At 58.9% G+C, this 114191-nt stretch carries 101 protein-coding genes, 1 tRNA gene and 4 pseudogenes (1 of these 106 cut by a window edge); 68 read left to right on the forward strand and 38 right to left on the reverse strand.

All coding sequences use genetic code 11. The annotated features are described in order from the left end of the window. Nucleotides 1-232 precede the first annotated feature (232 nt). Nucleotides 233-592: a hypothetical protein gene (locus AC3IX1_RS10000; protein WP_489372104.1), complete on the forward strand. Its 360-nt coding sequence runs from the start codon at nt 233-235 to the stop codon at nt 590-592. A gap of 187 nt (nt 593-779) precedes the next feature. Here AC3IX1_RS10000 and AC3IX1_RS10005 read toward each other — a convergent pair. Next, nucleotides 780-878: pseudogene (locus tag AC3IX1_RS10005) on the reverse strand (DUF1214 domain-containing protein); the annotation flags it as partial. Next, on the reverse strand, nt 845-1057 hold the full coding sequence (locus tag AC3IX1_RS10010) for a hypothetical protein (RefSeq protein WP_489388026.1): 213 nt from the start codon (nt 1055-1057) through the stop codon (nt 845-847). The pseudogene AC3IX1_RS10005 and the gene AC3IX1_RS10010, both read right to left, overlap by 34 nt. Before the next feature lie 251 nt (nt 1058-1308). On the opposite strand from AC3IX1_RS10010, the gene AC3IX1_RS10015 reads away from it, so the two are divergent. Further along, on the forward strand, nt 1309-1503 hold the full coding sequence (locus tag AC3IX1_RS10015) for a hypothetical protein (protein WP_489388027.1): 195 nt from the start codon (nt 1309-1311) through the stop codon (nt 1501-1503). A 75-nt stretch (nt 1504-1578) separates the two neighbouring features. Here the strand turns inward: AC3IX1_RS10015 and AC3IX1_RS10020 are convergent, their stop codons facing one another. Continuing rightward, nucleotides 1579-2331, reverse strand: a complete 753-nt coding sequence (locus AC3IX1_RS10020; RefSeq protein WP_489388028.1) for a carbonic anhydrase — start codon at nt 2329-2331, stop codon at nt 1579-1581. 203 nt (nt 2332-2534) lie between these two features. Here AC3IX1_RS10020 and AC3IX1_RS10025 point away from each other — a divergent pair, with 203 nt between their 5' ends. Then, nucleotides 2535-2990 carry a DUF2214 family protein gene (locus AC3IX1_RS10025; protein ID WP_489388029.1) on the forward strand — a complete coding sequence of 152 codons (456 nt, stop codon included), beginning with the start codon at nt 2535-2537 and terminating at the stop codon, nt 2988-2990. A gap of 185 nt (nt 2991-3175) precedes the next feature. On the opposite strand, the gene csrA is transcribed toward AC3IX1_RS10025, so the two are convergent. Next, nucleotides 3176-3367 carry a carbon storage regulator CsrA gene (csrA, locus tag AC3IX1_RS10030; protein WP_007975691.1) on the reverse strand — a complete coding sequence of 64 codons (192 nt, stop codon included), beginning with the start codon at nt 3365-3367 and terminating at the stop codon, nt 3176-3178. 250 nt (nt 3368-3617) lie between these two features. Between csrA and AC3IX1_RS10035 the strand changes: the two genes are divergently transcribed. After that, nucleotides 3618-3983 (forward strand): SPOR domain-containing protein, encoded by a 366-nt coding sequence (locus tag AC3IX1_RS10035; RefSeq protein WP_489388030.1) that lies wholly within the window; start codon nt 3618-3620, stop codon nt 3981-3983. An 89-nt stretch (nt 3984-4072) separates the two neighbouring features. On the opposite strand, the gene AC3IX1_RS10040 is transcribed toward AC3IX1_RS10035, so the two are convergent. From AC3IX1_RS10040 to AC3IX1_RS10050, 3 genes are all read right to left on the reverse strand, one after another. Continuing rightward, a complete protein-coding gene (locus tag AC3IX1_RS10040; RefSeq protein WP_489388031.1) occupies nt 4073-4762 on the reverse strand; it encodes an endonuclease in 690 nt (229 codons plus the stop codon). A 4-nt stretch (nt 4763-4766) separates the two neighbouring features. After that, nucleotides 4767-5036, reverse strand: coding sequence for a DUF1654 domain-containing protein (locus AC3IX1_RS10045; RefSeq protein ID WP_033047987.1), 270 nt, complete (start codon nt 5034-5036; stop codon nt 4767-4769). Between the two features lie 182 nt (nt 5037-5218). After that, nucleotides 5219-6307, reverse strand: a complete 1089-nt coding sequence (locus AC3IX1_RS10050; protein ID WP_489388032.1) for an asparaginase — start codon at nt 6305-6307, stop codon at nt 5219-5221. 352 nt (nt 6308-6659) lie between these two features. On the opposite strand from AC3IX1_RS10050, the gene AC3IX1_RS10055 reads away from it, so the two are divergent. The 8 genes from AC3IX1_RS10055 to AC3IX1_RS10090 all read left to right on the forward strand — a co-directional run bounded on the left by AC3IX1_RS10055 (nt 6660) and on the right by AC3IX1_RS10090 (nt 14045). Continuing rightward, nucleotides 6660-6824, forward strand: a complete 165-nt coding sequence (locus tag AC3IX1_RS10055) for a hypothetical protein (protein WP_489388033.1) — start codon at nt 6660-6662, stop codon at nt 6822-6824. Between the two features lie 193 nt (nt 6825-7017). Next, entirely contained in the window at nt 7018-7974 is a 957-nt protein-coding gene (locus AC3IX1_RS10060) for a sugar ABC transporter substrate-binding protein (RefSeq protein ID WP_489388034.1), read from the forward strand. Nucleotides 7975-8029: 55 nt separating this feature from the next. Beyond that, nucleotides 8030-9583, forward strand: a complete 1554-nt coding sequence (locus tag AC3IX1_RS10065) for a sugar ABC transporter ATP-binding protein (protein WP_489388035.1) — start codon at nt 8030-8032, stop codon at nt 9581-9583. After that, nucleotides 9580-10557, forward strand: a complete 978-nt coding sequence (locus AC3IX1_RS10070; protein WP_489388036.1) for an ABC transporter permease — start codon at nt 9580-9582, stop codon at nt 10555-10557. The genes AC3IX1_RS10065 and AC3IX1_RS10070 overlap by 4 nt, the downstream gene beginning before the upstream one ends. Before the next feature lie 3 nt (nt 10558-10560). After that, on the forward strand, nt 10561-11580 hold the full coding sequence (locus AC3IX1_RS10075; RefSeq protein ID WP_489388037.1) for a LacI family DNA-binding transcriptional regulator: 1020 nt from the start codon (nt 10561-10563) through the stop codon (nt 11578-11580). Nucleotides 11581-11654: 74 nt separating this feature from the next. Continuing rightward, nucleotides 11655-12572, forward strand: coding sequence for a ribokinase (gene rbsK, locus AC3IX1_RS10080; protein ID WP_489388038.1), 918 nt, complete (start codon nt 11655-11657; stop codon nt 12570-12572). Then, entirely contained in the window at nt 12569-12973 is a 405-nt protein-coding gene (rbsD, locus tag AC3IX1_RS10085; protein ID WP_489388039.1) for a D-ribose pyranase, read from the forward strand. Before rbsK ends, rbsD begins: the two co-directional genes overlap by 4 nt. Before the next feature lie 64 nt (nt 12974-13037). After that, nucleotides 13038-14045 (forward strand): nucleoside hydrolase, encoded by a 1008-nt coding sequence (locus tag AC3IX1_RS10090; protein WP_489388712.1) that lies wholly within the window; start codon nt 13038-13040, stop codon nt 14043-14045. Nucleotides 14046-14088: 43 nt separating this feature from the next. Here the strand turns inward: AC3IX1_RS10090 and AC3IX1_RS10095 are convergent, their stop codons facing one another. Continuing rightward, on the reverse strand, nt 14089-14280 hold the full coding sequence (locus AC3IX1_RS10095; protein ID WP_150752671.1) for a hypothetical protein: 192 nt from the start codon (nt 14278-14280) through the stop codon (nt 14089-14091). A 132-nt stretch (nt 14281-14412) separates the two neighbouring features. Here AC3IX1_RS10095 and AC3IX1_RS10100 point away from each other — a divergent pair, with 132 nt between their 5' ends. Further along, the gene (locus tag AC3IX1_RS10100; protein WP_489388040.1) at nt 14413-14718 is read left to right on the forward strand and encodes a hypothetical protein; all 306 of its coding nucleotides are present in this window, start codon (nt 14413-14415) and stop codon (nt 14716-14718) included. Nucleotides 14719-14883: 165 nt separating this feature from the next. Beyond that, entirely contained in the window at nt 14884-15204 is a 321-nt protein-coding gene (locus tag AC3IX1_RS10105; RefSeq protein WP_489388041.1) for an I78 family peptidase inhibitor, read from the forward strand. Nucleotides 15205-15274: 70 nt separating this feature from the next. Here the strand turns inward: AC3IX1_RS10105 and AC3IX1_RS10110 are convergent, their stop codons facing one another. Both AC3IX1_RS10110 and AC3IX1_RS10115 read right to left on the reverse strand, forming a co-directional pair. Beyond that, the gene (locus AC3IX1_RS10110; RefSeq protein ID WP_003179963.1) at nt 15275-15487 is read right to left on the reverse strand and encodes a cold-shock protein; all 213 of its coding nucleotides are present in this window, start codon (nt 15485-15487) and stop codon (nt 15275-15277) included. Between the two features lie 292 nt (nt 15488-15779). Beyond that, entirely contained in the window at nt 15780-16082 is a 303-nt protein-coding gene (locus AC3IX1_RS10115; RefSeq protein ID WP_489388042.1) for a hypothetical protein, read from the reverse strand. A 375-nt stretch (nt 16083-16457) separates the two neighbouring features. On the opposite strand from AC3IX1_RS10115, the gene thrS reads away from it, so the two are divergent. From thrS to AC3IX1_RS10160, 9 genes are all read left to right on the forward strand, one after another. Then, complete coding sequence (gene thrS, locus AC3IX1_RS10120; protein WP_007975710.1) at nt 16458-18380, forward strand: threonine--tRNA ligase; 1923 nt, start codon at nt 16458-16460, stop codon at nt 18378-18380. Then, on the forward strand, nt 18380-18931 hold the full coding sequence (gene infC, locus AC3IX1_RS10125; RefSeq protein WP_489388713.1) for a translation initiation factor IF-3: 552 nt from the start codon (nt 18380-18382) through the stop codon (nt 18929-18931). Before thrS ends, infC begins: the two co-directional genes overlap by 1 nt. A 60-nt stretch (nt 18932-18991) precedes the next feature. Further along, nucleotides 18992-19186, forward strand: coding sequence for a 50S ribosomal protein L35 (gene rpmI / locus AC3IX1_RS10130; protein ID WP_002553160.1), 195 nt, complete (start codon nt 18992-18994; stop codon nt 19184-19186). Nucleotides 19187-19214: 28 nt separating this feature from the next. Beyond that, nucleotides 19215-19571, forward strand: a complete 357-nt coding sequence (gene rplT / locus AC3IX1_RS10135) for a 50S ribosomal protein L20 (protein ID WP_007905879.1) — start codon at nt 19215-19217, stop codon at nt 19569-19571. A gap of 109 nt (nt 19572-19680) precedes the next feature. Next, nucleotides 19681-20697, forward strand: coding sequence for a phenylalanine--tRNA ligase subunit alpha (gene pheS / locus AC3IX1_RS10140; RefSeq protein WP_007975711.1), 1017 nt, complete (start codon nt 19681-19683; stop codon nt 20695-20697). Nucleotides 20698-20723: 26 nt separating this feature from the next. Next, complete coding sequence (pheT, locus tag AC3IX1_RS10145) at nt 20724-23102, forward strand: phenylalanine--tRNA ligase subunit beta (RefSeq protein ID WP_489388043.1); 2379 nt, start codon at nt 20724-20726, stop codon at nt 23100-23102. A gap of 3 nt (nt 23103-23105) precedes the next feature. Further along, nucleotides 23106-23408: an integration host factor subunit alpha gene (gene ihfA, locus AC3IX1_RS10150; protein WP_002553164.1), complete on the forward strand. Its 303-nt coding sequence runs from the start codon at nt 23106-23108 to the stop codon at nt 23406-23408. Further along, a complete protein-coding gene (locus tag AC3IX1_RS10155) occupies nt 23389-23745 on the forward strand; it encodes a MerR family transcriptional regulator (protein WP_003179985.1) in 357 nt (118 codons plus the stop codon). Before ihfA ends, AC3IX1_RS10155 begins: the two co-directional genes overlap by 20 nt. Nucleotides 23746-23834: 89 nt before the next feature. Further along, nucleotides 23835-23911 (forward strand) — tRNA-Pro (locus AC3IX1_RS10160). 177 nt (nt 23912-24088) lie between these two features. Here the strand turns inward: AC3IX1_RS10160 and AC3IX1_RS10165 are convergent. Beyond that, the gene (locus tag AC3IX1_RS10165; protein ID WP_489388044.1) at nt 24089-25126 is read right to left on the reverse strand and encodes a DUF4238 domain-containing protein; all 1038 of its coding nucleotides are present in this window, start codon (nt 25124-25126) and stop codon (nt 24089-24091) included. 706 nt (nt 25127-25832) lie between these two features. Between AC3IX1_RS10165 and AC3IX1_RS10170 the strand changes: the two genes are divergently transcribed. The 4 genes from AC3IX1_RS10170 (at nt 25833) to AC3IX1_RS10185 (ending at nt 30924) form a co-directional block, all read left to right on the forward strand. Continuing rightward, nucleotides 25833-26696, forward strand: coding sequence for an OST-HTH/LOTUS domain-containing protein (locus AC3IX1_RS10170; protein ID WP_489388045.1), 864 nt, complete (start codon nt 25833-25835; stop codon nt 26694-26696). Nucleotides 26697-27111: 415 nt separating this feature from the next. Then, nucleotides 27112-28578 carry an FAD-binding oxidoreductase gene (locus AC3IX1_RS10175; protein WP_489388046.1) on the forward strand — a complete coding sequence of 489 codons (1467 nt, stop codon included), beginning with the start codon at nt 27112-27114 and terminating at the stop codon, nt 28576-28578. A gap of 601 nt (nt 28579-29179) precedes the next feature. Further along, nucleotides 29180-30709 carry a ComEC/Rec2 family competence protein gene (locus AC3IX1_RS10180; protein WP_489388047.1) on the forward strand — a complete coding sequence of 510 codons (1530 nt, stop codon included), beginning with the start codon at nt 29180-29182 and terminating at the stop codon, nt 30707-30709. A gap of 65 nt (nt 30710-30774) precedes the next feature. Further along, a complete protein-coding gene (locus tag AC3IX1_RS10185) occupies nt 30775-30924 on the forward strand; it encodes a hypothetical protein (RefSeq protein WP_489388048.1) in 150 nt (49 codons plus the stop codon). A gap of 215 nt (nt 30925-31139) precedes the next feature. On the opposite strand, the gene AC3IX1_RS10190 is transcribed toward AC3IX1_RS10185, so the two are convergent. Further along, nucleotides 31140-31943, reverse strand: coding sequence for an endonuclease NucS domain-containing protein (locus AC3IX1_RS10190; protein ID WP_489388049.1), 804 nt, complete (start codon nt 31941-31943; stop codon nt 31140-31142). A gap of 186 nt (nt 31944-32129) precedes the next feature. Between AC3IX1_RS10190 and istA the strand changes: the two genes are divergently transcribed. From istA to AC3IX1_RS10210, 4 genes are all read left to right on the forward strand, one after another. Next, a complete protein-coding gene (gene istA, locus AC3IX1_RS10195) occupies nt 32130-33629 on the forward strand; it encodes an IS21 family transposase (RefSeq protein WP_178925292.1) in 1500 nt (499 codons plus the stop codon). Beyond that, nucleotides 33622-34425 (forward strand): IS21-like element helper ATPase IstB, encoded by an 804-nt coding sequence (gene istB / locus AC3IX1_RS10200; RefSeq protein ID WP_489385302.1) that lies wholly within the window; start codon nt 33622-33624, stop codon nt 34423-34425. Before istA ends, istB begins: the two co-directional genes overlap by 8 nt. Nucleotides 34426-34514: 89 nt before the next feature. Further along, nucleotides 34515-35423 carry a hypothetical protein gene (locus tag AC3IX1_RS10205; protein WP_489388050.1) on the forward strand — a complete coding sequence of 303 codons (909 nt, stop codon included), beginning with the start codon at nt 34515-34517 and terminating at the stop codon, nt 35421-35423. Nucleotides 35424-35491: 68 nt separating this feature from the next. Next, the gene (locus tag AC3IX1_RS10210) at nt 35492-36532 is read left to right on the forward strand and encodes a hypothetical protein (RefSeq protein WP_489388051.1); all 1041 of its coding nucleotides are present in this window, start codon (nt 35492-35494) and stop codon (nt 36530-36532) included. 293 nt (nt 36533-36825) lie between these two features. Here the strand turns inward: AC3IX1_RS10210 and eruA are convergent, their stop codons facing one another. From eruA to AC3IX1_RS10260, 10 genes are all read right to left on the reverse strand, one after another. Then, nucleotides 36826-40929: an NACHT domain-containing antiphage protein EruA gene (eruA, locus tag AC3IX1_RS10215; protein ID WP_489388052.1), complete on the reverse strand. Its 4104-nt coding sequence runs from the start codon at nt 40927-40929 to the stop codon at nt 36826-36828. A 168-nt stretch (nt 40930-41097) separates the two neighbouring features. Beyond that, nucleotides 41098-41664 carry a hypothetical protein gene (locus AC3IX1_RS10220; protein ID WP_489388053.1) on the reverse strand — a complete coding sequence of 189 codons (567 nt, stop codon included), beginning with the start codon at nt 41662-41664 and terminating at the stop codon, nt 41098-41100. Beyond that, nucleotides 41661-43304, reverse strand: coding sequence for a YfjI family protein (locus AC3IX1_RS10225; RefSeq protein WP_489388054.1), 1644 nt, complete (start codon nt 43302-43304; stop codon nt 41661-41663). Before AC3IX1_RS10225 ends, AC3IX1_RS10220 begins: the two co-directional genes overlap by 4 nt. Continuing rightward, nucleotides 43301-44170 carry a toprim domain-containing protein gene (locus AC3IX1_RS10230; protein ID WP_489388055.1) on the reverse strand — a complete coding sequence of 290 codons (870 nt, stop codon included), beginning with the start codon at nt 44168-44170 and terminating at the stop codon, nt 43301-43303. Before AC3IX1_RS10230 ends, AC3IX1_RS10225 begins: the two co-directional genes overlap by 4 nt. Then, a complete protein-coding gene (locus tag AC3IX1_RS10235; protein ID WP_489388056.1) occupies nt 44158-44460 on the reverse strand; it encodes a hypothetical protein in 303 nt (100 codons plus the stop codon). Before AC3IX1_RS10235 ends, AC3IX1_RS10230 begins: the two co-directional genes overlap by 13 nt. Further along, nucleotides 44460-44666 carry an AlpA family transcriptional regulator gene (locus tag AC3IX1_RS10240; protein ID WP_489388057.1) on the reverse strand — a complete coding sequence of 69 codons (207 nt, stop codon included), beginning with the start codon at nt 44664-44666 and terminating at the stop codon, nt 44460-44462. The genes AC3IX1_RS10235 and AC3IX1_RS10240 overlap by 1 nt, the downstream gene beginning before the upstream one ends. Before the next feature lie 113 nt (nt 44667-44779). Continuing rightward, nucleotides 44780-45628, reverse strand: coding sequence for a DUF6387 family protein (locus AC3IX1_RS10245; RefSeq protein ID WP_489388058.1), 849 nt, complete (start codon nt 45626-45628; stop codon nt 44780-44782). Between the two features lie 92 nt (nt 45629-45720). Continuing rightward, a complete protein-coding gene (locus tag AC3IX1_RS10250; RefSeq protein WP_489388059.1) occupies nt 45721-47136 on the reverse strand; it encodes a tyrosine-type recombinase/integrase in 1416 nt (471 codons plus the stop codon). A gap of 268 nt (nt 47137-47404) precedes the next feature. After that, the gene (locus tag AC3IX1_RS10255) at nt 47405-47725 is read right to left on the reverse strand and encodes a hypothetical protein (RefSeq protein WP_489388060.1); all 321 of its coding nucleotides are present in this window, start codon (nt 47723-47725) and stop codon (nt 47405-47407) included. 503 nt (nt 47726-48228) lie between these two features. Further along, nucleotides 48229-48480 carry a hypothetical protein gene (locus AC3IX1_RS10260; RefSeq protein WP_489388061.1) on the reverse strand — a complete coding sequence of 84 codons (252 nt, stop codon included), beginning with the start codon at nt 48478-48480 and terminating at the stop codon, nt 48229-48231. 209 nt (nt 48481-48689) lie between these two features. Between AC3IX1_RS10260 and AC3IX1_RS10265 the strand changes: the two are divergent. Then, nucleotides 48690-49319: pseudogene (locus AC3IX1_RS10265) on the forward strand (transposase); the annotation flags it as partial. Between the two features lie 390 nt (nt 49320-49709). Here the strand turns inward: AC3IX1_RS10265 and AC3IX1_RS10270 are convergent. Then, on the reverse strand, nt 49710-50060 hold the full coding sequence (locus tag AC3IX1_RS10270) for a BON domain-containing protein (protein WP_150812540.1): 351 nt from the start codon (nt 50058-50060) through the stop codon (nt 49710-49712). A gap of 347 nt (nt 50061-50407) precedes the next feature. Then, nucleotides 50408-50500 (reverse strand): annotated as a pseudogene (locus AC3IX1_RS10275) (LysR family transcriptional regulator); the annotation flags it as partial. Between the two features lie 317 nt (nt 50501-50817). Between AC3IX1_RS10275 and AC3IX1_RS10280 the strand changes: the two are divergent. Continuing rightward, on the forward strand, nt 50818-51624 hold the full coding sequence (locus AC3IX1_RS10280; RefSeq protein WP_489388062.1) for a lytic transglycosylase domain-containing protein: 807 nt from the start codon (nt 50818-50820) through the stop codon (nt 51622-51624). 285 nt (nt 51625-51909) lie between these two features. On the opposite strand, the gene AC3IX1_RS10285 is transcribed toward AC3IX1_RS10280, so the two are convergent. Further along, nucleotides 51910-52530, reverse strand: coding sequence for a TetR/AcrR family transcriptional regulator (locus AC3IX1_RS10285; protein ID WP_489388063.1), 621 nt, complete (start codon nt 52528-52530; stop codon nt 51910-51912). Between the two features lie 236 nt (nt 52531-52766). Here AC3IX1_RS10285 and AC3IX1_RS10290 point away from each other — a divergent pair, with 236 nt between their 5' ends. The 6 genes from AC3IX1_RS10290 (at nt 52767) to AC3IX1_RS10315 (ending at nt 58320) form a co-directional block, all read left to right on the forward strand. Continuing rightward, on the forward strand, nt 52767-53633 hold the full coding sequence (locus AC3IX1_RS10290) for a fumarylacetoacetate hydrolase family protein (RefSeq protein WP_489388064.1): 867 nt from the start codon (nt 52767-52769) through the stop codon (nt 53631-53633). A gap of 192 nt (nt 53634-53825) precedes the next feature. Beyond that, entirely contained in the window at nt 53826-54821 is a 996-nt protein-coding gene (locus AC3IX1_RS10295) for a 2,4,5-trihydroxytoluene oxygenase (RefSeq protein ID WP_489388065.1), read from the forward strand. A gap of 23 nt (nt 54822-54844) precedes the next feature. Continuing rightward, nucleotides 54845-55468, forward strand: coding sequence for a malonic semialdehyde reductase (locus AC3IX1_RS10300; RefSeq protein ID WP_489388066.1), 624 nt, complete (start codon nt 54845-54847; stop codon nt 55466-55468). 113 nt (nt 55469-55581) lie between these two features. Next, nucleotides 55582-56817 carry an MFS transporter gene (locus AC3IX1_RS10305; protein WP_489388067.1) on the forward strand — a complete coding sequence of 412 codons (1236 nt, stop codon included), beginning with the start codon at nt 55582-55584 and terminating at the stop codon, nt 56815-56817. Between the two features lie 72 nt (nt 56818-56889). After that, nucleotides 56890-57273: a nuclear transport factor 2 family protein gene (locus tag AC3IX1_RS10310; RefSeq protein ID WP_489388068.1), complete on the forward strand. Its 384-nt coding sequence runs from the start codon at nt 56890-56892 to the stop codon at nt 57271-57273. A gap of 189 nt (nt 57274-57462) precedes the next feature. Beyond that, a complete protein-coding gene (locus AC3IX1_RS10315) occupies nt 57463-58320 on the forward strand; it encodes a hypothetical protein (RefSeq protein ID WP_489388069.1) in 858 nt (285 codons plus the stop codon). 454 nt (nt 58321-58774) lie between these two features. Here AC3IX1_RS10315 and AC3IX1_RS10320 read toward each other — a convergent pair whose 3' ends face one another. From AC3IX1_RS10320 to AC3IX1_RS10340, 5 genes are all read right to left on the reverse strand, one after another. Further along, nucleotides 58775-59578, reverse strand: a complete 804-nt coding sequence (locus AC3IX1_RS10320; protein WP_489388070.1) for an enoyl-CoA hydratase-related protein — start codon at nt 59576-59578, stop codon at nt 58775-58777. 57 nt (nt 59579-59635) lie between these two features. After that, nucleotides 59636-60421: an SDR family oxidoreductase gene (locus AC3IX1_RS10325; RefSeq protein ID WP_489388071.1), complete on the reverse strand. Its 786-nt coding sequence runs from the start codon at nt 60419-60421 to the stop codon at nt 59636-59638. Nucleotides 60422-60728: 307 nt separating this feature from the next. Beyond that, nucleotides 60729-61691: an NAD(P)H-dependent flavin oxidoreductase gene (locus AC3IX1_RS10330; RefSeq protein ID WP_489388072.1), complete on the reverse strand. Its 963-nt coding sequence runs from the start codon at nt 61689-61691 to the stop codon at nt 60729-60731. Nucleotides 61692-61746: 55 nt separating this feature from the next. Continuing rightward, nucleotides 61747-62868 (reverse strand): acyl-CoA dehydrogenase family protein, encoded by a 1122-nt coding sequence (locus tag AC3IX1_RS10335; protein ID WP_489388073.1) that lies wholly within the window; start codon nt 62866-62868, stop codon nt 61747-61749. Further along, nucleotides 62865-64007: an acyl-CoA dehydrogenase family protein gene (locus tag AC3IX1_RS10340; RefSeq protein WP_489388074.1), complete on the reverse strand. Its 1143-nt coding sequence runs from the start codon at nt 64005-64007 to the stop codon at nt 62865-62867. Before AC3IX1_RS10340 ends, AC3IX1_RS10335 begins: the two co-directional genes overlap by 4 nt. A 142-nt stretch (nt 64008-64149) precedes the next feature. Here AC3IX1_RS10340 and AC3IX1_RS10345 point away from each other — a divergent pair, with 142 nt between their 5' ends. Continuing rightward, nucleotides 64150-64935 (forward strand): enoyl-CoA hydratase/isomerase family protein, encoded by a 786-nt coding sequence (locus AC3IX1_RS10345; RefSeq protein ID WP_489388075.1) that lies wholly within the window; start codon nt 64150-64152, stop codon nt 64933-64935. 11 nt (nt 64936-64946) lie between these two features. Continuing rightward, complete coding sequence (locus AC3IX1_RS10350; protein WP_489388076.1) at nt 64947-65597, forward strand: TetR/AcrR family transcriptional regulator; 651 nt, start codon at nt 64947-64949, stop codon at nt 65595-65597. 9 nt (nt 65598-65606) lie between these two features. On the opposite strand, the gene AC3IX1_RS10355 is transcribed toward AC3IX1_RS10350, so the two are convergent. Further along, entirely contained in the window at nt 65607-68294 is a 2688-nt protein-coding gene (locus AC3IX1_RS10355) for a winged helix-turn-helix domain-containing protein (RefSeq protein WP_489388077.1), read from the reverse strand. A gap of 158 nt (nt 68295-68452) precedes the next feature. Between AC3IX1_RS10355 and AC3IX1_RS10360 the strand changes: the two genes are divergently transcribed. The 8 genes from AC3IX1_RS10360 to AC3IX1_RS10395 all read left to right on the forward strand — a co-directional run bounded on the left by AC3IX1_RS10360 (nt 68453) and on the right by AC3IX1_RS10395 (nt 78341). Then, complete coding sequence (locus tag AC3IX1_RS10360; protein WP_489388078.1) at nt 68453-69865, forward strand: coniferyl aldehyde dehydrogenase; 1413 nt, start codon at nt 68453-68455, stop codon at nt 69863-69865. A gap of 79 nt (nt 69866-69944) precedes the next feature. Next, nucleotides 69945-71030: a Zn-dependent alcohol dehydrogenase gene (locus AC3IX1_RS10365; protein ID WP_489388079.1), complete on the forward strand. Its 1086-nt coding sequence runs from the start codon at nt 69945-69947 to the stop codon at nt 71028-71030. Nucleotides 71031-71138: 108 nt separating this feature from the next. Then, entirely contained in the window at nt 71139-72335 is a 1197-nt protein-coding gene (locus AC3IX1_RS10370) for an acyl-CoA dehydrogenase family protein (protein WP_489388080.1), read from the forward strand. Nucleotides 72336-72345: 10 nt separating this feature from the next. Beyond that, nucleotides 72346-73488: an acyl-CoA dehydrogenase family protein gene (locus tag AC3IX1_RS10375; protein ID WP_489388081.1), complete on the forward strand. Its 1143-nt coding sequence runs from the start codon at nt 72346-72348 to the stop codon at nt 73486-73488. Between the two features lie 42 nt (nt 73489-73530). Then, complete coding sequence (locus AC3IX1_RS10380) at nt 73531-75105, forward strand: arylsulfatase (protein WP_489388082.1); 1575 nt, start codon at nt 73531-73533, stop codon at nt 75103-75105. Nucleotides 75106-75164: 59 nt separating this feature from the next. Beyond that, nucleotides 75165-75914 carry an electron transfer flavoprotein subunit beta/FixA family protein gene (locus tag AC3IX1_RS10385; RefSeq protein WP_489388083.1) on the forward strand — a complete coding sequence of 250 codons (750 nt, stop codon included), beginning with the start codon at nt 75165-75167 and terminating at the stop codon, nt 75912-75914. Further along, nucleotides 75915-76856 carry an electron transfer flavoprotein subunit alpha/FixB family protein gene (locus tag AC3IX1_RS10390; protein WP_489388084.1) on the forward strand — a complete coding sequence of 314 codons (942 nt, stop codon included), beginning with the start codon at nt 75915-75917 and terminating at the stop codon, nt 76854-76856. 150 nt (nt 76857-77006) lie between these two features. After that, on the forward strand, nt 77007-78341 hold the full coding sequence (locus tag AC3IX1_RS10395; protein ID WP_489388085.1) for an MFS transporter: 1335 nt from the start codon (nt 77007-77009) through the stop codon (nt 78339-78341). Between the two features lie 50 nt (nt 78342-78391). On the opposite strand, the gene AC3IX1_RS10400 is transcribed toward AC3IX1_RS10395, so the two are convergent. After that, a complete protein-coding gene (locus AC3IX1_RS10400) occupies nt 78392-81130 on the reverse strand; it encodes a winged helix-turn-helix domain-containing protein (protein ID WP_489388086.1) in 2739 nt (912 codons plus the stop codon). Nucleotides 81131-81447: 317 nt separating this feature from the next. Here AC3IX1_RS10400 and AC3IX1_RS10405 point away from each other — a divergent pair, with 317 nt between their 5' ends. The 5 genes from AC3IX1_RS10405 to AC3IX1_RS10425 all read left to right on the forward strand — a co-directional run bounded on the left by AC3IX1_RS10405 (nt 81448) and on the right by AC3IX1_RS10425 (nt 88488). Then, nucleotides 81448-82557, forward strand: coding sequence for an acyl-CoA dehydrogenase family protein (locus tag AC3IX1_RS10405; RefSeq protein ID WP_489388087.1), 1110 nt, complete (start codon nt 81448-81450; stop codon nt 82555-82557). A gap of 27 nt (nt 82558-82584) precedes the next feature. Further along, entirely contained in the window at nt 82585-83772 is a 1188-nt protein-coding gene (locus AC3IX1_RS10410) for a lipid-transfer protein (RefSeq protein ID WP_489388088.1), read from the forward strand. A 64-nt stretch (nt 83773-83836) separates the two neighbouring features. Then, the gene (locus AC3IX1_RS10415; RefSeq protein ID WP_489388089.1) at nt 83837-84667 is read left to right on the forward strand and encodes an SDR family NAD(P)-dependent oxidoreductase; all 831 of its coding nucleotides are present in this window, start codon (nt 83837-83839) and stop codon (nt 84665-84667) included. 75 nt (nt 84668-84742) lie between these two features. Beyond that, nucleotides 84743-85315, forward strand: coding sequence for a DUF2889 domain-containing protein (locus AC3IX1_RS10420; RefSeq protein WP_489388090.1), 573 nt, complete (start codon nt 84743-84745; stop codon nt 85313-85315). 419 nt (nt 85316-85734) lie between these two features. Next, the gene (locus AC3IX1_RS10425) at nt 85735-88488 is read left to right on the forward strand and encodes a winged helix-turn-helix domain-containing protein (protein WP_489388091.1); all 2754 of its coding nucleotides are present in this window, start codon (nt 85735-85737) and stop codon (nt 88486-88488) included. Here AC3IX1_RS10425 and AC3IX1_RS10430 read toward each other — a convergent pair whose 3' ends face one another. Together AC3IX1_RS10430 and AC3IX1_RS10435 are read right to left on the reverse strand one after the other, a co-directional pair. Then, the gene (locus tag AC3IX1_RS10430; RefSeq protein ID WP_489388092.1) at nt 88489-88953 is read right to left on the reverse strand and encodes a PaaI family thioesterase; all 465 of its coding nucleotides are present in this window, start codon (nt 88951-88953) and stop codon (nt 88489-88491) included. Nucleotides 88954-89137: 184 nt separating this feature from the next. Next, nucleotides 89138-90286, reverse strand: a complete 1149-nt coding sequence (locus AC3IX1_RS10435) for an acyl-CoA dehydrogenase family protein (RefSeq protein ID WP_489388093.1) — start codon at nt 90284-90286, stop codon at nt 89138-89140. Nucleotides 90287-90642: 356 nt separating this feature from the next. On the opposite strand from AC3IX1_RS10435, the gene AC3IX1_RS10440 reads away from it, so the two are divergent. The 10 genes from AC3IX1_RS10440 to AC3IX1_RS10485 all read left to right on the forward strand — a co-directional run bounded on the left by AC3IX1_RS10440 (nt 90643) and on the right by AC3IX1_RS10485 (nt 101921). Further along, nucleotides 90643-91827, forward strand: coding sequence for a lipid-transfer protein (locus AC3IX1_RS10440; RefSeq protein WP_489388094.1), 1185 nt, complete (start codon nt 90643-90645; stop codon nt 91825-91827). A gap of 56 nt (nt 91828-91883) precedes the next feature. Beyond that, entirely contained in the window at nt 91884-92321 is a 438-nt protein-coding gene (locus AC3IX1_RS10445; RefSeq protein ID WP_489388095.1) for a MaoC family dehydratase N-terminal domain-containing protein, read from the forward strand. Between the two features lie 10 nt (nt 92322-92331). Next, complete coding sequence (locus tag AC3IX1_RS10450; RefSeq protein ID WP_489388096.1) at nt 92332-92766, forward strand: MaoC family dehydratase; 435 nt, start codon at nt 92332-92334, stop codon at nt 92764-92766. Between the two features lie 33 nt (nt 92767-92799). After that, nucleotides 92800-93633, forward strand: a complete 834-nt coding sequence (locus AC3IX1_RS10455) for an SDR family NAD(P)-dependent oxidoreductase (protein ID WP_489388097.1) — start codon at nt 92800-92802, stop codon at nt 93631-93633. A gap of 97 nt (nt 93634-93730) precedes the next feature. Continuing rightward, nucleotides 93731-94873, forward strand: coding sequence for an acyl-CoA dehydrogenase family protein (locus AC3IX1_RS10460; RefSeq protein ID WP_489388098.1), 1143 nt, complete (start codon nt 93731-93733; stop codon nt 94871-94873). 72 nt (nt 94874-94945) lie between these two features. Continuing rightward, nucleotides 94946-96508, forward strand: a complete 1563-nt coding sequence (locus AC3IX1_RS10465) for a long-chain-fatty-acid--CoA ligase (RefSeq protein WP_489388099.1) — start codon at nt 94946-94948, stop codon at nt 96506-96508. A gap of 113 nt (nt 96509-96621) precedes the next feature. Then, nucleotides 96622-98442, forward strand: coding sequence for a DUF1302 domain-containing protein (locus AC3IX1_RS10470; RefSeq protein ID WP_489388100.1), 1821 nt, complete (start codon nt 96622-96624; stop codon nt 98440-98442). A gap of 25 nt (nt 98443-98467) precedes the next feature. Beyond that, on the forward strand, nt 98468-99835 hold the full coding sequence (locus tag AC3IX1_RS10475; RefSeq protein WP_489388101.1) for a DUF1329 domain-containing protein: 1368 nt from the start codon (nt 98468-98470) through the stop codon (nt 99833-99835). A gap of 84 nt (nt 99836-99919) precedes the next feature. Next, the gene (locus AC3IX1_RS10480) at nt 99920-101107 is read left to right on the forward strand and encodes a lipid-transfer protein (RefSeq protein ID WP_489388102.1); all 1188 of its coding nucleotides are present in this window, start codon (nt 99920-99922) and stop codon (nt 101105-101107) included. A 454-nt stretch (nt 101108-101561) separates the two neighbouring features. Then, nucleotides 101562-101921, forward strand: a complete 360-nt coding sequence (locus AC3IX1_RS10485) for a DUF6124 family protein (protein ID WP_489388103.1) — start codon at nt 101562-101564, stop codon at nt 101919-101921. Nucleotides 101922-102069: 148 nt separating this feature from the next. Here the strand turns inward: AC3IX1_RS10485 and AC3IX1_RS10490 are convergent, their stop codons facing one another. After that, nucleotides 102070-102798, reverse strand: a complete 729-nt coding sequence (locus AC3IX1_RS10490) for an NYN domain-containing protein (protein ID WP_489388104.1) — start codon at nt 102796-102798, stop codon at nt 102070-102072. 343 nt (nt 102799-103141) lie between these two features. Next, nucleotides 103142-104857, reverse strand: a complete 1716-nt coding sequence (locus tag AC3IX1_RS10495; RefSeq protein ID WP_489388105.1) for a hypothetical protein — start codon at nt 104855-104857, stop codon at nt 103142-103144. 193 nt (nt 104858-105050) lie between these two features. On the opposite strand from AC3IX1_RS10495, the gene AC3IX1_RS10500 reads away from it, so the two are divergent. Both AC3IX1_RS10500 and AC3IX1_RS10505 read left to right on the forward strand, forming a co-directional pair. Further along, the gene (locus AC3IX1_RS10500) at nt 105051-106166 is read left to right on the forward strand and encodes a CaiB/BaiF CoA transferase family protein (RefSeq protein ID WP_489388106.1); all 1116 of its coding nucleotides are present in this window, start codon (nt 105051-105053) and stop codon (nt 106164-106166) included. Nucleotides 106167-106181: 15 nt separating this feature from the next. Further along, nucleotides 106182-107318 (forward strand): annotated as a pseudogene (locus AC3IX1_RS10505) (LuxR C-terminal-related transcriptional regulator); the annotation flags it as partial. 48 nt (nt 107319-107366) lie between these two features. On the opposite strand, the gene AC3IX1_RS10510 reads toward AC3IX1_RS10505, so the two are convergent. Then, on the reverse strand, nt 107367-109886 hold the full coding sequence (locus AC3IX1_RS10510) for a LuxR C-terminal-related transcriptional regulator (RefSeq protein ID WP_489388107.1): 2520 nt from the start codon (nt 109884-109886) through the stop codon (nt 107367-107369). Between the two features lie 294 nt (nt 109887-110180). On the opposite strand from AC3IX1_RS10510, the gene AC3IX1_RS10515 reads away from it, so the two are divergent. Both AC3IX1_RS10515 and AC3IX1_RS10520 read left to right on the forward strand, forming a co-directional pair. Continuing rightward, on the forward strand, nt 110181-112088 hold the full coding sequence (locus AC3IX1_RS10515; protein ID WP_489388108.1) for a DUF1302 domain-containing protein: 1908 nt from the start codon (nt 110181-110183) through the stop codon (nt 112086-112088). A gap of 26 nt (nt 112089-112114) precedes the next feature. Continuing rightward, nucleotides 112115-113482 (forward strand): DUF1329 domain-containing protein, encoded by a 1368-nt coding sequence (locus tag AC3IX1_RS10520; RefSeq protein WP_489388109.1) that lies wholly within the window; start codon nt 112115-112117, stop codon nt 113480-113482. A 66-nt stretch (nt 113483-113548) separates the two neighbouring features. Here the strand turns inward: AC3IX1_RS10520 and AC3IX1_RS10525 are convergent, their stop codons facing one another. Continuing rightward, nucleotides 113549-114191 carry the 3' portion of a LuxR C-terminal-related transcriptional regulator gene (locus AC3IX1_RS10525; RefSeq protein ID WP_489388110.1) on the reverse strand. 347 nt of this gene lie beyond the right edge of the window, so the window shows 643 of its 990 coding nt (coding positions 348-990); its start codon lies beyond the right edge, outside the window — the gene reads right to left on this strand; its stop codon occupies nt 113549-113551.

Consider the following 114191-nt stretch of genomic DNA (forward strand, 5'->3'; position numbering starts at 1 on the left):
TTGTTGTCTGCGATTTGCAAAACTTTTGCAAAACCCCCACTCAAAACGCCAACTCGGCGCCCACCTCCAGGTACGCGATCTTCTTTTCGTCGTGTCCTTTCTGATAGTGCTTTGTCATCTTCTCGTCCGCATGCCCCACCCGATGATGAACATGCGTCACGTCATGGTGTCGGGTTTTTTGTGTTGATGATGTCATTTTGATATATTTCGCACCCTTACTTGGGAGGGAATCATGAAAAAAGCTGCACTAGCTGTTCTCGTTACCGCCGTGCTTGCATCAGGTTGTACCGTTCGCGTAGCCGATATGACGGTGGCGAGTACCAAAAACTACAACATCAACTCCTCGAAGTTCGTCAAAGGTGCTCGAGTAACGGGTGAAGACAATTATCCGGTAATCATCTTCCCTACCGGGATTCCGAACATGAAAACCGCTATGGATCACGCCATCCAGAAGGATGAGTGCGCGGTGGGTCTTACAGATGTTGTGATGAGCCAGCTGAATCACTCCTTCTTGTTCGGAATGATCGGTTTCAGAGTTGAAGGTGATTTGATCATCGATACGTCGCGTCCAGGCTGCCAAAGCCGAGCGTGATCAAAGTTTCAAAGAAGCCCGGCCATTGTGTCGGGCTTTTTCATTTCTGATTTCTTCAGGGCGTTCACAAAATATCGGGTTCGTTCACACATGGACAATGTGAACGTTGATGTACGCACTGCACTTGGTATATCGGTGTAGAGCTGAATCCAGTTGTGGTTGGAATCGGATAGCTCAGGGAGGGCTTGGAGTTGATGAAGTAGCGATTGGCCGGATTTTTAATCAGCGGTTGCGATTTGCCATCGTACATCGTCACCGACCAGAAGGCGTTGACTGGCGGGAGTTGTGGTGGCCTTCCTGTGCTCCCGCGATCAGGTGCATTGGAATGTTCTGCGGTACTTCAATGGACGGTACTTCGAAGCTCCCTACGATCTGGAGGTGGCGCTCGCTCAGTTCGGTCGACTTTCCTGCTTTTTCCTTGGCCATTCTCGCGTGGTTCATTGCGATTTCGTTGAGCGTTGACACGTTACATCTCCCGGTGACTGACCAAGCGTATCGCTGGCGTCCTTAAGCGTTGATTGAATGGCTGCTACGTCAGAATCCTGTCGTTCCTGCGCTGCTACGGGCGATCTGTGCAAGGCTCAAGCCACGGTTACGGACGAATTCCTCGTGGTGTTCTGGCAGGCGACGAATGGCGAGCCACTGTGAATGATGGCCCGGATTTTTTGTTATTCAGGCGTAAACTAGCGATGCGACCTCATCAAAAGGAGCCGCCTATGAACGCCGATCAAGTGAGCAAGCTGGCATCTGTGGACACGGCTGTCTGGGATCGATACTTCTGCGCTGCATTGATTGCCGAAAGCAATCTGACTGCCCCGATTGTGGGTGGGGCTACCCACGAGGACAGGCAGAACCTGTTGATCGAGAGGGCCAGAACCCTCGCGGATAAAATGATGCAAAACCGAAGGTGACCAGAGCCCAGCCGTCGCGCTGGGCTCTTTGCATGCGGGCTTATGCACCGATGCTGGCGCTGTGCGCGTTGCGGTTCAGGCGATCAACTCTACCTTGCCGCTCGCCAGGCGATAGATACCGCCCACGATCTTCAGCGCGCCTTTGCTCTGCGCATCCGTCAGCAATGGCGAGGCCTGTTTCAGGCTGTTGACCGAATTCTTGACGTTTTGCGCGGTGGCGTTTTCCATCAGGTTCCCGGGCTGCTTGAGGACTGCCTCGACTGCCGACTTGAGTGCGTCAGTCAGTTTCGGGATATGACCGGGGAAAATCGTCTGATCCTTGACCGCCTTGATGCCGGCCTCAATGGCGCCGCAGCTCTCATGCCCGAGTACGAGAATCAGCGGGGCGCCCAGTACGGCAACGCCGTATTCAAGACTGGCCAGGCCTTCCGGGGTAACGAAGTTGCCTGCGACACGGATGGAGAAAAGATCGCCGCGCGCGGTGTCGAACGCATATTCCGGGGCGATCCTCGAGTCGGAGCAGCTCAGCACGGCCACGAACGGATTCTGGCCGGACACCAGGGCCTCTCGCTCTGCCTTGAAATCGTGCGTTGTGGAAGTACCGCCTACATATCGTGCATTGCCCTCCATCAGTCTTTTCAACGCCATGTCGGGACTGATTACATTTTGTGGTTTGGGTGGGGCTGTCGCTTTTTCGGCTGCCAGGATGATCTTGCCGGGCAGTGTGCCGGTCAGCAGCAGGGCACCTGCGCTCAATCCTGCATATTGAAGAAAACGACGACGGCCTGTTGTGTTTGACGCAGAGCTTGAATCACATGATTCACACATGATTTTGTTTACTCAGTTCAATGCGGTGGGAGTGAGTTGCTGTTGGGGCGGGTACTGCCGCGGACGCTCAATACCAGCGCAGTGGAGTCTAGTTGGTCTGTCATATTTTGTTCCGGGCATTGTCCGCGGATGCCGTGCACACAGCCATTTCATGGGCTACTACTGACAGGCTCATACAACTTCGACCTGGCAGGAGTTTCTCGATGCTGACTCACTGGTTTCTGGCGGCTGTTCATCTTCTGGCATTGGCCTTGGGGTTTTGGGCCGTGTTGGTTCGGGGCACGGCTTTTCGGCGTTTGGCCGACGGGACCGCGCAGGTGCGCAGTGTTCTGATGGCGGACAATATCTGGGGTATTTCAGCTGTCGTTTTATTGATCAGCGGGGGGGTGCGAGCCTTTGGCGGGTACGAGAAAGGCGCGGACTATTACCTGCATCAGCCGCTGTTTCATCTGAAGATGACACTGTTCGTCCTGATTTTGCTGCTGGAAATCGCACCCATGGTGACGCTGATCAAGTGGCGGATAGCGCTTGCCCGTAAAGTGGCGATCGATACCGGCCGTGCGAAGCTGTTTGCGCGGATCAGTCATGTGGAGGCACTGCTGGTGTTGCTGATGGTGGTGGCAGCGACGGGCATGGCGCGAGGCGTGATGCTGGGTTGACCGCGCAGTGAACGCATCCTTCCCTGGGGTAAACCGGAAAAGTCTGACAGCAAAGGAATGGAGCTTGCCGCTAGTATCGGCCCCTGGGGTTTGGGTAGGGGTGAAAGCGCAGGGCGATGGGGTGCTGAATCTTTAGCCAGCCGTGATTCCGGACTGAACGGGCTGGCTACTGAATGCAACAGGATTCAGGATTGCGGCTTTTCCGGGGCGGTCAGGCCGGCCTGAATGCGCTGGTAAATTTCTTCACGATGCACTGCAACGTCCTTCGGAGCGTTGATGCCGATCCTGACTTGCTGGCCGCTTACGCCGAGGATGGTGATCGTAATGTCATCACCTATGTTTATGCTTTCACCGACTTTGCGGGTGAGTATCAGCATGGTCTTCTCCTTGATTGCTTTGTGGGGCACCTGATTCGGACAGTGCAGAGGTCGGTGTTATGTATAGATTAGTGCGAAGTCTCGCGGTTTGGGTGCCTCTTTCTGACGCGCAGATGCGGCATTAATTCCCAAGGCGTAACTATACAGAGGCCGCAACCATCATTCTCGTTGTTTTGAGCCCATTTTACGGCACTCGTGGAGTATTCATGGATGTTAAAATCCCCGCTTTAAGCATTTAGAGGGAAACGCCGTGCGCAAAATGGTCTTGGTATTCGCGATATTGGCACTGGCGGGATGTGGTGAGGGCAACAGTGTGGATGCACCGAAGCCTAAACCGGCTATGACCACCATGTCCGCGCCAGTGTCCGGCCCGCAATGGGATCTTGAGGTGCGAGGTGAAACCCCTCAGGCGGTCAGCGATCTGAGTGGCTGGCTGATCGAGCACAGCTTCATGTCCAGCGTCGTCAAGGAGAATGGCAATACCCGAATCCTGATGGGGCCGTTCAATTCGAAAGCCGAGGCCGAAGCCAAACAGGATGAAGTCCGTGCGGCGCTCACTCGCTCGAAGAAACAGAACATAGAATTGCTGGTGCTTGAGCGGCCGGTCGCTCAATAACGTTCTGTAGCGCAGACGTTGAAGAAACAAAAAAGGCCTCGGGTGTTTAACCTCGGGGCCTTTGTCGTTTCAGGTGTCGCGTTCTGGAATCAGCCGCAGGCCTTCATGTCTACCGGGCCGACGAATTCATTGCCACGCCCCATGACGCAGCCCACTCTCTGGTTACGCTGCAGTTCCCAGGCCTGTACCGGATAGGTCTTGTCCCAGGCTTCGTACAGTTGCCGATCCTGTTTCGACAGGCGCAAGCCATACTGCTTGCTCATGTAGAAGTAAGTCCGGGCGATCATGCCGCGAATGGAAGGGCGGGGCATGACTTTCTTGGCCTTGAAGTCGACCTGAGTCAGGCATGAACCATATTGCCCCGACTGCTCGGGCAACCAGCCGAAGCTGAAGTTGCTGCGATCGCCATTGACCTCGCCAATGCTGGGCACCAGGTTGTGCAAATCTGCCTCGGCCTTCTGGTAAACCGGGTCGTAGCGGGTGCAGTTCTTGCGTCCGCCCTCTTGCCAGCATTGGCGTTGATGACCGATTTGCCAGGCTGGAACAATATGCTCCCACTCGATGCGGGATGCACGTTTGGCGTTTTTACGGGGCACATAACCGCAGGCGGCAAGGTTCACCCGGTTGCCGGTGTACTTGCAGCCACAGTAAAACTCAGTGGATTGGGGGGCGTAGAGCTTCCACGCCACCTTTTTCGCTTCGGTGAAGGTGCGCGGGGCGTCGGCTTGCGCGCCCATGACAAAAAACAGAAACAGCAAAGCAGACCAGCGGACACTCATCGACTCAATCTTCCTTCGGCACAACCCAGAAAATCTGCACGCCGCCATCGTCGCGATAGGCGAGGGTGACGTTGTCGTTCTCGTCGATTTCTTCCAGCAGGCGTTCCCATTCATCCACTGGTTCGTCAGGCAGGCGGAAGATCAGCGCCGCCCTGGCCTTTTGTGCGGTGGGAGAGTTGATGATTTTCTGAACGCGCAGGCCCATGCGTACATAGGTGTCAGGAGAGGCAGAGGTGGTGTCCACGGGATTATCCTTATTAAGCTGTACGTGCATACAGTATTTAACTGTAGGCCATTTCGCAACTGCTTAAAAACCAAGAAAATCCTCTGACAGCGATTTGTTCCGTTTGGCGTAAGGCGAAGGGAGTTTTTTTGTCAGATCCAGCGGCAGCCACTCGCCAAGGCTGGCGAATGGCGCACGGGGTGCCCGACCGGATCCGGTCGGGCGAGGGTGAATCAGTATTCCCAGAACATCCGTTGCAGTTCTTTGCTGTCATTGGTTTTGGTCAATGCGACCATCGTCAGGATCCGGGCCTTTTGCGGGTTCAGATCTTGGGCCACGACCCAGTCGTATTTATCGTCAGGCTGTTCGGCGTTGCGCAATACAAAGCCGCCGGCGTTGACATGGGAGGAGCGAATGATCTGCACGCCGTCCTTGCGCAGGGCTTGCAGGGTTGGGACCACTCGTGAGGATACCGAGCCATTGCCGGTGCCAGCGTGGATGATGGCTTTGGCGCCCGATTGAGCCAGGGCCTTGTAGGCGGTATCGCTGACGTTGCCGTAGGAGTAGGCGATCTCGACGTCAGGCAGGCTCTTGATGGTCTTGATGTCGAACTCGGAATCCATGGTGTGACGCTTGGCTGGCAAGCGGAACCAGTAGGATTTGCCTTCTACCACCATGCCCAGCGGACCCCAGGCGCTTTTAAACGCTTCGGTCTTGATGTTGATCATTTTGCTGACGTCGCGACCCGACTGGATTTCATCGTTCATGGTCACCAGCACACCTTTGCCCCGCGCGTCTTTGCTGCTGGCCACGGCCACCGCGTTGTACAGGTTCAGCATGCCATCGGCGGACATCGCGGTGCCCGGGCGCATGGAGCCTACGACAATGATCGGCTTCTCGGTTTTTTCCACCAGGTTCAGGAAGTACGCGGTTTCTTCCAGGGTGTCGGTGCCGTGGGTGATCACGATGCCATCGACGTCTTTGCTGTCGGCCAGTTCGGCTACACGGCGACCCAGTTGCAACAGGTTTTCGTTGGTGATGCTTTCGGAGGCGATTTGCATGACCTGTTCGCCGCGAACGTTGGCCAATTGGCTCAGTTCAGGAACGCCGGCGATCAATTGTTCAATGCCGACTTTCGCCGCTTGATAGGTTGCGCTGTTGGCGGCGCTGGCCCCGGCGCCGGCAATGGTGCCGCCGGTGGCCAGGATCACCACGTTGGCCAGTTTCTGTTGGGTTTCGGCTTCTTTGGCCTGAAGGGCGCTGGGCAGGAGCAGCAAGAGGGCCAAGGCGCCCGGAACAAAGGTCTTGAGTGCAGATGTCATTATTTTTCTCTTCTAGTTGTGAGACGGTGCAGATGCAGGTTCATCTAGATACGCCCCGGGCGAATCTGAACGCCGGGGGTGCGAGGGGAAGAGCAGGATCTGTACCAGTAATACTCTGAATTGAAAAATATGCTTAAGTTAATGATTTGTAACGGTATTTCTGTTTGTGTCCGGAGCGGTTTCGGGGACGGGGCGTCCGGAATGCCGAACATGTTTAACTTTCGCGTTCGGCTCTCCGAAAAGGATGGCGGTCTTGTTTAAAATCTCAACGGGTCAAATCATCAGTCACGACTAAAGAAACACCCGCGCCGGTCGATGCTCCTTCAAGGGATCTTTTTCTTCAGGAGCTCACATGTCGTTATCTGTTGGAATTCCCAATGCCGCCGGCATCACCATCGGTGGCAAATCGGCCACGACCCTTCGTGCCTTGAGCGACGCAGCAGCTGATGCGGATGCTCAAGCGCTGGGTGCAAAGAAAAACGACGGTACCCGATCGGTGGTCAGCACCAAGGCATGAGTTGAATGCCGTTTTTTCGCCAGGCATCGCTGAGAGCGCTTTTCAGGTCGTTGACAAATACCGGCAGGGTTCGCATAGTTTGGTTCACGCAAACGTTTGCGCGGCTCCAATGATGGCTTTTCATCGCGGTGGGCCGTGAAGCTTACGCCAGCGCAAGCGTTGCTCACAATAATCATAAGATCGGAGTGAACCCATGAAGCTGCCATTCGCTGGACGTCTTCTCGCTGTCGCTATGCTGGCTGCCGCATCCGCTGCATTGCCTGTCTCTTCGGCTTTTGCTGAAACCGCTGAAAAGCCGAAAGTCGCACTGGTCATGAAATCCCTGGCCAACGAGTTCTTCCTGACCATGGAAGACGGCGCCAAGGCCTACCAGAAAGATCACTCCGGCGAATTCGAGCTCATCTCCAACGGCATCAAGGATGAGACCGACACTGCAGGCCAGACGCGCATCGTCGAGCAGATGATCCTGGCCAAGGTCAATGCACTGGTGATTGCACCGGCAGACTCCAAAGCCATGGTCCCGGTGATCAAGAAAGCCATCGATGCCGGTATCACCGTGATCAACATCGACAACCAGCTGGACCCCGCCGTCGTCAAAAGCAAAAACATCAATGTTCCGTTCGTAGGCCCGGACAACCGCAAGGGCGCACGGCTGGTGGGCGATTACCTGGCCAAACAGCTGAAGGCCGGTGATGAAGTCGGCATCATCGAAGGTGTGTCCACCACCACCAATGCCCAGCAACGGACCGCAGGTTTCAAGGATGCTATGGAGGCGGCGCAGATCAAGGTCGTGTCCCTGCAATCCGGTGACTGGGAGATCGACAAGGGCAACAAGGTCGCCGCGTCGATTCTCAGCGAATACCCGCAAACCAAGGCCCTGTTGGCCGGCAACGACAGCATGGCGGTCGGCGCGGTGTCTGCGGTGCGCGCCGCGGGCAAGGCTGGCAAGGTGCAAGTGGTCGGCTACGACAACATCAATGCCATTCAGCCAATGCTCAAGGACGGTCGCGTGCTGGCCACCGCGGATCAGTTTGCGGCCAGGCAGGCGGTGTTCGGCATCGAGACTGCATTGAAGATTCTCAAGGGCGAGAAGATCGACGGCGGCGCCAATGGCGTGATCGAAACGCCGGTAGAGCTGGTCACCAAGTAGCCTTCTGGCGACGTAACGGCGCTCGTCCAGTCGGACGAGCGCATGGAGAGTTTTTATGTCAGTTTGCGCTCCGAACGCTGTCCTCTCGGTCAGCGGTATCGGCAAGACCTACGCTCAACCGGTTCTTACCGGCATCGACCTGACGCTCATGCGCGGGGAAGTGCTGGCGTTGACCGGCGAGAACGGTGCAGGCAAAAGCACGCTTTCGAAGATTATTGGCGGGCTGGTCACGCCGACCACCGGCCAGATGCAGTTTCAGGGGCAGGACTATCGTCCGGGTAGTCGGGCTCAGGCTGAAGCGCTGGGTATCCGCATGGTCATGCAGGAGCTCAATCTGCTGCCGACCCTGTCGGTGGCGGAAAACCTGTTTCTCGACAACCTTCCCAGCAAAGGCGGCTGGATCAGTCGCAAGCAGTTGCGCAAGGCTGCCATCGAGGCCATGGCTCATGTCGGGCTAGACGCCATTGATCCGGACACCCTGGTCGGCGAACTGGGCATCGGCCACCAGCAAATGGTCGAGATCGCCCGCAACCTGATTGGCGATTGTCATGTGCTGATTCTCGACGAGCCGACCGCGATGCTCACTGCCCGCGAAGTCGAAATGCTGTTCGAGCAGATCACCCGCCTGCAGGCGCGCGGCGTATCGATCATCTACATCTCTCATCGCCTCGAAGAACTGGCGCGGGTCGCACAACGCATTGCCGTGCTGCGCGACGGCAACCTGGTCTGTGTCGAGCCGATGGCCAACTACAACAGCGAGCAACTGGTGACCTTGATGGTCGGTCGAGAGCTCGGCGAACACATCGATATGGGGGCGCGCAAGATCGGCGCTCCGGTGTTGACGGTCAAGGGCCTGAGCCGTGCCGACAAGGTTCGCGACGTGTCGTTCGAAGTCCGTGCCGGAGAGATTTTCGGGATTTCCGGTTTGATCGGCGCGGGGCGCACCGAGTTGCTGCGTCTGATCTTCGGTGCCGATATCGCCGACAGCGGCACGATTGCCCTGGGGGCGCCGGCGCAGGTCGTCAATGTGCGTTCGCCGGTGGATGCGGTCGGGCATGGCATCGCGTTGATCACTGAAGATCGCAAGGGCGAAGGCCTTTTGTTGACGCAGTCGATCGGCGCCAACATCGCCCTGGGCAACATGCCCGGCATCTCCAGCGCGGGCTTTGTCGACAACGATGGCGAAAACGCCCTGGCCCAGCGTCAGATCGATGCCATGCGCATTCGTAGTTCTGGTCCGGCACAGTTGGTGTCCGAGTTGTCCGGCGGCAATCAGCAGAAGGTGGTCATCGGCCGCTGGCTGGAACGAGATTGCTCGGTGCTGCTGTTCGACGAGCCGACCCGCGGCATCGACGTCGGCGCCAAATTCGATATCTACAACCTGCTCGGTGAATTGACCCGCCAGGGCAAGGCACTGGTGGTGGTTTCCAGCGACTTGCGCGAGCTGATGCTGATCTGCGACCGGATCGGTGTGCTGTCGGCAGGAAGCCTGATCGATACGTTCGATCGCGACAGCTGGACCCAGGATGAGTTGCTCGCCGCTGCGTTCGCCGGCTACCAAAAACGTGATGCGCAGCTCTTTGAAGCCGCGCCTAGGGATCTTTCATGAATACCGCTTCTTACGCCGGCAAACGCAGTGGCAACTTCTACGGCCTGGGCACCTATCTGGGCCTGGCGGGTGCCTTGTTGGCGATGATCGTGCTGTTCTCGGTGCTGAGCAGTCATTTTCTGTCCTACGATACTTTCAGCACCCTGGCCAACCAGATTCCGGACCTGATGGTGCTGGCGGTCGGCATGACCTTTGTGTTGATCATCGGTGGCATCGACCTGTCGGTAGGTTCGGTGCTGGCGCTGGCGGCCTCGACCGTGAGCGTGGCGATTCTTGGCTGGGGCTGGGGCGTGCTGTCGGCGGCGCTGCTGGGCATGGCCGTCGCGGCGCTCGCCGGTACCATCACCGGTTCGATCACGGTGGCGTGGCGGATTCCGTCGTTCATCGTGTCCCTGGGCGTGCTGGAAATGGCGCGCGGGGTGGCGTACCAGATGACCGGTTCGCGTACGGCCTACATCGGCGATGCGTTCGCCTGGTTGTCCAATCCGATTGCCTTCGGCATTTCGCCGTCGTTCATCATCGCGCTGCTGATCATTTTCGTCGCCCAAGCCGTGTTGACCCGCACGGTGTTCGGTCGCTACCTGATCGGTATCGGCACCAACGAAGAGGCCGTGCGGCTGGCGGGGATCAATCCGAAGCCTTACAAGATCCTGGTCTTCAGCCTGATGGGGTTGCTGGCCGGCATTGCCGCGTTGTTCCAGATTTCTCGCCTGGAAGCCGCCGACCCGAATGCCGGCTCCGGCCTTGAGTTGCAGGTGATCGCGGCCGTCGTGATCGGCGGCACCAGCCTGATGGGCGGGCGCGGTTCGGTGATCAGCACTTTTTTTGGCGTCCTGATCATTTCCGTGCTGGCCGCGGGGCTGGCGCAGATCGGGGCAACCGAGCCGACCAAACGCATCATTACCGGTGCGGTGATCGTGGTGGCGGTGGTGCTGGATACTTATCGCAGTCAACGCGCAAGTCGGCGGACCTGAGTCATGGCGACTATCAAAGATGTGGCAGCCCTTGCCGGCATTTCCTACACCACGGTTTCCCATGTGGTGAACAAGACCCGCCCGGTCAGTGAAGAAGTCCGGATCAAGGTCGAGGCGGCAATCCAGACCCTCGACTACGTCCCCAGTGCCGTGGCCCGTTCGCTCAAGGCCAAGACCACGGCGACTATCGGCCTGTTGGTGCCCAATAGCCTCAACCCGTATTTCGCCGAACTGGCCCGGGGTATCGAGGATTACTGCGAGCGCAACGGTTACTGCGTCATCCTGTGCAACTCCGACGACAATCCGGAGAAGCAGCGCAGTTACCTGCGGGTGCTGCTGGAAAAACGCATCGACGGCCTGATTGTCGCCTCGGCCGGCGGCGACAGTGGCCTGGTGCAAGGTCTGAAAGGCGTCCGCACGCCCATGGTGATCGTCGACCGCGGGCTGGACGGTGTCGATGCGGACCTGGTGCGCATCGACCATGAATACGGCGCGTATCTGGCGACCCGGCACCTGCTGGAGTTGGGGCACCGGGATATCGCCACCATCAGCGGGCCGGAAAACACCAGTGTGGCGCAGATGCGGCTGGCGGGTTATCGCCGGGCCTTGAAGGAGGCGGGCGTCGAAGTCTCTCCCGGGCGCATGCTGGAAAGCGATTTCACCAGCACCGGCGGTTACAGCGCTGCCGCGATTCTGCTGGAAAAAAATCCGCCTAGCGCCATTTTTGCGGCCAACGACATGATCGGCATCGGCGTGCTGCGAGCCGCCGCCGAGCGCAATATTCGCGTACCGAGCGAGTTGTCGGTGATCGGCTTCGACGATATCCAGATGAGTCGATATGTCTACCCGTCGTTGACCACGGTCGGGCAATCGATCCTGCAGCTCGGCGAAATGGCCGCCGAAGTGCTTTTACGGCGAATCGCCACGCCGGGCCTGGCGACCGATCAGCGGATCGTGACGCCGAGTATCGTCATGCGCGAATCGACTGCGCCGCTGGCCGGTGTGTTTGCCCAATTCCGTTGAAACAAAAAGCCGTTGAAAACAGAAAGCCGCTGAACCAGCAGCGCCGCCGAAACAGAATCGATGAGTAGCAATGTATGCCAGCAAAAGTAGTGGTAATAGGCAGTTTGAACATGGACCTGGTGACCCGGGCACCACGCTTGCCCAAGGGTGGTGAAACGCTGATCGGTCAGTCGTTTACCACCGTCTCCGGCGGCAAGGGCGCCAATCAGGCCGTGGCTGCGGCGCGGCTGGGAGCCCAGGTGTCGATGATCGGCTGCGTGGGCAATGATGCTTATGGTGAGGCGCTGCGCGGGGCGCTGTTGGCCGAGCAGATCGATTGCCAGGCGGTGAGCACCGTTGACGGTTCCAGCGGCGTGGCGCTGATTGTGGTCGATGACAGCAGTCAGAACTCCATCGTGATCGTCCCCGGTGCCAACGGTGAATTGACCGCTGAAGCCATCGACTGTTTTGAATCGGTGATACAGGCGGCAGACGTGCTCATCTGTCAGCTGGAAGTGCCCGACGCTTCTGTTGGCCATGCGCTCAAGCGCGGTCGCGAGCTGGGCAAGACGGTCATCCTCAACCCGGCACCGGCCAGCCGTCCGTTGCCATCGGACTGGTACGCGTCCATCGATTACCTGATTCCCAACGAAAGCGAAGCGGCGGCCCTGAGCGGCCTGTCGGTGGACTCCCTCGAAACCGCGCAAGCCGCGGCGGCCCGCCTGATTGCCTTGGGCGCCGGCAAGGTGATCATCACCCTCGGCGCGCAAGGTTCGCTGTTTGCCGATGGCCAACGCTTCGAACATTTCCCCGCGCCCGTGGTAAAGGCGGTCGATACCACGGCGGCCGGCGATACGTTTGTCGGCGGTTTCGCGGCGGCACTGGCCGCGGGTAAGGATGAGGCGCAGGCGATCCGCTTCGGACAGGTGGCCGCGGCGCTGTCGGTCACCCGTGCCGGCGCGCAACCTTCGATTCCCGCCTTGAGCGATGTACAGGCGTTTAAAACCCCATGAAAAAGACACCCCTGCTCAACATTGCGCTGTCACGGCTGATCGCTTCATTGGGACATGGCGACCTGGTCGTCATCGGGGATGCGGGGTTGCCGGTTCCACCGGGCGTTGAATTGATCGACCTGGCCTTGACCCATGGCATTCCGGATTTTGTCAGCACCTTGAAGGTGGTGCTCAGTGAGATGCAGGTCGAAAGCCATGTGCTGGCTCTGGAAATCTTCGATAAAAAGCCGTCGGCCCTGGTCGCGCTGCAAGAGCTGAACGGCGAAGGCGCGTTGGGTCGGCGTGAAGTACTCACCCATGAACAATTCAAGGTCCTGAGCCGACAAGCGAAGGCGATTGTTCGTACAGGCGAGTGCCAGCCGTACTGCAACATTGTGCTGGTCGCCGGCGTTACGTTTTGACGGGCTGTCCGCGTTTTGATGTCCCTGGCGCAAGGAGTGCGCTCCGTATCGTTATGCTTAGAAACTGCACCCATTGCTCCGGAGTCTGCTGCTTTTGTCCCTGATTACCGCAACCAACGCCCAGGCGGCACAAAAGATCGACCTGATCATCGACACCGATCCAGGGGCTGACGATGTCGTTGCCCTGTTGTTCGCCCTGGCGTCGCCGGACGAACTGAATGTACGGGCATTGACCACCGTTGCCGGCAACGTTCGCCTGGACAAGACCTCACGCAATGCGCGACTGGCCCGGGAGTGGGCGGGGCGCGAAGAGGTTCCGGTCTATGCGGGGGCGCCCAGGCCCCTGCTGCGCACACCCATCTACGCCGAGGACATTCATGGCAAGGAAGGGTTGTCGGGCATTGCTGTGCATGAGCCCAGGAAGGGGCTGGCCAAGGGCAGCGCCATCACCTACCTGATCGATACCCTGAAATTCGCCGAGCCCCACAGCATCACCATCGCCATGCTTGGCCCGCAGACCAACCTGGCCCTGGCGCTGATCCAGGAGCCGGGTATCGTTCAGGGCATCAAGGAAGTGGTGGTCATGGGCGGCGCGCACTTCAACGGCGGCAACATCACGCCGGTGGCCGAGTTCAACCTGTTCGCCGACCCCCATGCGGCCGAAGTGGTGCTCAACAGTGGTGTGACGCTGACCTACCTGCCGCTGGATGTAACCAACAAGATTCTTACCAGCGAGGCGCGCCTGAATCAGATTGCCGCGCTGAACAACAACGCCAGCCGCCTGGTGGGCGATATTCTCAATGAGTACATCAAAGGCGACATGGAACACTACGGTATTCCAGGCGGCCCGGTGCATGACGCCACGGTTGTCGCTTATCTGCTCAAGCCGCAATTGTTCAGCGGTCGCTCGGTCAACGTGGTGGTCGACAGCCGCGAAGGACCGACCTTTGGACAAACCATCGTCGACTGGTATGACGGCTTGAAAGCGCCAAAGAACGCCTTTTGGGTAGAAAGCGGCGACGCCCAGGGCTTCTTCGATCTGCTGACCGAGCGCCTGGCCCGCCTGAAGTAAGCATCATCTCCCGCAGGTGGTTTCACTCCCTCGCGCTAACCGCTTAGGTCTTTTGGTCCGACAGATGTTTCTCGAAAATCTGCTCGATGAACGATTGGGCGGCTTCGGTTCCAAGGTCCCTGACCAGAAGGTCGATACCGATAATGGCGAGCTCTTCCGTACTGCCTGGGCTGTAGGAGCTGTGGCCGTCTTGCCACTTGGCCTTGATGTCAGCGTCGATGCTTACGGTGGTCATGATGGCACTCGTGAAGTCGGGGAGGTCTGAGTGCCGAGTTAACCATTTTGCGGGGCTTTTGACACCTCGACTTTGGCATGAAAGGAGGGCTGTGCGACACTTGGTCTCTGATGAATATTCAAGGAACGCGCTGTGCAGATCGATTTGAACTCCCCGGATGGCCTGACCCTCGAGGCGGTACGTCAGTTGCTGGCCGGCGCCAGTGACGATGAGCACACCCAGTTGCGGGTCACCAAAGACGGCATTGCCTACATCTCCTCGGGTGTCGTGGGCGGAACCGATATCGACGGGTTGTTGTTCCGGCTCGAAACCTGGGCCAAGGGCTCCGGTTATGTCGGGCGGGTCGCGGCCAGCGATGAAGTCTGGGTCATGCAAATCTTCAATGCCTTGAAAGAGAACTGGCCCAATCCGCCTTTCGACTATATCGACATCTATTGAGCGTTTTTCATATTCAGTCACGATTCAATGATTAAGGGCTGGGCGACGCTCAGGCAGAATCGCGGTTCGTCCGGATCATGGGCAGGGTGCCAGTGCTCCCTGTGAAACCAAACGCCAGTCTGGTTGTCGCACGATCTCAGCCTAATCATTGAATAAGGAGGCTTCATGCCTTGGAAGCTCGCGTCATTGGGTACTTTGTTGGCCGTTGCCACGCTGGCCGGTTGCAGCACTCCCTCTACGGAGTCGGCAACAACGGATGTTGCGACGACTGACACGGGTCACAGTCGCTGTGAGGCAAAGGCTGCCGAGTTCACCATCGGCAAACAGGCATCGCCGCAGCTGCTCGAGCAGGCGCGTACCCGCGCAGGAGCGCAAAGCGCACGGTTCCTGCTGCCAACCGATATGGTGACGCTGGAGTACCGTTCCGATCGCCTGAACCTGAACACCGATGCCAGCCGGATAGTGACACGCGTCAACTGCGGCTGATCGTTCGGCTTTTGTTTCACCCATAAAAAACCCCGTCACATGGACGGGGTTTTTTTAGTGCGCCTGGAAATTACTCTGGGCGAACTTGAGCAGCTTGCATACCCTTTTGGCCTTTCTCAGCCACGAAGGAAACAGTCTGGCCTTCTTTCAGGCTTTTGAAACCGTCGCTTTCGATAGCTTTGAAGTGTACGAACAGGTCGTCACCGCCACCTTGAGGAGTGATGAAGCCGAAGCCTTTTTCATCGTTGAACCATTTAACGGTGCCGGTTTGGCGATTAGACATGGTGTATCTCCAAGAAACATATATTTTCAGTAGTACTGTGCTGCTCAGGCCAACTGGGCACACCCGGATATCATAGTCGAAATGTTCGCTTTGGGAGCCCCCCGGATGCACTGTTTGCCAACCAGTCGTGTTTTCTTTGTGTCCTTTAGCGGCTGAAAGCCCCGTTCTATAAGGCTTTCGGCCGAAAGTTGAGGCGATAAAAAAAGCTGAAAAACCTGAATAAATTGTACGAAAGGACCTGTTTCAGCAGCTTTTTAACAGTATTTCAGGGGCTGAAGGCGCGGGGGCGGGCTTATTTCTGCTCTTTGTTGGTGGCCTTGCAGGCTGCAATTTTGCTCAGTGCCTGCTGCTTCAATGTGTCGCTGGCTGTGTTGCTCATCAGGGCCTGAATATCGGCGGCAGGGTACGATTTGATGGCGTCGGCACCGCAGGCGCAGTGGGATTTTGCAGCTGGCGTACCAATCTTCTCGGCAGCGGCAGGGACGCACTGAGCCATGTATTTCTCTCGTTCGCCTTTCGGCCATTCTGCATGGGCGGCCAGTGGCAGCAGGAGAATGACGGGGGCGACTACTGCGAATAAACGATTCAGACGCATGCTGAGATACTCCTTGTGGGTCAAATATCTTGATATCTGAGGGGGATAGTGCGCTTCAAGTTCAGCACTCTGGCATAAAAACAGCCAATTTACCCTGCTGCAAAACCTGCGTACCGTGGCAACCGTTCATCTGTGCTAGCATGCGTGGCTCGGGCGTTTGCAGGCTCCGACGGACCTTCAGTCCCGGTGGCGGCAGATGCACGATTAACCCTGATTTGAATCCCAGTCACTCTGGTTCGGTTTTCCGGTTGGCCGCAAGGCTCCTGCCGCTGTAAGGCAGGCGTTCGTCATTGAATGGCCTGGACCGGATCTTGTACTGGCTCATCCCAACCCACGTGACCTTTGGTAGGGGTCACCACTAGGAGAGGAGGCGCCATGCCAACTATTACTCTTCCCGACGGCAGTCAACGTTCATTCGATCACCCGGTTTCCGTAGCCGAGGTCGCCGCATCCATCGGTGCAGGCCTGGCCAAGGCCACCGTTGCCGGCAAGGTCGATGGCAAGCTGGTCGACGCCAGCGACATCATCGACAGCGACGCGTCGCTGCAAATCATCACGCCAAAGGATGAAGAGGGGCTGGAGATCATTCGCCACTCTTGCGCCCACCTGGTTGGCCACGCGGTCAAACAGTTGTACCCGACCGCCAAGATGGTTATCGGCCCGGTCATCGACGAAGGTTTCTACTACGACATCGCCTTCGAGCGTCCTTTCACCCCGGACGACCTGGCGGCCATCGAACAGCGCATGCAGCAGCTGATCGAAAAAGATTACGACGTGATCAAGAAAGTCACTCCGCGCGCCGAAGTGATCGAAGTGTTCAAGGCCCGTGGCGAAGACTACAAGTTGCGCCTGGTCGAAGACATGCCGAACGAGCAGGCCATGGGTCTGTACTATCACGAAGAATACGTCGACATGTGCCGCGGTCCGCACGTGCCGAACACCCGCTTCCTGAAATCCTTCAAGCTGACCAAACTGTCCGGCGCCTACTGGCGCGGCGATGCCAAGAACGAGCAATTGCAGCGCGTCTACGGCACCGCATGGGCGGACAAGAAACAACTGGCGGCTTACATCCAGCGCATCGAAGAAGCCGAAAAGCGCGACCACCGCAAGATCGGCAAGCGCCTGGGCCTGTTCCACACCCAGGAAGAGTCGCCGGGCATGGTGTTCTGGCACCCGAACGGCTGGACTTTGTACCAGGTGCTCGAGCAGTACATGCGCAAGGTTCAGCGCGACAACGGCTACCTGGAAATCAAGACGCCGCAAGTCGTTGACCGCAGCCTGTGGGAGAAATCCGGGCATTGGGCCAACTACGCCGACAACATGTTCACCACCCAGTCGGAAAACCGCGACTACGCGATCAAGCCGATGAACTGCCCTTGCCACGTGCAGGTGTTCAACCAGGGCCTGAAAAGTTACCGCGAGTTGCCGATGCGCCTGGCCGAGTTCGGTGCATGCCACCGTAACGAGCCATCGGGTGCCTTGCACGGCATCATGCGCGTGCGCGCGTTCACTCAGGACGACGCCCACATCTTCTGCACCGAAGAGCAGATGCAGGCCGAGTCCGCCGCGTTTATCAAGCTGACCATGGACGTCTACGCCGATTTCGGCTTTAAAGATGTCGAGATGAAGCTGTCCACTCGTCCGGAAAAACGCGTCGGTTCCGACGAGCTTTGGGATCGCGCCGAAGCTGCGCTGGCCGCAGCCCTTGATAGTGCGGGCCTGCCGTACGATCTGCAGCCGGGCGAGGGTGCGTTCTACGGTCCGAAGATCGAGTTCTCGCTGAAAGATTGCCTCGGTCGCGTCTGGCAATGTGGTACCCTGCAGCTCGATTTTAACCTGCCTGTCCGTCTGGGAGCCGAATACGTCTCCGAAGACAACAGCCGCAAGCACCCGGTCATGTTGCACCGGGCGATCCTGGGGTCCTTCGAACGTTTCGTCGGAATCCTGATCGAGCACTACGAGGGCGCGTTCCCCGCGTGGCTGGCTCCGACCCAGGCAGTGGTGATGAATATCACTGATAAACAGGCTGATTTTGCCGCCGAAGTGGAAAAAACTCTCAACGAAAGCGGGTTTCGTGCCAAGTCTGACTTGAGAAATGAAAAGATCGGCTTTAAAATCCGCGAGCATACTTTGCTCAAGGTTCCTTATCTCTTGGTTATCGGAGATCGGGAAGTCGAGATGCAGACTGTCGCTGTGCGTACTCGTGAAGGTGCTGACCTGGGCTCGATGCCCGTCGCCCAGTTCGCTGAGTTCCTCGCCCAAGCGGTTTCCCGGCGTGGTCGCCAAGATTCGGAGTAATTATTATTAAGCGTGAAATGAGACAAGATAAACGAACTGCACCGAAAGCCCCGATCAACGAGAATATCTCGGCACGCGAGGTTCGGTTAATTGGGGCTGAAGGTGAACAGCTCGGGATTGTGTCAATCGAAGACGCGCTTCTTAAGGCTGAAGAGGCCAAGCTGGATCTGGTGGAGATTTCCGCCGATGCAGTACCACCTGTTTGCAAACTGATGGACTACGGCAAATCGATCTTCGAAAAGAAGAAGCAGGTTGCTGCGGCCAAGAAAAACCAGAAGCAGATTCAGGTTAAAGAAATCAAGTTTCGTCCAGGGACGGAGGAAGGGGATTACCAGGTAAAACTGCGCAACCTGGTACGTTTCCTGAGTGACGGGGACAGGGCCAAGGTATCCTTGCGATTCCGCGGCCGTGAGATGGCCCACCAGGAGCTGGGGATGGAACTCCTCAAGCGAGTTGAAGGTGACTTGCTCGAGTACGGTTCGGTCGAACAGCATCCTAAGATGGAAGGACGCCAGCTGATCATGGTCATCGCCCCGAAAAAGAAGAAGTAATCAACAGGGCACGGCAGGCCTTCTGATTATGTTTATCAACTGAATGCGGAGTATCCGAACATGCCAAAAATGAAGACCAAAAGTGGTGCTGCTAAGCGGTTTCTGAAAACTGCTAACGGTATCAAGCACAAGCACGCTTTCAAGAGCCACATCCTGACCAAAATGTCGACCAAGCGTAAGCGTCAACTGCGCGGTAGCAGCTTGCTGCATCCGTCTGACGTGGCAAAAGTCGAGCGCATGCTGCGCCTTCGTTAATTTTAGTCAAGAATAGAGGAAGTAACTCATGGCTCGTGTAAAGCGTGGCGTCATTGCCCGTAAGCGTCACAAAAAAATTCTGAAACTTGCTAAAGGCTACTACGGCGCACGCTCCCGCGTATTCCGTGTTGCCAAGCAAGCGGTAATCAAGGCAGGCCAATACGCCTACCGTGACCGTCGTCAGAAAAAACGTCAGTTCCGCGCTCTGTGGATCGCTCGTATCAACGCTGGTGCTCGTATCAACGGTCTGTCCTACAGCCGTTTCATCGCCGGCCTGAAAAAAGCGTCCATCGAGATCGACCGTAAGGTTCTGGCTGATCTGGCAGTGAACGAAAAAGCGGCGTTTGCTGCGATTGTCGAGAAAGCTAAAGCCACCTTGGCTTAAGTACCCCCGACAGTCACCCGGCCTCGCATCTGTGGGGTCAGGTGTTAAACGTCATAAATAGGGGAAGAGCCTTCAAGCTCTTCCCCTATTTTGTATCTGGAGTCTGTACATGGAAAACCTGGATGCGCTCGTCTCTCAAGCTCTAGAGGCTGTGCAAAGCGCTGAAGATATCAATGCCCTGGAGCAAATCCGGGTTCACTACCTTGGCAAGAAGGGTGAATTGACTCAGGTGATGAAGACCCTGGGGAATTTGCCGGCAGAAGAGCGTCCGCAGGTCGGTGCGCTGATCAACGTTGCCAAGGAGCGTGTCACAGAGGTCCTTAATGCGCGCAAGGCATTGTTTGAAGAAGCCGATCTGGCTGCCAAACTCTCTGCCGAGTCCATTGACGTGACCCTGCCTGGCCGTGGTCAGACCTCCGGTGGTCTGCATCCGGTTACCCGTACTCTGGAACGCGTCGAACAGTTCTTCACCCGTATTGGCTACGGCATCGCCGAAGGCCCTGAGGTCGAAGACGATTATCACAACTTCGAAGCGCTCAACATCCCAGGCCATCACCCGGCCCGGTCGATGCATGACACCTTCTATTTCAATGCGAACATGCTGTTGCGCACCCATACCTCGCCGGTACAGGTCCGCACCATGGAGTCGAAACAGCCGCCGATCCGCATCGTCTGCCCAGGCCGTGTATACCGCAGCGACTCCGATATCACCCACTCGCCGATGTTCCACCAGGTCGAAGGCCTGCTGATCGATCGCGACATCAATTTCGCCGACCTCAAAGGCACCATCGAAGAGTTCCTGCGGGTGTTCTTCGAAAAGGAACTGGCGGTGCGTTTCCGTCCTTCTTACTTCCCGTTCACCGAGCCATCCGCTGAAGTCGACATGGAATGCGTGATGTGCAGCGGTAAAGGCTGCCGCGTCTGCAAGCAGACCGGCTGGCTGGAAGTGATGGGCTGCGGCATGGTTCACCCGAACGTGCTGCGCATGTCCGGGATCGACCCGGAAGAGTTCTCGGGCTTTGCCTTCGGCATGGGCGTTGAGCGTCTGGCCATGCTGCGTTACGGCGTGAACGACTTGCGTCTGTTCTTCGACAACGACTTGCGGTTCCTCGCGCAATTTCGCTAGTCGTAACGAATTCTTAGGAGAGCAGGATGAAATTCAGTGAACAATGGCTGCGTGGCTGGGTTAGCCCGCAGGTAAGTCGCGACGAGCTGGTTGCTCGTCTGTCGATGGCCGGTCTTGAGGTCGATAGCGTTACGCCGGCCGCCGGTGTTTTCAGTGGCGTGGTCGTAGGCGAGGTGCTGAGCACCGAGCAGCACCCGGATGCCGACAAGCTGCGCGTGTGCCAGGTCAGTAATGGTTCGGAAACCTTCCAGGTTGTTTGCGGTGCGCCAAACGTGCGCCCGGGCCTGAAGATTCCTTTCGCCATGATCGGCGCCGAGCTGCCAGGCGACTTCAAGATCAAGAAGGCCAAGCTGCGTGGCGTTGAGTCCAACGGCATGCTGTGCTCGCAATCCGAGCTGCAGGTCGGTGAAGGTAATGACGGTCTGATGGAGCTGCCGGCCGATGCGCCGGTAGGCAAGGATTTCCGTGTTTATCTGGACCTGGAAGACGCCAGCATCGAGGTCGACCTGACCCCGAACCGTGGTGACTGCCTGTCCCTGGCCGGTCTGGCCCGTGAAGTCGGTGCCCTGTACGCCGCTCCTGTGGTCCGTCCGGTGGTGGCTTCGGTTCCTGCTGCCCACGACGAAGTGCGTTCGGTGGAAGTTCTGGCGCCCGCCGCGTGCCCACGCTACCTCGGTCGTGTGATTCGTAACGTCGACCTGTCCCGGCCTACGCCGCTGTGGATGGTTGAGCGCCTGCGTCGTGCAGACGTGCGCAGCATCGACGCTGCCGTCGACATCACCAACTACGTGATGCTGGAACTGGGTCAGCCGCTGCACGCCTTCGATCTCGCCGAAATCAACGGTGGCATCCGTGTGCGCATGGCTGAAGAGGGCGAGAAGCTGGTGCTGCTCGACGGTCAGGAAGTCAGCCTGCGTAGCGATACGCTGGTGATTGCCGACCACTCCCGCGCACTGGCTATCGCCGGCGTCATGGGTGGCGAGCACAGCGGTGTTTCCGCGACCACCCGCGATGTGTTCCTGGAAAGCGCTTTCTTCGACCAGATCGCCGTAGCAGGCAAGGCCCGTTCCTATGGCCTGCACACCGATGCATCCCATCGCTATGAGCGTGGCGTTGACTGGCAGCTGGCCCGCGAAGCCATGGAGCGCGCGACTGGCTTGCTGCTGGAAATCACCGGTGGTGAAGCGGGTCCGATCATCGAGACCGTCAGCGAACAGCACCTGCCGAAAATTGCTCCGATCACCCTGCGTGCCCAGCGCATTACCCAGATGCTGGGTATGGAAATGGATTCGGCCGAAGTGGAGCGTCTGCTCAATGCCTTGGGCCTGACCATTACTGCCGACGGGGCAGGGCAATGGCGTGTAGAAGTGCCAAGCCATCGCTTCGATATCAGCCTGGAAGTCGACCTGATCGAAGAGCTGGCACGCCTGTATGGCTACAACCGTTTGCCAGTTCGTTACCCGCAAGCGCGTCTGGCGCCGCAAGCCAAGGCAGAAGCCCGTAGCGACCTGCCTGAACTGCGCCGCCTGCTGGTTGCCCGTGGATATCAGGAAGCTATTACCTACAGCTTCATCGATCCGAAACAGTTCGAACTGTTTAATCCGGGTGTGGAACCGTTGCTGCTGGCCAATCCGATCTCCAATGACATGGCCGCCATGCGTTCGTCCTTGTGGCCGGGTCTGGTCAAGGCGCTTCAGCACAACCTGAACCGTCAGCAGGATCGCGTGCGTCTGTTCGAAAGCGGCCTGCGTTTCGTTGGTCAGCTTGAAGGCCTGAAGCAAGAGCCAATGCTGGCCGGTGTTGTTTGCGGCAGTCGCCTGCCGGAAGGCTGGGCGCAGGGTCGCGATACCGTCGACTTCTTCGACGTCAAGGCTGACGTGGAAGCGGTGCTGGGCTTCGCCGGTGCCCTGGATGCGTTCACTTTCGTGCCGGGCAAGCACCCAGCGCTGCACCCGGGTCAAACCGCGCGCATCGAGCGTGACGGTCGTCTGGTCGGCTTCATTGGCGCGATCCACCCTGAATTGTCGAAAACCCTCGGTCTCGACCGTCCGGTCTTCGTCTTCGAGTTGGTTCTGGCGGAAGTGGCGTCGGGCAAAATGCCTAAATTCCATGAGTTATCGCGCTTTCCTGAAGTGCGTCGTGACCTTGCACTGATTGCGCATAAAGACGTTGCAGCCACGGCTGTACTGGACGTAATCCGTGAAAATGCAGGCGAATGGCTGACAGACCTCAGGCTATTTGACGTGTATCAGGGTAAAGGCATTGATCCTGATAGAAAAAGCCTCGCAGTTGGCTTGACCTGGCAGCATCCATCGCGCACTCTTAATGACGATGAGGTGAATACCGCAACGCAAAACATCCTCACCTCGCTCGAACAAAGGTTGAACGCCACGTTAAGGAAGTGACGTATGGGGGCTCTGACGAAAGCTGAGATGGCGGAACGTCTGTATGAGGAGCTGGGCCTGAATAAACGGGAGGCCAAGGAATTGGTCGAACTGTTTTTTGAAGAAATCAGGCACGCTCTCGAAGACAACGAACAAGTCAAATTGTCCGGTTTCGGCAATTTCGACCTTCGGGACAAACGCCAGCGGCCTGGCCGCAATCCGAAAACGGGGGAAGAAATCCCGATCACGGCTCGCCGTGTGGTCACCTTTCGTCCAGGGCAGAAGTTGAAGGCCCGAGTTGAGGCTTATGCTGGAACCAAGTCATAACGACGAGCTCCCCGTCATCCCGGGCAAACGCTACTTCACCATTGGTGAAGTCAGCGAGCTGTGTGCGGTAAAACCACACGTGCTGCGCTACTGGGAGCAGGAGTTTCCTCAACTCAACCCTGTCAAACGCCGCGGAAACCGCCGGTATTATCAGCGCCAGGACGTGCTGATGATCCGGCAGATCCGCGCGCTTCTTTACGATCAGGGGTTCACCATCGGCGGAGCGCGCCTGCGTTTGTCCGGTGATGAAGCCAAAGACGACACCACCCAATACAAGCAAATGATCCGCCAGATGATCGCCGAGCTCGAAGATGTTCTGGTGGTACTCAAGAAATAAATTCTCGCTTTTAAATACTTCCAGTTTTCAAAAGCTTGCGATATATTCTTGAGCGTTCCTCGAGATGAGGGACGAGTTTCACGCCTAGTCGGGGCGTAGCGCAGTCCGGTAGCGCACTAGCATGGGGTGCTAGGGGTCGAGTGTTCGAATCACTCCGTCCCGACCATATAATTCAATGACTTAGGTCGGCAGCGAAAGCGCCGGCCTTTTTCATTTGTGAATTTACCCCACCTTTTACCCCACTGATAAATTGCCCGCCAACATGTAAGCGCGCGCTTGTTTCTCTCAGCGTAAAGAGTTTGCCGCGAGCTTTGGCATCACTGCATGATCGATGGACCCGATTTCAAAGCCCTTTGCGCTTAACGCTAGCCCCGGCCGTGACGCTACCGTCGGCATTCACGAAACGCTCAATCTCGACGTATGACTTACGCTGCCATTCCGTGCCCGCGAGGCCAAGTTCAGTGGTGATACTTTCCAGCAGGGCTGCATCACTACCCATGACATGCTTATGGCAATTCTGAGCAACATTCATGTTGAATCGACGTAGATCATCGACCTTGATGTCACAGCGACCTGTTCTCCCCAGCGATCCACTTGCGACGAGGGCGTACTTCGAGGTCAACGGGAACAAAATCTGTGCATGGGGCGAGCCGTAACCAATCGGAAGATTTCGAGTCGCCGTCGATCTGGACATCAACACGACTGGTGAGTCTGAAGTGAGGAAACTTTGGTCATCCTCGGGCGCGTGCAGGATCATCCAATCCCGTTTGAGCAGCTCTTTGGCCACAGTGTGCCAGACCTTGAACGAACGACTGCGTGAGTACCCATGGTCTACTTGGACATCATAGGATTCCTCGCGAGCCATTTTTGCGACAGCGCTAGCTTGTTCTTTCAGCAACGAATGATCCACGTTGGCCCCCTCCATTCTCAGGAGGTGGTCAAAAACCCTAGTCTCATCCGTCAGCGTCAGGTGAGAGTTTGCTTTCACAAATCCCGCATAGACGCTGCTCGCCTCCGCAATGGCAGCTGGTGTCCGAACTGCCGTTATTCCGAGAAAGATGGAAAAGGTCTCACGGTCCTCTGAGCTTATGCGCTTACCTTCCACGAGTGACTTCAAAATAGGCGCTCCAGCAGACTCGATGTGCCCGAAAAGCACTTCAAGATCAAACCGCTTGCGGTCTTGTTTATCTTCAAAAGTGTATAGGTTGCTGACAACTGCAACATTCTTTGGGCGCTGCTTCCTAAGCTTGCCACTAGCCCGATCAAAGACCGCAAGCCACCCCATCGAGGTAAAACCCTCTAAATAGAATTTCGGGACAAAGTGTTGTCGGGTTGGGCCGGAGAGCCAGGGCTTCGAACTCAGCTTTTCAAACTTGTCCATAGGGTGATAGCCGTCTCTGCAAAGTACAAGCTGAGGTATACACCAAAATCAAGCATAGGTTGTTCAACAGTCGAGGCCTTACCCATCGCCCGCCACTGCACTGTCGCTGATCAGATACCCCTCTCTCATGTAGGTCAGAGGGTGACGCGACAGCCAGCAAGGTAGCGGTTTGCTTAGCGGATAAAATGTCTTATGTGGACAAAAAATCTACGAATTAATGCGAGAAAGTTTTCCAGAGCGGTCTTTGACGCGAAGACTCCAGACTTTTGACCTGCCCCTCCCTGATAGTTCTATCGAACAGCGCCAGCACCCAGGTTACGTCGCCTGGTGGCGACTTACGGATTAACAAGCAATCCGCCACTCCATGCCGTGTGCGACCCAGTTCCTCGCCCAGAATTACCTGCATAAGGGGTGAGGTGAGGGGGGCTTACGAACTATCGGGCTTGGGTGAGTGGCTCGCTCTGGACTAACCTCGGTACGGTAGACCAAGCTTAGGGGCGATTGCCATCCGCGATCAGAGACAGCTTTGGTGATTGGGTGTACTTAAAACGCCGTCAGGCGAGTCATTCATCCTGTTTACACTTATTTCTAGCAACACAAAAACAACAGCAGTTCCTGAGCTATCACAGACAGCATGTCTTCAAGGTTGCTCTCGAAAACTACCTGAATCACTCCAGCCCTACCGCTGATGCTTGAGTCGTTATTCATGGATGAAATCACTACGTTCCCCTCGGATGATGTACCTGATCTTCAACGTATAGTGCAGCGCAAACTCGGGCGCTGCCTGTTACGCTTGCAACAATACGAACGGCTGCTGAAAGCTATAGTCGCGCAAGGCGAGTTGAGCGGCCCTGCGGACCGGCTGCCTACCATCCGTAAGCAGAAGATCGCATGTGCTCAGAACAAAACCATGGGCACGTTGGTGGGGATGCTGACGGAAGGCTGTTTGACCCAGTCGCCCCCGAATGAAAAGTCACAGACGGAAAACGATGCCGGTAACCAAATCTGGTTCAGCTATCGACACCAGTTTGAAATGCCAGCCGAGTACTATGAGGCAACGAAGGCCGACCTCATGGAGCTGGTCGACTTGCGCAATAAACTGGTTCACCACTTCATTGAGCGTTTCGATCTCTGGTCTGAATCAGGCTGCCAGGCAGCAGACGGTTTTCTGGAGGAAAGTTACGAAACCATCAATCGGTATTATCTTAATCTGCAAAGCTGGGCCAAAACCATGGATGAAGCACGAGTTGAAATGGTTTCCTTTATGCAGAGCCAAGCATTTGAAGATGCGCTCATCGACGGTGTCAGGGAGGACGGTTCAGTCTATTGGCCTGGCAGTGGGATATGCCGCTGTTTACGTGAAGCAGAAACCAAGCTTGCCGAAGGTGGCTGGACTCGACTGGAAGCAGCTATCCGCTGGATTGGTAGTACCTATCCAGAGCAGACGCCCAAGCGCTACTGTTGCAGCAGCTGGAGGCATGTCCTGCACGTATCACGGCAGTTCGAAATACGAAAATCCCAAGCTGATAATGGGCGTACTGCCGTCTGGTATCGCTGCAAGGTCAGATGATTGGGAAACTGAATCGACCTTCCTTTTGTAGGCGCGCTGAGTGACTGTTCCTGGTCGATTGTGTTGAAAAAGGCGGCCTCAGTTTCCAGGGCAAAAAAGTACGCGTCTGAGATTGAAATCCGTGTTTTGAGCAGAAGGTTCATGGCCCAGATTTTGACGTAAAAGCGTGCAAAAAAGACGCTTTCACCGCTCAATGCATGGGTCGCCAGGCCGTGTCGACTTTTCGACATAATCGGCCAAAAGCGGGCAGTGAACAAGATGATGGCAAAGCAGTAGCGTCAGGCTCCCGGGTCGAATGTCTACTTCTGTAGTATTTCGGCCGAGTTCCGTAGCAACGGTGTACCGTCAATTCAGCGAGTCTGCTTCGAAGTCCGAATGCGCGCGTTATTTTCGATTCACAGCGAGGGAACGCAATATGATCGACAATACGCAACCGCATTCCACTTCAGAGTCGTCGCATATTCTCACTCGGCGCAATCTACTCCAGGTTGGCATGACCGGGATTGCAGTCAGTGTGCTTTCACCTTGGTCGTTATGGGCGGCACCATCGGGCGTCTTGGTTAACGATGTGACGCTGCTCAATCCGATTTGGGTTAATCGCCTGTTCGCACCGCGCACCACCGACGAAATACAACAGGCGCTCGCTATGTGGTCAGGCCCGGTCAGTATCGGTGGTGGCCGCTATAGCATGGGTGGACAGATTGCCACCGAAGACAGCCTGCACCTCGACATGCGTCAGTTCAATCAGGTAATCCGATACTTGCCTGAGAACAGGGTCATACGCGTGCAAACAGGGATGCGGTGGCGTGACCTGCAGTCGGTCATAGACCCGCACGACCTCTCGATAAAAATCATGCAGAGCTATGCCAACTTCACCGTCGGTGGATCGCTGTCGGTCAATGCTCATGGGCGCTATGTCGGCGCTGGCCCGGTAATCAACTCTGTGCGTTCTCTGCAACTGGTGCTCGCCAACGGTTCGGTAGTAGAAGCCTCCCGCACCGCAAATGCCGACTTGTTCCACGCTGCCATCGGTGGCTATGGTGCGCTGGGAGTGATCACTGAGGTCGAACTGGACCTTGCGTCCAACGTCACGATGGAACGTCAGATACACCGCATGTCAGTTGCCGATTACCCGAATTTTTTCAATGACCAGGTCCGCGGGAACGAACAGGCTATCCTGCACAACGCCGATCTGGTCCCACCTTACTTTGACCGGGCCACTTCCGTCACCTGGCGCGCCTCGGACAAAGAGTTGACAGTCGCAGAAAGGCTGGTCGCGCCGGGGCAATCGTACAAATTCAACCAGACCCTCATGTGGAGTGTGACCAAGCTTCCCGGCGGCCCACTGATTCGCAAGGATGTGATCGATCCACTGCGCTACCTCAACCACCCGGTTGTACGGCGCAATTACGAGGCTAGTGCGGATGTCGCCTCGCTTGGGCCTATCGCAACCCGAAACAGTACCTACGCGTTGCAGGAATATTTTGTGCCGTTGGCACAGTTCAATGCGTTCGTAAAGCAAATGGCCGCCATCCTACAGGCGCACCGCGTTGACGCCGTTAATATCTCCATCCGGAACGCTCAGGGCGACCCCGACTCGTTTCTGTCTTGGGCACGCGAAGAAGTGTTTTCCTTCGTACTCTATTACTGGCAACGCGTTTGCGTGGTCGACCGCGAGGAAGTTGGCGTGTGGACGCGCAAACTTATCAACGCCGCGCTGTCGCTTGGGGGTACCTATTATCTGCCCTACCAACTGCATGCAACGCAGGAACAGTTCTCACGTGCCTACCCAAACGCGCGACGTCTGTTCGCACTCAAGGCGCAAGTCGATCCGGGTAAGCGATTCCGGAACAAGCTCTGGGACAAGTACTACACGGGGTAGTGTAAAGCCCGTGGCAAAGGAAGCCTGAACCCAACTTGGGTGATGTCTCGTTGTCCATCTGCGTCCGTTATTTGGCAAGCCGTGAGGCAGCTTTGGGTTGTTTACAGCCCTTCGCGACAGGCAACAATCGGCCGAAGCTGTGTAAAAACGCAGACACTGTTTCGAAGTCTGCGTCGCTACGTAAGATCTACCAATGATCGGTTAACAGCGGACCTGAAATTTGCGTAGGAACGCGATTTTCGTTCTGGTTCTGACTGTCAAACCTGCTCTAAACCGTTTTTACACAGCCTCGGCCGTTTCCGGCCCATCACGACAGGCAAAAAGCGGCCAGTAGCGGACGTTAGAATGCCGTAAGCTTCCACCATCTGACTCGCTCGACCTCGTGCCCAGTTCGCTAGACAGCTCTTTACCAACGCCAGGGAAATTAGCGACGCCCAGCCAGACGAAGAAACCATTCTCAAGCTGCCCAAGTACTCCTAAAGCGCCCTCGAACACCTCAAGGACGCTCAGCGCAGGCTGCGGTACGCCGGGATGACGGGCAGCGCAGAACCATTAGTCAGACGGTGGCGGTCCGTCACTAAAAACGCTAAGGCTCATAACGATGAACCCTCATTTTCGCCGCAACGCTCATCCCAACGAAGACTATCCAGTTACGCGGATGCCCACACGCACATACGCCCGCTTCGATCACCTAGAAGTCGACACAGCCGCCCGATCCGTCCTGCTGGCATTCGACCTAGTCGATGCACAATGGCTCGACGTGCAGGGACAGCAAAATCCGCTGCTGAATGCGGAGCGGCCCGACGATGTCGCAAAGGCCTGGGATAAGTGGAAGCAACTTGCTCCCTATACGGCACCCAATCCATTCGAAGCGATGCCAATGTACCGGCTGGAATTCGAACTGCCCGACGGGCACGGACTCTTTGGTCTACCGCCTCTTCCCCCGGCAAACGACTCCCGCGCCCTGCGCAACACGGCCGGGGACCTTGAGCAGACGTGGTTCGAGATAGAGATTTACAATCAACGCGGACAAGGACTCAGGGTGGCACAGCTCTATACCGGACTGTTCGCTAACCCAGTGCCGGTATACGTAAAGGGAAAAATGCCGTCGACGCGAAAGAATAAAGCGCTGTCCGCTATCTTTTCGCTGGCACATCTGCCGACCTTGTCCACGCAGCAGCTGGAAACTGAGCTTTCCAAAGCCACGGCCGACCTGTTGGCGGTGTATGACGTGGGGCAAGGCAATGCCAATGCGCTGCTGTCGACTACACGTTACCGTGATCCTGGAATACCGACACACTATTACGACTTGGGTGCCGGAGTTTACAGAAACCAGCACACAACGCCTTGCCCGCTGGCATTCTGCTTCACCCGGGCGCCGTCTATCATACTTTCCCACTGGGATGCCGATCACTGGGCCGGCACCTATGCAGTCACCACCAACAATGCTTACCCTGCGCTCAAGCGTAAGTGGATCGCCCCACTTCAGATGGTCGGCCCCCTGCACATAGCCTTCGCCCACGACGTCATCAACAATGGCGGGGAATTTTTCATCTACTCTCCACTTCCCGGTGAGATCGGCAACGCGACGCTGTCGCCACACCGGCGTATCAGATTCATGCGCGGCAACGGCAGAGACCGCAATGGCACTGGGATCGTCTTGGCCGTGGAAGAGCCTGATAATATCCCCGCGAGGAGCTGGCTACTCACCGGCGATTGCGACTATCTGCACTTCGTCGACGCACTGGAGCCGTTGCCACCCGTGGGCATGGTCGCGCCGCACCATGGCGCTGATCTGGACAGCAGAAGCCCCATCCCTAAACCACCGAGCGACGTGGACTACAAACGGCTGGCGTACTCGTTCGGCCCGGGAAACAAACATGGCAGCGCCCCTGTCCAGCACCCGACTCCCCAAGGCGTCATGCTGCACAACAGCGCGGATTGGGACCACAACCTCTGGAGCCTGGTGACCCCCGGCTGCCTTACTCCGGGAGGCGACGTTCTGGCGACTTGCGAACATGCGCCCGGCACTTCGCGTGGCGGCGCACTGATCGGGTGGGATAAGCCCCCCACTGGTTTACTCGCGCCCTGCCGCAACCGGAGTTGCTCCACACCGCTCAATCAGAGCTAGTGGTGCCTCTGTAGTTTGCCCTGCCGGCGCTGAATTCCGGGGCCGAAGGCAAGGTGCGCATCGGCATGCTGCCAGCCTCGGCTTCGATGTTGATGCCCCTGGCGCCGAATCTGCAGAAGCAGCGCTCGCCGGGCACCAACGTGACGGCGAGCGAGGGTGCCACCGAGCCCCTGCTGCCTGAGCTGCGTCAAGGGGGGGCGGACCTGGTAGGGTAGAAACCGGGGACATCGTTTACAGGTATGAAATACGGTCAGGAGGTGCCTGACCATGCCCTGGAATCGAGAGTCCCCAATGGATCAGAGAGTCAAATTCATAGGCGATTGGATGTCCGGCGCCTACTCCAAAAGAGACCGTGACTCTGCCGGGTCAACGCTCCATTCACGGGAAGATGTCGGCTGGTCACAGCCTTGCTAGGAGGGGTGGCGTCCGGTCAACTATGCAGGGCCACCGATCGAAGCGACACAGCAAGGTCATATTCCATCAGGCGGACGTTTGGCACCTGTGATGCCGCGTACCGTAGTTTTTGGCCGATGTCAGAAGCGACGATGACGCCATACACGTTCCTCTCGCCCGCGAGGTGCTCTTTCACCCAGCCCATGTAACGAAGGATTTGTCCCATTGCCGCGTCCGGCCCACGGCCTACTTTCAGTTCGAGGACGTAGAAGTCGCCGTTTCCCGTCGCCAGGATGTCGATCGGGCCGACGTCAGTTTGGAACTCCACGCCGTCGCGATCGTCCGTGCGGTATAGCGTGAGCGGCGCATCGTGGCCAGGTAACCTGGGAAGTTTTTTAGCGAGGTAATCGCGCAGGTGTGCCTCCAGAGCGAACATGCTGTATGCCTCATCGGATGCCTCAACAGCTTCGACGATCGGCAGCGGATTCTCACCCACCCCATCAGCGAGGCGGACGATCAGTGCGCCATCGCCAGATTGTGCGATCTCCCACACGCCGTGCTTCTCTGGTTGGTACCAAACGACCCGGCCGCGCCCAGTGCTATACAGGTAATCGTAGGCCGTGTCGGTGAGCCGTGGTTTCTTGTTCTCGTTGTAGTGAATACGTGATGGGTGATTCACCGCCCCCGAGATGATGCTGCATGTCATCGAACTGTCGTTGACGTCATGACCATACATCGACCTTACCTTTGCTTTAATCGCAGGGTATGTGCATTCCCCGTTCATCTGCTGCGCCGCTTCCCGAACCATCTGCCATACCGGCGGGCGGTTGCCATTGCTCACTGTTGTACTCCTCGTTTATGTTCTGTTTTCACGTAATGAACCACGCCGTGAGCGTATAGGGTTCACTTAATTGTTGCCGCTGACCGAAAACTGACCCAGTAAAGGCTGTTCTGCCGACTGAAAACTGACCCAGGTGTTCAACTACTTCTGCTCACTTTCCGAGCAGGAGAACACAGGGTGATCAGCATGGAAATGTTGGGGAAAATTCGGAGGATGTACTTTCGCGACAAGCTGTCGCTGCACCAGATCGCCAAGCGTACCGGGCTGTCGAGAAACACCATCCGAAAATGGGTCAGAGCACCCGAAGCCACTCAGCCGGCGTACCAGCGGTGCGTAACCTTCAACAAACTCAGCCCATTCCACGAGACGCTGGAGCAGGCGCTGAAGGCTGATTCGTTTCGGGCAAAGCACAACCGCAGGAGCGCCAAAGCACTCTTTGAGCAGATCAAAGCCCAGGGTTATGACGGCGGCTACAGCCAGCTCACAGCCTTCATCCGCTCGTGGCGCGGTGAGCAAGGCAAATCGTTACGTGCCTTTGTGCCGCTGACGTTTGCACTCGGTGAGGCTTTTCAATTTGACTGGAGCGAAGAAGGTCTGCTGATCGGCGGCCTGTTCCGACGCATCCAGGTCTCCCACATGAAGCTGTGCGCCAGTCGCGCGTTCTGGTTGGTTGCGTATCCCAGCCAAGGCCACGAGATGCTGTTCGATGCCCATACGCGCTCGTTCGGTGCGTTAGGTGGGGTGCCACGTCGAGGCATCTACGACAACATGAAAACGGCTGTCGACAAGGTTAACAAGGGCAAAGGCCGCACGGTCAATGCTCGGTTTTCCGTGATGTGCGCGCACTACCTGTTCGATCCGGACTTCTGCAATGTCGCCTCGGGCTGGGAAAAAGGCATCGTTGAAAAGAACGTGCAAGACAGCAGACGACGCATCTGGCTCGACGCTCAAGACTGCATGTTTCACACCTTCGAAGAATTGAATGCCTGGCTCGGCCAACGCTGTCGTGCACTCTGGAGCGAGCTGGTGCATCCGCAGTACAACGGGCTGACGGTGGCAGAGGTCTTGGAGCTAGAGCGGGTCGAAATGATGCCGATGCCGACGGCTTTTGATGGCTACGTCGAGCGCACCGTGCGGGTCTCCAGCACCTGCCTGATCAGCGTGGCGCGAAATCGATATTCGGTGCCTTGCGAGCGCGTCGGCCAGTGGGTCAGCAGCCGTCTGTATCCTTCTCGGATCGTGGTCATCGCCGATGAAACTATGATCGCCAGCCACGAGCGTCTGTTTGATCGAGATCAGGTCAGTTTTGACTGGCAGCATTACATCCCACTCATCGAACGCAAACCCGGTGCGCTGCGCAATGGCGCGCCGTTTGCCGATCTGCCTAAGCCGTTGCAGCTTCTCAAGCGGGGCCTGAGACGTCACAGCAACGGTGATCGAATCATGACGCAGGTACTGGCTGCTGTGCCCATCGCCGGTCTCGACCCGGTGCTCGTGGCGGTAGAACTGGTGCTTGAGTCGGGAAGCTTGAGCGCCGATCACATCCTGAATGTTCTAGCTCGACTGACCTCCACTGCACCACCTCCTTCCGTAGAAACCAACCTGCAACTCAAGGTAGCGCCTGTCGCCAATACGGCGCGCTACGACCGGCTCCGTACAACCGATGAGGAGAATCGCAATGCGTGACCTAATGGCGGAACTCAAAGAGCTGCGTCTGCATGGCATGGCCAGCGCTTGGGAAGAACTGGCTTCTCAAGGCGAAGCCTCGACGACGTCGTCGAAGTGGCTGCTCGAACATCTGCTCCAACAAGAACAAGCAGATCGCGCCGTACGCTCAGTGAACCACCAGATGAACATGGCCAAACTGCCCATGCATCGTGACTTGGCAGGCTTCGACTTCGGCGCTTCCAGCGCAGATGCCCGTCTGGTCAAAGATCTGTCCAGCTTGGAGTTCACAGAGACCGCGCAGAATGTCGTGTTCATCGGCGGGCCCGGAACCGGCAAAACACATTTGGCCAGCGCCCTGGCCGTGTCCGGAATCACGACCCATAACAAACGCGTGCGCTTCTTTTCCACAGTGGATCTGGTCAATCTGCTGGAGCGTGAAAAGTACGACGGCAAGAGTGGCCGAATCGCTCAAGGGCTGCTTCGGACAGACCTGGTGATACTCGATGAACTGGGGTATTTGCCCTTCAGCCAGAGCGGCGGCGCGCTGTTATTTCACCTGCTGTCCAAGCTATACGAGCACACCAGCATTGTGATCACGACCAACCTCAGCTTCTCGGAATGGTCGAGTGTGTTCGGCGACGCCAAGATGACCACAGCGTTGCTGGATCGGTTGACACACCATTGTCACATCGTCGAAACGGGCAACGAGTCCTACCGCCTGCAACACAGCACTCTGGCCGCGCAGACAAAGATCAAATCACGTGAACGAAAGCGCAAGGACGAAGATGGTATCGAGGACGATGAACCGTTTTGATCTGCACCATAAACACCCTGCCGCATGCCTTTATGCGGTGGGGCTTGATGACCGTTCAACCGGAACACTGCTGCTAAGCTTATTCACAATTGCTGGGACAAAAAACAGCAATCCGCCCTGGGTCAATTTTCAATCGGCAGGGTGGGTCAGTTTTCAATCAGCGCCAACAAAAACAGACCGTGGGGCGCTTCGCCAAACACAACAAGATCAAGTTCACCCGCGTATTCGACACCGTGCGGCCCCTGGCGTATCTGCTGCGAGACAAGGTCGATGAAAGAACGTTTTCGACCCAGGCCTTTTCGGCGTTCATCTGCCACAACCTCACCCTTCAGGTGCTCGAATGCGGGGCCACTGAACAGCCCGCGCAAGGCGTGCCTTATCCGCAGCCAGGCACTGTGAGCAGCCTTCTGCCAGTGACCGATACCCTGGACCTGTTGTTTGAAAACGCAGACCCTGCGGATGGAGCCGTCATTGAGGTTTCGCTGGAGACTTATCGGCAATATGCAAAAGCGCTCAGGCTGTGGAGCAGCCTGGCAGAGAGCGATACCCGTCTGCCCACCGCCCTGGACTACTGGTACGGCCCGGCCTTCGACTCGCTGAGCGTCGACCGCTGGTATAACTGCACCCCAGCCTCACCAGTATGGATGAATGAATGGCGGGCAGCGGTGGATGCTATGTCGTCAGGGAGCGATGACCTAGCACTCGAACATTTTCAGAATGCCTTGGCGGGCGCCAAATACACAGCTGGGCCGCTGTTCATTCCGCTTTACCTTGAGATATGCGCATTCTGCAAGCGCCAGTACCAACGGCTGCGCACGAGCGGCGAAGAGGCAGAGTTCGATAGCCGATATGAGCCGCTGGGTGGGCAAGCCTCCAAGTACTCAGGCTTGATGGGATACACACCTGCACACTACCGGGACGCAGACACATTACTGCCGAGGACGTTGTTGCACTTTAAAAATACTCGCATTATCAGCAAGATAGATTCGCTGGTCTGACGTATAGGTAAACGCTTTGAAGATGGCCACTGCCGGTAAGGTACGTGGCCGCTACTCAGGAATAGGCCATGGCACTTGACCTCTCTGCGCAACGTCAAGCCTTCATCGATGACGTCACCCATTATCGTTATATTCGCGAAGATGGGCGGCTTATCCTGGAGCAGTTCTGCGTATATTTATCTCACTGTTTCGGGTTCGATGAAAAAATGCATTTGTCGCCACAACCGGTGGAGATGTACAGGCTTCTGATCGAGCTGATTCATGAACGCATGGGGAGCGAAGAAGCTACCCAAAAAATCCAGTACCAGAGGATTGCAGATTGGCAGCCGGAGATGGCCTACGTTTTTCCCGAGCAACGGATGACCTGCATTCACATTGGCGCCCTGATACTGGTCTCCCATGACTGGATTTATGAGATCGGGCATTCATTGGCAGGCCTCCCTGAGCCGGAAGTGCCCGGCAAGTATTTTGCTTGGGCTGACAGTGTCGGGTACGCCGTGCATTCCTTCATTGACGGCTATCACAACGCGCTCTATGCGTTCCAAAAGAACCTCGACAGGGAACACATCGCCACCCGCGGGTATTCGTTGTTCGAAGCATTGCAACTAAGCCGAGACCGTGACATCGACTATGACGCAGCGGTAGCTCAGTTGAAGACGCGCCACCAGGCTTATCAGGCTGCCCTAAGCCAGATAACCCGAGCCTTGGAAAATGGCTACTACCTTGAAGCTATTGCGTTGGAGGAATGCCTGATCAGCAATTGCCTGTTCAACTTTCTCAAAGCAACCGATACCAAGCTCTCCAATCCATCGCTTCACAGGTTGCTGCGAGAGGTTTCAGGTAGGCGCGGTGCCGCTCACGATTACCCGGAGCAACTGCTAGCTGAGCTAAACACATGGCGCAAGGCACGCAATACAGCCATCCACGGTTTCATCACCTGCGCGAGCCAGGCGCTGGAGCAGTCTAGTGGAGCTTTTCAGGCATCCGCCCGGGCCACTGCAAGCACAGGCGCAGAACATTGCAAGGCGTTAGTGGCGTGGTACGGAATAGAAAGCGTGAATTTCGTTCGCCATGAATTTCCCCGCGCCGTGTCCCTACGTATTCATTGATCCAATTCCCGGCCGCGAAGTCAGGGAAGCACCTTCGCGGCGTCACGCATAGGTGAGTTCACCGGACGGTTACTGCTTACTTGAAGAATGTTCTTACTCGCCTGCCGACGCAGCGTGCGAGTGAGATTACCAAGCTGTTGCCGCACAGGTGGGCGCCCGTTTAATCACGCAAGGTGTGTTGGGCGGACGCTTACTCCCTTTGGCAACTATCGTGGCAACATTTAGAGGCACTAACGCGCCTGCCTACCAATGCTTCTATCCGTATCGGTCCGGGGCATCGCAAGGGCATCAGCCTACGATTTGACTTTGGGCTTACCGGCAGTTAGGTCGAGTACTACAACATCAATCATCACACGCCGTGCTTCTGGAATTAGTTCGATCAACAGCTTACGCATCTCATCGGCTGACGTCGGCGCGTTGACTCCTTCTGGAGGTGCCTGCAGCCGCCTTCCCGACTTGGACGGCAAGTCGCCGAACCAAAATACACAATAGATTCCGCGTTGCTCTGATCGCCAGTCGATTAGATACTTGAGATCAAGCTGAGCGGTAGCCGCCTGCCATACTTCGGGGTGCCACTGCCCCTTAACCTCCATTGGAAGCTGCAGCTGACGGCATGCAAAGGCGAGGTCCGCGCGCTTCGAATTTGGCATATCGGCTTCGGTGATGCGTTGGATACCATATCGCTGTAGTTCAGGCCCGATCAGCACGGCTAAACGATCGCGGCAGCGATTCTCATCGTAGGGCACGCCGGACTCGCCCCAGAAATCACGCACCTGATCTAGATCGTCACCGCTCAGAATCTTTTGCGCGATCGTAAGTTCTTCGAGTACGAGGGACTTTAGGTCGTCCGCATTGGACGGTGGCTTTTCAGTCAACAAGGCGCCCAAATAGCTGGGAGGAACTGGTGCGAAGTCTTCCTCTGCGCGCTTCTGACGCTGCTCTGCCGCCATGTGTTGAATTTGGTCGCTATAGGTGTCAGATGGCTCAGTAACTAGTGCCTGCATCGCCTCACTAGCTTCGACACTGGTATCGTCGGCGATGCGGTTGATCATCGCGCGCAGGAAATCGGTCGCATTATAGGGATTATTATCGCCGTAGCCGCTGCCATGAAGAACCGTGTACGGCCATTGCGCGCGAAACTGCGAAACGATCCATTTCGCCTGCGCAATGCTCACACGAAGCATGGCTCCATGGCCGCCCAACTGAAAGCGATCGCGCAGAGCCCAAATGAACTCCGGATGATCGACACCGATACCTGAAAGGTCGGGGAGCACCATATCAAAACGGGCTAATACGTCGACCGCAAGCCAGGTGTATAGGTGATCGACATTGCGAAAGACCATGCTATGGCGTGCTGCGCCGACCGACGCCAAGGATGCAAGTGCTCCTGAATGCGTTAGGCAATCGACCAATTCCTCTTCTACATTCGGGGGGATATTGGGAAATTTAATGAGCCACTCTGAACCAAGTACGGCCGCGGTGGGCTGCCAGTGTTCGTCATGCGCCAGCGTGTAGAGACCGGATACGTGAGAACAACATGCAGCTAGCGACGGTTCAAGCCACAGCCGCGCAAAATCTTCTCGATCTTTGGCTGTCAGAAGGACGACCTGTTCGAGCGCATCACGGAGTAAAGGTAGATCGTCACTCTCAGACATGTAATACGTATCGTGACATAGCAACAACCCGATCGTTTGGACTTCGGCCGATAGGTCAGCAAATCCTCGACCTGCCCGCTGTCGCGCCATAAAGCCTGCCATGATCGCGTAGCAATAGTTCCAACGGCTGCTTTCGGCGAAACTTTGGGCAATCGCCGCCGAAGAGGGGATATCGCTGCGATGAAGGACGGCCTCAAAGCCGGCCATCGCGTCGCTCCCGAGCTCTAAACCAAACCATTCAACCAGCCTGTCGGTTGGTGGTTTTTCATTGTCTAGGTCCCGAAATTCGCCGAGATAAACTCTTGCGGGATCAAGAGTCACCCCAAACTCACCTGCTCGAAGCTCGGCCCTTTTCGCTGCGTATAGGCGGCGACGTGACTCGAAGTCGATACGTGTCTTCCTTTCTTGCTTTGCCGCATTGCGCTCTTGCTTGAGCTTCCAACCCGGTTTCTTCGGGTTTTGAAGCTTGTGTACAAAGGCCTCAAGTTGCGCATCGCCAGCCTGAAACTGGCGGCTAGCTGCGCGCAGATCAGGATCGAATCCATCGCGACCGAAACCGAAGTGCATGAGATCTCGCCAGTCTTCACGCAGCCCCTGGTCCATGTTGTCAGCTCCAGAAAGCCTCTCCAGAAACCAAATGACATCCTTTGAGCGCCCAGCTAGGCCGACAAAGCGCTCGTCGAGATCTATTTGCGACATCCAAATAGTGGGTCGAGGTCGGGCCTCGTAAAGTGCATACAGCTGAACTGCACGGCGCAAGGTGTCATGTTGTTCGAGCCGCAATTTAAGCAATTCTGTCGCTTTACGACTGGAAGTCCTGGTGTGCTTAAATGTCCCGAGCCAGCTCCAAAGTGCCGCAGCGTCACAAGGAGACACCTTCTCTTCGTCGACCGCGCGTACCATGAGCAAAGCTACAATCTCGGTCAGATTGTTCTGACCCTGCCAATCGGAACAGTCCACCAGCGAAGCATGGTCCGCGAGAAGGCTGATTACGTTGGTCAGTCGGGTCGCGGGGATCATATCGACGATGCGTCCGTAATGACGATAATTGTGAACCCGTTCAGCTCCGGTTGGCGGCAGGGGGCAGATTGTGAGCCCCATCTCGGCCAAAAGCGTTTCTACCAGGAGCTCATCAGGGACATCGCAATCGAACTCTTGGATCAGGTTGCGTGCGAGCCGAGTGGAGTCCGCAGTACCTTGGATGCACAGATTGGCAATCGTCTGCTGCCACCAAGCTCGGTCGCGAAAAGGCATGAGTGCTGCGGCCGCGTCTTGGCGTTCACGATAGAAACGTTCTGTAGAAAGTGTCACGGCCTCCAGAGTGTCTGCGAGATCACGTGCAAGCGGCGTGTCTTTGAGGCCCGCAATCAGCACGGCGCGCAGGTGGCCATTGCTTTCGGTCGAGCTGATTATCGCTTCGATCTTGGTGCGGAGATTGGGATTCATCAGGCCCTTGGCCGTATGCTTATCCCAGTCTTGCGATCCAAAATAAGGATCAATATCAGCGAGAGATTTGAGGGCTCCAAGCAGGCAGTCGGCGTGCTCAGAGGTCAGATTGACTGTTTCGCCGTAGCGCAGTACGCCAAACGGATCAGCTGCGATGACCGCAGGGGCCATCACATTGCTGTGAAATGCAAGCCAGGCATGCAGGCCGCGCAAGCTGGCTGGAACCGCGCCGGCGCCATGAAATTGGGCCAGCAAGCGGCGCTGTGCACGCTTTGCTGTAGCCTGCTGTGCCAACCAGCGCGCGCCGAGGAACTCTGCAATAACCCGATGAATCGGTTTTGCTCGACCAACACCGACGCTCTGGAACAGTTTCGACGCGATTATTGCTCGCGCGGCACCTGCTTCGGGGAGCTGTTCGAGGTCGACAAGGCGAACATCGTTATCCTGGGACTGCGCAGGGCCAAGGAGGTTAACAGCCTCTGCGCCGGCAAGTAGCAATCCGGCCATGATTGCTCCAGCTGCTGACAGTGCCTGATCAGCAGTAATTCTTCCTAGGCCAAAATCGTGCCGATCACTATCATGTTCCGGCCATATCAAGATGCAGACGCGCTCAATCAGAGCGGCGCGCGTCGCCGGTAACTGGGCGTCGTGCTCAGCCACTTGCCCCATCAATCCGAGGGTAAGCGGGTTACCATACAGGTCGGCGATACCATGCGCTTCGAGATGAGAAATTACGTGTGCTACATCCACCGTCGGATAACGCTGTTCCAAGAACGAACTTGCCTCGGCTCGGTTCAGGGCCTCGAGCGAAAAGATGATGGGCTCGACCCCATAGATTTGGCGTAGACGAGTCGCGCTGCGTGACTGCCATTCGCGGGCACGGCACGACAGAATGAACTCAGGTGAGCCTGCATCCTCCAGTTGCTCGAGTATCAAAACAACAGCATCGCCCTCATGGCGTGCTACGGCTTCATCCAGGGCGTCGATTAGCAGCGGTTTGCCGGCAACCACAAACCGCGATGGGTCTTTACTATTCATGAAGCGAGTTGCGTCAACCGGTTGAACATCGAGCCTGCGTCCAAACTCCCGGATTAGCTCGCTTTTGCCCATGCCGGGTTCACCTAGTACGACCTTCGGCCCAGCTATTGCCAAGATTTCAGTGTCACCGACTATTTGCATCTGTCCTTGTTCGTCGGGTTTGCGAAGAAATCGCGAGAAATAGTTTATGGCTGTCATTTCGAGGACACCTCCTTGCTTGCCGCACGTAATGTCAGCATTGACTGGTGACTGGATCATATCGTTTCAGGGCGGAGTCTTAACCTCCGGGTCGTGTCTAGCGGTGCATCAAGCCACCTTACCATTGAGGCGTTTTCGGCCTATCGCCGTATTTCGCGCCCGTCGTTATAAATGCAGTGCCTCGCTTGGCAGTTGATGCGATAGCGGCCAGGGTGACAATATTCTAGGTCATGGACTTGGTTCCATTGGCGCCTGGTCATACTGCTGTCGCAACTCGGTCGCTATTATGCAGTAGCGGCCTATCGGCGCATGGCATTCGCGGCAAAGCATCAGATGGTTGAGGTATTGGTCATGGGCTCGGCACCACTTAGGTGTTGCCGTGGCGGCGGTCAAAACGCACCGGTCGCGGTTGAATTCCAGTTCGGGCACGGAAGGTGCTGGGATGTCGGGCCGCACCTGAACCCACGCGGGATTGCTGCGGATCAGCAGCACGACAAAGTGCGGGTGAGTGCGGCGCTTCTCGGCCAGGTCATACCGGTCGATAAAGCCATGCTCCAACAGGTAGCCCGGCGAACATTCCAGTAGACGGGCTACAGAGTCCAGCCATGCTTGTGCCTCTGTTGTCGAATCATTCGCCGCCCCCAGCACGGCGATGATCTCCAGGCGGTGCGCCTTGATGCTGGTCAGCAGATCAACGGGTGGCTGGTGGTCAGCGGTCCATGTCAATCGGTCGCCTTCCAGCACCAGCGCCACACCTTCGGCACTGGCACGACTCAGTATCTCGGCGGCGCTCATACCTCACCCCCGAACACGGGGCGCACTGCGACATGTGCGACTTCTGCGACACTCCCCGGATTTATTGACGCGAACGTTTGCGACAAGTCTGTGACAGCTTGCGACAGATCGGAGGCCACAGGCTCCTGGTCGCAGCTTGTCACAACGCTGTCGCAAGCTCGGAGCTCCTGCGGGGCGGGCTTTGTCACGGTTGTCGCAGTTGTCGCAGCTGGGTTGATGGTGAAATGTTTCCCATCGCTGGTCAGAAGCTGGCGATGCTCCACCAGCACGGCCAGCAACTGGTCGCGCTGCTTTGCGCTCTTGCGAGCTATGGACGGCCCTTCGCGCTGTAGTGTGCGTGATTCGAAGGTGTACCACCCTTTGTTGAGCAGCCAATCGAGTAGGTTTTGCGCTTTAAATAGGTGCGGGCCCGCCTTCGTTGGGTTGGTCAGTCGCAGGGCTTCGTCCAGATACCAGCGCACCAGCATTCCGGCCCGCTCGATAATCGGCAGGGTAATGGCTTCGGCGTTCTCGACCACGGCCAGTACGCCAGCAATCCGCAGCAGATTTTCGCCACCCTTCGCGGCGGCCGGTTTGATTTCGCACAGTTCGCCCCATTTGCCTAACTCCGTCTCAATAGCGTCGTGGTGGGCAACCCAGGCGGCCAGCGACTGCGGCCCCATTGGCAGCGCGGGCGGGGCCAACTCCCCTTGCTCATTCTGCGGCGGCTCAAGGGCCAGCAGATGGGCCATGCGCTGCCAGTAGCGCCCCAGTCGAACGTCTCGCATGGGGTCGTCATCCCGGTAGAAGCGAGTCCCAGCCAGTGACTGCGGCCAAGCGATTAGAAAGCGTGCCAGAAAGCCTTGACCCTGTAACACTGGATTGCCCAGCACGTTTTGCGCCACGATAGGCTGAATCATCAGATGTGCGCTCAAGCGGCAACCGCTGCGTGATGCGCTTTCACCTTCGGCGGCGCGGATGCGCGTGATAGGTGAGCCGTCCCAAAGCTTCGACAGCCCGGCCACACTTTTCAGCATGTTCTCCGGTCTGCTAGCGTAACCGCCGAAGAATTGGCCGCCTTCGTCACTGAATAGCCCTTGTGAGGGGAAACCGCGCAGTAGGGACTTTTGCAGCCCCTCTAACGTCGGCTCTTCGGCCAGGATGAAAGGCGATGGCGGCTCGATTGGCTCAAGCAACTTACCCAGCTCGGTAGCTACGGTTTCCGGATCGCCCTTGGCGTTGTCGAGAATGGCTGCACGGGCTTTCTGGTAGGCATCCCGGTGGTTGCGGTACTCCTTGTGTTCGGTCTTATATGCGCCCAACAAAGTGTGCTGGTGTTGGTGGTGGGCGTGCAGAGCTAAGCGATCCGCTGCCGACTTGCGGTCACCAGACTCGGCAACGGTAAGGGCGAACAGTGATAGGGGAATTAGTTGACCGCCGCGTTGTACATTGGCGTGAGGTTGGGCAGCCATTGCAGCAGCGGCCAGCACGGCTTGCCCGGCTAAGGCATCGGGCACTTGCACGCTTTCGATAATGGCTGCAGCAGCCCCACCCAGCAAATCACCCAGGGCTTGCAGGGGATAAGGTGCCGCAATCGACACGTCTGGCAGCAGAGGCTGCGGATCGGGATAGGCTGGCTCAGGAATAAGCGTGGAAGTCATTGTGCTGATCTCCAATTGGCCAGGTCGTTAAAATCGGAAAGAGTCAGGGGCTCGGCCCCCGACCATGGCGGAAAGATCATGCGACAGCCAAGAGCGGCGGCTGCCTCGATGGCGTAAGTGCGTCCGGGGTTGCCTTCGGTCATGCGGTCGTCGTCGCCGGCTACGATCAACACGGCGTCTGGATGCTGGCGCTGGAGCCGCTGGCCGACCTCTAGCAGGTTGTTGGCAGTCATGGCGCAAGCCACGGCGGCGCCGGTTTCGGCGTGAAGCGTGGCACCAGTTGCCCAGCCCTCGCAGATGTACAGCGCCCGGTCTGGCTGAATTGTGCCGATAAGTGAACAACTGCCCTTGGTCTTACCGCCGAACAGAAAGCGTTTGTCGCCGTCTGGCTTGATGCGTTGAAGGCTGACCAGCACCCCGTCACGCATAAGCGGTACCAGTAACACGTCACCGGCCTGACGCAGGGCATGAGAACGCACCCCTTTTGCCACTAGATAGGGGTGCTCGGGATTGGCGCTGTGGGCGTTGCGCCACATCCGGTTGGCATGTTCGGCGGCAGCTTGCTGGCCCTGGTGCTGCTTAGCTGGCCGCTGGCGTCGGGCCTGCTCAATGCGTAGTGCGATTACTTGCGCCTCTAGGTGGCCGGTAGTCTTACCGCTGTGCCAGACCTGCGAGCCGCCCGCTTTCCAGCTCCCGAACTTGCCGCAGGGGATGCCGTTCAGAAACAGCACATACCAGCCGTTCAAGGTGCCTGGCTTGTCGCCGGGTACGTGGAAGCGGTGGATGGCGCCGTCTGGTATCGGCAGCCAATCAAGCGGCCCGAGCACGGATTGCATGCTGTCACGAAACAAGATCACGAAATCCATAAAGCGACTTCCAGGCAGATCAGCAGCGCTAGGTCAACACCAGTCGGTGACAGGCTGAACAAGTAGAGGCTGGCCAGGTTTGGGGTCTTGATTGGGTGGCCAATGGCGCGCGTATTGGAAGTACCGGCGCTTGGGCGGCAGGTACCCAGCTCCTGCATGGTGGTGAAAGTGTCTGTCGGCCCCAGCTTGATCCGAGCCATCAAACGGGTGAGCGGGGTGTGGCTGCGGGGGGAGTTTATGCGCGATTCATTCCCGAGCTTGCCCTTAGTGGTGGGCTTCTTTTTGTCCATTATGTGCGGCCCTCCAGGCGATCAGTGATCCACTGTTCAACCTCCAGGCTGTCCCAGCCGACTGCGCGTGGGCCAATGCGGCGGCATTTCGGGAAAGTTCCAGCATTCATAAAGTTGTAAATGGAGCTGCGCCCGTAGCCGGTCATGATGACGACTTCCGGTAGGCGCATGATGCGGCGGGGTGGGGTGGTTGCTATTGCGGTCATAGCCATAACTCCTTCGCGCTATCTGGCGCTCAGTGGTTTATGGCTAGACATTCAATGTGAGGCGGCGGGCAATTTCGATCCGGGTTTCAGTGGGCTAAATGTTCCGGAAATTTTCAGTACTCAAAAGTTTCCGGACTAGCAGAGAATTGGGCTTCAACTGCCACAAATGCTCGAAATTCTGACAGGTCGCGCATTAATCCAGCCGCGAGGGGAACGACTGTTTTCCTAAAACTGCTTTCCCCCTTATCGTAACGACTCACTGCCGCTGACATTACGCGATCAGGAATATGCATATTCGACTCCTGTGCCCATATCTTCAGATCAAGGTAAGGCAGCAGTCCGTAGGACGCCCATCGACCATAGGCGGGGCGATGGTACTTTGTTCGAGCCGCGCCAGCGGCCAGCCTTGTTTCAGCCAGCCATGCTTTGAAGCTCTCGACAAGCGCTGCGTCTGGCAGGTCCAAGGATATTTTGACGGCCGCATACACTTCGCGATCTATAGAATGAAGTGTGGTAAGGCGTACTGGGTCAGGGCTAAGAATGGGCGTGAGGTGGCGGTCATGGTTACGTCGTTTGATGGCCTCAAAATATTCACCAGGATCATCGAAAATATTAAACGCGTGCTCCCATAGGTCTTGGGTATCCAGGTTTTCCACTCCTTTAAGTCCAACCAGACTCATTCTGGAGAGCACATCAAAATCAGTCGAGCCTAAAATTTTTGGAGCTAGGTCTGCATACAACTCATGTGCTGCCGCTCTCATCGAATCAAACAGCGAACTCAAATCATCAGTCCGCGAATCAATATGCTTGTGCTTAACATACTTACGCTTAAGAATCTTTAGTAGGAGGTTCCTTGCCTCAAGTTGCCGAAGCCACTCAATAGAATTAAAGCTTTTTGCCTGACTGTAGTTGTCCAGGTTGAACCATTTTGGTAAGTCACTTACTCGATCAATTTTTTCCATCTACACGCCTCCCTGGGCGTCCCCATTCTGAATAGGTCAGCGGGTCTCATAGTGTTTGCTTTTCGGAAGTTACCCTGGGTCAACCGAAAAACTTATGTGAACTTTTGGTTGATCGGCACCAAGTTTTCAGCAGCCAATATTGCGTCGATACGTTCGCCTAGCAGTCGCCATGCTTCGGTTTTTTCCTTGGCGTAGTCATGGTGCAGATAGTGTCGGCGAACCTTGGAGCCGCCCAACAGGTGATTCTGGCAGCGGTCGATAATGTCCAAGGTAACGCCTAGCTCCTGCATCATCGTCGCGCCAGTGCGGCGCAGGTCGTGCGGTGTCCAGTCGCCATTTGTGCCCTTGCTCAGTACCAACGTATTGTCATTGCGCCGGCCGGATAGAGGTTTGCTGCGTTTTTTGAACTGTTCTTGCCGGTCGCCTACGCGCTTGGAAATGCTCTTTAGGTCTACGTGGCCGGTATGGTTGGTGGCGGGGAACAGGTATGGCGTGTTGCCCGACAGGGTGTGCAGTTCTTTAAGTTGGCGTAGGGCGAAGGTAGACAGAAAAACATGGTGATCCTGGCGCGTTCCTCGGTGCCCTTTGGTGTTCATGGCAGGCAAAAACCACGTTCCCTTGCTTAGATCGACGTGGCGCCATTCGGCCTTGAGTAGTTCGCCGATGCGGCAGAGGGTGCCCAAACATATCCACAGTGCAAGCTGTGCTTTCCTTTCCAGCGGACGGACGCCGGAATATTTCTGGCCGGGGGGTAGGGCGGCATAATCACGCTCCATGCTCTCAAATATATCGCGCATCTCCCTGATTTCATCGACAGTCAGAATGCGGTCGCGTTCTTCTTGATAGTCGTGGTCTAGAAGTTTCTTGACTTCCACCAGATCGGCAGGGTTGCCGTCGATCATCAGGCCGCGCCAAGGCTTGCGCTTTTCGCCCCATGCGAGCATCTGATTCAGATCGGCGAACAGACTGACTACATACCGATTGACGCCACGTTCGCGTACGGTACGCAGCATGGCGAGAATATCTTTCTCGGTAAGAGCGCGCAGAGGCTTTTGGCCGATGCTGGGTAGTACGTCTTTGGTGAAGCTGCGGGTTAGTTCTGCATTGTCATCTTGGCGGGCCACGCCATCTTTTAGCCACTCGACGAACAGGTCGGCCACTGTCAGGTTCTCGGCAGCCAGGCGCTTGGCCCCGGCAATGGTCGCCTCAATAGCGGTCTGTTTTTCGATCCTGGCGGCTTTCTTCGCGGCGGTGGGGTTGATTCCTTCGCTTACCGTAACGCGCAGGCGGTCGCGCTCGGCACGGATGCTGGCAAGGCTTTTCTTGGGCCAAGAACCTAATGCTTGGTCGCGCTTGGCGCCATTCAACTTGAACTCAAAACGAAACAGAACAGTAACGCCCCGTTGCCCGGCGCGAACGCGCCCGACAATTCCGCCATCCTCTCGCAGTGTCAGGCCGCTATCATCAACGGTAAGCGCTTCCAGTTGCTTGACTTGGATTTTTGCCATGCCCCTTTTGCCTTTGTGTTTTTACCCCACTTTTACCCCACCTAAAACGTCGGCTTGTATTGCTGCGTTCTGGGCGGTGTTGGACGGTAGATTAGCCTGATGTTGTTGTATTTACTAGGGTATTCTAAATTTATTTGGGTTTATTATCGTCCAGTGAAATTCGATCTATAATGGCATGGGGTGCTAGGGGTCGAGTGTTCGAATCACTCCGTCCCGACCATATAATTCAAGGGGTTGCGAGATTTTATCTCGCGACCCCTTTTTATTTTTAGGCGTTTTTACCCCTACAAAACGACTGGCTCTGGGTGGAATCTTCGGCTGATACAAAGGCCAGAGTTTGTCCCGGAAGGCACAAGCAGCACGTCAATGCGTCCAGCCAGACCTTCAGGCCGAACGCACGTTTACGCAGAGCTGTCCGTTCTTGATCAGTTAATCGTTGCTCTGAAAATCGCGAGCAATACTCTCGCTTGGACTGATAGGGCTGAGTGCGCAGACAGAAGTGTTCGAGAGATGTTGAATGGGGGCTGAGCTCGACTTCGCGTGATTCGCGCTTGAAATCAGGAGTAAAGGAGCGGCGTTGCTTGGTCATCTGACACCTCGATCTGGCGAGCATTCTCGCCTAAATGGGTGTCCGGTTTCATTAGACCACTACTCTTCGCTGCATATCCTTAGCAGGATTGGCATGGGCAAGGACGTGCTTCTGCACGCCTAAATCCGCTATGTTCGGCGGCGGATCTACGGACTGATAGCTGTCGGCCAGGAGCGGACACTGACCGCCGGACGGTCTCAACGACAAAGCGGCGTTCGAGTTAGGCGATAACCAGCGGCAGCATGCAATGGCCTCTGAGCTGCCATTGACTGAATCCGAACGCGTCGATCATGCGTTGGTGCGCGAGACCCGCGAGAGTAGCTTGGCGAACTACGCAGGCAGTCCATCCGAGCAAGGACATGGTCCAGCCCGGTCGGTGTCACCAGTGACACGCAAACCTACGGTTTCAGAGCGACTACGCCAACAGCGCGCCCGTCGCGAACTATTGTAAAAAGGCCGTCTCGCGAGACGACCTGGTTTCTCGGGGGTCGGAACAACCCGACCTATTCGCCGCGATGGCTTTCCATGTCGGCAATGACCTGTGCAGATACGTCGAACACGAGGCGGTGGTTGTCGAACAGATCGTCCTGATTCGATACGAGGTCGACGGCGATATGCCCGCAGTTGAACATCAGCAACAGTTGACCGCCGTCCGGCAGCGGGACGATACGAATAGCTTCGGCTTCACCTGTGGTAGAGATGATGGCTTTGGCGATAAGCAGACGGGTGTGTGAATCAATCGAAAGAGTAGGCATGGTAGCTACTCTGTTTTAGCGAGTATTTCTCAAGCGCCCCCGCAAGTAGGATTAAATCGGCGCACCGTTGAGTGTAGCCCATGCGCACAGACTGCCTAGAGGGATCAGGATCGGCGACCGGCAGAGAACGGCCGATTCTGTTGAAAAAGTAGCTCCCCCGTCTGGCCTGCGGCAAAATCCTCGCATCGGCTAGCGGGGAAGCACGCAGCATGATGGGACAGTTATCGAGTGGGCAGGAACGACTGTTTTACTCGTTCAATCTTGAAGATCACATTCCCGCCAATCACCTTCTGCGCAGCATTGATCAGTGTCTCGATCTGAGTGACCTGTGCCATTACCTCGCCGATTTCTACAGCCCGATCGGGCGCCCGTCGATTGATCCTGAACTGATGATCCGCATGCTGGTGGTGGGCTACCGCTATGGCATCCGCTCTGAGCGGCGACTGTGCGAAGAGGCCCATTTGAACCTGGCGTATCGCTGGTTCTGCCGGTTGAGCCTTGAAGATGAAGTACCCAATCACTCGACGTTTTCCAAAAAACGACACGACCGTTCTTGGGACAGTGATCTGTTTCGCTGGTTGTTCAATGAAGTGCTGCGTCGCTGCATGGACGCAGGTCTGGTCAAGGGCGAAGGCTTTGCCGTGGACGCCAGCATTATCAAAGCGGATGCGAGTCGGCAGCGCGGCGTACCGGGAGATGAACCGGTCAACTGGAGCGATCAGGCCCTGAGCACCCGCGCCGTGCGTGAGTACCTTGAGGCACTCGATGAAGAGGCTCTGGCCGAAACGCTACCGAAGCGCCTATCGCTGACTGATCCTCAAGCCCGCTGGACCGCTGCCCGGCCGGCAACCCATTGCGCAGCGAATGGCGAGCTTTCAAGAATGAGCGTTCACACGTCACCAAAGCCAACACCATCATCTTCTGATCCCGGCAGACCGACTGCGCTACGTGTCCGATGAAAACCAAGTGCTGCCCGAACACTGCGTTGCGCAAGATCGCTCGCAGCGACCATGAAGCCGCGCGCAATGTGGTGAGTAGGTTCTCCGGTGGTGGTCGTGCCTGAGTTCAGGCCAGCTGAAAATCCGACTTTTTCAACAGAATCGGTCATAAGCAGCCAGTCGGAAATGTCCACGAAACCATGGGCGATTCACTCTGGGGCACACAGGCATTCAGCTTCCCTCCGCCCTCGGTTCCCGACTGGGAGCGGGGCGCCTACAAAGTTGCCATTATCATTTGTCGTCCATCTTCGTTGACGATTGTGGCCGGCGCTCAGTGCTCTCTTCGGCGTTGGGCGCTTCTGGAAAACTCCCTGGCGTGAACACATGGGTCTGCAAGTCGCTGGCATCGACTTCGGCGACACCATGAACCGAACGGGCCAGACCAATGGCCTGTTCACACTGTCTGTGAGTGTTGACGCGGCCACTTAACCCCACTATGCCCGCATGGGTTTTGACATTGATATGCAGGCTCAGGGTCGGATCGGAAAATGCCAGGGCCGACTTCACCTTGGCGGTAATCCATGCATCGTGAACGGCCATTTCCAGACCATGAGAGTAATGCTGGAAGGAGTGAATTTTCATGGCTGAACCCTCTCTCGCGTAATCAGACGTACTGTCCATCCCATTTGCTGTGCCGCCCTCTGCCTGTCAGGTGAACGCTATGGATACCTGATTCGTTTTGGAGCGCTCGTCACGCAAACATTGACAGAAATTAATTATAGTACGGCTGTTGCCTGCGGTCAGAGTGCTGTCCCCGTGAACGTCCGTCTTGGTCGCTCTGTGCCAGGCGCAACACCTACAGAGCACTCCAAACAGTCCTTATTGCGATCAGCCCTGATCAACCCATAGCTGCCGGTCACGATCGGCAAAAATCGGCCAGGAGGAGACATTCGTTTGCGTCGGGATGCCCCCTATCCAGTCGTCAGGCATTAAGCAGTGTTGAGATGGTCGCGTATGAACTCGATGAACCGCTGGGTCTTCGCAGGAAGCAGCCGTGTTTCGGTCAGTGCGTAGACCGAGATGCGAGTGCGACTACGACGAGATGTGCCACATCCTCGAAGGCACCTGCGCCTGACCGATGCGGACGGCGTGGCGAAGACCTTCGGACCGGGGGATTCGTTCGTGGTGGCGGCGGGGTTCAACGGAGCCTGGGAAAACATCACGCCTGCGCCTCGCCTGGGAACGCCGGCAGCCCGTACGTCAACGCAAGTTCCAAGGCCGGTTACAAGGGGTATAACTATCAGAACAAAAGGCGGGTCACGCAGAATAGGCCCTCCAAAGGTAGCGCCCGGGCCAGGCGCCCCAGGCCTGATCGGCGCCTGCGGCGCGGAGCGATGTGATGAGATCCAGAGCATGGCGATGGGCTCGCAAGAGCCTTCTTGGCTGCATCGAGCTGGCCTTGCTGGTCGCTCCTCTGTGCGCCAGCGCCATGTTCAAGTGCCAAGCCAGGGACGGAGCCATCAGCTACACCAGCCAAGCCATCGCCAGCGCCCGCTGCACTCGCGTGAATGGCATGGCGGGCGCCGGTGTCGGTGCCAAGGCAATGGCCCTGCCACGGCTTGTGCGGGACGACGACCCAGACGCGGTGCGTATTCGGGTGTTCACCTTCATCCACAAGGGTATTCGTCAATATGTGAGCCGGCGCCCCGTCGGGATCTCCGCGCGGGTCGATGTCCTTGAGCTCTATTACATCAAGGGCTGTTATCTGTGCATGGCGACGAAGGATTTCAAGGTCGCCTCACTGCGCCTGGACACCCAGTCCTATCGACGGGAGATCGAAGCCGCTTCGGGTCATTATGGTGTCGACAGGGCGCTGGTCCGCGCAGTGATACATGCCGAATCGGCGTTTCGCCCCAACGTCATTTCCGAAGCCGGCGCCCAGGGGCTGATGCAGTTGATGCCCGCCACCGCCGAGCGCTTCGCCGTGGGCGATCCGTTCGACGCCCAACAGAACATTCGTGGCGGCGTGCGCTACCTGGCCTGGCTGCTCAAGCGCTTCAACGGCAACCAGGTGCTGGCGTTGGCAGGTTACAACGCCGGCGAAGCGTCCGTGGTCGAGTACAACGGGGTGCCTCCCTACGCCGAGACGCAATCCTACGTCACCCTCGTGCAGTCCTTGACCGAACGCTATCGCAACCATCGCTAGTACCGTAGGGCGCATAACCCGGAATAGGTAATACGCCGGGCGGGGGAATGGCTCAACCGAACTTCCACGCTCACCGGTAAGTATCGACCCAAACCGGTCAGTCGTGACAGCCAGCCTTCGGCCAGACCAGCGATGAGCTTGATCCCTCCGACCAGTGCTATGGAATTGACTCCACCTCAACCTTTAGTTTTTGTTGGGCAGTAAATAGCGCGTCAAGGAATTGCTCTGATGCGCCTTTCGGCGTTTGTCCCTGACGAGTAATACAGTGAAAAGCCGGAAGCTCTCTTAGCGCTCCATCGGCAACAACCCTTTGATGAAAATGGAGATGGTTTCTGCGATCAGGTGCTCCCTTTCCGATGTCGAAGGGCACTTGCCAAGCCCGAGCAAGCAACGCAATTGCAGGTCGCCTGTCAGCGCATCGAGGAAAATCTTCGCGCGGGTATGGGCGTTGCCTGGTGTGATCAGCCCCGCTTCTTCAGCCCATTTGAAGTACTCGGCCAGGCAGTTGTAAGCCGTCGCCGGTGCTGCATCAAAGAACGACTGCGCCGCCTCCGGAGCACGTAGCGCTTCGGCAACAATCAGGCGGTGCAGGGCGATGGTGCGAGGCGATAGCACAACATCGAGGAAGATCCTGGCAATGCTCGACAGGGCTTCCTGCAAGGGTTGTTGCTTGAGATCCATGTGGGTGAGGGGGCTGACATTCTCCGCACAGAGCTGCTCGATAATCGCCGAAAACAATCCCTCCTTGCCGCCAAAGTAGCTATAGATCGTGCGCTTTGATCCGCCGGTTTTCGCAATAAGCCCGTCGACACTGACCCCGGAGTACCCATCCGTGAGGAACATGTCGGTCGCTACGTTGAGAATGCCTTGACGCTTTGCTGCCTGCTTGGGGGTAGGTGATTCCATGTGGCTCGGGTATTCCTGAAAAGTACGCTGCGAAGTTCGCCATAGCCTACGCCGCTCCAGGTATGCCTTCCAGCCGCACAGGCATCCATCGTGCGCATGAGTCAGCCAAAAAAAACTTATAAAAAAGGGGGCGGCACTCTTGACCCGCCTTTCGTTTGGGTGCACCTTTCGACATAAGGGTACGGTAACGTACCGTACCATTGCGCAAACACATAAGAACAATAGAGGTACAGATCATGCGTTTTGTACAATTCGTAGAAGGCACCTCCAAAGGCCTGGGTATTGAGCAAGCGGGCACTCTGCGCGGCTTGAGCGAAAACGAAGCCGGCTACCCGGGCTCGCTCCATGACTTGCTCGCGGCAGGCGAGGGCGCATTGAAAGCCGCCCATGAGCGCTTGAGCGATGCGCGTTTGCTTGATCCAACGAACATACGTTACCTGCCACCTCTCGAACGCCCGGGCAAGATTGTCTGTGTCGGCTTGAACTATGCCGATCACACCAAGGAAAGCCCGTACGAGCAGCCTTCCTACCCAACGTTTTTTCCTCGCTTCGCTTCGAGTCTGATTGGCCATGGCGAACCCATCATTCGTCCCCGTATCTCCGAGCAACTGGATTTCGAAGGTGAACTGGCGGTCGTCATCGGTACCGGTGGCCGACATATCGCCAAGGGTCGTGCTCTGGAACATGTTGCGGGTTATGCGATCTTCAACGAAGCCTCGATCCGTGATTACCAGTTCAAATCGCCGCAATGGACGATTGGCAAGAACTTCGATGCCACCGGCGCGTTTGGCCCGACCTTCGTCAGTGCCGACGAACTGCCGCCAGGGGCAAGCGGCCTGAATCTGGTGACGCGCCTCAATGGGGCAATCGTGCAGCAGGGCAACACCGCCGACATGGTCTTCAGCGTCGTCGACCTGATTTCCATCCTCAGTGAAGCGGTCACCCTGGAGCCCGGTGACGTCATTGTCACCGGTACGCCTGCGGGGATCGGCTGGGCGCGCCGTCCGCCACTGTTCATGAAACCTGGCGATCTGTGCACCGTAGAAATCGAAGGGCTTGGCATGCTGAGCAATCTGATCGCCGACGAGCCTTCGCCGGTCTGAAGCCTGGTATCAGGCTCTTACTTTCGAGCTAGCGGAGTCACTGTCCCGACGGGGTCGACCGCTGATTCTCCGATCTTTGGTGGCCACCTTTTTTCCGAACTGCTTTGCAGATCGCGGACCCGGCTGCCTCGACCTTTGCTGACGGCCCGTTTTTAGAGACAGCACTCTGAAAGCGGCCAAGGAGGCACTATCGTGTTGCAGATAAAAGACATCAACCACGTCGTCTACCGTCATCCCGATCTCGCGGTGATCGAACGCTTCCTGACCGATTTCGGCCTGGTCGTCATGCACCGGACCGAACAGCGGCTTTACCTGCGTGGCGCCTGTTCGCTGCCCTATGTGTATATCGCCGAGAAATCCGCACACAGCAGCTTTGGCGCCATTGCGTTCGCCGTCGAGCGTCTCGACGACCTGCACCAGGCCACACAGCTGCCGGGTGCGTCAGCCATCCACGCACTGGACGGCCCCGGAGGTGGGCAATGTGTCGTGCTGCACGATCCGTCCGGCCGCCGGATCGAGTTGGTCCACGGCATTGAACCGGTGGGTTCGTTAACCCTGCGCGCGGCGTTGACCCTCAATTCTGCGCAAGAGAAACAGCGCTTCGGCGATGTGCAACGCCCCAATAAAGGTGCCGCGCAAGTGTTGCGTCTCGGGCATGCGGCAATCGGCGTGCAGGACATGGTCGCGCACCTGGACTGGTACAAGCAGGTGCTTGGCATGCTGCCCTCCGATCTGGTGGTTGAAGAACCCAATCGGGACTGCCCGGCGGCGGCCTTCCTGCGATTGAACCGTGGGAGTGCATGGACCGACCATCACACCATTGCACTGTTCCAGGCGGAAAAGGACTTTGTCCATCACGTGTCCTACGAGGTTCAAGACTTCGACGCGCAATGCCTGGGACATGCCTGGATGACCCAGCAAGGGTGGTCGCCATTCTGGGGGGTTGGCCGGCATGTGTTGGGCAGCCAGATCTTCGATTACTGGAGCGACCCGTCCGGCAACCTCATCGAGCATTTCACCGACGGCGACTTGTTTAATCAGGACTCACCTTCCGGCTTCACCCAAGCCTGCGACGACAGTCTCTATCAGTGGGGGCCACCCATGTCGGTGGAGTATTTCCTGGGCGGTAAATGCCAAGCGCAAAACACCGCTCCCCGGACCGCGGCGTCCCGCCAGCGGCGCAGTTGATCAATCCCCACAGGACAGATGCCATGAGCAAAGTAATGACAGAACAGGGACTTGACCTGTTGTTTCGGCAGGCCCGAAGCCAGAACGGCTGGCTCGATCAGCCCGTGAGCGACGACACGCTCAAAGCACTCTACGACCTGGTGCGTTGGGGGCCGACCAGCGCCAACGGTTGCCCGGCACGTATCGTGTTTTTGCGCAGCGCCGAGTCCAGGCAACGCTTGTTGCCGGCACTGAGCGCCGGCAATGTCGAAAAGACGTTGAGTGCGCCGGTGACCGCAATCATCGGTTATGACACACGCTTTCACGAGCAATTGCCCAAGCTGTTTCCACACAACCCTGGCGTGCGCGACTGGTTTGCCGGGCAGACGGAGTTGATCGAGTCCACGGCGCTGCGCAACAGTTCGATGCAAGGCGGCTACTTCATCCTCGCGGCGCGCGCCCTGGGCCTGGACTGCGGGCCGATGTCCGGGTTTGATCATCACTGGGTGGATCAAGAGTTTTTCACCCCTGACACCGACCGGCCGCCTGCCTTTGCCGGCATGCAGATCAAATCAAACTTCCTCTGCAACCTCGGTTATGGCGATACCACCAAGTTGTTTGCACGCAGCCCGCGTCTCGAGTTTGAGGAAGCCTGCCTGCTCCTCTAACTGACAACGCACCGGTAAAACCAGTAAATCCTCCAGCCCGTCTGATTGCGCGCTGCGGCTCCTCACGCCCGAACCAACGGACTGGCACAACAACAAAAACAAGGAAAACCACGATGAAATCCATTTCGAAATGGCACGTGCTTGTCGGCGGTTTCCTGGCGTATCTGTTCGATGCCATGGAAATCATCTTGCTCACCATCGCGCTGCCGGTGATCCGTCAGGATCTCGGCCTGAGCTTCAACGAGGCCGGTATGCTGGCTTCGGCGACACTGCTGGGTATCGGTTTCAGCAGCATCACCACCGGCTGGTACTCGGATAACTTTGGTCGACGCAAGGCACTGCTCCTGTCGCTGATGGTGTTTGGGGTACTGACCACCCTGGTTGCAATGACTCACAGCTGGGCGTTGCTCCTGCTGCTTCGCTTCCTTTCCGGATTAGGGTTGGGGGGAGTCTGGGGCATTGTCTCGGCCTATGTGACGGAGACCTGGCCTGCGCATCAGCGTGCAAGAGCGACCGGCTTTGTGCTGAGTTCCTTCCCAATCGGTGCCGCCATCGCGGCAATGGCCGCGGCGAGCTACCTGCCGGACTGGAAGACGCTGTTCATGGTGGCGGGTATCTCGACGCTGATCCCGGTGGCGTACCTCTTTTTCTTTGTGCCTGAATCCCGGGAATGGCAAGAGCAGAAGGCCAAGAGCCTTGCCAACCCCAAACTGCACAGGCGCGTCTCGGTCAGCGAAATCTTTTCCCCTGAACTGCTGCGGCTGACCTTGTTGGGCACCCTGGCAGCCAGTTGCGCGGTCATCGGCTTCTGGGGCGCGAGCACCTGGTTGCCAACTTACCTGGTGCAGGAGCGGGGCCTGAACATCGGCATGATGGCTAATTTCATGGCAATCATGAACATCGGTGCATTCATCGGGATTAACGCGTTCGGCTTCATTGCCGACCACATCGGTAAAAGAAACGCTACGTTGCTTTCGCTGCTGGGCAGTGCCGTCATGCTGTCGATTTATGCGCTGACCACACAGAACGCCATCCTGTTCTGGCTGGGGCCGGTCTATGCCTTCTTCTATGCCTTTGCCAGCCTGTTCGCATCCTACTTCAGCGCCCTTTACCCCACCCGAGTACGCACTATCGGTGCTGGCTTCTGCTTCAACTTCGGCCGCGGCCTGGCGGCATTTGCCCCCTTACTGCTGAGTGGTATTGCCACCAGTTACAGCCTCGCATTGGGGCTGCTGGTCTGCGCAGGCTTCTTTGCCCTGGCAACGATCACCATGTTCTTCATGCCCCATGCGCAAATCCCCCAGGTACATCCCGCGCAGAGTGCGCCACTGGAAACCAGCCATTCGTAGTCGAGCGTCGTCATCCGGTTGTCGCGCTTTTGCGCATACACGCAATCAACTGCCAAGCACGGAGTTTCATGCATGTTAGAGCCACAGGTAAAGCAACACATCGAAGCACTTGAAGTACGCCGTCGTCAGGCGATGATCGATCTGGACATGGACTTTCTGGAAGGCATCTATACCGACGATCTCACCTATAGCCACTCCGATGGCAAGAGCGATAGCAAGAAAGGGTATTTGCAGGGGATGCGCGCAGGGATCTGGTTTTATCGAAGTTTCGAAAGCCGGCAAGAGCACATCCGCAGAGTGGGAACCTGCGCCGTCATCACCGGGCTGATCGACATGGATGTGATTATTCGGGGTGAGCCCATGCTGTTGAACTCGCGTTATATCAGCGTCTGGAGAGAGGGCGATGCGGGTTGGCAAATGATGGCCTGGCAGTCCACTCGATATTCTAAAGGCTGAAGTTGGTTTTCAGCGCGCAGCTGTTTCACCGTCTGCGCCCGACAGTTTTCAGTCACTAACAGTGCATTTGATCGTTTGATCCCGGTCGTTATGGCTAAGCGGGCACTGCGTCCTCATGCCTGAAATCCTTAGCGCTTGAAGCACTGTTCATGCGGCCAACACATGGCTGAACTAATTGGAATCTTGACCATGTACGTACAACAACTACAAAAAACGTATTTCAAGGCACTTCTGGCTGCTGGTGTAATGAGCCTGGCCACCACCAGCGTGAACGCCAAGGAATGGAGCGATACCTTTGTCGGGTTTCGCTATGGTACCGACTTCACCGAGCCCGGCGTGCGGGGTAAGGTCCAGAAGGAGATCTACCAACTGGGCCATGTCAGCGGCAATGACACGGGCTCCAACTTCTTCAATCTGGACGTCCTGAAGTCCGACAGTAATGACCCGAAGAAGGACAGTAACTCCGGCGCGACAGAAGCCTATCTGGTCTATCGCCATCAACTGTTTCTGAGCAAGGTCTTTGATCGTTCAATGGCTTTCGGTCCGGTCAAGGAAGTGGCGCTGAGCAGTGGGGTCGAACTCAACTACAAGAACACCGAATTCGCGACCCGTAAGCGCATGCTGGTGGTGGGCCCGACACTCAAGTTCGACGTGCCCGGGTACCTGGATATCAGCCTGCTTTACGCCATTGAATGGAACCATTGCGGGTTGAACGCTTGCCAGACAGAGAACATTCAGTTCGATCCTTACTACGTACTGCACATGGTTTGGGGTTTCCCATTTCAACTGGGCAGCGTGCCGCTCAAATTCCAGGGCTTCGCCAGCTACAAGACGCAGAAGGGCAAGGATTATTTTAAACAGGACACCGCCGAGGAAAGCCTCGTTCGGACTTCGTTGATGGTCGATGTGGGGCAAATGACCTTTGGCAGCAAGAACAAACTGCTGATCGGGCCGGGTTACGAGTACTGGAAACACAAATATGGAGCGATTCATAAACCGGGTACCGACACCTACGCACCGACAGTGCATCTTGAGTGGCACTTCTGAACCGATAAACAATGTGCTGGCGAACCCTGTTCAACGCATTCGCTGAACAGGCAATAACCGCTTCCTTTTTTGCTCCCCTGGTGGGGAAGCGGATTTTGGCGCCCTGATGGCCAATGCCAGTCAGTTAAGCTCGCTCCCACAGGGGAGGGTGTTCAAACTCTTAACTGACTGGCATTACCCCTGATGGCGCCTTTTTTTCGTTTACCAAAGTACGTTGCCGCGTATGCGGGCAGTCTGGAACAGATTGGCGGTCAGCGACTCGAGCTCTTTGATGGTGATTTTAGCCATGTAACGAACTCCCCCCCGTGGCCTTTGGCTTCCCATCGTTTGGGCAGCTTCGACTCAGGCGGGTGAATCGTAGAATCCAGGGTTTCGACAGGAACTAAAAGTAACAGTCAGCAAAGTTCATCCAGTTTCTTGTGGGTCTTAAAATTTCAAGCCTGACCACAGTAAATTACTCGCGCCCGGAGAAATCGGGATCGCGCTTTTCAAAGAACGCCCTGACGCCTTCCTCCAATGCCGGATGGTCGAACAATTCTTGCTGACGATTCGCCTCGTATTCCAGTTGAGTGCGTAGATCATTGCGGCTGGCCGCTTCACATATTTGTCGTGCCTCTATGACGCCATGAGCCGGCAAACGAGCCAGTTGCCGGGCCATTTCCATCGCAGTCGGCAGTAGGGCTTCGTCGTCGATACAAGCGTGGATCAGTCCCCACTGCTCGGCTTTCCTGGCCGATAAGCGTTCGCCGGTAAGACATAACGCCAAGGTGCGGGTGCTGCCCAGGCGACGCTGGAGGAACCAGGACGCACCAGCATCCGGTACCAGGGCCAGTTTTTTTACGAACGGAAGATAGAAATAGGCCGAGTGCGCTGCAAGAGTGATGTCTCCTGCCAGCGCCATTCCCACACCGCCGCCTGCGGCCCCACCGTTAACAGCGACTATTACGGGTACCGGGAGTTCGTGAAACTCGGCGATCAGGGGATTTATGCCATTGCGCATGGTTTTTCCAGCCCGCGTGCCTCGCGATTCACTCTGCGCATTGAAAGCTTCACTCCCCAGATCGGCACCGCAACTGAACAGCTTGCCATTAGCCCTAAACAGCAAAGCTCGCACCGTTTTGTCGGCGCGGACCATGGCGAGCGCATCGCGAATCTCGTCGACCATAATGGCGCTGAGCGGGTTGAATCGCTCCGGTTGATTCAGTGTGATGACTGCAACGGCACGCTCCCGGGTGTAGATGATTGACTGGTAACTCATGCAGTTTTACTCACTGGCTGTAGTTGAAAGTTCCTGTAGAACGCTCTTTTCCTGGGTTCAACCGTACATTCTGGCCATCGCGCCGCCGTGTGAGTAACCACCATCCACAGCAAGCACGACGCCAGTGATGTAAGACGCTTGCGGTGATGAAAGAAACAAAGCGGCGTGGGCGACTTCTTCCAGCGTGCCGTGGCGACCCAACGGAACCTGCCGGTTTACCCGCATGGTGCTTGCGTCGTCCGGTGCCAACCGGCGCATGCCTTCGGTGCCACTGATCGGGCCGGGTACCAGCGCGTTAACGCGAATACCCTGTTTGCCCCATTCGACGGCGAGAGTACGAGTGAGCATGTCCATGCCCGCCTTGGCTGCGCAGGCGTGTGCTTGCAAAGGCGTAGGAATGCTGCCTTGTGGCGCCGAAATGGTCAGCACTGACGAGCCGGCACCGCGCATGTGCTCATGGGCGAGACGAACGACGTTGAACGTGCCCAACAGATCAATATCCACCACCGTTTTGAAGGCGTTGCAGGACATTTCGGCCGCAGCCGCGAGGAAGTTACCGGCAGCGCCAGAAACCAGTACATCAATGGGACCGAAAGCTGCCACGGCCTGTCCAAGCGCGGCGTCGAGCGCTTCGGGGTTTCGCACATCGGCGGCCAGTCCCAGTGCTTGCGGGCCCAATTCCGTGGCGGCGGCCACGGCTTTTTCCCCATTGCGCCCCAGCACGGAAACATTGGCACCGTTCTGAGCAAAAGCTTTGGCGATACCCAGGTTAATGCCACTGGTGCCACCGGCGATGAAAACATGGAAATTCGCGAAACACGCCCAAGGGTTCGACTGATTCATTTCTTATCGCCCTCATTCAAGTTCAGGCCTTACAGCCGGGACACAGAAAATGTGGAAAACAAAGTGGTCATTCGGCCTGCATCGACAATGCTGCACATGCCAGTGGATGTCGGATCGAATTCGCTTCAGGACGATCGATAGTAAGAAGATGAAATTTCATCCACGACAACCAAAAGTACTTAGAGGGGGATGGTTTCTGGCTCGCTCCAAGGAACTATCGCAGGGAGCAACTCGAAGCCTGCGAAACAGTTCCAGACACCGCAGGTCGCGCCGGGGGAAACAAACTGGCAAGCTGAACCCGGTTTGACTACACCGAAGCAGAGCGCTGCGCGGGCAACCGCACGGCGTGATACTCGTCCTCGAAACGTGCAATCAACTGCGCCACGGTGGGAATGTCATCGATGTTCCCGACCCCCTGACCGGCTGCCCAGATGTCCTTCCACAGCCGCGCTCCGTTGTAGCCGCCAGTACCTCCTTGTATCGGTGGCAGCGGAAGGTTGTCCGGGTCCAGGCCCGCGCGGGCAATGCTTTGCTTGAGGTAGTTGGCGCGCAGGCCACTGAACAATGCGGTGTTGACGATCTGATCGGCGTTGGAAGCGAGCAGCATCTGCTTGTAGTCCTCATCGACTTCGCATTCCCGGGTGGCGAGAAACCGCGTGCCGACGTAACCCAGGTCAGCGCCCATGATCTGAGCGGCCACCAGATCCTTGCCGGTGGTCAAGCCGCCGGAGAGCAACACGGTCCCGGTGTAGAAACGGCGGATCTCGTTGACGAAAGCCAGTGGATTCAAGGTGCCGCCGTGGCCCCCGGCACCGGAGCAGACGGCGACAATGCCATCGACCCCGGCTTCAACGGCTTTTTCGGCGTGCCGTACGCTGATCACGTCGTGAAAGACAATGCCGCCATAGCCGTGCACGGCGCTGACCACTTCACCCGGCGCGCCGACGCTGGTAATCACCACCGGCACCTTGTGCTTGACCAGCAGTGCCAGATCCTGCTCCTGCCGTTGGTTCGACCGGCTGACAATCTGATTGATCGCAAACGGTGCCGGCAACGGCTGGTGGGGCGCAAGAGGGTGGCGTAGCTCTTCGCTCAACTGCGCCAGCCAGTCGTCGAGCATCTCGGCGCTGCGCGCATTGAGCGCCGGCATCGAGCCGACGATACCGGCGCGGCATTGAGCCTCGACCAGCCTTGGGGTGGACGCCAGAAACAACGGCGCAGCAACCAGCGGCAGCCGCAGACGGTCGGATAACACAGCGGGTAACGGCATCGAGAAGCCCTTAGGGTGGGGGGCATGGCCCGTTAACGAACTCATGCCCGTGGTGTCAGAGTTGTCGCTGCGTCAGTCCCGCCCAGAAGCCTTTGCCACCGGCAGCAATCGCCGCCTGGCCAAGAACTTCGGCCCATTGTGAATCGCTGCCGAACTCGTCGCGCCACGACCACAAGCGGCGGGTGGTGAAGTGCAGGGTGTGCTCGTGGGTGAAGCCGATTGCTCCGTGAACCTGATGCGCAATTGACGTGGCAAGCGTAGCCGCCTCGCCGGCACAGACTTTGGCCACGGCCACATCGAACGCCAGGCTGCTGCGAATGCCTGCTTCGGCTTGCAGGACATCGCAGGCGCTGCGCAACGCGACTTGTGTCGCCATACGCGCGGCACCGATGGCGCCGGCCATCTGCGCCAATTGCTGTTGAATCGCCTGGAACTTGCCGATTGCCTTGCCGAACTGGGAACGTTCATTGGCGTAGCTGACGGCCTTGTCCAGGCTCGACTCCAGTGCACCGACCAGCGTGCAGGCACGGATCAGCGCACCGAACAGCCAGACAGGCTCCTGCACATCGGCCAGCTGCAAGTGGCCGATGGCATGCGGCCGGGTGTGGGCGAAGTGCAGGGTGTCGCGCTCTTCGCCGGCAAAATTGCTGCCGGCCTCGAGACTGACGGTGGGCTGTCGCAGATCGACCAGCGCCACTTGTCCTGCTCCATCGGCCACTACGGCCCAGCGGCTGCTGCGCCCCCAGGGTACGTTGAACGTGCGGCCGTTCAGATGGCCATCCTCGTTCAACATCAGATCACCGTGATGGCCAATCTGAATCAGCGTCATCGGCTCTTCGGGCACCTCCAGGCCGGCACGGGCCAACAGCAGCGAAGCGAGCATGGTTTCGCCCAGGGGCAGTGGCGCGCTCCAGTAACCAATGGCGCGCAATACCGGGCTGACTTCCAGCCAACTTGCAGCGCTGCCGCCGGCTTCTTCGGTCATCAGGGCGCCGGGCAGACCTTGCTCGACCACCTGTTGCCACAACCCTGTCGCGGCGTGGCCGGCATCGAAGCTGGCCAGCAACTGAGGGGTAATCTGTTCGGCGAACAGGCGCTCGACGCTGTCGGCGATGATCGATTGCAACTCTGATGGCGCGCTGTCGTCCATCGCTTGATAGTGGGTGGCCTGGTTCATCGCAGTCCTAATCCTCTGGCAATGATGCCGCGAAGAATTTCGCGGGTGCCGCCACGCAGGGAAAACGACGGGGCGGTTTGGGTCAGGTAACGCATCACCTGGTCGAGTCGGGAGCCGGGTTGGCGGGTGCCGCCAAACAGGTCATGGGCAAGGTCGGGCAGCGATTGTTCGAGCAGGGCGCCCTGATCCTTGACCAGCGCTGCCGGTGTCGCCGGATTGTCGCCGCGAGCGAGCATGCCGGCGACGCCCAGGGACATCTGCCGCAGCACCGCGTAGCGCGCGGCGATGCGACCCAGGCTGACTCTGTGGCGCGAATCCCGTGGGTCGGCGGCGTCGAGCATTTCCAGATACAGCTGAGTGCTGCTCAGGTAGCGTTCCGGGCCGCTGCGTTCGAGCGCCAGTTCGGCCCCGACTTGCTTCCAGCCATCGCCTGGCTGACCAATGACGAACTCGTCGGGAACAAATACATCAGTGAGGAACACCTCATTGAAGTCGTGCTCGCCGAGCATGTTGTAGATCGGACGCACCGTGACACCGGTGGCGCTCATATCGATCAACAGTTGCGACAGTCCTGCGTGGCGGTTGCTCTCGTCCTTCGGCCCGGTGCGCAGCAGGGTGACCATGTAGTGGCAGCGGTGGGCGCCGGTGGTCCAGACCTTGCTGCCATTGACGATCCAGCCGCCCTCGGTTTTTACCGCACGGGTCTGCACCGATGCCAGGTCGGAGCCGACATTTGGCTCGCTCATGCCAATGCAGAACAGCAGCTCACCGCGTGCGATGGCAGGCATCAGTCGCGGAGCCAGCACGTCGGGGGAAAATTTCATCAGCAACGGGCCGGATTGACGCTCGGCGATCCAGTGCGCATTGACCGGCGCGCCGGCGGCCAGTAGTTCTTCCAGCACCACGTAGCGCTCCAGGGCGCTGCGTTCGTGTCCGCCGTAGCGCTTGGGCCAGGTCATGCCCAGCCAACCGCGTTCGCCCAGTTTGCGGCTGAATTGCGGGTCGGCGCCATTCCAGTTTTTCGCACGTTCGTGGGCCGGGTAGTCCTTTAATGCCTCGGCGACGAATTCGCGCACTTCGGCCCGTAAAGCCTGGGTTTTGGCGTCCAATTGACAGGGACGGATATCGAGTGCCTGCATGGCTATTGCTCATGTGAAGAGTGGGTGGTTGTCTTGTTTTTCTAACTTGCTGAACGCCCAACAAGTAAATAAGCTAACAGCAACCTTGGCAGCGAATCAAGCCGCTGCCACTCTTGAAAAACGCCAAAGACCCGGAGCTTCCATGTCGACCAACACCTCTTTTTCCCCCGGCCGTGGCCTTGCGCTGGGCCTTGAAGGCCATGTCGCGACCCTGAGTTTCAATCGTCCGCCGCTGAATTTTTTCGATGCCGAACTGATCAATGACTTGGCTGACGCACTGCAATATCTCGATGACATGCCACAGTGCCGGGTGGTCATCCTGCAGGCTGAAGGCAAGGTGTTTTGCGCCGGTGCCGACTTTTCCGGAGATGATCAGCGCGACCCGCAATACCCGCGCCGTGTCTACAAGTCAGCCGTGCGCCTGTTTCGCAATCGCAAGCCGTTGATCTGTGTGGTCGAGGGTGCCGCAATCGGTGGCGGCCTGGGCCTGGCGCTGGTCGCGGACTTCCGAGTGACCAGTGAAAAAGCGCGGTTCTCGGCCAATTTCAACCGGCTGGGCATTCATCAGGGCTTCGGGATTTCAGTTACCATGCCGCGTCTGGTCGGCCCGCAAATGGCCTCGCTGCTCATCGCCACCGGGCGCCGCATCGATGGCCGCGAAGCCGTGCGCATCGGCTTGGCCGATGTCCTGGCCGAGCCCGGCATGGAGCGGCAAAAAGCCCGCGAACTGGCCGAAGAGATTGCCGCCTCGGCACCCGGCGCGGTCATGTCCAGCCGTGAAACCCTGCGCATGGGGCTGGCCGATGCTGTTGACCGGATCATCGATCGCGAAGCCTGCGAGCAGGAGTGGCAGATTGTCAGCGCCGATTTTTCCGAGGGCACCCGCGCCATGGCCGAACGCCGCACGCCCGTATTTACAGGACAGTAAGGAATCACCCGATGGAACCCGTTGAAAAAACCACCCGGCCGACGTCGCGGCGCACTCAGCCGGAGCGCCGCGCCGAAGCGGAACAACGTCTGCTGATCGCGGCCCGACAGATTGTCGCGCGCAAGGGCTGGGTCGGCATGACGCTATCGGAGGTGGGCGAGGAGGCGGGTTACAGCCGTGGCCTGGCGACTCACCATTTCGGCAACAAAGCCGGCCTGCTGCGCGCCCTGGCGGGTTTCGTCAACGCGACGTTCATGGAACTGGTACAAGCCCGGTCGCCGCAGTGGAGGCCGGGATTGGATGCGCTCAAGGGGTTTGTCAGTGTCTATTTGGCACGCCCGGATGGCGACTGGGTCAATACCCGTGCACTGCTGGCTCTGTTGTCGGAAGCCGTGACCCAGGATTCGGAAACCGTGCAGGTCCTTGCCGAGTACAACCTCTCGGTACAAAAGCACCTGGCACGATACATCCGCGAAGGCATCGACAGTGGCGAAATCCGCCCGGATGTCGACCCGATGATGGGCGCCTTGCTGTTCCTGGGTACATTGCGCGGCATGATGTTGCAGGTCCTGTTGAACCCGGCGGGCGTCGATCTGGAACTGGTGCACACGCAGATGCTGGCCTTCATTGAAAACGCATTGGCATCCGTGCCGTCTGCGTGAATCCGCTGTTCAGTCCAGCAACCCCTGGGCCCGGGCGATGGACACCGCCTCGGTGCGGCCACCGGCACCGAGTTTGCTGTTGATCTTGCGCAAGTGGGATTTCACGGTCAGTTCGGAAAGAAACATCTTCTCGGCGATTTCGCGGTTGCGGTAACCCAGTGCCAGCAAGCGCGCCACCTGGAGTTCACGGGTGGATAGGCTGGACTGCGCCTCGTCTTCGCGCTTGGGCTCGACTTTCTTGCTGCTGCTGTCGCCGCGCAACAACAGGCTGACGAAACCGGCGCGAATGCCCAGTGCCTCTTCCTGGCCATGGAAGGTCACCGACCAGCGCTCCAACACGGCCGCCAGGGGCACGCCTTCATCGAGAAAGGTGCGGACAAACCCGACGTGGCTGGCGAAGCGCAAGGCCACCGTCAATTGCTCCAAGGCTTCTTTGTGCAGTTTCACGCCATCGAGTGCCAGGATCAGCAACAGGCGCAATTTGAGGGCGCGGCGATGCTGGTGCCGCTGCAGGGCGAGCTCCATGGCCTGGCGCAGCGGTTCGACGCAACCTTCTTCACCTTGCGCTATACGCAGACGCTGGCGAGCGATGAAGGGCGTGTCGACGTCGTTGGCACTCAACGTCACGCCCGGTTGTTCCCAGTCGCTCAGGTGCTCGGCGGCGCGCATGGCGTGATCGGCGGTATCCAGGCGATTTTCCAGGGTGGCGATACGCGCCCGCTCCAGCCAGGCCGAGCAGAGAATGCGCGTGGAACCGGCCACCTGGCCCAACTGGTCGAGATCGGCCAGGTAACGCATCCAGGCCGGCCGGTCACCGTGAAGGTAGGCGAGGCGGGCCAGCAGCACATGGGTACTGATCAGCGAGTCCGGTGCGGCGTGCTCCTTGGCATAGGGCAGCAGTTCAGTGAGTCGTTGTCGCGCTTCGTCGACCGCGTCCGTTTCGTAGAGCACCACGCAATGGATGGTCTGCAGGACCGGGAAGCCCACGGGCGGTGTACCGGCCAACGTCTCGCGACTGCGGCGCATGGCCGTGTCCGCGCGGGTAAGGGCGCTGTCGAGCTGCCCTTGGGTCAGGTCGAGCATCGCTTCCAGCGCATCGGTGACATCGCGCAGGTAGGTCGATTCTTGTTGAGCCTCGCGCATCCCGGCACTGCCGAGCTTTTTCCGTGCTTCGTCGAAGCGACCGGTGTAGAACAGCGAGCAGATTTCCACGAAAGCCGTGACCCGATACTGCAGTTTGTCCTGGGGGCCGAGCTGCTCCAACAGCTCGGTGGCGGCGATCAGGGCCTCGTCGACACGGTCACCGATCAGCAGCAACAGCGGATGAACGTAGTGGTGCTCGCCCGCCAGCGCCGGATTTTCCAGGACCTGCAGCGCGTCTTTGTGACGACGCGCATGCAGCAACGCCCAGGCGTAGGCAATTCCCAGGCGCGGATGCAGGTCGCGTATCTCGACGGGAATGCGCGAGAGCCAGCGCATCAGCAGGCTTGCATGACCGTTTTCCACCAGTTCGTCGATGTGCAGCACCAGTTGCCTGGCGGCTTCGTCGACGGCGTGGGCGGTAAACAGGTGCTCAAGGGCCTCGACCGGCCGAGCATTGGCGAAATACCAGAGCGCCGCCTTTTGATGCTTCTGCTCAAACTTGTCCGGATGTCGCTTGAGGGTTTGCAGGAGGAAGTCGGCGAACAGCGGGTGATAGCGAAACCATTGGCGTTGGTCGTCCGTGGCAATCACGAACAGGTTGGCCCGCTCCAGTGACTCGATCATCGATTTGCTATCGCTACGCTCAGTGACGGCATCGCACAAGGCCGGGCAGAACCGTGACAAAACGCTGGTCTGCAACAGGAACTGCTGGCATTGCCCGGTCTGCCGGGCCAGCACGTCTTCGGCGAGGTACTCCGCCAGCGCCGGGTTGGAACCATTGAACGAGGCGATGAAAGCAGCCGGATCGTTGTGCCGTTGCAGGGACAGCGTGGCCAGGTAAATCCCGGAAATCCAGCCCTCGGTGCGTGCATGCAGGCTGTCGATGTCGGCAGCGTCCAATGGCAGTTGGCGCTTTTGCAGAATGTAGGCGGTGGTCTCGTCGATACTCAGGCGCAACGAATCAGTGCCCACCTCAAGTAGTTCGCCACGGGCCCGCAACCGGCCCAGATTGATATCCGGCGTTGTGCGCGAAGCAATGGCCAACGTCGCACCTGCTGGCAACGCCTTGAGAAGGCGCTGGATGAATTCGAGGGCCGGCGGCTGATCAATGACTTCGAATTCGTCCATCAGCAGGGTGAACGCCCCGTTGCTCGCGCTGATGTGGTCGAGCAGCCAGTGCTCCCGTTGCGCCGCACTGCTGTCCGCCGCGGGACTGTCGCCGGCATCGATCAAGCCGACGTCGCGCAGGCCAGTGAGCAGTACCTGGCTCAAGCGCTGCGGATCGTTATCCAGGGCATCGAGGTTGCACCACAACACACGCCGGCCATCAGCCAGGCAACGTTCGCGGTACTGCTGCATCAGTGTGGTCTTGCCGTACCCGGCACAGGCGCTGATCAGGATCAGGTGCACGCCTTCGTGCTGTTCGAGTCGTGCAAGCAAAGCCGAACGCTCCAATTGACCGGGCAGGCTGGCCGGCGCGAGGAATTTGCCTGCGCGAACGGGCGGCTTTGCTCCCTGTGCTGGTTCGTTGGAACTACGTTCAAAACCTTCCATGCATCCTACCTTTGGTCGTCGTCGCGCCGGTGCGGCCCTTTCTAGTATCGCCTGTCATGAGCGACACCCGATTCATGGTTCGAGCCCGCCAGTGTAGCGGGCCGACACCGGATTGGCAGCTCCCCGACCGCCCACCCTTGCATGGAAGTCCGAACACCATGAGTGCCAAAGAAAACCTGAATGCTGCCGATATTCGCGTGATCCTGGACAAGCAGCGTGCCGCTTGCCTGGCCAGTGCGCCGTGGACAGCCGAGCAGCGCTGCGAATTGATCGACCGGGCCATCGGCCTGCTGGTCGATTACCAGCACGATATCATCGAAGCCTTGTCGGCAGACTTCGGTCATCGCAGCCATGACTTCTCGCGCATGCTGGACGTCCTGGGGCCTCTGGCGTCCTTGAAGTATACCAAGGCCAAAATCGCCGAATGGATGCAGCCGGACCAGAGGGCCACCGACCGCGGCGAGGCCTGGGTGCAGTATCAGCCGCTGGGCGTGGTGGGCATTCTCACCGCCTGGAACTTCCCGGGAAACATGGTCTTCAACGGTCTGGCAGGGGCCTTGGCCGCCGGCAACCGGGTGATGATCAAGGTGTCGGAATACAACCCGAAAACCTCCGCATTGCTGGCGCGGATCTTCCGCGAAGTGTATGCCGAGGACGAAGTCGCGATCATCACCGGCGGCCCTGACGTCGGTCATGCGTTCAGCCAGCAGCCGTTCGACCACCTGCTGTTCACCGGCGCCAGCAGCATCGGCAAGCATGTGATGCGCGCTGCCGCCGAGAACCTGGTGCCGGTCACCCTGGAATTGGGCGGCAAGTCGCCGACCATCATTTCGCGCTCCGCCGACCTGAAGGTCGCGGTCACTAAAATCCTCACCGGCAAGCTGCACAACGCCGGGCAGATCTGCCTGGCGCCGGACTACGTGTTCGTGCCCGAGGAGCAACAGGAAGCGTTCGTCGCAACGGTCCGCGAAGTGGTTGCCACACTGTTCCCGACCTTGCTCGACAACCCGGACTACACCTCGGTGATCAATGCCCGTCACTTCGAGCGTCTGCACGGTTACCTGAGTGAGGCGCGCGACGCGGGCGTCGAGCTGATCGAACTGAACCCGGCCGGTGAGGACTTCAGCGGCCAGCCGCACCACAAGTTGGTGCCGACTCTGTTGCGCAATCCCGGTGACGAACTGCAGATCATGCAGGACGAAATCTTCGGACCGCTGTTGCCGTTCAAAACCTACAAGTCCTTCGCCGAAGTGGTCAGCTACATCAACTCGCGCCCGCGTCCGCTGGGCCTGTACTACTTCGGCAACGATGCCGGCGAAGAGGCCTTCGTGCTCAATCGCACCACCTCAGGCGGTGTGACCCTCAACGACGTGCTGCGCCATGGCGGCGTCGAGACGCTGCCGTTCGGCGGTGTCGGCAACAGCGGCATGGGCTGCTACCACGGCATCGACGGTTTCCGCACCTTCAGTCACGGCAAATCGGTGCTGCGTGCAGCCGATGGGCCGGACGCGATGCGCCCTCCGTACAGCGAACAGGTACGCCAGTTCGTCGGTTCGATGATCAAGCGCTGAGACAACCATCGGCATGGCGGGTGCGCTGAATGCGTTCGCCATGCCTCCCACTTCCTGCTTGAAGAAAGAGAATAAAAATATGAAAGCTGCCGTACTCCATGCTCCCGGTTCGCCACTGACCATCGAAGAAGTCGGCATCAGCAAACCCGGCCCAAGGGAAGTGCTGGTGCGCACCGTTGCGGTGGGCGTTTGCCACTCCGACTTGCATTTCGTCGACGGTGCCTATCCGTTTCCAATGCCGGTGGTCCTCGGTCACGAAGCGTCGGGCATCGTCGAGCAAGTGGGCTCCGAGGTGCGCACGGTCAAGCCGGGCGATCATGTGGTGACCTGCCTGTCGGCCTATTGCGGGCATTGCGAACACTGCGTCACCGGGCACCTGTCGCTGTGCGTGTCGCCGGACACCAAGCGAGGTGTCGATGAAGAATCTCGCCTGACCTACGTGCAGAAACCGATGACCCAGTTCATCAACCTGTCGGCCTACGCCGAGCAGATGCTGGTGCACGAAAACGCGCTGGTCGCCATTCGCCGCGACATGCCGCTCGACCGCGCGGCATTGCTCGGTTGCGCGGTAACCACCGGCACCGGCGCGGTGTTCAATACCGCCAAGGTGCGTCCGGGTGAAACCGTTGCGGTGATCGGTTGCGGCGGTATCGGCCTGGCCACCATCAACGGCGCGGCACTGGCCGGTGCCGGGCGGATCATCGCTATCGACATGCTCGACTCCAAGCTGGAATTGGCCAAGCAGTTTGGCGCCACCGATGTGGTCAATGCCAAAGACGGCAGCGCCGTCGCACAGGTGCTGGAGTTGACCCGTGGCGGCGTGCATCACGCCTTCGAGTGCATCGGCCTCAAGCAAACCGCCGAACAGGCTTTCGGCATGCTGGCCCGCGGCGGCACCGCGACGATCATCGGTATGATCAAACCCGGCGTTAAGCTGGAACTTGATCCACTGGCCATGCTCCATGAGCGCCGTATCCAGGGCTCCTTCATGGGCTCAAACCGCTTCCCGGTGGACTTGCCGCGCCTGACCGACTTCTACATGCAGGGCCGACTCAAGCTCGACGAAATGATCTCCCAGCGCATCAAGCTGGAGCAGATCAACGAGGCCTTCGACGAACTGCGCCGGGGCGAGCTGGCACGCTCGGTGATCCTCTTCGACCAATGAGTGTGTCCTGCCGTCGCAGCGCCCAGGCCTGCGACGGCAGGCCACCCCATGCAGTCCGTCCCCAAACAAGACCGGCCACAGGCTGGCGACTCACCGTTGAGGTAGCAGATGGATATTCATTTCAGTCCCGAGGAAGTGGCATTCCGTGAGGAAGTCCGGGCGTTTCTCACGTCGTACCTGCCAGAAGACATCGCGGCCAGGATCAACCAGGGCAAGTCGGTGTGCAAGGCCGATCAGGTGCTGTGGATGCGCACTCTGAACGACAAAGGCTGGCTGGCGGCGAGCTGGCCGGTGGAGCATGGCGGCACTGGCTGGAGTGCGGTACAGAAGCACATTTTCGACGAAGAATGTTCGGTCGCCGGTGCCCCTCGGATCGTGCCGTTCGGCGTCAACATGGTTGGACCTGTGATCATCAAGTTCGGCACGCCCGAACAAAAGGCGCATTACCTGCCACGCATTCTCAATTGCGAAGACTGGTGGTGCCAAGGCTATTCCGAACCGGGGGCCGGTTCCGACCTGGCCAGCCTGCGCACCCGCGCGGTGCGTGACGGAGACGAGTATGTGGTCAATGGCCAGAAGACCTGGACCTCCACCGGCCATATGGCCGACTGGATGTTCTGTCTGGTACGCACCGATGCCGAAGCGCAGCAGCAACGGGGCATCTCTTTCCTGCTGATCGATATGAAGACCCCTGGCATCACCGTGCGCCCGATCATCACCCTCGACGGCGGTCACTACGTCAACGAAGTGTTCCTCGACAACGTACGCGTGCCGGTACACAACCTCGTCGGCCGCGAAAACGAGGGCTGGACCTGCGCCAAGTACCTGTTGACCCACGAGCGCACGACGATCGCCGGGATCGGCATCGCCAAGGCCATGCTCACGCGTCTCAAGCAGGTCGCCCGTGCAGAACAACGCAACGGCAAGCCGTTGATTGAAGATCCGCAGTTCCGTGCGCAGATCGCCGACGTGGAAATCCAGTTGATGGCCATCGGCATGAGCAACCTGCGCATTCTCGCCGCGGCCCGCGACGGGGGAGTACCGGGTTCGGAAAGCTCGATCCTGAAAATCAAGGGCACTGAGATCCGTCAGGCGATTACCTATTTGCTGACCAAAGCGGTCGGGGTCTATGCCAATCCGTTTCTCAAGGAGGAGTTGGGCTATGACCATGACGGCGAGTTGCTGCACAGCGAGTTCAGCAACTCGTCGACCTGCCAGTACCTGGATATGCGCAAAGCCTCGGTTTACGGCGGCTCCACCGAAATCCAGAAGAACATCATCGCCAAGATGATTCTCGAACTCTAAGGGGCAGACCATGGACTTCAAACTTTCAGAAGAGCAGCAAATGCTGCAAGACACGGCCGCCCGACTGGTGCGTGATGCCTATGGCTTCGAGCAGCGTGAGCAGTTTCGTGACAGCGCCAAGGGGTTCAGTGGCGAGTTCTGGCAACAGCTCGGCGATCTTGGCCTGACGTCAGTGCCATTTGCCGAAGACTTCGGCGGTTTCGGCGGCAACGGCGTGGATGTGATGCTGGTAGCCCAGGAGCTCGGCCGTGGCTTGTGCCTGGAGCCCTGGCTGCAATCGGTGATTTTCGCCGGTGGCTTGATCGACCAACTCGGCAGCGCAGCTCAAAAAAGCGAACTGCTGCCGCAAGTGGCCAGCGCCGACCTGCAACTGGCCGTCGCTGTCGAAGAGCCGCAGAGCCATTACCAGTTGAACGATGTGCAGACCCGCGCCGAAGCCGTCAATGGGGGCTGGTCGCTCAGCGGCCACAAGTCGATGGTGGTGGGCGGGCAGAGCGCCGGCTTGCTACTGGTTTCGGCGCGGGTATCCGGTGATGACCGTGCCGAGGCGGGCATCAGTTTGTACCTGGTCGATCCGGCGACCCCGGGCGTGAGCGTACGCGAATACCCGACCATCGACGGGCGCCGTGCCTGCGACGTGTTCCTGGACAACGTGTTTGTCAGCAGTGCCGCGGTATTGGGCGAACACGGCAAGGCGCTTGATGCATTGCGCTATCAACAGGGCCGCGCCATCGGTGCGCAATGCGCAGAAGCGGTCGGTAGCCTGGAAGCGACTTGCGCGCTGACACTCGATTATCTGAAAACCCGCAAGCAATTCGGCCAGGTCATCGGCAAGTTCCAGGCCTTGCAGCACCGCATGGTCGACATGCACGTCGAGCTGGACCAGGCGACCTCGATGACCCTGCTTGCCGCTTGCGTGGCTGACGAGCCGGACAGCCTGGAACGCAGTCGCACGCTGGCCGCCGCCAAGTATGTCGTTTGCCGTGCGGCGCGTTTTGTCGCCGATCAGGGCATCCAGTTGCACGGCGGTATCGGCCTGACGTGGGAATACGTGCTGTCGCATCACGCCAAGCACCTGCTGATGATCGCCCGCCAGTTTGGCGACGATGATCATCACTTGCAGGTGTACAGCGAGCTCATGCAGGACGCCTAGGTTCGCCTAAGTTCATCTCATAACAATAAGGGAGACAACGACATGACCAGGTCATGGGGTTTGCCATGCAAGCGGCTGCGCGACATAACCGTCGCGAGCGTTCTGCTGGCCGTATCACTCTGTAGTTCTGCCGCGGACAAACCGAACGTACTGGTCATCTTTGGCGATGACATCGGCATCTTCAATATCAGTGCCTACAACCAGGGCATGATGGGTTATGAAACGCCGAGCATCGACCGCATCGCCAAGGAAGGCGTGTTGTTCACCCATGCCTATGGCGAACAGTCCTGCACCGCTGGCCGTGCCGCTTTTGCTCTGGGCGAACACCCGTTCCGTACGGGGCTGCTGACTGTCGGCATGCCCGGTTCGGAACACGGTATCCCGGATTGGGCACCGACCATCGGCGACGTGATGAAGCAACAGGGCTACACCACTGGCCAGTTCGGCAAGAACCACCTGGGTGATCGTGACAAGCATTTGCCGACCAACCATGGTTTCGACGAATTCTTCGGCAACCTGTACCACATGAACGCCGAGGAAGAACCGGAAACCTACTACTACCCCAAGGACCCGGAATTTCGCAAACAGTACGGCCCGCGCGGTGTGATCCATTCCTACGCCGACGGCAAGATCGAAGACACCGGCCCGCTGACGCGCAAACGCATGGAAACCATCGATGACGAACTGGTGCAGGCCACCGGGAACTTCATCGACAAGGCGCACAAGGCCGACAAGCCGTTCTTTGTCTGGTTCAACGCCACCCGCATGCACATCTGGACCCACCTGAAGAAAGAGTCCGAAGGCAAGACCGGCGTCGGCCTGTATCCGGATGGCATGGTCGAGCATGACGGGCAGGTCGGTCAGTTGCTGAAGAAACTGGATGACCTGGGCATCGCCGACAACACCATCGTGATCTACACCACCGACAACGGCGCGGAGAAGTTCTCCTGGCCCGATGGCGGCACGTCACCGTTCGCCGGCGAGAAGGGCACTTCCAATGAAGGCGGGCATCGTGTTCCGTTGCTGGTGAAGTGGCCGAAGGTGCTCAAACCCGGTACTCACGCCAACAACCTGATCGCCCACAACGACTGGATGCCGACGTTGGCCGCGGCTGCCGGCGCACCGAATCTGGTGGCGGACCTGGCCAAAGGCACACAGCTCAACGGCAAGCAGTTCCGCGTGCATCTGGACGGCTACAACTTCCTGCCATTCTTCACGGGTGAGGTCAAGGACAGTCCGCGCGAGGAGTATTTCTACTTCAGCATGGGCGGCGACCTGGACGCGATTCGCTGGCGGGAATGGCGGCTGGCGTTCGCGCAAATGACCGGGGATTTCGCCAGCGCTTCGCGCAAGGTCACCAATGTGCCGGTGTTGACCAACCTGCTGGCCGACCCGTTCCAGACCGCGCGCAAGGAATCGCCGATGGCCAAGCGCTGGGCTGCTGACCAGGCGTGGCTGCTGGTGCCGATCCAGGCCAAGGTCAAGGCCTTTATGGCAACGCTGAGCCAGTACCCGTTCCAGGAAGGCGTCAGCCTCAACCCCGGCAACATCAATTACCAGAGCCTGGCCGTGAAGAAAGCGCTGATGGGTTTGCAGAAGCCCGCACCTGCGAATTGATCGCCGCCGCTCCTACAGAGAGCAGTCTTTTTTATTCAATGTTTTTTTGGAGTGTTCTGATGAAAGTCCTCGTAGCCGTAAAGCGCGTGGTCGATTTCAACGTCAAGGTTCGCGTCAAGGCGGACCAGTCCGGCATCGACCTGGTCAACGTAAAAATGGCCCTCAATCCCTTCTGCGAAATTGCCGTGGAAGAAGCCGTACGCCTGAAAGAGCAGGGCATAGCCACTGAAGTCGTGGTGGTCAGTGTCGGCCCTGCCACCGCTCAAGAGCAACTGCGCACGGCGCTGGCACTGGGTGCCGATCGCGCCATCCTGGTCGAGTGCAATGACGAACTTAGTTCGTTGCCTGTCGCCAAACTGCTCAAGGCCGTGGTCGATCAGGAACAACCGCAACTGGTGATCCTCGGCAAACAGGCCATCGACAGCGACAACAACCAGACCGGCCAGATGCTCGCCGCACTCACGGGCTTTGCCCAGGGCACCTTCGCTTCGAAAGTCGAGATTGCCGGCGACAAGGTCAGTGTGGCCCGTGAAATCGACAGCGGCATGCAGACGGTTTCCCTGAAACTGCCCGCCATCGTCACCACCGACCTGCGTTTGAACGAGCCGCGCTACGCGTCCTTGCCAAACATCATGAAGGCCAAGAAAAAGCCACTTGAAGTGCTGACTCCGGACGCGCTGGGCATTGGCACCACCTCCACCAACACGATCCTCAAAGTCGAAGCGCCTGCTACGCGCAGCGCGGGCATCAAGGTCAAGTCGGTGGCAGAGCTGGTCGAGAAACTGAAGAACGAAGCGAAGGTGATTTGAATGGCTATCCTGGTAATCTCGGAGCACGACAACAACTCGGTCGCTACGGCCACGCTGAACACCGTTGCTGCCGCCGCCAGAATCGGTGGCGATATCCACGTGCTGGTTGCAGGGCAGGGTGTGGGTGCCTTGGCAGAATCCGTCGCAAAAATCGCCGGAGTGGCCAAAGTGCTGTTGGCTGACCACCCGTTCTATGCCCATCAGCTCCCTGAAAACGTTGCGCCTTTGGTCACCGGCCTGGTGATCGAGCAGCACACCATCTTCAGCCATGTTCTGGCACCGGCCACGTCCAGCGGCAAGAACATCCTGCCGCGCGTTGCCGCTGCACTGGACGTCGACCAGATCTCCGAGATCATCTCGGTGGAAAGCCCGGACACCTTCAAGCGTCCGATCTACGCCGGTAACGCCATCGCTACTGTGCAGTCGAACGCAGCGGTCAAAGTGATCACCGTGCGCGCCACCGGTTTCGACCCGGTTGCCGCCGAGGGGGGATGCGCTGCGATCGAAGCCATATCCATGGCGCACGATGCGGGTATTTCCAGCTTTGTCAGCGAAGAACTGGCCAAGTCTGATCGTCCGGAACTGACCGCTGCCAAGATCGTCGTTTCCGGCGGCCGCGGCATGCAGAACGGCGACAACTTCCAGTACCTGTACAGCCTGGCCGACAAGCTTGGCGCTGGGGTCGGGGCATCGCGTGCAGCGGTTGACGCCGGGTTCGTGCCCAACGACATGCAGGTCGGCCAGACCGGCAAGATCGTTGCGCCGCAGTTGTACATCGCCGTCGGTATCAGCGGGGCGATCCAGCATCTGGCGGGCATGAAAGACTCGAAGATCATCGTCGCCATCAACAAGGATGAGGAAGCACCGATCTTCCAGGTGGCCGACTACGGCCTGGTGGCTGATCTGTTCGAAGCGGTCCCGGAACTGGAACAAGCCCTCTGAAAAATACCACCCACCCCTGTGGGAGCGAGCCTGCTCGCGATGGACGTAAACGATGACGCATTTTTTCTGAGTAAATGCGTTGTTCTTGCGCTCTTCGCGAGCAGGCTCGCTCCTACAGGGGGTGGTTTCGTCCATGAAAAGGAGAGCAACATGAGCCATGCTGCTGAGCACTACCTGCCAGCGACGTCCGATTGTTCCGTCCAGGAAACCCGCGCGGTCTATCGCAAGGTCATCCTGCGGTTGTTGCCTTACCTGGTGCTGGCCTACGCCATCAACACCATCGACCGGCTGAACGTGTCCTTCGCCAAGCTGCGCATGGCCGAAGACATCGGGCTTACCGATGCTGCCTACGGCATCGGCGCCGGCATTTTTTACCTTGGCTACATCCTGTTCGAGGTCCCGAGCAACATCTACCTGCAACGCATTGGCGCTCGGGCCACGCTGACCCGCATCATGGTGCTGTGGGGCATGGTCACGGTGGCCACGGCGTTTGTCACCACTGCCAACCAGTTGATCGTCGCGCGCTTTCTGCTCGGCGTGGCCGAGGCCGGTTTCTTCCCCGGCGTCATCCTGTACCTGACGTACTGGTTCCCGTCCGCCCTGCGTGCGCGCATCACGGCGGTGTTCCTGATGGCGGCCATGGTGGCCGGCATCATCAGCGGGCCGCTGGCGGGGACCATCATGAGCCATTTCCATGGCTGGCTGGGGCTGCGGGACTGGCAGGTGCTGTTCGTGCTCGAGGGTATCCCGGCCATGCTGCTGGGGCTGTTCGGCTGGTTCTGGCTGGCAGATAAACCGGACGATGCGCGTTGGCTCACGGCGCAGGAAAAACACATGCTGGCTGCCGGCCTGGCCCGAGGGCGTCCGGCGGACACGCCGAATGCCAGCCTGGCCCAAGTGCTGCGCAATCCCCGGGTGTACGTGGCCGGTCTGGTGTTCTTTTGCATCTACAGCGGCTCGAACACGGTGTCTTACTGGATGCCGACATTGATACGCGGGTTTGGCGTGCAGGACCTGAAGACCATCGGACTGTTGGCCAGCGTGCCCTACATGGGCGCCTTGATCGGCATGTACTTGCTGGCCCGCAGTTCAGACAAACGCCTGGAACGGCGCTGGCATGTGAGCTTGACTCTGCTGCTCAGCGCGACCTGTTTCTTTCTGCTAGGGCCGGTTCAGGATCATCTGGTTTTGTCTGTGGTGTTCATGAGTATCGGTGCCGCCGCCGCGCTGTCCGCGCTGTCGCTGTTCTGGAGCATTCCACCAGCCTTGCTGTCACCCTCGGCAGCGGCGGTGGGCATCGCGGTCATCAGTTGCATCGGTGGCATGGCCGGGGTCATCAGCCAGATTGTGGTGGGCGCGATCAAATCAGCGACCGGGGACTTGTACCTGGCGTTCGATATCATCGCGGGGGTGTTGGTGGTGGGCGCGGTGGTGTTGCTGGTGGCCATTCCGGCCAGTCACCTGACGGAGCGTGTCAAGCCGTAGTCAATCCTGATTGGCTCATCGCGGCTGAGTCCGCGATGAGCTCCTGCCTTTCAGGTGATCCAGCCCCGCGAGCGGGCAATGGCCAGGGTTTCGGTGCGTCCGTTGGCCTCCAGTTTCGCGTAGATCTTCTGCAGGTGGGATTTCACCGTGAACTCGGAGAGGAACACCTTTTCGGCGATCTCGCGATTACGATGCCCGGCGGCCAGCAGTTGCAGGATCTGATACTCGCGGACCGTCAGCACTTCGTGAGCGCCGTTGTCGTTGCGCGCATCTTCCATGTTGCCGTCGCTGACCCCCAGTTGTTGCATCAGCTTGTCGACGAATCCGCACTCGATCCCCAGTTCCTTGCAGCGGGCCTTGCCGGTCGTGGCCCAGCGCTGCAGCAGCCCGGCCATCCGTTCGCCTTCTTCAATGAACGTGGCCAGGAAGCCGTCATGGCTGGCCAGGCGCAGCGCGTCATTGAGGGCTTGAAAGGCCTCCTGCGGCTGCTGGATGCTGTCCAGCGCCAGCGCCAGAAGAACGTGCAGCTTCAGTTCACGGCGGTGATGTTGCCAGTGCCGCGCCTGTTCGATCGCCGTGCGCAAGGCCTTGGCGGCCGCAGTACCTTCGCCTTGAGCGATGCGCAAGCGTTGACGGGCGATGCTGGGTGTGTCCACGTCGTTGGCCAGACGGATGAAGTCGGGGCGGTCCCAATCACCGGCCTGGTCCGCTGCATGCAGGGCTTGCACCGCCGTGTCCAGGCGCTGTTCGAGCAGTGCCACGCGGGCTCGTTCCAGCCAGGCAGAGCACTCGACGCGGCGCGAGCCGACCTGGCGGCCGATGTGCTCGAGGTCCACCAGGCAACGGGTCCAGGTGGTGCGATCGCCCTGGCTGTAGGCGATGCGCGCCGTCAGTACGTGAGTGACGATCTGGTTCTCCGGGGAACTGACCTGCTTGGCAAAAAACAGGCAGCGCGACAGGTATTTTTGCGCTTGATCAAAGTCGCCGTTCTCGTACAGCAGCAAGCCGTGAAGGATGTCCATCGACAGTTTGGCTTCGTGCGGTTTGCGCTGGCCGTTGTTTTGCAGCCGGTCCGGCGTGCTTTGCATACGCACGATGGCATTGCTCAAACGGCCCTGGATCAGGTCCAGCGTGCTTTCGTTGACGCGGAAGATGTGGCGCAGAAAACTCGAATGAATCCGTGAATCACGTTGCAACGCGCTGGACAACAGGTCACGCGCCTCATCGTAGCGACCGCTGGCAACCATGTTCATCGCTACCGAGTTGGCCAGCACCATATACAAATGCACCTCGTCGGCAGGCATGCGCCCGAGCAGTTCGACGCCACTGCGGCAACAGTCTTCGGCCTGATCGGTCACCCCAAGACGCAGGCATTCCACGACCTCGGGAACATAGGCATAGGCTGGCCCGGATTGGCGCTCCAGCCGCTCGGCCACCTGCATCGCATCTTTCAGGCGAGTGGTGGTTGCCAGCAGCCAGGCGTAGGCCTGGTTGAGTTGCGCATAGCGGTCGCGAGTCGCCTCCGGAATCCGGTCCAGCCAACGCAGCAACAGGCGTGTACGACCGCTGTCGATCAAGGTGTCGAGATGACGGTTCAAACCTTCGGCGGCCTGGTCGAGGAGCCCTGCGCTGAACAGGTGCTCGACGCCGGGGATCGGTTGCCCGGCGTCGAAGAACCATTGCGCCGCGGTTTCGTGCAGGGTCCGCGCCATGCCCGGGTACAGGCGATCCAGGGCGTGGCGCAGGAAACTGGCAAACAAATGGTGATAGCGGAACCATTGTTGCTGGCTGTCGACCGGCACCAGGAACAGGTTGGTGCGGTCGAGGTGGTCGATCATGGCGCGGCTGTCGCTGCGCCCGGTCACCGCTTCACAGAGCGGCACGCAGAACTGCTCGAGGATGCTGCTCTGCATCAGGAACACCCGGCAGTCTTCGGTCTGCCGCGCCAGGATGTCTTCGGTGAGGTATTCGGCCAGTTCCAGGTTGGAGCCGGAGAAGGATGAAATGAAGGCGCCGTGATCGTCCCGGTCCTTGAGCGACAAGCTGGCCAGGTAGAGCCCGGCGATCCAGCCTTCGGTGCGCCGGTACAGCGTGGCCAGTTCGTCGTCGTGCAAGGGGATCTGGCGTTTGTCGCGAATGAACGCCATGGCTTCTTCGGGGGTGAAACGCAGGTCACCGGGGCGGATTTCCAGCAATTGGCCCCGGGCGCGAATCCTTCCAAGACCGATGCCGGGCGTGGAACGTGAAGCCATCACCACGACGCTGCCTGAAGGCAGTTGCTCCACCAGTTGCTGGAGAAACTCGAGCACTTCGGGGTTCTGGATGACCTCGACTTCGTCGAGCAGCACGGCAAATGGCAAGGTGCTGACAGCGATCTGCTCGAGCATGTCTTCGGCGCTTGGCTGATCGTTGCGCGGCGCCTGCTCGTCAGGCATGGGCAATAAACCGGCAAGACCCTTGTCCAGCAGGTTGACGAAACGTTGCAAGTCGTTGTCGGCGGGCTCCAGGTTGATCCACAGCGTGCGCTTGCCGCTGGTCAGGCAGTGCTCGCGGTATTGCTGCATCAGCGTGGTCTTACCGAAACCGGCGGCGGCACGAATCAGGATCAGGCGCGCCGCGTCCGCGTCGGCCATTTGTTGCAGCAGGCGCGAACGCGACAAGTGGCTGTCGGCCGATTTCGGACTGGCGAATTTGATGGCGCCACTTCTAGAGGCTGACGGTTCACCCGAGGCAGCAGAAAGAGCGGGGCCGGAGGGCTTGACCGTCGGGTTGTCCCAGTGAACTGGCATTGTAAGAACCTCCATACAGATCACTCGCCCGTGAAACCGCACGGCAAGGTGACCTTTCTATTCTTGTGAGTCCGCCATAGTGCCATGTCTGGCCAATGTCCGAGACTTTGGTCTAACGCCGCCCTTCGGGTGCAGCGTGAGCGGCTGAGTCATTCAAGGAGTTCGCCCGATTATTGTGCACCCGCAGCGTCTTGCAAACCCGCCCCCCCTATGAGGGTGGCTCTCGATCCACCCGGTCCCGTGCAACGATCGTCTCTACAAATTGGAACGGGAGTACACCGTTTTCCATGCAATCGGGCGATAGCCAAAGGTTTCGGATGGACGTTCAACGCACTCTCTACCGCGAAGACCATGAAATGTTTCGCACCACCGTGCGACGCTTTCTGGAGCGCGAAGATCTGCCCCGAATGGCACGCAGGGAAAGCACCGGCGATGTTGAACGGCGGGTTTGGTTGAAGGCCGGTCGTGAAGGGCTGTTGTGCGTGACCTTGCCGGCGGAGTTCGGCGGTGGAGGTGATTTTGGTCATGCCGCCGTGTTGCGCGAGGAATTCGCCCGGGCCGGGTTGTGCGACCGGGCGTTGTCCCTGCACTCGGACGTGATCGCACCGTGCATCGCTCAACTGGGCAGTGACGAGCAGAAGCGTCGTTGGCTGCCGGGCATTTGCAGTGGCGAGGTGCTGTTGGCCCTGGCTGTCGCCGAACCCGGCGGCAAGCTCAAGAGCATGCAAACCCGTGCCGTGCGCGACGGTGATGACTACCTGATCAACGGCAACAAAAGCTGTGTTGGCAATGGCATGAGCGGCAACCTGGTAATGCTCGCCTGCCGTACCGACGGGGATGACGGCGAAACGGGTATTAGCCTGATCATGGTCGAAACCGACCGTCCGGGTGTGCAGCGTACCCGCAGTGCGCAAGGTGGAACGCAACCGAGTGCCGCCCAATTCTGCTTCACCAATGCGCGTGTACCGTTGAGTAACCTGCTGGGCGAAGCGGGCAGGGGCCTGGATTACCTGAGTCGGTCGGGGGATCAGGAGCGCCTGTTGTCGGCGATTTCCGCCGCCAGCCGCCTCGAACACCTGCTGGATATGACCCTGGCCCATCTGCGTCAACCCGATAGCAGCGGCCATTGCTCATGGGCGCTACAGCACACCCGCAACAAAATGGCCGACATCAAGGCCCGCGCCGTGGCCTTGCGGGTACTGGTCGATCACTACCTGGACCGGAGCATGCGCCATCCGCTGAGCGCCGAGCACGCGGCCATCGCCAATCTGTACGCCAGTGAAACCCTGCGCCAATGCTCCGACGAACTCTCGCGACTGCGTGCCGCCCAAGGCCGCCTGCGCACTCATTCCATTGCCCATGCCGTGGTTGTTGACCACGGCGCTACCGGCAAGGCCCTGCACGAAATCATCGCGCAGGCCCTGTGACATCCCTCAACCATTCAGGACAGAACCATGAGTCAGAACGCATTAGTCGCCGGGGTCGGCATGATCCCGTTCACCAAGCCGGGCGCGAGCCCGAGCTACATCGACATGGGCGCCGAAGCGGTACGCCAGGCACTGGCCGATGCCGGCCTGAGCTATGACAAGGTGCAGATGGCGTTCGCCGGTTACGTTTACGGCGACACCACCTGCGGTCAGGCCGTGCTGTATCGGGTCGGGCGCACGGGCATTCCGGTGTTCAACGTCAACAATGCCTGCGCCACCGGTTCCAGTGCCTTGTTCCTGGCCCGTGCCGCCGTCGAAAGCGGTCAGGTCGAATGCGCCCTGGCAGTCGGCTTCGAACAGATGCGCCCAGGCCCGACCCGCTCCAACTTCGACGATCGGCCATTGCCCCGTGGCGACTACCTGCCGATTCAGGACGAATTGTGCGGTGACGCCGGCGACATCCCGCGCAACCTGATCACCTTCGGCGGCGCCGGGCGCGAGCACATGCGCACGTACGGCACGCAGATGAGCACCTTCGCCGCGATCCGCGCCAAGGCCAGCCGTCACGCCGCCAACAACCCGCTGGCCTTGTTCAAGAAGATCGTCAGCACCGAAGAGGTGATGAACGACCAGTTGATGTGGGACGGTGTGATGACCCGCATGATGGCGTGCCCGCCGACCTGCGGCGCGGCTGCCGCGATCATTTGCTCGCCGGCGTTTGCCAAAAGGCATGGCCTGCGCACCGATGTGGCGATCCTCGCCCAGTCACTGGTCACTGACCCGGTGGAGTCATTCGAACCGAAAACCATGATCGGTTTCGTCGGCGCCCACATGGCCGAACGCGCCGCCGGTGCGGTGTACGAAAAGGGCGGTGTCGGTCCGCAGGATATTCGCGTGGTCGAACTGCACGACTGCTTCGCCCACAACGAATTGCTGACCTATGAAGCCCTTGGCTTGTGTCCGATAGGCGAAGCCGAAAAATTCGTCCTCGATGGCGACAACACCTACGGCGGCCGGGTCGTGACCAATCCGTCCGGCGGCCTGTTGTGCAAAGGCCATCCACTGGGCGCCACCGGGTTGGCGCAGTGCTACGAGCTTACCCATCAACTGCGCGGCACGGCCGGTGCGCGTCAAGTCGAAGGCCTGCAACACGCCTTGCAGCACAACCTCGGACTGGGCGGCGCCTGTGTCGTCACCCTCTACGGCAAAAACTGAGTGATCTGAACGGTCGTGCCTGGCGCGGCTTTTTCACCCGAAAACAACAACAGGAAAAACGTAAATGAGCAAGAAACTCGAAGGTCAGGTCGCCATTGTCACCGGTTCCGGACGCGGCATCGGCCGCAGCGTCGCACTGAAATTCGCCCGAGAAGGCGCCAAGGTCGTCGTCAATGACCTCGACCAGGCGCCGGCAGATGAAGTCATCGCAGAGATTCGTGCATTGGGCGGTGAAGCCGTGGCCTGCGTCGGTAACGTCGTGGCAGCCGACTTCGGCGAGCGCTGCGTGAAAACGGCCCTCGAAGCCTTCGGCCGCATCGACATCATCGTCAACAACGCCGGCTACACCTGGGATAACGTCATCCAGAAAATGTCTGACGAGCAGTGGGATGCAATCCTCGATTGCCACTTGAAGGCACCGTTCATGCTGTTGCGCGCCGCCTACCCGTACTTCCGCGAGGCCAGCAAGGCTGAAGCTGAAGCCGGTCAGGAAGTGTTCCGCAAAGTGGTGAACATCTCCTCGGTCTCCGGGACTCAGGGCAACGCCGGCCAGGTCAATTACTCGGCGGCCAAGGCCGGCATCATGGGCATGACCAAGACCCTGTGCAAGGAATGGGGTCGCCTGAAGGTGAACGTTAACTGCGTGGCCTTCGGTGCCATTGAAACCCGTCTGACCCAAGCGACGACTGAAGAGAAAACCGTGCAGGTCGAGGGGCGCGACATCAAGGTCGGCGTGCATCCGGACCGTATCGCCGCGGCTGGTCGCGACACACCGCTGGGCCGCTTCGGTACCGTCGAAGAGGCGTCGGGCTCGGTGTACATGCTGTGCATTCCGGAGTCGAACTTTGTCAGTGGCCAAACCATCATCTGTGGCGGTGGTCGCGGCGGCTTCTGACCGTTGTCCGAGGCCGGGCGCAACGCATTGCCCCGGCCTTTTTTGTCGCCCAGGCTTGCAAGAAGGAATCCATCAATGACCGTCACGCTCCCTGAAACCCCCACCCGAACACTGCTGCATACCCGCGAAATCACCTGCAAGGGCTATCAGCGCAGCGATGGCCTGTTCGACATCGAAGGGCGCCTGCTGGATCTGACCAACGAGCCGACCGACCTGCCATTTCACAGGGTGCCCAGCGGCGGTGCGATCCATGACATGCGCCTGGTGATGACTATCGACGCCGACATGGTGATCCAGCACATCACGGCGTTGACCGCCACGGGGGCAAGCCAGTTCTGCGGTGAAGCCGCCGAGGTCTATTCGCGCTTGGCGGGACTGAAGATTGCTGCCGGTTTCAAGCAGAAGACCAAGGCCATCATCGGTGGTGTGAAGGGTTGCACTCACTTGACCGAACTGCTCGAACGCATGGCCTCCACCGCCATGCAGACGATGTTTTCAATCTACCGCGCCGAGGCTTCCCAGCGCAGAACCACCAGTGCCGAACAGGTGGTAGCCGTGCGTTCTTGGGTCATCGGCACTTGCCATGCCTATCGCGAAGATGGCGATGCCGTCAGGCTGCTGTGGCCTCAGGGATTGCCCAAGGCCTGATCGTGCTACGCCGCTGCGGATGATGCGCGTCCGCCCTCAAGCCTGACCCAATCCCCCTGTAGGAGCTTGCCTGCTCCAGGCGGCGTTCCGACGATAACGGACTGTCAATCAACCCATTTGTTGACTGATCCACCGTCATCGCGAGCAAGCTCCCACAATGACTTCTGCCGACCCCGAATAATGCAGACACCCTAGATCCCTGTGGGAGCGAGCTTGCTCGCGATAGCGGACTGTTGGTTGACGCAATTGTTGACCGGTACACCGAAATCGCGGGCAAGTTCGCTTCCGCCCATCGGTGCAGACTGATCGGAAAATGTGCGGGAGACGCCTACAATCTGCTGCGTCTTTTCATGTCTTGCGGTATGTTCTTTACCCGATGTCGTTTGCCGCTCCGCCCGGTATTCTGGAAACTTTCTTCTATGTCGTTACCTCCCGTTTCAGGCCCTGGCTCGTGCCCACCGGCAGACGCCGATCAGTCGATTGCCGACACCAAGGTAGTGCCACCACGTGGGGCGCGACGCCTGGTGCCACGGGAACAGTTGATGACGCGCCTGCAAGAGGTTCGCCGGCAGCGGTGCGTGGTGATCCAGGGCCCGGCCGGCTGCGGCAAGACCAGCACTTTGTTGGCCTGGCGTCGTGAATTGCTGGCAATGAATTTCGATGTGGCGTGGCTATCATTGGCCGCCGAGGACAACGAACCGGGCCGTTTCAGCCATTGCCTGCAAGCGAGCCTCGCCGAAGTGCTGCCCGAGCAGATCCGTGATGCCGGGTTCCTGCTTGGTCGCGATCACAACGAAATGGCCGTTGAGCATTGGGTCATTACGCTGGTTCAGGGAATCGCACAGCATTCCCGCGAGTTGGTCTTGATGCTCGATGACGTGCAGCATCTGCAAGATCAGCGGGTTGTCCAGGCACTGCAATGGCTGATCGACTACGCGCCGCAAAACCTGCATCTGGTATTTGGGACGCGCGCGCCCATGCCGTTTCCGCTGGCACCGTTGCGGGCGCGAGGCCAGGTCAGTGAATTCGATCTGCGCGACCTGCGTTTCACGCGTGCCGAGTCGGAGCATTTCCTGCGCGAGCACCTGGGCACCATCGATGCCCGCGACGCGGCGGTACTGCACGAACTGACCGATGGCTGGGTTGCCGGGCTGCAACTGTTTGCCGTTGACCTCAAGGCCAAGCAGATGACCCGCTTCGACCGGGTGCAGATTCGCGATGCCACCGGGTTCGCCGACTATTTCGAGCGTGAGGTACTGGTGCGTCTGGCTCCCGACGACTTGCACTTGCTCACATGCGCATCGATCTGCGAACGATTTTGTGCCTCGTTGTGCGCGACGTTGCTCGGTCAACCTCATGCCATTGCCGGCATGATGACCCAACTGGCTCGGCTCGATGGCGACAACCTCTTCATTACCCAGGTCAAAAGCCACGACCGCGAGACCTGGTATCGATTGCACCCGCTGCTGTGCGGAGTGCTGCGTGCAAGGCTGGCGGCCAGGCCGCAGCAGGAGCAGGTTCTGCACGCGGTCGCGCGCGGATGGTTCAGTGAGCACGAGCATCTCGATGAGGCGGTGCGCCATGCAGTGCGGGCCGGTGATGCCGAGGCCGCCGCCGATATCGTTGAAGCCTGCGCCAATGACTTGCTGGCCAAGGGTAATCTCAGCCAGATTGCCGGTCTGTTGAAGGGTTTGCCCGCCGAACAGACAGCAGAACGTTACGGGCTGCAGTTGGTGAAGGCTCATTTGCAGCTGTACTCGCGTAACTTCCCGGCTTTGCACCAGACCCTTGCGCACCTGCAAACCCATTACGCCGGGCTCGACAGCCAACAGCGCTATACGCTCACGGTGTTGAAAGGCAGCCTGGCCATTCATCAGGACGACACCACTGCGATGCTGGCGATTTTGCCCGAGCTGCTGGCGATTCCCGCCGAGGCCGATGACTTTTCCTGGTCGGGGCGCAGCAATACGCTGGGCTGGTTGTACATGTACCAGGGCGAATTCGAGAAGGCGCGGGAGATCCTCGAAGGCGGTGAACGGCCGCTCGGTTCGCCGCGCCGCAGCCTGCTGGGGCGTTGCATGAGTGGCATGAGCCTGGCACTCGAAGGTCGCGCCACCCAGGCCGAGCATCTCTATCGCGAAGTACTGGAGGAGACCGAGAAGCAGGGCGTGGCCTATCTGGTGGTCAGCACCATGGCCGCCGGCTTGCTCGGCACCGCCTTGTACGAACAGGGTGACTACGACGGCACTTGCCTGTTGCTCGAACAACGGATGAAACTGCTGGAACAATCGGCGATCCCCGAAACGGTGTTGCAATGCCTGCAAACATTGGCCATGGCCCATTGGCTGGCAGGGCGGCAGGCTGAGGCCTGGAGCTGGCTGGACCGGCTGGAAAACTATGCGACCCGTTTTGACCTCGGACGCCTTCTGGTCTGTGCGCTACTGGTGCGTATGCGCTGGTTGCAACAAACAGGCGATGAAGCCGCTGCCGACACGGCATTGCAACGCATCCAGCACACCGCCCGGTGTTATCCCGCATCAGGCCCGGGTACGGCATTGGAAATCCAGATCATTGCGGGTCGGGCGCAGGTTGAACGACACCTGCATGCCGGCGCGTTTGACGTGGCCACCGAAGCTTTGCCAGCATTGATCGAAGCGTCGCAGAATGACCGGCGTTGGCGGCGAGTGGTGCCGATGCGCATACAGATGGCAATCATCGAACTGGGGAATGGCAGACCGCTGGAAGCGCGCGAACAACTGATCGAGGCACTACGCCAGGGACACCGGCTCGGATTGGTTCGTAGCATTCTCGACGCAGGGGCGGGCGTTCCTTCGATGCTCGAGGCGCTGTTGACCGATCGTGTCCTCGATCCGGTGCTGACGTTTTATGTGCAGCGCCTGCTCGGCAGCGCCCGCAGTGTGCAGGCCAGCCCCACGCAGGAGCCGGGCGCCGACCCTGCCAACCTGCTCAGCATTCGCGAACTGGATGTGCTCGGCCTGGTGGCCCAGGCGCTGCCGAACAAGAAGATCGCCCGGGTGCTTAACCTGTCACCGGAAACGGTGAAATGGCACATGAAGAATATTTTCTACAAGCTGGAGGTCACCGGGCGTGATGAGGCCATCGCCAAAGTGCGCGACCTGGAACTGAAGCTGCCCGGCAACCCGCAGGTTTGATCAGTCCTGGCGGGGCTTGCCGTGCAGGCTTGGGGTATTGCCGATAAACGTCGCCTTGCCCCGGGCCACCAGGCGTTCGCCATCGAGCAGGTCGAGGCTGGCATGGGACAGCGAGCGCCCGACCCGGTGAACCTGAACATGGGCTTCGACCCAGCTGCCGAGATTGGCCGGGCTCAGGTAATCCATGCTCAGGTTGATGGTCGCGGGCGGCAGGTCGGTGGCCGCCGCCAGTCTCAGTGCCCGGCCGAATGCGGTGTCGGCCAGGGTCGCGAGAAAACCGCCGTGGGCGATGCCCAGCGGGTTCAGGTGTTCGGGACGAATGCGCGCGGCCAGTACCGAGCGTTCTTCGTGGACATACAGGCCGGTGCAATGCACCACGAAACCGGCGCGCCCCATCGGCAGGAAACCGGCAGGTGGCCGGTCCTCGTGGGCGGCTGCTTCAAAGGGTTCAGGGATTGAATTCATGGGTATGTGCTCGTTGTGCGCATGCAGTGGTTGAGGCCAGGCATTCAAGGTGCTGCTCACATCAAATCCTGTAGGAGCGAGCCTGCTCGCGATGTGCTCAAGAACGACGCGTTTATCCAGTCGGTTCGCGTTATCGTTGACGTCCATCGCGAGCAGGCTCGCTCCTGCAGTGGCCGGCTTCGCGTTACAGCGTACGGGCAATCAGCTCTTTCATGACTTCATTGGAGCCACCGTAGATGCGCATCGGCCGGGTGTTGATGTGCAGGCGGGCGATTGGATACTCCAGCATGTAGCCGTAGCCGCCGTGCAGCTGCAGGCACTCGTCGATGATCTGGCAGGCTTGTGTCGAGGCCCACCACTTGGCCATGGCGGCGGTGGTCGCGTCCAGTTCGTGGTTGATCATCTTGCCCAGACAATCGTGGACAAACGTGCGGGCGATGGTCACGGTGGTCTGCATTTCCGCCAGCTTGAAGCGGGTGTTCTGCATGTCCAGCAGCGGCTTGCCGAACAGCTTGCGGTCATTGGTGTACTTGATGGTTTCCTCGACCGCGCGCTCCATGGCACCCAGCGCGTTCATGGCGATGAACATCCGCTCTTCCGGCAGTTGCTGCATCAACTGGACGAAACCCTTGCCTTCTTCCGGGCCGAGCAGGTTGGCCACCGGCACGCGCACGTCATCGAAGAACAGCTCCGAGGTGTCCTGACCTTTCTGGCCAAGCTTGTCGAGGATGCGCCCACGACGGAAGCCCGGCAGATCGTTGACCTCAAGCACGATGATCGACATGCCCTTGGCGCCCAGCGACGGATCGGTCTTGCACACCAGCAGTACCAGATCGGCCTGGGAACCGTTGGTGATGAAGGTCTTCGAACCATTGATCACGTAGTGATCGCCATCGCGAATGGCCTTGGTCTTGACGTTCTGCAGGTCGGTGCCGGCGCCCGGTTCGGTCATGGCAATGGCGGCAACCATTTCGCCCGTAGCCATCTTCGGCAGCCAGCGCAGTTTCTGCTCTTCAGTGGCGTAACGCAGGATGTAGTGGGCACTGATGGCGCTGTGCACGTTGGTGCCCAGGCTGGTAGCCACCGCGCGGGCCAGTTCATAGCCAATGATCGCGTTATGCGCGTGGCTGCCGCCGCTGCCGCCGTACTCCTCCGGAATGGCCGGGCACAGCATGCCCATCTCACCAGCCTTCAGCCAAGTCTCGCGGTCCACGTGTTTCTGGTGGGCCCAGCGTTCTTCATGGGGAACCAATTCTTCGGCGGCAAAGCGGCGCACTGACGCCTGGAAGATTGCCAGGTCTTCGGTCATCCAAGATGGTCTGTATTCGCTCATTTGAATCCTCGGTAGGTCAGGGGACAGGGACTCTTGTAATGCTGGGCGTGGTGCGCACTTTCAGCGAGCGCCGAAGGGATGATGCTGCGGAGTAGGTGCGGGATCGTTCGAAGGGATGCATCGGGGGAGTAACTTCGGGGCCGACGAAACGGCGATCCATTGTCGGAGCGAGATCTGTTCGGCATACATCTGCATTACTCCCTCCACTCGTTCCTTGGAACGCCTCCCACTACCTCCGCAACTTCATCCCTTCGACGGTCGTAGCGCCGTTGTGGGCAAACCTAGGATGAATCCCACAAGAACCAGCCGGCCGGCGGGTACGACAACCGAACGTGTATGCCAAAGGAAATTTATCCATGAGTGAAAAAGTCGTCGTCGCCGGGGTCGGCATGATCCCCTTCTCCAAACCGGGCAAAAGCCCAAGCTATACCGACATGGGCGCCGAGGCCGTGCGCCTGGCCCTGAAGGATGCCGGCATCGGTTACGACAAGGTGCAGATGGCATTCACCGGCTATGTCTATGGCGATTCCACCTGCGGGCAGACCGCCCTGTATGAAGTGGGTCGTACGGGTATTCCGGTGGTGAACGTCAATAACAACTGCTCCACCGGTTCCACGGCCTTGTACCTGGCCCGCGCCGCCGTGCAGAGCGGTCAGGCCGAGTGTGTGCTGGCCCTGGGTTTCGAGCAGATGCAGGCCGGTGCGCTGAAGTCGCACTGGGATGACCGTCCACAGACTCGGGCCAGTGTGGTCCATGTGATGGAAGACCTGACCCGTGACGTCGATTTGCCGCGTGCGCTGAAAACCTTCGGCGGTGCCGGTCGCGAACACATGCAGAAGTACGGCACCCGCATGGAAACCTTCGCCGCCATCCGCGCCAAGGCTAGCCGCCATGCCGCGAACAATCCGCTGGCGTTGTTCAAGAACATCCTCACCACCGAAGACGTGATGAACGACCAGGTAATGTGGCCGGGCGTAATGACTCGCCTGATGGCCTGCCCGCCAACCTGCGGTGCAGCGGCGGCGATTATCTGCTCGCCAGCCTTCGCCAAGAAACACGGCCTGCGCAGCGACGTGGTGATCCTCGCCCAGTCGATGGTCACCGACCCGGTCGAGTCGTTCGATCCGCCGTCGATGATTGCCTACGCCGGTTTCCACATGACCCAGCGCGCCGCGCAATCGGTCTACGAGCAGGCGGGTGTCGGCCCACAGGACGTACGCGCCGTGGAACTGCATGACTGCTTCGCCCACAACGAATTGCTGACCTACGAAGGCCTGGGTCTGTGCACCGTCGGCGGCGGCGAGCAGTTTGTCCTCGACGGCGACAACACCTACGGCGGCCAAGTGGTGACCAACCCGTCCGGCGGCCTGCTTTCCAAGGGCCACCCACTGGGCGCCACCGGCCTGGCCCAGTGCTACGAGCTGACCCACCAACTGCGCGGCACCGCCGACAAGCGCCAGGTCGAAAACCTGAACATCGCGTTGCAACACAACCTGGGCCTGGGCGGCGCCTGCGTCATCACCATGTACGGGCGCAACTGAGTCTTTCCAGGCGCGTGCCCTGACGGGCACGCACAACAAGAAAAGGAGTGAGACAAATGGCAGACAAGAGTCTGATCGGGCACAAGCTCGACAAGTTCAGCGTCGACGTGGAGAAGGGCCGCTTGCGCTTTTTCGCCAAGGCGATCGGCGAGACCGACCCGGTCTATACCAACGAAGCGGCGGCGCTCGCGGCGGGCCACCGGGCATTGCCGGTTCCGCCCACGTTCCTGAAATGCCTGGAAGGCGAAGGCCGTGACCTCACCGCTTTCCTGAAGCTGTGCGACTTCGACCTCGGCCGCATCCTGCACGCCGAACAATCCTTCGTTTATCACGCCATGGCCTACGCCGGTGACGTGCTGACCTTCGACGCGGGCATCACCGACGTTTACGAGAAGAAGGGCGGTGCCCTGCAATTCGTGGTCACGGAATCGCGCGTGACCAACCAGCACGGCGAACACATCGCCGATGTCCGCTCGTCTCTCGTACAGCGTTGAGGAAATGTCGATGACCCTGTCCCAAAACACCGGCGCGCAATTCTCCGATATCCAGGTTGGCGATGAAGTGCCGTTGCTGAAGCTGCAACCGATCAACCGCACGACCCTGGCGCTGTACTGCGGCGCGTCGGGCGACCACAACCCGATCCACGTCGACATCGACTTCGCCCGCAAGTCGCGCATGCCCGACGTGTTTGCCCACGGCATGTTGTCGGCCGCCTACCTCGGTCGCCTGTTGACCCAATGGGTGCCTCAGCACCAGGTCCGCAGCCTGTCGATCCGCTTCACCGGCATCACTCAGCTGGGTCATGTGCCGACCTGTACCGGCAAGGTCACCGAGAAGTTCGAAGAGAACGGCGAGAAGCGCGTGCGCGTGGCGATCCGTTGCTCGAACCAGTACGGCGAAGAAAAGCTCGCCGGCGAAGCTGTCGTGGCCCTGGCCTGAACCACATAAACCCCAATTCACAGGAAAATAAAAATGAAAAAGCTTGAAGGCAAAGTCGCTCTGGTCACCGGTTCCGGTCGTGGTATCGGGCGTGAAGTCGCCCTGCAATTGGCCGCCTACGGCGCCAAAGTCGTGATCAACGACCTCGATGCCGAACCGGCCGATCAAGTGGTTGCCGAGATCCGCGCCGCCGGCGGTGAAGCCGTGGCTTGCGTCGGCAGCGTGACCGCCGCCGATTTCGCCGATCGTTTCGTGCAGACTGCCGTCAAGACCTACGGCTCGATCGACATCATCATCAACAACGCCGGTTTCACCTGGGACAACGTGATCCAGAAGATGAGCGACGAGCAGTGGTACGCGGTCATCGATTGCCACCTGACCGCGCCGTTCCGCATCCTGCGCGCTGCCCAGCCAGTGATCAGTGCCCTGGCCAAGAAAGAAGCCGCCGAAGGCCGCGAAGTACTGCGCAAAGTCGTGAACATCTCCTCCGGCGCTGCGGGCGGTAACGTCGGCCAGTCTAACTATTCCTCGGGTAAATCCGGCATTTTGGGCCTGACCAAGACCCTGTCCAAAGAGTGGGGCCGCCTGAAGGTTAACGTCAACGCTGTCGCATTCGGCTTGATCGATACCCGCCTGACCCAGGCTCTTTCCGGCGATGACAGCAAGACTGTGAACATCGAAGGTCGCGAAATCAAGGTCGGCGTGCAGCAGGCACGTCTTGACGGCGTCGCCGCCACCATTCCGTTGGGCCGTGTTGGCAAGCCAGAAGAAGCAGCGGGTGCGGTGGTGATGTTCTGCCTGCCGGAATCCAACTTCTGCTCCGGCCAGGTCATCTACTGCGGCGGTGGTCCAGGTTCCAATTTCTAAGGCTGTCGCGGTTTTTGCCCTGAAGTGCAGGGCCAACGATTTGTCGCGCCTGTTGACCCTTGTCGGTCAACAGGCTTCAGAACCTGAGGAATTTGCAATGCTGGAAAACTACCGCTCGCCCTGGATGACCGAAGACCTGGAATCGTTCAACGACATGGTCCTGCGCTTTGCCAAGGAATACATGGAACCGAACGAGCTGAAATGGCGCGAGCAGCATTACGCCGACCGTTCCGCCTGGCTCAAGGCGGGCGAGTTGGGCCTGATCCTGCCCGACGTTTCGGAAGAGTACGGCGGCGCCGGTGGTCATATCGGCCACTACGTGTGCGTGGTCAACACCATGAGCGCCAATGGCGGTGGCTTGGGCTTGGGACTGAGCCATATCGTCGCTCACTACATCCTCGAGTCCGGCACTGAAGCACAGAAGAAGTACTGGCTGCCGAAAATCGGTTCCGGCGAGATCATCAGTGCCATTGCCATGACCGAACCGGGCGCCGGCTCCGACCTGCAGTCGGTGCGCACCCGCGCCGTGAAGAAGGGCGACAAGTACGTCATCAACGGCGCCAAGACTTTCATCAGCAATGGCCAGACCTGCGACATGGTGCTGGTGATTGCCAAGACCGATATCACCCAGGGCGCCAAGGGTGTTTCGCTGTTCATGGTCGACACCAAAACTCCGGGTTTCCGTCGCGGCAAGTTGCTGAGCAAAGTCGGCATGCACGCTCAGGACACCTCGGAAATGTTCTTCGATGACGTCGAAGTGCCGGCGGATTGCCTGCTCGGCGAAGTAGAGGGTCGCGGGTTCTACACCTTGATGAGCCAGCTGCCCTACGAGCGTGCGCAGATCGGTGTCGGCGCCGTTGCAGTCATGGAACGTGCCCTGCGCCTGACCGTGGAATACACCAAAGACCGCAAGGTGTTTGGCAAACCGGTTATCGACTTTCAGAACAGCCGCTTCGTGCTCGCGGACGTCAAGGCGACCGTGTTGGCGTCGCGGACTTTCGTCGACCTGATCATCCAGCGCTGGATCGACGGCACCCTCGATACCACCCTGGCTTCGATGGGCAAGTTCTGGCTGACCGAACGTCAAGGCGAAGTGCTCGACCGTTGCCTGCAACTGTTCGGCGGCTACGGCTACATGAATGAATACCCGATTGGCCGGATGTGGGCCGATGCCCGGGTGGCGCGCATTTACGGTGGTTCCAACGAAATTCAGCGCGAGGTCGTTGCGCGGTCGCTCTAACCGGCGCAGCGCCGTCCGAAGCGTCGACAGTTCCAAATCGATTGAATAATAAAAAAGCAATTTGGAGTTTTCATGTACATCACTCAAGGGCTGCACCGTCATCTGCAGCAACGTCCCAATGCCGTATCGATCCGCTCCCAGGGTCGCAGCATCACCTACGCCGAATTCGGTGACCGCGTGGCGCGCCTGGCCAGTGCACTCAAAGACCTGGGCGTTGCCAGCGGCGATCGCGTGGCGATGCTGTCGTTCAACTCCCAGCGCTTTATCGAGTACTACCAGGCCGTGCCGTGGGCCGATGCCGTGGTCAACCCGGTGAACTTTCGCTGGAGTGCGGCGGAGATCATCTACTCGCTGGACGACTCGGAAACCACTGTGCTGATCGTCGACGATCACCACAAAGCCCTCGGTACCAAAGTGCTCGAGCAAGCGAAAACCGTGCGCCTGGTGATCTACGCCGGTGACGGTGAAACGCCCGAGGGCATGCTCAACTACGAAACACTGATCGATACCAGCGAGCCGGTAGAAGATGCGCGTCGTAGCGGCGATGCCTTGCTCGGTATTTTCTACACCGGCGGCACCACCGGCCACCCGAAAGGCGTGATGCTCAGCCACAACAACGTCGCATTCTCGGCAATGAATTCCTTGATTGCGGGTCGCTGCAAAAAAGAATCGGTTTTCCTGCACGCGATGCCGATGTTCCATCTCGCCGATTTCGCGGCGATGACCGCACTGTTCATATCTGGAGGGACCCACGCGGTCCTGCAGACGTTCTCCGCGCAGGGCGTACTGGAAATCATCGACAGCGAGAAAGTCCATGAAGTCCTGCTGGCGCCCACCATGATTCAAATGTTGCTGGACTGGCACCAGGAGCACGGGCAGGCACTCGATCTCAGCTCCCTGAAGCGAGTCATCTACGGGGCGTCGATAATCACCCCGGCGTTGCTCGACCGGGCATGCAAAGTGTTCACCGGTGCCGGATTCTCCCAAGGCTACGGCATGACCGAATTGTCCCCGGTGGCATCAATCCTCGACACCGAGTACCACAGCGCCGAGCACCAGGCCAGCGGCAAGATGTATTCGGCCGGCGTGCCAGTGCACTGTGTGGAGATCCGTATCGTTGATGCCAACGACAATGAAGTACCTCGTGGCACCGTGGGCGAAATTATCGTGCGTGGCCCGAACGTGATGCTTGGGTACTGGAAGAAGCCGGAAGTGACCGCTGAAACGTTGCGTGGTGGCTGGATGCACACGGGTGATGGCGGCTACATGGACAAGGATGGCTTCATCTACATCTGCGACCGACTTAAGGACATGGTGGTCAGTGGTGGCGAGAACATTTACTGCGGTGAAGTCGAAGCCGCGATCGCCAGCCATCCGGCTGTCGCGCAAAGCGCCGTGATCGGCATCCCTTGCAAGAAGTGGGGCGAGACGGTGCACGCGGTGATCATCCTCAAGGCCGGCGCCAGCGTCACCAGTGAAGAAATCATTGCTCACTGCCGTGAACGGATTGCCGGCTACAAGGTGCCGCGCAGTGTCGAGTTCCGCGAAACACTGCCGCTGACCAGCGTCGGCAAAGTGTTGAAGACCGAACTGCGCAAACCCTTCTGGGAAAACCTCCAGCGCGGGATCGCCTGACCCTTGACTGTCGCGCGGTCAGTACGGCCGCGCATCTTAACTTCAACGCCAGGAACCGAGACGCATCCACGGGTGCGCGCGGATCGCCTTGCGTCAATACAATCGGAGGACGCATGAGCATTACGAGATTGCGTGGAGCTTGCTACCCACATCTGCTGGCAGTCACCGTCGCTGCCGCAGTCACCCCACAGGCTTTTGCCAAGGATTTCAGCATCGGTGAAATCGAAGGCAGTTTCGATTCCGCGCTGTCGGTCGGCGCCAGCTGGGCCGTTCGCGGACCCGACCCGGATTTCATTTCCAATTTCAATTCGCAAGGCGTCAGGGGTAATGCATCGTCGCGAACCAACGATGACAACCGCCTGAACTTCAAAAAGGGCGAGACGTTCTCGAAGATCTTCAAGGGCGTGCATGACCTGGAATTGAAATACGGTGACAGCGGCGCCTTCGTGCGCGGCAAGTACTGGTACGACTTCGAGTTGATGGACGAGAGCCGTTCGTTCTACGACATCGACGATCATGGTCGCCAGCGCGCGGCGAAGTCGTCCGGGGCGATGTTTCTCGACAGCTTTGTCTACCACAACTACACCATCGACGAGTTGCAGGGCAACGTGCGCCTGGGCAAGCAAGTCGTCAGCTGGGGCGAAAGCACCTTCATCGGCAACTCGATCAACAGCATCAACCCGATCGACGTCGCGGCGCTGCGCCGGCCAGGTGCCGAGGTCAAGGAAGGCCTGATTCCGGTGAACATGCTGTACGTGTCCCAGGGGCTGACCGAAAACGTCACCGCCGAAGCGTTCTACCAGATCGAATGGGCACCGTCGGTGATCGACAACTGCGGCACCTTCTTCGGCAACGACGTGACGCCTGAAGGCTGTAATGACCGCGCCGTACTGGCGGGCCTCGACCTGCCGCCCGGTGTGGCCAACAACACCGGCACACCCGGTCTGCTCGACGACGCCTATATTCCGCGCACCAAGACCAAGGATGCCCGCGACAGCGGCCAATTCGGCCTGGCGCTGCGCTGGTTTGCCGCCGAACTGAACGACACCGAGTTCGGCGCCTATGCCATGAACTACCACAGCCGCAATCCAAGCCTGAATTTTACCCGCGCCACGAACACCGCCAACGCGGTGGCGGCGATTCGTACCGCCAGCTACAACGTGGTTTACCCCGAAGATGTGCGTCTGTATGGCTTGAGTTTCGCGACCAACGTCCTCGGCACTTCGCTGGGTGGCGAGGTGAGCTTCCGGCCGAACATGCCGTTGAATCTCAACGGTGCCGACATCAACCTGGCGGCGGTGGGCAACGCAGCGTCACCTTTGTTCGTGGGCGGTCAATCGAGCAATGTCGCCGGGGCCGCCGTCGACGGTTACAAGCGCATGCCGGTGCTGCAAGCGCAGATGAGCGCCACCCGGTTCATCGACCAGGTCCTCGGTTCCGAGCGTCTGACGCTGGTGGGCGAGGTGGGCTACAACCACATCAACGGCCTGGGTTCCAGCGATGGCACCGAAGCGCGCTTTGGCCGCAATACCGTGTTCGGCGCCGGGCAACTGGTCAACCAGGCGGTCTGCGTCGGGCAGAACACCCCGGTGCCCGGCCAGCCTGGCGTTACCCGCCCAAGCAACCCGCAGCAGGAATGCAACAGCCACGGTTTCTATACCAGCGACTCCTGGGGCTATCGCCTGCGCGGCAAGCTCGAATACCCCAACGTAATTGCCGGCATCAACCTTTCACCCAACCTGGCCTGGTCCCACGACGTCGACGGCTTTGGCCCGAACTTCGACGAAGGCAGCAAAGCGGTCAGCCTCGGCGTGGATGCCGACTACATGAACACCTACACCGCAAGCCTCAGCTACACCGATTACTTCGGCGGAAAGTGGAATACCAACACTGATCGCGACTACGTCGCCCTCAGCTTCGGCGTGAACTTCTGATACTGCTCAGACGGAGACAATAAAAATGCAATCCAGCACTCTGATCAAAGCCTGCACGTTGACCCTCAGCCTGATCGCGTCCAGCGTCATTGCGGCCGTTTCGCCGCAGGAAGCTGCGCAATTGGGCACCACGCTGACACCGCTTGGCGGCGAGAAAGCCGGCAATGCCAGCGGCACTATTCCTGCCTGGGCCGGTGGTTTGAAACCCAACGCCGCGCCGATGACCGATGACTTTCTCGGCAACCCTTTCGAAGGCGAAAAACCGCAGTTCGTGATCACCGCCGCCAACGCCGCGCAGTACAAGGACAAGCTGACTGCCGGGCAACTGGCGATGTTCCAGCGCTATCCCGACACCTACAAGATCCCGGTGTACAAAACCCAGCGCACCGCCTCGGCGCCGCAAGAGGTTTACGATGCGGCGAAGAAAAGTGCGGTGACCACCGAGTCTGCCAACGACGGTTACTCGTTGAAGAACTTCGAGCAGTCGCATTACTACGCATTCCCGATTCCCAAGACCGGCCTTGAAGTGGTGTGGAACCACCTGAGCCGTTCTCGCGGCACCAACTTCATCAGCCGCCAGATACAAGCCACCCCGCAGGTCAACGGTGACTACACCCCGGTGCAGATCGAGTTCGCCACGGGGCTGCCATGGAAAATGAGCGACGCCAAGCCTGAGGACAGCGCCAACATTCTGTTCTACACCAAGCAAACCGTGACCGCCCCGGCGCGTTTGGCCGGTGGTGTGCTGCTGATCCACGAAACCCTCGACCAGATCAAGGAACCCCGCATGGCCTGGGCCTACAACGCCGGCCAACGCCGCGTGCGTCGTGCGCCACAAGTGGCCTATGACGGCCCGGGCACGGCGGCGGACGGCATGCGCGTGGCCGATAATGCCGACATGTACAACGGTGCGCCGGACCGCTATGACTGGAAGCTGATCGGCAAAAAAGAAATCTACGTGCCCTACAACAACTACCTGCTGCAATCGCCGAAGTTGAAGTACGCGGACATCATCAAGCCCGGCCACATCAACCAGGACCTGACGCGCTATGAGCTGCACCGCGTTTGGGAAGTGGAGGGCACCCTCAAGCCAGGCCAGCGCCACATCTACGCCAAGCGTCACATGTACTTCGACGAAGACACTTGGGCTGCCGTGGAAATCGACCAGTACGACGGTCGCGGTGCGCTGTGGCGTGTGAGCGAAGGCTACCTGGTCAACGATTACAAACAGGGCGTCGCGGTGTACGCCGCGATGGGCGTCTATGACTTGCTGGCTGGTCGTTACCTGGTGTCGAACCTGGGCAACGAGAACAAGCGCGGCACCGACTACGCCTACCAGCCCACCATGAACGATTTCACCCCGGCAGCCTTGCGCAACGCCGGTATTCGCTAAGCCATTCAAGGCATCGCTGTTCGTCTTCGCAAGAGGGCGAACGGCTGCCCCCTGAGTCACTTTCACTGGATCTGGAGAACAGTAATGTCGCAAAAACCTTACGTTGTCGGCGTTGGCATGATCCCGTTTGTCAAACCGGGCACCAGCGGTACCTATATCGAAATGGGCTCGGAGGCCATTCGCCTTGCCCTGCAAGATGCCTGCGTGGATTACCGATTGGTTCAGCAAGCGTACGCAGGATACGTTTACGGCGATTCCACCAGCGGCCAGGCCGCCCTCTATGAAGTGGGCATGAGCGGCATCCCGGTGATCAACGTCAACAACAACTGCGCCACCGGTTCCAGTGCCTTGTTCCTGGCGCGTCAGGCAGTGGAAAGCGGTGCGGTTGAATGTGCCCTGGCGTTTGGTTTCGAGCAGATGCAACCCGGTGCCCTCAAAGGCAATTGGGATGATCGCCCACGAGCCACCACGCACATGACCCAATCGGTGATCGATGAGCTGACCGCTGACGTGGAAATCCCGAGTGCACTGCGAATGTTCGGCGGTGCCGGTCGCGAGCACATGCAAAAGTACGGCACGCAAATGAGCACTTTTGCTGCAATTCGCGCCAAGGCCAGCCGACATGCCGCCAACAACCCGCTGGCGCTGTTCCGCAAAGTGGTCAGCACTGATGACGTGATGAACGACATGGTGATGTGGCCGGGCGTGATGACCCGCCTGATGGCTTGCCCACCGACTTGCGGCGCGGCGGCCGCGATCATTTGCACCGAAGCCTTTGCCAAAAAACACAACCTGCGCACTGACGTGGTGATCCTCGCCCAGTCGATGACCACCGACAAACCGGTGTGCTTCGAATCGCGGTCGATGATCGAAGTGGTGGGTTTCGACATGGCGCAACGTGCAGCCAAGGAAGTGTATGAGGAGGCTGGCGTCGACCCACTGGACATCCGCGTCGCCGAAATGCACGACTGCTTCGCCCACAACGAATTGCTGACCTATGAATCCCTGGGTCTGTGCGATGTCGGCGGCGCCGAGAAGTTTGTTCTCGCTGGCGACAACACCTACGGCGGCCAGGTCGTGACCAACCCGTCCGGTGGCTTGCTGTCCAAAGGGCATCCGCTGGGCGCAACCGGTTTGGCGCAGTGCTATGAGCTGACCCAGCAGTTGCGTGGCAATGCCGACAAACGCCAGGTTGAAGGCGTGAATGTGGCACTGGCGCATAACCTTGGGCTAGGTGGTGCTTGCGTCGTGACGTTGTACGGTCGCGCTTGATTCAATTGCCGGGTGTGCCCCTATTTCCGGTTGACACCGAACCCTGTAGGAGCAAGCTCGGCTCCTATAAGTTATGTATCAAGCAGCAATGCTATTAAACGCAGTCCAACAGCAGCTGTTTAAGCACCGTCAGCCTTACGTCTTGAAAGCTACAAGACCTTGCGCCGTTGCCTACGGGTACGCCAGAATCCGCCGGCTTGTGCGCCTTGGAGCCCATCGGTAACTTGATCCGTGTCACTGCTCATCAGTGATCGGGTTTAGTAGCCCGGAGAAGAAACAACGGTTGCACAAGCGTCTTTTGGTCAGGTGCCCACCTGCCATTAATGGTAGCTGTGCGCATGGCGTTTTCGGACGCGCCGGTTTGTTGCTTTCCCGGTCTACTAACTTGCGCACAGCTGCCACCCTTCGTTTAGTAGCGAAATGGTTGCGGCCTTACCAAGTGAGTAAAGCAACTATGTTAAAAGTCACACCAAACCCGCCAGACGAAGATCCGGCATCGCCCTACGAACCCGATTCCAAAAAGCTCAACGAAGCCGCCGAGCGCGCCCTCAACTTCCATTTCCCCTCAACAGCCAACATCAAGGCGACACCGCGCACCGTCAGCACCCTGTTCACCGTCGACCCGCAGGCGACGAGCGAAACCTTGATGGTGTATCTGGTGGAAACCCTGGCCTCGGTGGATGTGATGGTCCATCAATTGGTCGATCACCTGGACGGCGGATCACGCAACGCACTGCTGGGCATCTCCAACAGCGTGATGCTGGCCGAGATCACCGCAAACCGCGTGCTGGACCAGATCGACCCACCTGAATAGCCGACCAAACAAATGTCCCCCTGTGGGAGCTAGCCTGCTAGCGATGGCGCCGTGTCAGCCAGCATTGATGTCGCTGACACTCCGCTATCGCTAGCAGGCTAGCTCCCACAGTGATTGTGGTGATCACGGTGAATAGTGTGTTGTTAGATTATGTTGCGATTTCTAGCGGGTTTTCCTTTACCCGAACTGGCGGTTTCGGGCACGTCGAACGCAGCCCATCAATGTGTTCCATCAGGCTTTCAGGGATGCTTTGCCACATCGGGTCGAGCACAAAATCGATGCCTTCGCGCCGGGCCAACTTTGCTGCCGGTACAAAGTCTGCGTCACCTGCGACCAACACAATCTGATCCACCTGTTTTTTGAATGACAGCGACGCCACATCCACGCCGATTCTCATATCAACGCCTTTTTGCCGGGTGTCCATGCTGACGTCGTGCTCCGTCAGGTCTACGAGCTGAATTTTGCCCTTGAGCAGGTCGGCTATTTTTGCTGCCTTGATGGTCCACTTCGTATCTTTCGACAGATGCCCAAGTCGCAATGCCACTTTGCGTTTACTTCGCAGCCTCGCGTGCAGTTCCTTGCGGAACATAGCTTCCCTGGACTTAGAGAAATCCACGGATTTTTTACTGATGGGATTGTGTTGTCTCGTTTCCAGCGGTGGGCAGTCGTAGAAGAAGATTCGGTAGAGGTCTTTACGATGTCGTTGCTGCGGCGGACTTTGCCCGTTGGCGCGTGCGACAATTTTGCTTGAAAGGTGGGCCATCGCCCATCGGTGAACAAGGTCGGCTGCACGCTCAGCATTGAATGCATTTTGCGGTTCGATCCTTCGAAAGCGCTTGATGAAGTAGGCGCCGTCAACCAGTACTGCAGTGGGCATGCTTTCTTCCTGATAGCAAAACGCCCAAGGTGTCGGCGCGTCCTGGATGATTAGGACGGCGTACTGCCTTGGGCGGGATTGGGGCAGACTAGATGAGGTTGCTGATAGCGTCAACCGCTCCTTTTTGAGCTACCGAGACGAGAAAGACAGGTTGCTCTCGGAGGGAAGCTCCTTGCCGCTGATACTGGCGGCGGAAAAACAATAAATCCCAAGCCAATGGTGTACAAGCCGGCGGTTTCTGTAATGGGTGTAGGCAAAAGCCTTAAAAAAAACCGGCCCTCAACGAGGGCCGGCGTACTTGACGAAGGGACGCGATGAGCGTCAAGCACATCCCTACATCGAGTTACTCGCTCTTGGCAACCTGATCGACTTTCTGCATGCGGTTGGTATCCATCAACACCAGGCCGAAGGCCATGCCGTACATGATCCGGCCTTGCTTGTCGACTTTCATCGGCGCGTACATCCCGTTGAAGATCGGGTCGCTGTCGGTGGCGATTTCCAGGACGGTTTTGCCGGTGTCGAGGTCCATACCGATGTGGAAGCCTTCGCCCAGACGGTCGGAGTAGAAGCCGTTGATCAGCGCCATGCGGCTGCCACCGCTGATCATTGGCACGATCGAAATCGAACCGACGTCAGTGCGCGTCCACAGGGTGTTCCACTGGTCCTTGGCGTGGTCCCACTTGTACATCGCCACACCACTCGGTGCCGGGCGGGTCATGCCGTTGAGCATGGTCACGTAGTAGCCGGACTTGGCCAGTACCGGTTTTTCCACGGCCGGAATGTTGTTGACCACGAAGGCATGGCCGTCATACACCGCAACCGATTGTTCCGATTGCACGGTAGGAACATCCGGCCCCAGGTCGACTTCACGCTGGTCGGCAACTCGCGGCGACGAGGTGCCAGGTTTCTGCTTCCAGCCAGCCGGGATCTTGTCGCGCCACATGGCGACCAGGTTCATCTTCTTCGCGCCGTCGGTGAACACCACCAGTTTGTCTTCATCCGGACCGTAGCCCATCAGGGTAGGGGTGGAGCCGGTGCCATCGGCGATCTTGATCGAGGTGAAGCGCGGCCCGCGCTCATACGGGGCTTTCCACGCACCACTGGCTTCGTCCGCGTGGATCTTGCCCTGTTTGTCGACCACCAGGCGGTACATGTTCTGGTTGGACGCCACGTACACGGCACCACCATCGACTTCCGGACCGGTAGCGAAGGAGTTGAGGAACAACTCGTCGCTGCCTTCCACACGGTAGCTGTCGATCAGTTTCAGGGTGGTGCGATCAAGGGTGGCCACGGTGCCGCCCATGGTGTTGACCACCAGGAAGCCGTTCGGCGTCATGCCCATGCCGAAGGTGGTGTCCACCGGGATATTCATCCCGCGCTTGGTCTTCTCGTTATCGAACAAGGCATCCGGCAGTTGCACTTCCTGGGTGAGTTTCATGCCCGACTTCGGGTCTTTGTGGTCGTTCTGGTCGATACGGAATACACGACGGGCGCTGGCACCGATAAACGCGTCTTCGCGGGTCAGCAACGAGTAAATGGCCCCGCCGAGGAGTTGATCCGCGGTGCCAGTCAGCATGCGGTTGGGTTGCGCACTCATGTAGTCGAGCAAACCTTTTTCGTCCTTGGCCTCAAGGAACTTGCGGGTCTCGGCGGCCTGCTGCAAGCGCTGCTCTGGCGTGATCGGCTGGTAGTTGGGCAGTTTGACCGGCAGGTCGACGCGGGCCACTTCAGTGAGCTTGAAGTCATCCTCGATCTTCACCTTGCGCAGCGAAAATCCGGCCCAGAACCAGTACAGGTCGGTGTCGCCGACCTTGTCGGAGTATTGCACCAGGCTGCCCGATTCGTTGGGCAGTACGCGGTAGGCGTCCGGGGTCATCTTGAACGTGCCACGCGGCACGGCGATGTCGGTGCTGTCCGATGCGCCGTCGTTCCAGTGCGTTTGGTTGTTGTAGGACTGCGCCAGAAAAGGGTTGACCGGTGCGCTCTGGCCGGCAGTGGCCAATACCGGGACAGTCAGGCAGGTGGCCAGAAGCGCCCAATGTGAACGTAGAGCAAACATATTGTCTTCCTTTGTTTTGTTGTTATTGCCAGCGGAGGAAGGTCCAGAGTAGCGAGCCCTTTTTCGCCCCATAGCCCCCCATAGCGGGGGGCATGTTTCGGGGGTGGGGCTCTGCTAGCGTATTCGCCATGTTTTTGCACATCGCGGGCTATCGAAGTCCCTTTGTGAGATCACGGCAAACAAGGAATAAAATATGCTGTCAGGTATCAAAGTCGTAGAAATCTGTGGCATCGGCCCGGGGCCGTTCTGTGCCATGCACCTGGCCGATTTGGGCGCCGATGTCATCGCCGTTGAGCGTGCCGAATCCGTCTCGATCACCGGCGAAGCCAACGCCCCGGCCAACCCGTTGAACCGTGGCAAGCGCTCGGTGGTGGCCGACCTGAAAAGCCCTGAAGGGCGCGAAGCCGTCCTGAAACTCATCGAGAGCGCCGACGTCCTGATCGAGGGCATGCGCCCCGGCGTCATGGAGCGTCTGGGCCTTGGTCCGCAGGAATGCCAGGTGCGCAACCCGCGACTGGTTTATGGACGCATGACCGGTTGGGGCCAGAACGGCCCGATGGCCAGCGCCGCCGGCCACGACAACAATTACATCGCACTGTCCGGTGCGCTGTATCACAGCGGCACGGCTGGCGAAGCGCCTTCATCACCGATCACCCTGATCGGTGACATCGGCGGCGGCGCGTTGTATCTGGCGGTCGGTGTATTGGCTGGTGTGCTCAACGCCCGGCAGACCGGCAAGGGTACCGTGGTCGATGCTGCCATCGTCGACGGCTCGGCGCACATGATGCAGTTGATGATGTCGCTGTCCCGCCGAGGCTTGCTCCAGGAGCAACGCGGCAAGAGCGTCCACGACGGCTCTCACTTCTACGCCACTTATCGCTGCGCCGACGACCAGTACGTGGCGCTGGGCTCGATGGAGCCGCAGTTCTATGCGCTGCTGCTGCAAAAACTCGGGTTGCAGGATGATCCGCGCTTCGCCAAACAGTGGGATGTGAAACGTTGGGACGAACTGCGCGGATTGCTGGCCGACGTGTTTGCTGGCCAGCCACGCGCCCACTGGTGTGACCTGCTCGAAGGCACCGATGTGTGCTTTGCCCCGGTACTGAGCCCGCGTGAAGCCTCACAGCATCCGCATATGGTGGAGCGGGGCGTGTATTTCGAACGCGAAGGCATGCTGCAAGCCAGCCCCGCCCCACGGTTTGACGGCCAGGTCGCGACACCGGGGGCGATTCCGACACGGGGTGCGCACACGGAGCAGGTCATGGCCGGGCTGGACGGCAATGACCTTGCCGTTGTCTGGCGGTCGTAGGTTCTGGAAAACGCAGTGGCCTTGACGCTGGCCGAAAGCCTGTTTGCTCTCGGGCATTTCGACGAGGCAAGGCGTTGGCTGGCGCAGGCGATCTGGCTTGCCGCACAACAAGGCGCGGACGCCTTGAGTCCGGAGGTGACGGCGATGCAAAGTCTCATCGACCTGACTCAGGGATCTCTGGCAACGGCGCGCATTCGTCTGGAGTGTTTCCCCGGGGACTGCGCGCAGTTGGGGGTGGAGCAACTACCGGTCAGCGCACTTGTGCTGTACGAGAGCGGTTCGCTGGATCAAGCACAACGCAGGCTCACTCAAAACCTGCGTTACATCACGGACGACAGCTCAGCGGATACGCTGATCGTCACCCATATCCTTATGGCCCGTATCGCTGGGTCGCAGGGTGATATTGCCACCTGTCGCCGTCACCTCGCCTTGCTGGAACAACGCGGTCGCGACCGTGCTTGTCGACGCATCCAATGCTCGGTCTGGATCGAGCGCGCGCGTATGGCCACGCTGCAAGGTCGTCTCGAAGTCGCGGCTCAGGCGTTGGCTCACGTGGAGCGATATGGCGACTGGGAGCATGCAGATGCGCTCTTTTTTGCCAACGATGCGGACACACCGACCGTCGCACGTGTGCGCCTGCATATCGCCCAAGGGCGTTTTGACCAAGCGTCCCGGGCGCTGCGCCCGGCAATTGAACAAGCGCAACAGCGCGGTCGTCTGCGCCGTAAGCTGAAGCTGCGCTTGCTGTACGCACTGGCCCTTGATGGCATGGGGCAGCGCGCTGCGGCAATGGCGGAGCTGACCGGGGTGTTGACGTTCGCCAGCGAAGAAGGCTGGCGCAGCACCTTTGTCGAAGAGGGCACCTGCCTTGCCACGCTCTTGCAGCGTTGGGCTCAGCCCCGGGGATTTGCATCGACCATCGCGCCGGGATTTGTCGGTGATCTGCTCAAGCGCTTTGCTGTCACGGGCGACTCGCCATCCTCGGCCAGTGTCGCAGCCCTTACCGAGCGGGAGCATCAGGTCCTCAGGCTGCTCGCGCAAGGCCGTCAGGTCAGCGTAATCGCCCTCGGCATGCAGCTTTCCGCGCACACGGTTAAGGCGCATCTGCGCAATATCTATCGCAAGCTGGGCGCCCATGGCCAGGTCGAAGCCGCTGCCATCGCCAGAGCGAGAGGGCTGCTGGACGAACCCCACGAGCATTCATGCCAGCACGCCCGTCGCCCGGGCTCGCATCACCGCCTGGGCTCGCCGGGTCACCCCCAGTTTGCTGTTGATGTGCTTGATGTGCGCCTTGACCGTGTTGGTCGAGATGTACAGGCGTTCACTGATCTCCCGGTTTGAGAAGCCTTCGGCCAGCAGCTCCAGCACGGCAGTTTCACGCCCGGTGAGCTTTTCATGATTGCTTGGGCTGACCGCCGGCTTGCCCGGTTGAGAGATCCTGGCTTCACTGACCAGCAGATTGAATGAGCCGGTATTGGGCGACGGCTGATGTGCGCGTGGTGTTTCTTGCGCGGCCTGAGTGAGACTGTCCAACAGGCGCAGCGCCTTCGCTTGAAGTCCGTGAAAGTTCAGCCGCCGACATTCGCGCAGCGCTGTCTCCAGACGCTTGGAAGCATCCCGGGTCTGGCCGTTACCGTGTTCGGCAATGGCCAGCAGCAACTGACTGTGCACGGCCAGCGATGGCACATGAATGCTGGTCAGCCGCGCAGCGGACCCACGCAGATATTGCTCGATCATCTGCGCCATGAGCAGTGCCTGTTTCCAGTTTTTTTGATGGATCAGAACACTCAGGGTTTGCAGATTGAGTACCCCGCGATAGCTGCTTTCCTGGACATTGGCGCATTGCATGCGTCGTTCGGCGTCCTGCAGGAAAGCGAAGGCGCGCTGGAAATCCCCTCGGCAGGCAAACACTTCCGACAGGCCCATCAGCGCTTGCAGTAGGGACAGGCAATGATCGGCTATGCATTGCAGGGCCTGGCCCAAGACGCTCTCGCAACTGTCCAGCTCTCCGCGTTGCAGATGCAGCTTGCCCTGCAAGACCAGCAACCGGCCGAGCAACATCACATGCCGATCGCCATCGGCCCGCAACAGCATCAGGTTTTCTTGCAACAGGCGTTCGGCCAGCTCGCTTTCTCCGCAGAGAATCATCAGGCAGATGCGCTGGATGTTGGTCTGTACTTCTCGGACCAGGCTGCCCTGGCGGCGGGCCTGTTCGATGGCTTGCATCAGGATCTGTTGAGCTTGAAGGGTTTCGCCCGTGCTCATGGCCAGGCGCGCAAGGATGACCGTGCACACGAACGACACGTGTTGATCATCCTCACCCAGTTGATCCTGCGCCGCATGGCAATACTCCAAAGCCTGCGAGCAATTGCCCAACAAACCATGGATAGAGCCCCACAATGCCTGCCAGACCGCCAGCAGATGACGGTTCTGCTCTGCCGACGGTAGCGGCAGAAAGCGACTCAAATGCGCCAAGCAGGTCTGCGCTTCATCCAGACGCGTGTTCATCATCAAGGCGCAGGCATTGAGCACCACCAGTTGCGGCGTACTTAATTGCAGACTCGCGGGCAAGTGATTGCGCCAGTCGAGCAGGCGCGGCAGATTGCGTTCGGCCAGGAGCCAACTCGGGTTCAAGGTGGTTATGTAGTTGGCCGCGACGTCCGGGCGGTTGGCACTGAAAGCGAGGTCGATGGCATCTTCGATGAAACCCGACGCACTCAATCCCCGACAGGCACGCAGGCGCAAGTGGTTGAGTTCTGCAAGATCGTTTCTTCCCCGTAATGCCTGCGCCACGGCCGGCAACATGCAATGCCATTGCCCGGCGCTGTCCAGTGGCTGGAACAACCCCTGCGAGAGCAGCAATCTGCGCACGGTCGTCTTGTCGTCGAGTTCCTCCCACAGGTCGAGGCACAGGCTTTCGCTGAACCGTGGCAGACAGGCCAATCCCCGCAGCAAACGGCATTCTTCTGCATTCAGGTGTGAGAGCAGTTCACGCTCAAGGTAGTCGCTCAACATCCGCGCACCGCCGTGTGAGCTGCTGGGGGACGCGAGAAGCAAACGCAGGCCGGCACACCAGCCCAAGGTCTGCCGCCACATGACTTCCAGGTCTGCGTCTACTGTCGCCAGCGCAATCAATTGCACGAGCTCGTCGGACTCCTCACGGGACAGCGCCAGTGCCTGGCAATCGAGTTCCAACAGCTCACCTTCAAGCAACAGTCGCGGGAGGTTCCAGGCCGGACGTTGCCGGCAACTGACCCACAGCTGAATGGGTGCGGGGGAGTGCAGGAGCAGGTGATCGATCCAGGCGTCGAGTTCGGCATCGGCGCGGGCAGGGTAATCGTCAAGGATCAGTGTGAACGGCTCTTTGAGACCTTCCAGCAAACTCAGCAGCGCGGGGGCGGTGTTTATGGGATGCGGGTGATCACCAAGCTGTTCGGCGATGCGCGTGCAAAACCGTGCAAGGGAAAGGGATTGACCGGCCAGATTGATTTGTAGGACATGCGGCCCAGGAGTGGATCTGGCCATGCATTGCCTGATCAGCGAGGTCTTGCCATAGCCCGCCGGCGCGCAAAGCAGACGCAGGCGTTGCGGCTTTTCAAGCATCCGCGACACCAGGTGTTGGCGTGCCAACAGTGGCGCGCAAGGTGCGCAAGGATCGTCGGGCATCGGGCTGACAGGCTTGCCAGCCGGCAAGGTAACGGCTGAAAGGGACGGCGACATTTCGTTCTCCCGGACCGCAAGGCAAGGCATCTGCGTCGGGTCCGAAGCGGGCTGATAACTGAGCGGTTACTGCGCGAAAGAATCCGCAGTCCGGCGACCGCGGGCAATACCCTTTTCGGTTGAAAAGGTGACGACTGTAGAAAACTCACAGGCGGCGTTACTTCTTGTATCGATGGCAAAGTGCTAATCACCCACACGGGTAGTCCCAAATTACCCCATCAGGGGATGTCCCGAGTGACGGCGCAGTCCCTACTGTTGGCGCTCCAACACATCCGTAGTATTTCGGAGAGCCGCATGACAAAAACAACAAAGCGCGCAATCTTTCAGCCGCAGTTGCTGGCAGCAGCAGTCGCCCTGGGGATTAGCACGCAGGCTTGCGCAGTGAATTTTAGCGTCGGGGAGATTCAGGGCAGTTTCGACAGCTCGTTGTCGGTAGGCGCCAGTTGGGCAGCACGCGGACCGGACCCGGATTTCATTTCCAACTTCAACTCGCAAGGTGTGCGCGGCGGGTCGTCATCGCGTACCAGCGATGACAACCGGCTGAACTTCAAGAAGGGCGAAACCTTTTCGAAGATCTTCAAGGGCGTGCATGACCTGGAGTTGAAATACGGTGACAGCGGCGCATTCGTGCGTGGCAAATACTGGTATGACTTCGAGTTGATGGACGAGAGCCGTCCGTTCTATGACATCGACGATCATGGTCGCCAGCGCGCGGCGAAGTCGTCCGGGGCAATGTTTCTCGACAGCTTCGTCTACCACAACTACACCATCGACGAGTTGCAGGGCAACGTACGCTTGGGCAAGCAAGTGGTCAGCTGGGGCGAAAGCACCTTCATCGGCAACTCGATCAACAGCATCAACCCGATCGACGTCGCGGCGCTGCGCCGACCCGGTGCCGAGGTCAAGGAAGGCCTGATCCCGGTGAACATGCTGTACGTGTCACAGGGACTCACCGAAAACGTCACCGCCGAAGCGTTCTACCAGATCGAATGGGCACCGTCGGTAATCGACAACTGCGGCACATTCTTCGGTAACGACGTGACGCCGGATGGCTGTAACGACCGCGCGGTGATTGCCGGTCTCGACCTGCCGCCCGGCGTGGCGACCAATACCGGTTCCGGCCTGCAAGTGGCAGGCACCGGGGCGCAAGGTGGCGGCGTGGACAATGCCTACGTGACGCGCACCAAAACCAAGGATGCCAAGGACAGCGGTCAGTTCGGCCTGGCCTTGCGCTGGTTTGCACCGGACCTGAACGACACCGAGTTCGGCGCCTATTTCCTCAACTATCACAGCCGCAATCCCAACCTCGATTTCACCCGCGCGACCGTGACCGCCAACACCGGCGCAGGTGCGGCGACTGTACCTGGCGCGATCAACTCGATCCGCACCGCGAGTTACCACGTGGTTTACCCAGAAGACATCCGCCTCTACGGACTTAGCTTCGCGACCAACGTGGCGGGTACTTCATTGGGTGGCGAAATCAGCTACCGGCCGAACATGCCGCTGCAACTCAACGGTGCTGACCTCAATCTGGCGGCGACGGGCAACAAGAACTCGCCGTTGTTCATCGCCGGCCAGTCGCAGAACGCCGCCGGGGCAAAACTCCAGGGTTATGAGCGCATGCCGGTGCTGCAAACCCAAGTGACCGCCACGCAATTTTTCGATCAGGTCATGGGCGCCAGTCGCCTGACCCTGGTCGGCGAAGCAGGTTACAACCGCATAAACGGTCTGGGGAATTCCGACGGTACAGACCTGCGCTTTGGCCGCAGTACGATTTTCGGCGCCGGCGAGCTGGCGACCGGAGCGGGTCCAGGCGCAACCGGTGCACAAACCTGTGCCGGGACACGGAGCCAGGTGCCGGGTGCCGCAGCGGGTGTGACCCGGCCCAGCAACCCGCAGCAGGAGTGCAACAGCCACGGTTTCTACACCACCGACTCCTGGGGCTATCGCCTGCGTGGCCGGCTCGACTATCCGAACGTGTTTGCCGGCGTGAACCTGGCGCCGAACATTGCCTGGTCCCACGACGTCGAGGGCAACGGCCCGAACTTCGAGGAAGGCCTCAAAGCCGTGAGCGTTGGCGTGGATGCCGACTACGCCAACCTCTACACCGCCAGCCTCAGCTACACGGATTACTTCGGCGGCCATTTCAACACCAACCGTGATCGCGACTACGTTGCACTCAGCGTCGGCGTGAACTTCTGATAGCCCAACAGCAAAGGATCGAGACCATGAAAAAATTCATTCTTGTTGCATGCGGCACCCTCGCACTGAGTCTGCTGTCGAGCAGCATCATGGCCGCCGTCTCACCGGAAGACGCGGCAAAACTGGGCACTACCCTGACGCCACTGGGCGGTGAAAAGGCCGGCAATGCCAGCGGCACCATCCCGGCCTGGAGCGGTGGCCTCAAGCCCGGCGCAGTGCCGATGACCAACGATTTTCTCGGCAACCCGTTCGAAGGTGAAAAACCGCAGTTCGTGATCACTGCCGCCACGGCCTCGCAATACAAGGACAAGCTGACGGCCGGGCAACTGGCGATGTTCCAGCGCTACCCCGACACCTACAGGATCCCGGTGTATAAGACCCAGCGCACGGCGTCGGCCCCGCAGGCGGTGTACGACGCGGCGAAGAAAAGCGCGCTGACCACCGAGGCGATCAATGACGGCTACGCGCTGAAAAACTTTGAACAGTCGCACTACTACGCGTTCCCGATTCCGAAGAGTGGCCTGGAGGTCGTGTGGAATCACCTGACCCGTTCACGCGGCACCAACTTCATCAACCGCCAGGCCCAGGCCACACCGCAGGTCAACGGTGACTACACCATCGTCGACATTGAAATTGCCGCGGGATTGCCGTGGAAGATGGCGGATGCCAAGCCTGAGGACAGTGCCAATATCCTGTTCTATGCCAAGCAGACAGTGACGGCGCCGGCGCGTATGGCCGGTAGCGTGTTGCTGATCCACGAGACGCTCGATCAGGTCAAGCAGCCGCGCATGGCCTGGGCCTACAACGCCGGGCAGCGTCGCGTACGCCGTGCACCTCAGGTCGCGTATGACGGGCCGGGCACCGCCGCCGACGGCCTGCGCGTCGCCGACAACGCCGACATGTACAACGGCGCGCCTGATCGCTACGACTGGAAACTGATCGGCAAGAAAGAAATCTATGTCCCGTACAACAGCTATGCACTGCAATCGCCGAAGCTTAGGTACGCCGACATCATCAAGCCAGGGCACATCAACCAGGACCTGACCCGCTACGAGTTGCACCGCGTCTGGGAAGTGGAAGGCACTCTCAAACCGGGTGAGCGGCACATCTATGCCAAGCGTCACATGTACTTCGACGAGGACACCTGGGCGGCGGTGGAAATCGACCAGTACGATGGTCGTGGCCAGTTGTGGCGGGTCAGTGAAGGTCACCTGGTCAACGACTATCAGCAAGGTGTGGCGGTGTATGCCGGGATCGGCATCTATGACTTGCTGGCAGGTCGCTACGTGGTGTCCAACCTTGGCAACGAAAACAAGCGCGGCACCGACTACAGCTATCAGCCCACGATTGCTGACTTCACTCCAGCAGCCTTGCGTAACGCCGGTATCCGATAGGCGTGCGCTCAGCGCTCTTCCTGACTGCGGGTCGCTCCCGCGGTCCGGAGGGCAACGTCCGCCGGTTCAATCCAGCCAGCCATGGTCACGGGCAATGGCCAGTGCCTGGATGCGGCTGAGGGCACCGAGCTTGACGTTGATTTTATGCAGATGGGTTTTTACCGTGCATTCGCTGAGGAACATTTTTTCCGCGATAACCCGATTACGATGTCCGATCGCCAACAGGCGCAACACCTGGGTCTCCCTTGCGGTCAACGGTGTAGCCCTGTTGCCTGCACTCGACGGGCCATCGGTGCGGCCAGGCGCAATGCCCAGCCGCTGTAGCAAATGAGCCACAAAGTCGGGGTTGACGGCCTGATCGTTGTGCCCCCGTCGGTGGTTGGCCCAGCGACGCAACAAGGCAACCAAGGGCTCACCTTCCTCGATAAAACCCTGCCAGGAGCCTTCATCGCCAGCCAGTCGCAATGCCTGTTCGAGTGCCAACATGGCCAGGCGGGTGCGTTTGCGAGCGTCCTGAGCCATGGCCAACAACAGCTGCAACTTGATCTCGCGGCGGCGATGGGAACTGGCCTGTGCAATGCAGATGGCCTCAAGCAAGTCTTCGACGGCGGCGTTGCAGTTGCCCTGGGCGATGTTCAAGCGTTGGTGGGCGATCAGCAGGTTGTCGAGTTCGTCACAGGGCAACAGGCTTTCAGGGGGGGGCGGTTCG

It is taken from the genome of Pseudomonas sp. KH_046_2, assembly GCF_057838985.1.

Excerpts from the sequence above, each read along its gene's own strand:
- AC3IX1_RS10475 (WP_489388101.1), top strand. The coding sequence starts at position 98,468 with ATGCAATCCAGCACTCTGATCAAAGCCTGCACGTTGACCCTCAGCCTG.
- AC3IX1_RS10485 (WP_489388103.1), top strand. The coding sequence starts at position 101,562 with ATGTTAAAAGTCACACCAAACCCGCCAGACGAAGATCCGGCATCGCCC.
- ihfA (WP_002553164.1), top strand. The coding sequence starts at position 23,106 with ATGGGGGCTCTGACGAAAGCTGAGATGGCGGAACGTCTGTATGAGGAG.
- AC3IX1_RS10435 (WP_489388093.1), bottom strand. The coding sequence starts at position 90,286 with ATGAGCGAATACAGACCATCTTGGATGACCGAAGACCTGGCAATCTTC.
- AC3IX1_RS10405 (WP_489388087.1), top strand. The coding sequence starts at position 81,448 with ATGGACGTTCAACGCACTCTCTACCGCGAAGACCATGAAATGTTTCGC.
- AC3IX1_RS10220 (WP_489388053.1), bottom strand. The coding sequence starts at position 41,664 with ATGAGCGCCGCCGAGATACTGAGTCGTGCCAGTGCCGAAGGTGTGGCG.
- rpmI (WP_002553160.1), top strand. The coding sequence starts at position 18,992 with ATGCCAAAAATGAAGACCAAAAGTGGTGCTGCTAAGCGGTTTCTGAAA.
- AC3IX1_RS10055 (WP_489388033.1), top strand. The coding sequence starts at position 6,660 with ATGTCGTTATCTGTTGGAATTCCCAATGCCGCCGGCATCACCATCGGT.
- AC3IX1_RS10400 (WP_489388086.1), bottom strand. The coding sequence starts at position 81,130 with ATGCCAGTTCACTGGGACAACCCGACGGTCAAGCCCTCCGGCCCCGCT.
- AC3IX1_RS10070 (WP_489388036.1), top strand. The coding sequence starts at position 9,580 with ATGAATACCGCTTCTTACGCCGGCAAACGCAGTGGCAACTTCTACGGC.
- AC3IX1_RS10225 (WP_489388054.1), bottom strand. The coding sequence starts at position 43,304 with ATGACTTCCACGCTTATTCCTGAGCCAGCCTATCCCGATCCGCAGCCT.
- AC3IX1_RS10350 (WP_489388076.1), top strand. The coding sequence starts at position 64,947 with ATGGAACCCGTTGAAAAAACCACCCGGCCGACGTCGCGGCGCACTCAG.
- thrS (WP_007975710.1), top strand. The coding sequence starts at position 16,458 with ATGCCAACTATTACTCTTCCCGACGGCAGTCAACGTTCATTCGATCAC.
- AC3IX1_RS10245 (WP_489388058.1), bottom strand. The coding sequence starts at position 45,628 with ATGGAAAAAATTGATCGAGTAAGTGACTTACCAAAATGGTTCAACCTG.
- AC3IX1_RS10210 (WP_489388051.1), top strand. The coding sequence starts at position 35,492 with ATGGCACTTGACCTCTCTGCGCAACGTCAAGCCTTCATCGATGACGTC.
- AC3IX1_RS10330 (WP_489388072.1), bottom strand. The coding sequence starts at position 61,691 with ATGCCGTTACCCGCTGTGTTATCCGACCGTCTGCGGCTGCCGCTGGTT.
- AC3IX1_RS10340 (WP_489388074.1), bottom strand. The coding sequence starts at position 64,007 with ATGCAGGCACTCGATATCCGTCCCTGTCAATTGGACGCCAAAACCCAG.
- AC3IX1_RS10155 (WP_003179985.1), top strand. The coding sequence starts at position 23,389 with ATGCTGGAACCAAGTCATAACGACGAGCTCCCCGTCATCCCGGGCAAA.
- AC3IX1_RS10345 (WP_489388075.1), top strand. The coding sequence starts at position 64,150 with ATGTCGACCAACACCTCTTTTTCCCCCGGCCGTGGCCTTGCGCTGGGC.
- AC3IX1_RS10235 (WP_489388056.1), bottom strand. The coding sequence starts at position 44,460 with ATGGACAAAAAGAAGCCCACCACTAAGGGCAAGCTCGGGAATGAATCG.
- AC3IX1_RS10305 (WP_489388067.1), top strand. The coding sequence starts at position 55,582 with ATGAAATCCATTTCGAAATGGCACGTGCTTGTCGGCGGTTTCCTGGCG.
- AC3IX1_RS10180 (WP_489388047.1), top strand. The coding sequence starts at position 29,180 with ATGAACCCTCATTTTCGCCGCAACGCTCATCCCAACGAAGACTATCCA.
- AC3IX1_RS10060 (WP_489388034.1), top strand. The coding sequence starts at position 7,018 with ATGAAGCTGCCATTCGCTGGACGTCTTCTCGCTGTCGCTATGCTGGCT.
- pheS (WP_007975711.1), top strand. The coding sequence starts at position 19,681 with ATGGAAAACCTGGATGCGCTCGTCTCTCAAGCTCTAGAGGCTGTGCAA.
- AC3IX1_RS10480 (WP_489388102.1), top strand. The coding sequence starts at position 99,920 with ATGTCGCAAAAACCTTACGTTGTCGGCGTTGGCATGATCCCGTTTGTC.
- AC3IX1_RS10420 (WP_489388090.1), top strand. The coding sequence starts at position 84,743 with ATGACCGTCACGCTCCCTGAAACCCCCACCCGAACACTGCTGCATACC.
- AC3IX1_RS10385 (WP_489388083.1), top strand. The coding sequence starts at position 75,165 with ATGAAAGTCCTCGTAGCCGTAAAGCGCGTGGTCGATTTCAACGTCAAG.
- AC3IX1_RS10365 (WP_489388079.1), top strand. The coding sequence starts at position 69,945 with ATGAAAGCTGCCGTACTCCATGCTCCCGGTTCGCCACTGACCATCGAA.
- AC3IX1_RS10025 (WP_489388029.1), top strand. The coding sequence starts at position 2,535 with ATGCTGACTCACTGGTTTCTGGCGGCTGTTCATCTTCTGGCATTGGCC.
- AC3IX1_RS10095 (WP_150752671.1), bottom strand. The coding sequence starts at position 14,280 with ATGACCACCGTAAGCATCGACGCTGACATCAAGGCCAAGTGGCAAGAC.
- rbsD (WP_489388039.1), top strand. The coding sequence starts at position 12,569 with ATGAAAAAGACACCCCTGCTCAACATTGCGCTGTCACGGCTGATCGCT.
- AC3IX1_RS10300 (WP_489388066.1), top strand. The coding sequence starts at position 54,845 with ATGAGCAAAGTAATGACAGAACAGGGACTTGACCTGTTGTTTCGGCAG.
- AC3IX1_RS10290 (WP_489388064.1), top strand. The coding sequence starts at position 52,767 with ATGCGTTTTGTACAATTCGTAGAAGGCACCTCCAAAGGCCTGGGTATT.
- AC3IX1_RS10260 (WP_489388061.1), bottom strand. The coding sequence starts at position 48,480 with ATGCCTACTCTTTCGATTGATTCACACACCCGTCTGCTTATCGCCAAA.
- AC3IX1_RS10240 (WP_489388057.1), bottom strand. The coding sequence starts at position 44,666 with ATGACCGCAATAGCAACCACCCCACCCCGCCGCATCATGCGCCTACCG.
- AC3IX1_RS10380 (WP_489388082.1), top strand. The coding sequence starts at position 73,531 with ATGACCAGGTCATGGGGTTTGCCATGCAAGCGGCTGCGCGACATAACC.
- AC3IX1_RS10015 (WP_489388027.1), top strand. The coding sequence starts at position 1,309 with ATGAACGCCGATCAAGTGAGCAAGCTGGCATCTGTGGACACGGCTGTC.
- AC3IX1_RS10390 (WP_489388084.1), top strand. The coding sequence starts at position 75,915 with ATGGCTATCCTGGTAATCTCGGAGCACGACAACAACTCGGTCGCTACG.
- AC3IX1_RS10270 (WP_150812540.1), bottom strand. The coding sequence starts at position 50,060 with ATGAAAATTCACTCCTTCCAGCATTACTCTCATGGTCTGGAAATGGCC.
- AC3IX1_RS10310 (WP_489388068.1), top strand. The coding sequence starts at position 56,890 with ATGTTAGAGCCACAGGTAAAGCAACACATCGAAGCACTTGAAGTACGC.
- AC3IX1_RS10410 (WP_489388088.1), top strand. The coding sequence starts at position 82,585 with ATGAGTCAGAACGCATTAGTCGCCGGGGTCGGCATGATCCCGTTCACC.
- AC3IX1_RS10500 (WP_489388106.1), top strand. The coding sequence starts at position 105,051 with ATGCTGTCAGGTATCAAAGTCGTAGAAATCTGTGGCATCGGCCCGGGG.
- AC3IX1_RS10280 (WP_489388062.1), top strand. The coding sequence starts at position 50,818 with ATGAGATCCAGAGCATGGCGATGGGCTCGCAAGAGCCTTCTTGGCTGC.
- rbsK (WP_489388038.1), top strand. The coding sequence starts at position 11,655 with ATGCCAGCAAAAGTAGTGGTAATAGGCAGTTTGAACATGGACCTGGTG.
- istA (WP_178925292.1), top strand. The coding sequence starts at position 32,130 with ATGGAAATGTTGGGGAAAATTCGGAGGATGTACTTTCGCGACAAGCTG.
- AC3IX1_RS10490 (WP_489388104.1), bottom strand. The coding sequence starts at position 102,798 with ATGCCCACTGCAGTACTGGTTGACGGCGCCTACTTCATCAAGCGCTTT.
- AC3IX1_RS10440 (WP_489388094.1), top strand. The coding sequence starts at position 90,643 with ATGAGTGAAAAAGTCGTCGTCGCCGGGGTCGGCATGATCCCCTTCTCC.
- AC3IX1_RS10065 (WP_489388035.1), top strand. The coding sequence starts at position 8,030 with ATGTCAGTTTGCGCTCCGAACGCTGTCCTCTCGGTCAGCGGTATCGGC.
- AC3IX1_RS10460 (WP_489388098.1), top strand. The coding sequence starts at position 93,731 with ATGCTGGAAAACTACCGCTCGCCCTGGATGACCGAAGACCTGGAATCG.
- AC3IX1_RS10075 (WP_489388037.1), top strand. The coding sequence starts at position 10,561 with ATGGCGACTATCAAAGATGTGGCAGCCCTTGCCGGCATTTCCTACACC.
- AC3IX1_RS10000 (WP_489372104.1), top strand. The coding sequence starts at position 233 with ATGAAAAAAGCTGCACTAGCTGTTCTCGTTACCGCCGTGCTTGCATCA.
- AC3IX1_RS10495 (WP_489388105.1), bottom strand. The coding sequence starts at position 104,857 with ATGTTTGCTCTACGTTCACATTGGGCGCTTCTGGCCACCTGCCTGACT.
- AC3IX1_RS10520 (WP_489388109.1), top strand. The coding sequence starts at position 112,115 with ATGAAAAAATTCATTCTTGTTGCATGCGGCACCCTCGCACTGAGTCTG.
- AC3IX1_RS10445 (WP_489388095.1), top strand. The coding sequence starts at position 91,884 with ATGGCAGACAAGAGTCTGATCGGGCACAAGCTCGACAAGTTCAGCGTC.
- AC3IX1_RS10430 (WP_489388092.1), bottom strand. The coding sequence starts at position 88,953 with ATGAATTCAATCCCTGAACCCTTTGAAGCAGCCGCCCACGAGGACCGG.
- csrA (WP_007975691.1), bottom strand. The coding sequence starts at position 3,367 with ATGCTGATACTCACCCGCAAAGTCGGTGAAAGCATAAACATAGGTGAT.
- AC3IX1_RS10320 (WP_489388070.1), bottom strand. The coding sequence starts at position 59,578 with ATGAGTTACCAGTCAATCATCTACACCCGGGAGCGTGCCGTTGCAGTC.
- AC3IX1_RS10255 (WP_489388060.1), bottom strand. The coding sequence starts at position 47,725 with ATGACCAAGCAACGCCGCTCCTTTACTCCTGATTTCAAGCGCGAATCA.
- AC3IX1_RS10185 (WP_489388048.1), top strand. The coding sequence starts at position 30,775 with ATGCTGCCAGCCTCGGCTTCGATGTTGATGCCCCTGGCGCCGAATCTG.
- AC3IX1_RS10170 (WP_489388045.1), top strand. The coding sequence starts at position 25,833 with ATGGATGAAATCACTACGTTCCCCTCGGATGATGTACCTGATCTTCAA.
- AC3IX1_RS10515 (WP_489388108.1), top strand. The coding sequence starts at position 110,181 with ATGACAAAAACAACAAAGCGCGCAATCTTTCAGCCGCAGTTGCTGGCA.
- AC3IX1_RS10175 (WP_489388046.1), top strand. The coding sequence starts at position 27,112 with ATGATCGACAATACGCAACCGCATTCCACTTCAGAGTCGTCGCATATT.
- AC3IX1_RS10115 (WP_489388042.1), bottom strand. The coding sequence starts at position 16,082 with ATGCGTCTGAATCGTTTATTCGCAGTAGTCGCCCCCGTCATTCTCCTG.
- AC3IX1_RS10415 (WP_489388089.1), top strand. The coding sequence starts at position 83,837 with ATGAGCAAGAAACTCGAAGGTCAGGTCGCCATTGTCACCGGTTCCGGA.
- AC3IX1_RS10020 (WP_489388028.1), bottom strand. The coding sequence starts at position 2,331 with ATGTGTGAATCATGTGATTCAAGCTCTGCGTCAAACACAACAGGCCGT.
- AC3IX1_RS10355 (WP_489388077.1), bottom strand. The coding sequence starts at position 68,294 with ATGGAAGGTTTTGAACGTAGTTCCAACGAACCAGCACAGGGAGCAAAG.
- AC3IX1_RS10335 (WP_489388073.1), bottom strand. The coding sequence starts at position 62,868 with ATGAACCAGGCCACCCACTATCAAGCGATGGACGACAGCGCGCCATCA.
- AC3IX1_RS10250 (WP_489388059.1), bottom strand. The coding sequence starts at position 47,136 with ATGGCAAAAATCCAAGTCAAGCAACTGGAAGCGCTTACCGTTGATGAT.
- AC3IX1_RS10510 (WP_489388107.1), bottom strand. The coding sequence starts at position 109,886 with ATGTCGCCGTCCCTTTCAGCCGTTACCTTGCCGGCTGGCAAGCCTGTC.
- AC3IX1_RS10315 (WP_489388069.1), top strand. The coding sequence starts at position 57,463 with ATGTACGTACAACAACTACAAAAAACGTATTTCAAGGCACTTCTGGCT.
- AC3IX1_RS10230 (WP_489388055.1), bottom strand. The coding sequence starts at position 44,170 with ATGGATTTCGTGATCTTGTTTCGTGACAGCATGCAATCCGTGCTCGGG.
- AC3IX1_RS10425 (WP_489388091.1), top strand. The coding sequence starts at position 85,735 with ATGTCGTTACCTCCCGTTTCAGGCCCTGGCTCGTGCCCACCGGCAGAC.
- AC3IX1_RS10285 (WP_489388063.1), bottom strand. The coding sequence starts at position 52,530 with ATGGAATCACCTACCCCCAAGCAGGCAGCAAAGCGTCAAGGCATTCTC.
- AC3IX1_RS10165 (WP_489388044.1), bottom strand. The coding sequence starts at position 25,126 with ATGGACAAGTTTGAAAAGCTGAGTTCGAAGCCCTGGCTCTCCGGCCCA.
- AC3IX1_RS10470 (WP_489388100.1), top strand. The coding sequence starts at position 96,622 with ATGAGCATTACGAGATTGCGTGGAGCTTGCTACCCACATCTGCTGGCA.
- AC3IX1_RS10375 (WP_489388081.1), top strand. The coding sequence starts at position 72,346 with ATGGACTTCAAACTTTCAGAAGAGCAGCAAATGCTGCAAGACACGGCC.
- AC3IX1_RS10455 (WP_489388097.1), top strand. The coding sequence starts at position 92,800 with ATGAAAAAGCTTGAAGGCAAAGTCGCTCTGGTCACCGGTTCCGGTCGT.
- AC3IX1_RS10370 (WP_489388080.1), top strand. The coding sequence starts at position 71,139 with ATGGATATTCATTTCAGTCCCGAGGAAGTGGCATTCCGTGAGGAAGTC.
- AC3IX1_RS10050 (WP_489388032.1), bottom strand. The coding sequence starts at position 6,307 with ATGACATCTGCACTCAAGACCTTTGTTCCGGGCGCCTTGGCCCTCTTG.
- AC3IX1_RS10040 (WP_489388031.1), bottom strand. The coding sequence starts at position 4,762 with ATGAGTGTCCGCTGGTCTGCTTTGCTGTTTCTGTTTTTTGTCATGGGC.
- eruA (WP_489388052.1), bottom strand. The coding sequence starts at position 40,929 with ATGATCCAGTCACCAGTCAATGCTGACATTACGTGCGGCAAGCAAGGA.
- AC3IX1_RS10105 (WP_489388041.1), top strand. The coding sequence starts at position 14,884 with ATGCCTTGGAAGCTCGCGTCATTGGGTACTTTGTTGGCCGTTGCCACG.
- AC3IX1_RS10465 (WP_489388099.1), top strand. The coding sequence starts at position 94,946 with ATGTACATCACTCAAGGGCTGCACCGTCATCTGCAGCAACGTCCCAAT.
- rplT (WP_007905879.1), top strand. The coding sequence starts at position 19,215 with ATGGCTCGTGTAAAGCGTGGCGTCATTGCCCGTAAGCGTCACAAAAAA.
- AC3IX1_RS10110 (WP_003179963.1), bottom strand. The coding sequence starts at position 15,487 with ATGTCTAATCGCCAAACCGGCACCGTTAAATGGTTCAACGATGAAAAA.
- pheT (WP_489388043.1), top strand. The coding sequence starts at position 20,724 with ATGAAATTCAGTGAACAATGGCTGCGTGGCTGGGTTAGCCCGCAGGTA.
- AC3IX1_RS10360 (WP_489388078.1), top strand. The coding sequence starts at position 68,453 with ATGAGTGCCAAAGAAAACCTGAATGCTGCCGATATTCGCGTGATCCTG.
- AC3IX1_RS10045 (WP_033047987.1), bottom strand. The coding sequence starts at position 5,036 with ATGCACGTACAGCTTAATAAGGATAATCCCGTGGACACCACCTCTGCC.
- istB (WP_489385302.1), top strand. The coding sequence starts at position 33,622 with ATGCGTGACCTAATGGCGGAACTCAAAGAGCTGCGTCTGCATGGCATG.
- AC3IX1_RS10395 (WP_489388085.1), top strand. The coding sequence starts at position 77,007 with ATGAGCCATGCTGCTGAGCACTACCTGCCAGCGACGTCCGATTGTTCC.
- AC3IX1_RS10450 (WP_489388096.1), top strand. The coding sequence starts at position 92,332 with ATGACCCTGTCCCAAAACACCGGCGCGCAATTCTCCGATATCCAGGTT.
- AC3IX1_RS10325 (WP_489388071.1), bottom strand. The coding sequence starts at position 60,421 with ATGAATCAGTCGAACCCTTGGGCGTGTTTCGCGAATTTCCATGTTTTC.